A 115,343-nucleotide genomic window follows, 5' to 3' on the forward strand; every position below is an offset into this window, starting at 1 on the left:
GGCCAAGAAGGCCGCCGTCTTGGTGCCGGCGGCCTTCTTGGCCGGTGCCTTGCGCTTCGGGGCGCCGCCGGTCTTCTCGGCGCGCGCCGCGATCAGGCTGACGGCCTCCGCGAGCGTGATGGTCTCCGGCGTCTTGTCGCGAGGCAGGGTGGCGTTGATGCCGTTGTGACTGACATAGGGGCCGTAGCGGCCGGCCTTCACGACGATGGTGCCGCCGTGCTCGGGATGATCGCCGAGCGCGCGGCCGGGATCGCCGCCGAAGCGTTTTCCACGCGGCCCCTTGGCCAGCTTCTCGGCGATCAGCGTCACGGCCCGGTTGAGCCCGATGGACAGAACCTCGTCGCCCGGCTCCAGATTGGCGTAGGTCTTGATGTGCTGGACATAGGCGCCGAACCGCCCGATGCCGGCGAGGATCGGCTCGCCGTCCTCCGGGTGCTTGCCGACCTCGCGCGGCAGCGACAGCAGCCCGAGCGCCAGCTCGAGATCGACGGTCGCCGGTTCGGTGCCCTTGGGCAGGCCGGCGCGCTTCGGCTTCTCGCCATTGGCGGCCTCGCCGAGCTGCACATACGGCCCGAAGCGGCCGTTGCGCAGGCTGACCTCGAGCCCGGTGTCCGGGTCCTGACCCAACACCTTGTTCTCGGCCTCCGGCGCGCCGTCGGCGCCCGGCACCGAGAACGGCCGCGTGTACCGGCACTCGGGATAGTTCGAGCAGCCGATGAAGGCGCCGTAGCGGCCGAGCTTCAGCGACAGGCGGCCGGTGCCGCAGGTGGTGCACAGGCGCGGATCGGTGCCGTCCTCGCGGGGCGCGAAGATGTGCGGGGCGAGCATCGCGTCGAGAGCGTCGATCACCTCGCTGATCTTGAGGTCCTTGATGCCGTCGACCGCGCCCGTGAAGCCGGTCCAGAAGCGCCGCAGCAGCTCGTGCCACTCGATCTCGTTGTTGGAGACGCGATCGAGCTGCTCCTCGAGATCGGCCGTGAAGTCGTACTCGACATAGCGCGAGAAGAAGCTCTCCAGGAACGCCACGACGATACGTCCGCGGTCCTCCGGCACCAGGCGGCGCTTGTCGATCCGCACATAGCTGCGGTCCTTGAGCACCTGCAGGATCGACGCATAGGTCGACGGCCGGCCGATGCCGAGCTCCTCCATGCGCTTGACCAGCGACGCCTCGGAATAGCGCGGCGGCGGCTCGGTGAAGTGCTGGGTCGAGTCGAGCGCGAGCTTCTTCAGCGCCTCGCCGGCGCTCATCTGGGGCAGGCGGCGGCTTTCCTCGTCCTCCGGATCCTCGTCGCGGCCCTCCTGGTAGACGGCCAGGAAGCCGTCGAACGTGATCACGCTGCCGGTGGCGCGCAGCTCCAGCACGCGCGACTTCGCCGGCGCGTCGACGTTCGCCGTGATGTCGACCGTCGTGCGCTCGAGCTCGGCCGATTCCATTTGGCTCGCCACGGCGCGCATGTAGATCAGCTCGTAGAGGCGGGCCTGGTCGGCGTCGAGATGGCGCTTGAGGTCGCGTGGCCGGCGCGCCATGTCGGTCGGCCGGATCGCCTCGTGGGCCTCCTGGGCGTTCTTCGCCTTGGTCTGGTACTGGCGCGGCGCGCCCGGCAGATAGCGGTCGCCGTAATCGGCCCGCACCACGTCGCGAACCGCCGCGATGGCCTCGGGCGCCATCTGGACGCCGTCGGTTCGCATATAGGTGATCAGGCCGACCGTGTCGCCGCCGAGGTCGATGCCCTCATAGAGCCGCTGTGCCACCCGCATGGTATGGGCCGGCGCGAAACCGAGCTTTCGGCTCGCCTCCTGCTGCAACGTCGAGGTGGTGAACGGCGGCTGCGGGTGGCGCTTGGTCGGCCGCGCATCGACGGTCGCGACCGCGTAGCGGGCGGCCTCGAGCGCGGCCTTGAAGTCGGCCGCCTCGGCGCCGCTGCCGATGTCGAGCCGGGTGATCTTCTTGCCGTCGGCCCCGACCAGGCGGGCCTGGAAGCTGTCGCCGCGCGGGGTCGCCAGCGTCGCGATCAGCGACCAGTACTCCTGGGTGACGAACTTCTCGATCTCCAGCTCGCGGTCGCAGACCAGCCGCAGCGAGACCGACTGGACGCGGCCGGCCGAGCGGGCGCCGGGCAGCTTGCGCCACAGCACCGGCGACAGCGTGAAGCCGACCAGATAGTCGAGCGCCCGGCGTGCCAGATAAGCGTCCACCAGCGCCTGGTCGATGGCGCGCGGATGCTTCATCGCCTCGGTGACGGCCTGCTTGGTGATGGCGTTGAACACCACCCGCTCGATCGGCTGGTCGGCGGTGAGTGCGCGCCTTTCCTTGAGGGCTTCGAGCAGGTGCCAGGAAATCGCCTCGCCCTCGCGGTCCGGGTCGGTCGCCAGGATCAGCTTGTCGGCTCCCTTGAGGGCGCGGGCGATGTCGGCGATCCGCTTCTGCGCCTTCCCGTCGACCTCCCACACCATCTTGAAGTCGGCCTCGGGATCGACCGAGCCATCCTTCGGCGGCAGGTCGCGGACATGTCCGAAGGAGGCCAGCACCTCGTAGCCACGGCCGAGATACTTGTTGATGGTCTTCGCCTTGGCCGGAGATTCGACGACAACGACGTTCATGAAAAGCCTTGCACTGGGCGCAAATCGGGGGGCGGTGGACCGGGTCGCCGGTCCGCCGCGGGCCCGGGGAAAATGGTTAAGCAGGGGCCGGGTGTCAAATCCGGGCTGCCGCGCGTCGACGGCACACGTGGCCATATATCAAAAGTTGTGTTTCTTTAGCGGTCCAATTTGAGATAGTATTCCTGTCCAAGACGTCGAGCGAAACTCGCATTCCCGGCGCCGTCCGGCCCGCCTGGGCCGGGCCGCGGCAAGGTTTCTTATGCCCGAACCGCCACCCGCCGTCGAAGACTCCACGCCGCAATCGGTCGCCGCCTATATTGCGGATCTGACTGGCGATCTCGCCCGGATCGCCCGCCGTCACGGGCTGCAGACGCTCGGCTACCTGCTCGAGATGGCGCACATCGAGGCGGAAGCGACATCGGAGGCCGGCCGCGACCGCGGCCGCGCCAACGGGGCGCCGTCGCCCTGATTGGGTGCAGACCGGAGCCCGCAGGTCCGGCAAGGCGGGGGAGGAGGCTTCGTTCTCGGTATCGAGGTATGATGAGCGCTGGGTTAAGCGCGGCGTCACAACAGGGCGACACGGCCGCCGCGCTGGCGGTCGAGCCGTCCAGCCAGCTCCAGCTCCAGCAGCGTGGTCAGCACGGTGGCGGGGGCGGCGCCCGACCAGCGGATCAGGTCGTCGACGCCGACCGGGGTCGGCCCGAGCAGCGCCGTGATGCCGTCCCGCGCCTGGCCGTCGGCCGGCAGGTCGAAGGGCAGCGGCAGGGTGATCGGCGCCGGCTCGTCGAGCGGGCGCTCGAAGCTTTTGCCGAGCATCGGCTCCAGGGCCGCGATCACGTCGGCCGCAGACGTCACCAGGCCGGCGCCCTGCTTGAGCAGGTCGTTCGTTCCCTCGCTGCGCGGGTCGATCGGCGAGCCCGGCACGGCGAACACCTCGCGGCCGTGGTCGAGCGCCCGCCGCGCCGTGATCAGCGAGCCGGAGCGGCGCGCCGCCTCCACCACCACGACGCCCATGACGAGCCCCGAGATGATTCGGTTGCGGCGCGGAAAATCGCGGCCGCGCGGAATCCAACCCATGGGCATTTCCGAGACCACGGCGCCGGCCCCGGCGATCGCCTCCAGAAGCTCGGTGTGCTCGGGCGGGTAGGGGCGGTCCTGCCCGCCGGCCACCACCGCGATGGTGCCGCGCGAGAGGCTGCCCCGGTGGGCCGCGCCGTCGATGCCGCGGGCGAGGCCCGAGACGATCGCGAAGCCGGCATCGCCGAGCTCGCGGGCGATTCGTTCGGCGAACATCAGCCCGGCCGCCGAGGCGTTGCGGGCTCCGACGATGCCGACGGCCGGCTGCTGCAACAGTTCGAGCTTTCCACGCACGCCGATCAGCGGCGGGGCGTCGTCGATCGCCTGCAGGGCGGGCGGATAATCGGGCTCGCCGAGTGCGACCAGGCGGACGCCGAGCCGACGGCCGGCGACCATTTCGCGCTCGGCTTCGGCCAGGGTGGCGACATGGGGGGCCCGCACGGCGCCGCCGCGCCGGGCCAGCTCGGGCAGGGCCGCGAGCGCCGCTCGGGCGCCGCCATACCGGTTGAGCAGGGCCTTGAAGGTGCGCGGACCGACATTCTCGCTGCGGATCAGCCGCAGCCAGTCGAGCCTTTGCTCGTCGGTGAGACGCACGCCGGGCGCCACGCGGACGCTCCCCCTGCCGGGGCGGCCGAACGCCGGGCCGCCTCGCTCCACCGGCGCATGGTGTCACGGGATCGCGCGATGCGCGAGAGGAAGATGATGTGCACGCGTTCGAAGACGCGGCGGCGGCCGCTGACGCCCGGTCTCGGCGACAGCTCAGGCGCGTTTGGTGCCCCGACAGACATAATAGGAGCCGAACAGGAACTCCTCCATCTCGAAGCCGTCGACCAGCGGCGCGAGGTGCTCCCATGGGCGGATGTGGGGATTGCCCAGAACGGTCCACTTCATCAGCCAGATCGAGAAGGGCAGCACCAGCTTGCCGCCGACGCCGGGCGGCAGCTTGGCGTCCATGATGACGATGCGGCCACCGGGCTTGAGCAGCTCGAGGGCACGCGCCAGCACGGCGCGGTGGTGCGGCATGGTGTTGTAGGAGAGACCGAACATCACGCCGTCGAGCGGCTCGGGCGCGCGGTAGTCGGCGGCGTCCGATTCGGTCAGGTGGACATTGCTCCAGCCGCCGCGCGCCACCAGGTTGCGGGCCCGGCCCAGCATGCCGGGCGAGAAATCGACGCCGTAGACTTGGCCCCCGGCGCCCACCGCCTCACGCAGGAAGGGCAGGTTGCGCCCGGTGCCGCAGCCGATCTCGAGCACCCGCGCGCCCGGCTGCAGGCCGATGCGCTCGACCGCGACGCGGCGGAACGCCGTCGGCATGAACAGGAGCCATTCGAACGGAACGATCAGGCCGGCGATGCGATCGTAACGGCGGCGGATGAAATCGAGATCGTAGTCGGCCCACTGGATTGCCACGTGACCCCCCGGACGTCGCGCGCCCCCCGGCGCACGGTGTCGCCATTGCGACCGTTCACCCGCAACACGGGATACAAGCGGTCGGTACGACTCGCCATTCGCAAACAGCGGGGCGCAGCTTCACCAATTCCCGCGATACGGCATTAAGCCTGGAAGTGTAAAGTTGGTGTCAGCCCGGAGTAATACGGGGGCGCCACACTGTTGCGCCGGCAACACGCCGCCGTCGGCCGGTGCGCTCAGGCGGCCTCGTCGGCCGGCGGCTTGCCCTTGCCGATCTTCGATTCGGTGCCGGCCAGGAGACGCTTCAGGTTGGCGGCGTGCTTGATCCAGGACAGCACGGCGAGCAGTGCGAACAGGAGCGCCTCCGACGGCCGTCCGGCGGCCCACAGCATGAGCGGTGTCGCGGCGCTCGCGGTCAGGCCGGCGAGCGAGGAGTAGCGGGTCGCGGCGGCCACCGCGAGCCAGACCAGGCCGAAGCCGACGGCGACCAGCGGCGAGAATGCGACCAGCACGCCGATGAAGGTCGCGACGCCCTTGCCGCCGCGAAAGTGCAACCAGACCGGGAAGAGATGGCCGAGAAACGCGCCGAGCCCGGCGAGCAGCGCGAGGTCGTGGCCGGGTGCCGCGGCACTGCCGACGAGCGGTGCCAGCAGCACGGCCGCCGTTCCCTTGAGGGCGTCGAGCAGCAGCGTCAGGGCGGCGAGGCCCTTGCGGCCGGTGCGCAGAACATTGGTCGCGCCGATATTGCCGGAGCCGATCGCGCGGATGTCGCCGGCGCCCGCCATCTTGGTGATCAGCAGGCCGAACGGGATCGATCCGAGCAGATAGCCGAAGACGATCGCCGCCGCGTAAACCGGGAGGGCGGCGGACCAGTCGGCGGGATGGAGCATGGTGTCGTCGCTCCGGGGGTGAATCCGTGCGCCGCGGCCGCATTCGGCCGGACGTCGCGGCGGACCCTAGCGAGCGACAGGGCGGCCGGCAATGCGCCTCGGCGCGCCGTTCACACGAGCTCGTAGACGGTGCGGCCGCCGACGATGGTGCGCACCACGCGGCCCTGGAGACGGGCCTCGTCGAAGGGCGAGTTCTTGCACTTCGATTTCAGGTCCTCGCGGTCGAGCACCCAGGGGGTGTCGAGATCGACGACGATCACGTCGGCCGGGCTGCCGGCGCGCAGCGTGCCGGCCGGCAGGCCGAGCAACTCGGCCGGCCGGGTCGACATCGCCTTGATCAGGGTCGTCAGCGGCACGTCGCCGGCATGGACGAGGCGCAGGCCGGCGACCAGCATGGTCTCGATGCCGATGGCGCCGGGGGCGGCCTCGGCGAAGGGCAGCCGCTTGGTCTCGACGTCCTGCGGGTCGTGGTCGGACATCACCACGTCGATCAGGCCGGCGCGCAGGGCCTCGACCAGCGCGGCGCGGTCGCTCTCCGGCCGCAGCGGCGGCGTCACCTTGCAGAAGGTGCGGTAGGAGCCGACGTCGAGCTCGTTCAGCGTGAGATGGTTGATCGAGGCGGAGGCGGTGACGCGCAGCCCCGCCTGCTTGGCGCGGGCCAGCACCTCGAGCGAGTCGGCACAGGTCAGCGAGGCGGCGTGGTAGCGCGCCCGGGTGAGGCCGACGAGCCGGACGTCGCGCTCCAGCATGATGGTCTCGGCCGTCTTCGGGATGCCGAGCAGGCCGAGCCGTGCGGCGTACTCGCCTTCGTTCATGACGCCGTCGGAGGCGAGATCGGGGTCCTCGGTGTGGTGCACCACGAGGGCGTCGAAGTCCCGCCCATAGGTCAGCGCGCGTCGCATCACCTTGGCATCGGTGACGCTCTTCGCCCCGTCCGTGAACGCGACGGCACCGGCGGCCTTGAGGAGGCCGATCTCGGTCATCTCCTCGCCCTTGAGGCCCTTGGTGAGAGCCGCCATCGGATGCACCCGCACGATCGCGGTGTCGCGGGCGCGGCGCATGACGAAGTCGACGGTCGCCGGGTCGTCGATCGGCGGATGGGTGTCGGGCTGGCAGACGATGGTGGTGACGCCGCCGGCGGCCGCGGCGAGGCTCGCCGACGCGAAGGTCTCGCGATACTCCGCGCCGGGCTCGCCGATGAAGGCGCGCATGTCGACGAGGCCGGGCGCCACCACCTTGCCGGTGCAGTCGACCACCTCGGTGCCGCCCGGCACGCCGGCCGCGCCGATGCCGCGCTTGATGTCGCGCACCAGCCCGTCGGCCATCAGGAGGTCGCCGGTGATGTCGAGATCCTGGGAGGGATCGACGATGCGGGCGTTGGTGAGGAGGATCGGGCGGCGGTCGGACAGCATGGCGTTGTTCTCTCGCGGGTCGTCAGGCAGGTCGCTCCGCCGGCGGACCGGCGGGGACGACACAGAGGCGGAGCCGGGGCCGGAGGGTGGCGCCGGCGCGCCCGTCAGGCATTGGGCAGGTTCCGCGACAGTGCCTCGAGCACCGCCATGCGGACAGCGACGCCCATCTCGACCTGCTCGCGAATCAGCGAGCGTGAGCCGTCGGCGACCGTCGAGTTGATCTCGACGCCGCGGTTCATCGGGCCCGGATGCATCACCAGGGCGTCGGGCTTGGCCCAGCCGAGCTTCGTCTCGTCGAGCCCGTAATAGGCGAAGTACTCGGTCGAGGAGGGGATGAAGGAGCCGTTCATGCGCTCGCGCTGCAGGCGCAGCATCATGACGATGTCGGCGTCGCGCAGCCCCTCGCGCATGTCGCGATAGACCTCGACGCCGAACCGCTCGATGCCGGGCGGCAGCAGGGTCGAGGGGCCGATCACCCGCACCCGCGCGTCGAGCGCGTTGAGCAGGATGATGTTGGAGCGCGCCACCCGCGAATGCAGGATGTCGCCGCAGATCGCCACCGTCAGGCGCTCGATCCGGCCCTTGTTGCGGCGGATCGTCAGCGCGTCGAGCAGCGCCTGGGTCGGATGCTCATGGGCGCCGTCGCCGGCATTGACGACCGAGCAGTCGACCTTGTCGGCGAGCAGCTTGACGGCGCCCGACGCGTTGTGGCGCACCACCAGGATGTCGGGGTGCATGGCGTTGAGCGTGATCGCCGTGTCGACCAGCGTCTCGCCCTTGCGGATCGAGGACGCCTGCACGGCCATGTTCATCACGTCGGCGCCCAGCCGCTTGCCGGCGAGCTCGAAGGACGACTGAGTCCGGGTGGAGGCTTCGAAGAAGAGGTTGATCTGCGTCCGGCCGCGCAGCGAGGTGCGCTTTTTCTCGACCTGGCGATTGAGATCGACAAATTCTTCGGCGAGGTCGAGGAGACCGACGATCTCCTCGCGCGATAGGCCTTCTATCCCCAACAAGTGACGCTGGTGGAGTACGAAAGCGGCTTTGGGTGCGACATTCATCAAAGCCAGCCGTATATGCGCGTTCGAGGATGGCAGCAAGCGCATCGTGCTATGCTTGCCAGTTGTCCCCAGCCGGACGGGACGGCACAGGCGAGGCGGCGGTTGCGCCAGGGGAGACGCACGATGGCCGAAGGCATCATGGTGGGTGACGACCGCTTCAACCAGTCGCCGTCCTTCGCGGATGTCGACCTTTATGACAGCGATCGCGCCCTCAAGGATGCCGTGATCGCCAACGAGGCGGTCGACGAGGCGCGGATGCTCGCCGCCTTCGGGCGCCGCTGGGGCGCCGGCGAGATGGCCGAGCATGCGCGGCTCGCCAACGAGAATCCGCCGCGCCTGCAGGCCTTCGACGCCAAGGGGTTTCGGCGCGACACCGTCGAGTTCCACCCGTCCTATCACCACCTGCTCAAGGAGAGCATCGGCGCGAGCCTGCACTGCTCGACCTGGTCATCGTCCGGCGAGCGCGCCGACGCCCCGGCCGAGGTGGCGCGGGCCGCGCGCTTCTACATGGTTGCGCAGGTCGAGAACGGCCACCTCTCCCCGATGATCACGACCCGTGCCGCGGTCGCGCCGCTCGCCGCGGGGCCGAAAGCGGCGGCCGACATGATCCGCAAGGTGGTGACGCGCCATTACGACCCGGGTTTCCGCCCCTGGGAGGAGAAGTTCGGCATCACGATCGGCATGGGCGTGACCGAGCGGCAGGGCGGCACCGACGTCCGCGGGGCCGTCACCAGGGCCGAACCGACCGCCGACGGCTACACCATCGCGGGCCACAAGTGGTTCATGTCGGCGCCGATGAGCGATGCTTTCGTGGTGCTGGCCCAGGCCCAGGCGGGACCGACCGCGGTGCTGGTGCCGCGGTTCCGCCCGGACGGTAGCGTCAATGCCATCGAGTATCAGCGCCTCAAGAACAAGCTCGGCAACCGTTCGAGCGCCTCGGCCGAGGTCGAGTTCCGCGGCGCCTTCGCCTGGCGGCTCGGCGAGGAGGGGGCGGGGGTGCGCACCGTGATGGAGATGGTGCAGCTCACCCGCGCCGACTGTGCCGTTTCCTCCGCCGGCCTGATGCGGGCGGCGCTCGCCCAGGCCCTGCATCACACCCGGCATCGCGGCGTCTTCGGTCGCCGCCTGTCCGAGCAGCCGCTGATGCGCGCCGTGCTGGCCGACCTGGCGCTGGAGGTGGAAGCCGCCGTGGCGCTGGTCTTCCGGCTCGCCCGCTCGTTCGACCTCGCCGGCGAAAGCGAGGCCGAGCGGATGCGCGTCCGCCTGCTCACCCCGGCCGCCAAGTACCGGATCGCCAAGGCGGCTCCCGCCTTCGTGGCCGAGGCCATGGAGTGTCTCGGCGGCAATGGCTTCATCGAGGACGGCGTGCTGCCGCGGCTCTATCGCGAGGCGCCCGTCAATGCGATCTGGGAGGGCTCCGGCAACGTGGTCTGCCTGGATGTTCTGCGGACGCTCGATCGCCATCGCGAGGCGGTTCTCGCGGTGGTGGCGGATCTGGCCCGCGAGGCGAGCGACCTGCCGGGCGTGGCCGCGACGGTGGCGTCAGTGAAGGACGCCTTCGACAGCGACGAGCCCGAGCGCGCCGCGCGGTTGGCGGTCGAGCGGCTGGCCCTGCTGGCGGCGGCGGCCGCACTGCGGACCTCGGACTCGCCGGTCGCCGAGCTGTTCGCGCGCACGCGCCTGCTGGGCGGCGGCGGGCTCACGGCCGGCACCAGCGGGCTCACCCCGATCGAGACCCATCACCTGCTCACCCGGGCGATGCCGGAGTGACGGCCCCCGTGGTGCTGTCGCGGTGCTTTCGCGACCGCTGATGACTTATCGCGTTCAGGCGTGAATAACGTCTTTATGTCAATAACATTGGCTGGGCTGGCGGCGGCCGGGTCCGCCCGGTCAAGGCAGCGTGCCGCGGCAGAGCCGGTCGAGCGCGCCCTGCAGGATGAAGATCGCCGCGTGCTGGTCGATCACGGCCTTGCGCTGCCGGCGGCTCGCATCCGCCGCGATCAGCTCGCGCTCGACCGCGGCGGTCGACAGCCGCTCGTCCCACAGACCGATCGGCAGCGCGGTGATGCGCGAGAGGTTTCTGGCGAAGGCGCGGGTCGACTGCGCCCGCGGGCCCTCGCTGCCGTTCATGTTGAGCGGCAGGCCGAGTACCAGGCCGACCACGCGGCGCTCGCCCGCCAGCGCCAGCAGGCGCGCCGCATCGTCGGTGAACCGCTTGCGCAGGATCGTCTCGACCCCGGTGGCGACCCGCCGGTCGGGATCGCTGACCGCCACCCCGATGGTCTTCTCGCCGAGATCGAGGCCGACGAGCGCGCCGCGCTCGGGCAGCAGCGCATCGAGGTCGGCGAGCGGCACGATCGGGGAGGGCATGCGCCCGCCTAACACGGCGCCGCCGCCGCGGCCAGTCCAGACTCTTCCGCGCGATGCCTGCCGGCGGACGAGCCGCCGATTGACGCTCGCAGCCGGCTGCGGCTTATCTTCCGCGTCGGTCATGTCGAGGGCGCGCGAGTGTGCCGCCCCGCTGCCCCGTGAGGAGAGTCGTCATGGAGATCACCTGGTTCGGCCATTCCGCCTTCCGGCTGGATTTCAAGGGCACGGCCGTGCTGATCGATCCATTCTTCACCGGCAATCCGGCCTTCGTGTCGGACCGCGCCGCCGCCATCAAGGGCGTCAGCCACATCCTGGTCACCCACGGGCACGGCGACCATGTCGGCGACACGCTGGCGATCGCCCGCGAGACCGGCGCGACCGTCACGACAAATTATGATCTCGGCATGTGGCTGGTGTCGAAGGGGCTGGAAAAGTTCAACCCGATGAACACCGGCGGCACGACCAATCTCGGCCGCTTCACCGTGACGCTGGTGCGGGCCGATCACTCCTCCGGCGACATGGTCGACGGCATTCCGATCTATCTCGGCAATCCCTGCGGCGTGATCGTCAAGGCGGCCGGCGAGCCGACCGTCTACCACATGGGCGACACCGATGTGTTCACCGACATGGGCCTGATCGCCGAGCTGCACGAGCCGAAGATCGCCATGGTGCCGATCGGCGACCGCTTCACCATGGGGGCGCGGTCGGCGGCCTTCGCGGTGCAGCGCTTCTTCCGGCTCGATGCCGTGATCCCATGCCATTACGGCTCGTTCCCGATCATCGACCCGACGGCCGAAAAGTTCGTCGACGCCATGAAGGGCCATGCCACCCGGGTGATCGTGCCGGAGAAGGGCGAGCCGGTCGCCGTCTGAGGTGGCGTCGTCGACGATCGCAGGCGGACAGGGATCGAACCACGGGGAGCGTCGCGCGAACTCAAGGGTGTGAATCTCGCTCGGCACACGGTTCGGGCGGGAACTCTCTGCCGGTTCGCGCGTTATCACGAGCCGGCCGTGTACGTGTTCGGCGTCTCAGTGGATTGACCATGACCTCCCGCTCTCCCCACGACTTCTCGCTGTGGCCCGAACGGGCTCGTCCGGTGCGCCGGAAATTATCGGCGTCCCGTGTGGCAGGCGGCGTTGCGGCCAGCCTCGTCTGTCTGGTCGCCGGCTATGCCGTCGTCTCCGAATTGGTGCGCCCGACGGCCCTCGAGGCGCCGATCGGCCGAAGCTGGGAGGCCTTTGCGGCGAGTGAGCAGACCGGGGCGCTTGTCGCGCCGGTTGCCGCCACCACGGCGAGCGCGCCGGCGTCGGCCATGGCAGCCCCGGCCATCGCGCCGGCGCCCCCCGTCGCGACGCGGTCCGCCTCCATGGCGGAGCGCGTGACCGGTGACGCGGCTCGTCCACGCAGCCGCGGGGCGGTCGCCCCCGTCGCGCTGGCGCCGATCGGCACTGGCGGGCCGCCGAGCACCACCGACGGGCGGAGCGTTCCGGACGGCAGCCCGAAATCCACACCGGCCCCTGCCGCGAAAGCGGCGCCGGCGGCCGTTTTGCCCGCCAAGGACGCGGTCGAGCGCAAGGCCGTCGAGCCCCCGAAGGAGGCGATCGTCGCCCTGGGCGAAGAGAAGCCGGTTGCGACCGACCATCCGAAGCCGCTCAAGAAGGCGCGCAAGAAAACCCGCTCCAACACGGCCGACCGGTCGCGTGGCGGCGACTGGCAGCGGGCCGAGGCCTATCCGCGCTCCGGCTCCGGCTCCGGCTACGGCTACGGATACCGCCCCGGCGGATTCTATCCGTACTGAGGCACGCTCGAGCGAGGCCGGCGCCGCTTCGATCTCGTGCGGATGCGAGTATTTTTACCGAACCCGCCTTCCGCCCACGGGCCGAACCCCTATCTGACTGACCGTAACAATTTACCGGTCCGGTCGCCCACGACCGGGCCGACGCGCGACCTCATGGAGTTCGACATGCGCCCGAGCCGCCAAATCCTCCTTCGCCATTCGTCGGCCCGGGTGGCGTTTTCGGTGCTCGCCGTCGTGCTCGGCCTCGCCGCCACGACGCCCGCGTCCGCGGCCGACGAGCCGGACCTGATCTTCCGCCGCTCCACCGTGTTCAAGTGGTTGAGCCCGAACGACAAGCTGGCCACCTACGGGCTCGACGATCCCGAGGTCGACGGCGTCGCCTGCCACTTCACGGTCCCCGAGAAGGGGGGCTTCAAGGGCTGGCTCGGCCTGGCCGAGGAAGTGTCGGACATTTCGCTCGCCTGTCGGCAGATCGGGCCGATCCGTATAAAGAAGAAGTTCGAGCAGGGTGTCGACGTATTCCGTCAGAGGCGCTCACTTTTCTTCAAAAAAATGCAGATCGTCCGCGGCTGCGATACCAAAAGAAACGTGCTGGTCTACATGGTTTACTCGGACAGGATCATCGAAGGGTCGCCGAAGAACTCGACATCGACGGTGCCGATAATGCCGTGGGGCGCGAACGATACAATTCAGCGCTGCGCCGACTTCGTCGAGAACTGAATGGTCTCCGAGCGCCTGTGCGGTCCGCCGGTGCAGCACGGCCTCACACGCTCCGATCCACCCTATTTTCCACAGTTGCGGCCTACCGTTCGTCCGAACAGTACTGGGATATGGTTGTGACGGAGAACACGACGGGTGCGACGGGTTATACGGTATGCTAGCCGACACGAGTGGCGGCAAAGCCGGTCGAGCTGGCTTATCCGCTTGATCTCGGTCAACGAATTCCGGCGGCTGATGACCCAGAAATGCCTCCGGATCGAGGTCCGCCTGTGTGCCGCTTCGATTGCTCCGGCACACGGCGGGCGCGTTGCCGCGATCTGTCGCCGGGCCGGCATTGCTTTCGCCGGGTTTTTTGGCGTTGCCTCATTGTTTTGCGCGTCCTTCGCTCTCGGTTCACGGGGCTGCGTGACGGACGTCACATTTTTTGCCAGTTGGATGCCGGAGTCTTCGGCCGCGCGGAAGCGGATTATACTTCCGGGTCGCGGTTGAACGGCGTGGTTGCCGTTGAACGGCGTGGTTGCCGGAGCGCGTGACCTGCAATAGCTTGGACCTATGTTGGATTGAGATGCGGTCTCCACGTGACATCGTTCACATGATCCTTGAATCGGGACCGAGCGGCCTGATCCTGGTGGATGGCGGGGCGCGTATCGCCTTCGCGAACGAGCACGCGGAAGAGATGCTGGGCTTCGAGCGCGGCGAGCTGCTCGGCCTTCCGATCGACGCCCTGGTGCCGAACCGCTTCCGCGACAATCATCCGGAGATGCGGCGCATCTTCGATCTGGCGCCACGCGAGCGGCCGATGGGTGTCGGGCGGGACCTGTTGGCGCAGCGCAAGGACGGGACCGAGTTCTCGGTCGAGATCGCGCTCAAGCCGATGGTGGTCGACGGGCAGACCTACGTGCTGGCCGTGCTGGTCGACATCTCGGAGCGCAAGCGCACCGAGGACCGCCAGCGCCTGCTGATCGGCGAGCTCAACCATCGCATCCAGAACCTGTTCGCCGTCATCCAGTCGGTGGCGCTGTCGAGCCTCAGCGGCGAGCGCTCGCTGCGTGAGGCGCGCGACGTTTTCGTCGATCGCCTGCAGTCGCTCGGGCGCGCCTACACGCTGATGACCGAGCAGGAATGGCGCGGCGCGCCGCTGCGGCAGATCCTCGCCTCGGAGACCTCGGCCTTTGCCGACCGCGTGACGCTCGACGGCATCGACGTGATGGTGAAGCAGAATGCTGCGCAGAGTTTCGCTCTGCTGCTGCACGAGCTCACCACCAACGCCGTCAAGTACGGCGCGCTGTCGGCGCCGGAAGGCAGCATCGCCGTGAGCTGGAAGGTGGAGCGGGATTTGCGCCCGACGGCCTTCGTGCTCTCCTGGCAGGAGGACGGCGGACCGCGTGTCGCGCCGCCGACCCGCAGCGGCTACGGTCGCAAGATCATCGAGGATACGATGCGGCGGATCGGCAAGCACCAGATCGAGTATGCGCCGGACGGTCTCAAATACCGGATGGAAGCACCGCTCGACAAGGTCGGCTGGGTGATCGACGATCCATCGCTGTGACGGCGTGACGAATCGCGCGATCATGGTAACCCGGCCGGCGGCGTTGCCGACGCGCCACGGATCGTTGCCATCGTCGCGCTAGCGTCATAAATTTCGCAACCGCCATGGCGAATGCGGTATCCAGGATTTCGTATTTTGACATTCGTAAACGTTGCGCCGGGCACCGCGCTGTCATTGTCGATGAATTGGAACACCGAGCTCGCTTACTTCGTGACTCCGAAGTCCGGTCCGATGCGGCCCATGCGGACGTTGATCGACGCCAACCGGGCGTTTCTCGACGATCTGCCGTTCGGCTGCCGCAGACGACCGCACTGGGCGGCGTTCGGCCGGCTGTTGCTGATCGCCTCCGACACGTCATCGACCATCGACGTTCGGCTGGCGACTGACGCGCTGGTGCGTGCTCTCGAGGCCGAGGGCTGGATGACGCGCGCCCATCCGTCGCCGCCCGCCGGTCTCGCCGACAGCGCCGGCGACCCTGCGGTGCCGCGTAAGCTCTGGTACTGAGAACTGTCCTCGGCCGACTGTCGGCGTCGCCGTACCGGCGTTGATATGTCGGCGCAGCACTGTCGACGTCAGGATGTAGCCTCGGGCAAGTTGCCCTGCGCGCCTGTATGCGTCGTGGTCGGAACGATCCGCTCGATGAGGCCGCGCGCGATCTCGCGCTCGCCCATGATGACGATGGTCGCACCGAGGCTGCGCAGGTGCTCGACCTCGGCATCGGAATGCGCGCGCGCCAGAATCTCGATGTCCGGATTCGCCGCCTTGGCCTGCGCGACCACCTGCCCGGCCTCGAACGCGTTGGGGATCGCGAGCACCAGCCGCTTCGCTGCGGCGATATTGGCAGCGGCGAGAATCTCGGCGCCGGCGGCATTGCCGGCCAGCGTCTCGACATGGCGCACACGCAGATCCGCGAGCGCATCGTCGGCGTCCTCGATCACCAGCAACGGTACGGCGGCGGCCAGCAGGGCCTCGCCGACCAGCCGACCGACGCGGCCGTATCCGACCAGGATGGTGTGGCCGGTGAGTGTGGTCGGCACCAGCGCCTCATCGGCGTCCGCCGCCGTGGCCGCCGGCGGTGCGGCGGCAGGCGGTGCGCTGTCGGCAGCGGGCGCCGCCTGCGTGGCGCGGCGATCGAGCCGGGCCTTGACGGCGGCGACGCCGGCGAAAGCCAACGGATTGAGCAGGATCGACAGGATGGCGCCGGCCAGGATCAGGTCGCGCGCATCCTCGGGCAGCAGCTTCAGGCCGACGCCGAGCTCGGCCAGGATGAACGAGAACTCGCCGATCTGCGCCAGGCTCGCCGAGATGGTCAGCGCCGTCCGTAGCGGATGCCCGAAGGCTCGCACGATCAGGAAGGCGGCGACCGACTTTCCGATCACGATGATGAACAGCGTGGCCAGGATGGCGAGCGGCTCGCGCACCAAGCTCATCGGATCGAACAGCATGCCGACCGAGACGAAGAACAGCACCGCGAAGGCGTCGCGCAGCGGCAGCGACTCCTCGGCGGCGCGGTGGCTCAATTCTGATTCGGCCAGGATCATTCCGGCGAAGAAGGCGCCGAGCGCAAACGACACGCCGAACAGCTTGGCTGCGCCGAAGGCGACGCCGAGCGCGATCGCCAGCACGGCAAGGCGGAACAATTCACGCGAGCCGGTGTGCGCCACCCAATGCAGCACCCACGGGATGACGCGGCGGCCGACCACCAGCATGACCAGAACGAAGGCCGCGACCTTGACCAGCGTGACGGCGAGGATGCCGCCGACGCCGAGATCGAGCCCGAAGGTGGCGTCGACCGCGTGGGCGCCGCCCGTGCCGGGCGAGCCCGTGCCGAGCGCGCCGGCGAGCGCCGGCAGCAGCACCAGGGCGAGCACCATGGCCAGATCCTCGACGATCAGCCAGCCGACCGCGATGCGGCCGCGTTCGGTCTCGACCAGGCGGCGCTCCTGCAGGGCGCGCAGCAGCACAACGGTCGATGCGACCGACAGCGCGAGGCCGAACACCAGGCTTGCCGCGAGCGGCCATCCCATGAGCCAGGCGAGGCCGGCGCCCATCGCGGTCGCCACCGCGATCTGGACGATCGCGCCCGGCACCGCGATGGCCCGCACCGACAGGAGATCGTCGAGCGAGAAATGCAGCCCGACCCCGAACATCAGCAGGACGACGCCGATCTCGGCGAGCTCGGTGGCGAGCGCCTGGTCGGCGACGAAACCGGGCGTGTGCGGCCCCACCAGCACGCCGGCGATCAGATAGCCGACCAGCGGCGGGATTTTCAGCCGGTGCGCCAGCGCGCCGAGCACGAAGGCGAGCCCGAGCCCCGCGACAATGGTGGCGATCAGCGGGGTCTCGTGCGGCATGACGGCTTCGGCCCTCGACGCGGTCCGGCCTGCGGAACGTCAGTTGGTGTTTTGGATGCCGGCCATTATGGAGCGCCGCCGACCGGCCGGGCAACCCGGGGCAGGGTGTCGCAGGCCGGCGCAGCGGCTGGAGCGATTTTCGATGGCGACGAATCGGCATTCGCACCGCTCGTCCCCGTGAAGGCGCTACGGGATGCACACAAGGCTTGCCATGCATGAGAGCGTCATGCGCGGGCTCGACCCGCGCATCCATCGATTTTCGCAAAAATGCTTTGTTCGCAGGATGATGGATCGCCGGGTCAAGCCCGGCGATGACGACGGTGGGGAAGGCGCTCTTTTTGCCGTACCACCAGATGGTCTCGACAAAACGAGATCTGTGCATCCCGTAGCGTGAAGGCGGGGACCCAGTGCGCTGGGCGTGGCCTCTGGATTCCCGCTTTCGCGGGAATGAGCGGAGGGGTGGGTCGAGGTCGCCGGAAAATGCTCTAAGGCCTGGCGATGCGGCGGCCGGTGGAGACGAAGCTGTAGCCTTGTGTGCCATGCACCGCGACCATCACGGCCTCGACCACCGGCTCGTCGATCGCCTCCGGCGACGACCAGTCGACCAAGAAGCTCGCCCCGATGCCGCCGCGGACGTCCTCCTGGGCGATCACCACCTGCAGCGAGGCGAACGGCTTCAGCGCGACCGGCTTGTCCAGCGAGCGCTCGATCAGCCGGCCGGCCTGGTCGCGATACTCGATGGCGTCGACCACCAGCAGGTGCCGCTCGGAGGCGTTATGGATCGACAGGAGCCCGGAGAAGTTGAGCCGGGTGCGGCCGCCGCCGGCGATCACGGTGGAATGCAGCGGCACGAGAATGCGCCCGCGCGCCGCCGGCGTCCCGGCCGGCACCGGCGCGGTGGCGTCAGGCACGATCATGACGGTCTGCTCGGCCGCGGCGGCGCCGGACGTCCCGGCCAGCAGGGCCAGACCTCCGACGAGGCCTCCGACGATGGCGGCAAAGGCGAGCATCACGGCGCGACGCACGGCGGGTCTTCTCGATGGGGGTGGGTTGCCGGACATCAGATCCGACTCTTAGAGCCTTTTCGACAGCGATGAAAACCACGGGCGTCGACGGCGACTCACGAATTCCCGGCCCGTGAGCTCGCGCGAACTCGCATCATCCGGATTCGTTCGGGGTTCGAAAGAGATGGTCGGAGCGGAGAGATTTGAACTCTCGACCCCCAGTCCCCCAGACCGGACAGTAGAGAGTATAATATTCTGTAATATCAGTTATTTGTATGAGAATTTGCAGTCAGCTCGGGACTCGTTTCGGGACTTTCGGAAACGGACGGGCCGCCCCGCGGGAACGGTTTGACCCGGCTGTGCGGAACTCCTCCGGCACACGCGTGATCAGATCATCGAACATCGCGGGTCTCATCCAGGGCCGCGAAGGGGGAGACCTGGACTCGGCCTGGCCGGGCTCGCGCCGACATGCGACTGCCCGTATGCCTGCCCAAGGAAGCCTCGTAAACCGAGGCCTCAACTCGATGAGGCCTCTGCTCGATTACGTGATGGCGTCGAGGCCCTTGGCCTTGACGATCGACAACAGCTTCAGTGACGGGCCGCTCGGCCGCTTCTCGCCGCGCTCCCATTCGCTCACGAGCTTCGGCTTGACGTTCAGGTAGTGCGCGAAAACACCCTGGCTGACGCCGGCGTGCTTGCGGATGGCGACGATCTCCCCGGCCGACAGGGGCTCGACGGCCGTCAGGCACGAGGCGTCGAACTCGCGCATGGTGGCCTTGTCCACCAGCCCGATCCGGTGCAGGCCGGCGGCGGTCTCGTGGATGGCGGCCGCGATGCGGCTGCGCGGCTTACCGGCCGTGCTCTTCTTCGTCGTCGGCATAGGGTAGCTCCTTCAGCTCCTGCTCCGCGACCGCCTTTGCGATCTGGCGGTCGGTGTAGGCGAGGACCAGCTTGGCGAGCTTCTTCAGGTCGGTCAGCTCCGCCACATCGATGTTGGCCCGTTCGTTCTTGGCGAAGCCGTACAAAAACACGCTCCGCTCGGCCGTCCGAAACGCAACCACGGTGCGGTACCCGCCGGACCGGCCACCGCCCGGTCGCGCGACGCGCTGCTTGATGAGGCCACCGCCGAGGTCCGCATCGACCGCGCCGCGTTCCGCACGGGCGACGGCCTCGCACAGGCGCCTGTCGTCGAGGCCTTCCTTGCGGGCGAACCGCGCGAAGACCCGCGTCATGAAAACTCGCATGTCCCCCACCCGCCGGCATAATATGCCCCCTAGGGGTATAGTTCAAGGCGCGAGCGCACCGGGCGCCTCGCCGATCCTGGCTCTCAGGGGCGGATTCATCTGTGGGGCCGGTCGCAGCGCCGCGGCCGGTGGAGCGGAGATCATTCGATTTTCGAGAAGGATGGTCGGAGCGGAGAGATTTGAACTCTCGACCCCCAGTCCCCCAGACTGGTGCGCTAACCGGGCTGCGCTACGCTCCGAGCGGCGGGACTATAGTGATGCGGCCGCGGCGGCGCAACCGACCCGGCCGCGGCCGTGCACGGGTGGAGCGGGAGGCTGCGATGCAGCGGGCGGGGCGCCGGCGATCCGACCAAAACGGTACTAGTGTGCCGCCCCGGTACCGCACGGCCGCGACCTCGCAGTGAATTGTCCCGCAGGACCGTGGCGTTAAGCTAAAACCAACGTCCGTCGCGTAATCGTCTGACGTTTCGGGTGCGCCCCCTCGGGCCGCGAAGGCGGCCTGGGTCGCGACGGCGACCACGTGCCCGCGGGAGGATCGCGTGAGCCAGGCCGTCTCGATGAAACAGCAAGGTGCCTCGGTTTCCTCGGGTTTTTGGGACGAGGTCTACACGACCAACCCGATCTACTCGAAAGAGCTCGGTCCGCACGCCCGCGAGGCGATCCATGCGGCGGCCGACTGGTTCGGCGACCTGCGCGGCAAGACCGTGCTGGATCTCGGCTGCGGCGCCGGCGCCTCCTCGCTGCTGCTCGCCGAGACCGGCGCCAATGTCGTCTCGGTCGATGCCTCGCCGGTGGCGATCGCGTCGCTGGAGAGCCGCTGCGCCAGCCTCGGCGTCACCAATGTGCGGCCGGTGGTCTGCAACGCCATGACGATCGACACGCTCGGGCCGGTGGACTTCGTCTACGGTTCGATGATCCTCCACCATCTCGAGCCGTTCGGCGAGTTCTGCCAGGCGCTGCGCCGCGCCGTGCGGCCGGGAGGAAAGGCCTTCTTCTGGGAGAACAACGCGGCGAGCGACCTGCTGCTGTGGTTCCGCGAGCACGTGGTCGGCAAGCTGTGGGTGCCGAAATACGGCGATCCGCACGAGTTTCCGCTGACCCCGTCGGAGATCGAGGTTCTGCGCGGCGTGTTCGACGTGACCATCGAGTATCCGCGCATGGAGTTCTTCGCGCTGGCCTCGCTCTATCTGCTGCGCAGCCGCCTGATGAAGCCGATGGTCGCGGTCGACGACTTTCTCTTCCGCCACGACATCGGCAAGCGCTACTCGTATCAGCAATATGTTCGCGTGCAGGGCTGAGGCAGGCCGGAAGCCGCACGAAAACCCGACACCTCGCTGACAGGCGCCCCGCCTGTCAGGTCGGTGCGAGCGCTGCGCGGCTCATCATGCCGGTATTCGTCGTCCTCGACCTTCACCGTCATTGCCGGGCTTGACCCGGCAATCCATCGAACGTCGAAAGAAGCTTTTCTTTCAAGCGATGGATGCGCGGGTCGAGCCCGCGCATGACGAGTCGGAGCTTCTGAAGGCTGGTATCATCTGTCCGGGCGCGTCATTCGTCAGGCGGCCCGCCGGCCGCGCCGGACGTGACGCCACCATCAGGCCCCAGACGATCCCCATGATCAGGAAGTAGTGGCGCCAGTGCGCCACGTCGATGATGTAGCTCTCGCCGACCTCGCCCACGAAGGCCGCATAGGCGGCGATGAAGGTCGGCTGCCAGGGGGTGCGCACGAAGGCGTGCTTCAGCCCGAGCACCAGCGTGACGATCGTCAGCGCCAGCCAGGTCGTGCCGGCGAGCCAGCCGCCGTTCATGTAGGCGCTGATGAAGGAGTTGTGCGGCTCGAAGCTGAAGACGGTCGAGAACTGCAACGGGCCGACGCCCAAGGGCAGCTCGAACACCCGCAGCATGCCGGCGACGTGGCGGCCGAAGCGGCCCTGCTCGCCGGCGTCGTAGTCCTGCACCAGGTTGGCGCGCACCTTGAACATGTCGCCGACGACGTCGAAGGACAACAGCACGACGACCAGGCCGGCCAGCACGGCGACCCCGATGGCGGCAAGCAGCGTCAGGCGGAAACGGTCGGCGGCCGAGCGGGTCGTCACATAGGTGAGGCCGAGCATCACGATGGCCGAGACGGCGAAATGCCCCCAGGCGCCGCGCGAAAAGGTGAGCAGGAGCCCGGCTGCGATCAGCAGCACCTTGGCGCCGGCGCCGGCGATGACGCGCAGGCTCGCGCCGGAGAGAATGCGCTGCAGCAGGACCAGGGCCGGCAGCACCAGGAAGGGGCCGAACACGTTCGGGTCCTTGAAGGTGGAGGCGGCGCGGTCGTAGAGGATGAACGAGTCGGCGCCCGGGATCAGGCGGAAGAACGCCAGCACGGCGATGGCCGAGGTCACCAGCGCGGCGGCCACGTAGCCACGCATCAGGATGTCCAGGCGCCGCGCCGTGCTCTGCGACAGCACCATGGCGAAGAACAGCGTGGTGAGCGACAGGAAGCAGGTGACGATCGTCCACATGAAGGTGCGGGGCAGCTCGATCACCGGCATCAGCGAGACGATGTAGCCGATGTTCTGGACGAGCAGCAGCGCGAGGAGCGGCAGCAACGACGCCCGCAAGGTGAGGCCGGTGGCGGCGAACACCACGATGGCGACCGAGACGAACAGCTCGTAGGGCGCCGGCTCGATCTGCACGAAGCCGCTGGTGAAGGCGATCATCCACAGGAGCGCGAGGCGCAGCCGCTCGCCCGCCGTGGCGGAATCGGCGCCCGGACGCCCCGCACCGGCGTGCGAAAACGCCGCAGCGCGGGGCGCGGCGTCTCCGAGCGGCTCGGTGGCGGCGATGGACATCAGCCCGGCCTCTTCCCGCCACACGGCGGTCGTGCGCTCAATACGCGTTCTCGGTCTTCAGCAGCGCGAAGGGCGTGCGCAGCAGGATGTAGAGGTCGAACAAGAGCGACCAGTTCTCGATGTAGTAGAGGTCGTGCTCGACGCGCTGCTGCAGCTTCTCGGGGCTGTCGAGCTCGCCGCGCCAGCCGTTGATCTGGGCCCAGCCGGTGATGCCTGGCTTCACCCGGTGGCGGGCGAAATAGCCGTCGACCACGTCGTCCCACAGCTTGTTGGCGAGCGGCGCGTGGATGGCGTGCGGCCGCGGGCCGACCAGCGAAAGGTCGCCGCGCAGCACGTTGAGGAGCTGCGGCAGCTCGTCGATCGAGGTTTTCCGGATGAAGCGTCCGACCCGGGTGACGCGGTTGTCGCCCTTGGTGACGACGCGCTTGGCGTCCGGATCGGAATGCTCGTGATAGAGCGAACGGAACTTGAGGACGTCGATCACCTCGTTGTTGAAGCCGAGGCGGCGCTGCTTGAACAGGATCGGGCCGCGGCTGTCGAGCTTGATGGCGACGGCGGTCGCCAGCAACACCGGCGAGATCGCCAGCAGGATCAGGAATGCGGCGACACGGTCGAACACCGACTTGATGACCAGGTTCCAGTCGGCGATCGGCTTGTCGAAAATGTCGAGGACCGGGATATTGCCGATGTATGAATAGGCGCGCGGGCGGAAGCGCAGCCGGTTCATGTGGGCGGCGAGCCGCACGTCGACGGGCAGCACCCACAGCTTGCGCGCCATTTGCAGAACCCGCTCTTCGGCCGTCAGTGGCAACGAGACGAGGATCAGGTCGACGCGGGTGCGGCGGGTGAACTCGACCAGGTCGTCGACGGTGCCGAGCTTCGGCACGCCGGCCACCACGGAGGGCGAGCGGTCGTCGGCGCGGTCGTCGAACACGCCGCAGACCCGCAGGTCGGAATGCGCCTCCGAGGCGATGGCGCGCACCAAGGCCTCGCCCTCGCGGCCGCCGCCGACGATGACGACGCGGCGGATCAGCCGGCCCTGGTCCGCCCAATGCCGCACCAGCGCGCCGAGCGCGATGCGGAAGCTGAACAGCGTGACGAGGCCGACGACGTACCAGCCGGCCGTCCAGGCGCGCGAAAAGGTGTTCTCGTATTTGGCGAAGAACGACAGGGCCAGCGCCAGCAGGAACACCAGCGTCCAGGCCAGGCCGAGGCGGCCGAGCTGGTAGACATGCGAGCGGAACGCCGGCACGTTGTAGATGTCGAACACCTGGAAGGCGACGATCGCGGCCGCCGCGATCGCGAACTCGATGACCACATACATGGCCTCGAGCCCCTCGACCGGATAGATCCAGACGGCGTGCACCAGCGCGCCGGTGAGGACGATCAGGACGAACTCGACGACCCGCACGATGCCGGTGATCACCACGGGCGAGACCGCCTTGGCGACCGGCTCCTCGGCGATGGCGCGGGCGATCGGGCTGAGCTCGCGCGGCGTCGGCGAATGGCTCCCGGGTCGACCGGGCAGGGGATCATTGATCGGCGGTATGGCGAGCGCCATCGTCAGTTTCTCCGGGGGGCTGCGGAGCGGTCGTGCCTCCGGCCCGTCTGCGCGTCGGAGCAACGCCCGAAAGAGTCTTAGCTTCAAATGGCGAGGAACGCGTAAACGTCGATGGGCCCCGCCCGGTATTCACACAATCTGGTAAATGCCGGCTAGACCGTTGCGGACGACCCGTTCGTCGACTTGGCGTCGTTCCCGAGGGCCTTGTTGGCCAACGGTTTCAGGGCCCGGGTCTTGGTCGCCAGGATCTCGCGATAGAGCTCGTCCACGCGGCGCTGCATCGCATCAATGTGGAAGCGGGGCCGCACCCAGTCAAGCCGCGCCGCGGCGTCGATCTGGGCCCGTACCGGGTCGGCGAGCAGGGCGTTCAGCGTCGCCGCGAGCGCGTCGGGATCACCGGGTGGCACCAGCTCGCCGGCGCGGGGCCCGAAAATCTCCGGGATGCCCCCGACCCGCGTCGCCACGATCGGCAGCCCGGCCGCGATCGCCTCCAGCACGATATAGGGCATCGATTCGGCGCGCGACGGCACCACCACGGCGCGGCCGAAGGAAAACGCCTCGCGGGTCGGGGCGGGGTCGTGGAACGTCACCCGATCGCCGATGCCGAGCGCGGCGGCGAGCGCCTGGTAACGGGCGCGGCCCTCGTCCTCGGCCTGGCCGAACAGATGGGCGCTGGCGCGCCGGCCCCAGCGGCTCTCCAGCCGGGCGATCGCCTCCAGGAACACGTCGGTGCCCTTGAGCTCGCGATACATCCCCAGAAACAACAGGTCGCGGGCGTTCTCGCGCGGGATGACCGGCTCGAACTCCTCCTCGCGCAGCCCGTTCGGAATCACCACGGCGCGGCAGCGCGGCGGGCCGATCTTCTGCCGATAGGTCTCCGCCTCGTAGGCGCTGACATGGACGAGGGCGTCGGTGACGCGCTCCAGCACCCGCTCGATCGCGAAGTAGAAGCGGCCTTCCATCGAGCCGGTCGCATAGTGCAGACTGCCGCCATGCGGTGCGTAGAGGCAGGCGATGGGCCGGCGGCGCCCGAGCCAGGCTCCGATCAGCCGGCCGTAGACCCCGCCCTTGGCGCCATGGCAGTGGATCACGTCGGGAGCGAGCGTCTGCACGTGCCGGGTCAGGCGCACGAGCGCGCCGAGATCGGCCGGCGAGACATCGCGTCGCATCGGCAGGCGGGTGGCGCCGAGCGCGAGCCGGCCGGCGACCGCCTCGACGGATTTTGCCTCGAAAGCCCCGCCGGTGCGCGAATCGCAGACGATCCCGACCGTATGGCCGGCGGCGCTCTGGGCGGTGGCGAGGTCGCAGACATGGCGGAAAATACCGCCGATCGGGGCACGCACGACGTGCACGATTCTCAACCGAACCGGCACGTGCATGGCCGAATCCTCCGCGCGTCGGGCAGGGGTCGAGGGCCGCGGCATCGACAGCGGACCCGGCGGCAGAAACTAGCCCATTGCGAATTCATGACAGCGGAAACCCTCTGTCAAGGTTAAGCCGGTCTTGCGGCATCGCGTCCCGGGCCGTGACGATTAACGCGATGGCAACCATAATGGGTTGAAATCCACCTGCGTGCGTATTGTCTGCCGGTTGTGGAGTTCCAGTATGTCGTTCGGAGCGGACCGTGATCCCATGGGCGCGCGTGTCGGGGAACTCGACATGCGCGCCATCGGCCGCGCGCTGTGGCGCAGCAAATGGCTGATCGTGCTGCCGACGCTCCTGGTCGCCCTGGCCGCCACCGTCGCGGTCAATCTGCTGACCCCGCGCTACAAGTCCGAGGCGCGCATCCTCTACGAGGGCCGCGAGAACGTCTTCCTGCGGCCGGAGGCCGAGCGCGCCACCATGGAGCGCAGCGCCGCCGACCAGGAGGCGATGACCAGCCAGGTTCAGCTCATCCTGTCGCGCGAGCTCGCCACCCAGGTGATCGCCGAGCTGAAGCTGAACGAGCGGTGGGAGTTCGACCCGCTGATCGAGGGCCTGCCGATCTACAAGCAGGTCATGGTGGCGCTCGGCATCTCTCGCGACCCCTACCGGATGACTCCCGAGGAGCGGGTGCTCGACGCCTATTACGAGCGGCTCACCGCCTTCGCGGTCGACAAGTCGCGGGTCATCACGCTGGAGGTCCAGTCCTACGATCCGGTGCTGGCCGCCCGCATCGCCAATGCGGTCGCCCAGGGCTATCTCAAGCTGCAGCAGGGCAACAAGCAGGATGAGATGCAGGCGGCGAGCCGCTGGCTCTCCGGCGAGATCGAGCGGCTGCGCCGCGAGGTCGGCGAGGCGGAGGCGCGGGTCGAGGATTTTCGCTCGCGCAGCAATCTGTTCGTCGGCACCAACAACACCACGCTGTCGAATCAGCAGCTCGGCGAGTTCAACACCCAGCTCGGGACGGCGCGCGCCCGCAAGGCGGACCTCGAGACGCGGGCCCGCCTGCTGCGTGACATGCTGCGGCGGGGCGACGCCATCGAAGCCTCCGAGATCGCCAATTCCGAGTTCATCCGTAGGCTCTCCGAGCAGCGCGTGGCCTTGCGCGCCCAGCTCGCCGAGCAGTACTCGACGCTGCTCGACAACCATCCGCGCATCAAGGAGCTGAAGGCGCAGATCTCCGACTATGATCGGCAGATCCGCTCGGAAGCCGAGAAGCTCGTCCGCACGCTCGAGAACGACGCCAAGGAGGCGGCCGAGCGGGTCACCAAGCTCGGGACCGAGCTCGACTCGCTCAAGCGGCAGGCGACGACCAGCAACGAGGACGACGTGCGGCTGCGTGCCTTCGAGCGCGACGCCAAGTCGAAGCGCGACCTGCTCGAGTCGTATCTCGGCAAGTACCGCGAGACGAGCGCCCGCGAGAGCATCGGCTCGGCGCCGGCCGACGCCCGCATCATCTCGCGCGCCATCGTGTCGAACACGCCGTTCTTCCCCAAGAAGTTGCCGATGGTTCTGGTCGCCACCTTTGCGACGCTGGCGGTGTTCGCCGCCATCGTCACGGCCGGCGAGCTGTTGCGCACGACACCCGAGGATGTTGCGGCCCGGCCCGAGCCGGCCCGGATCGATCCGTCCAGGTGGGAGCCGTCCCGCGCGCCGGCGGCCGTCGTCGCGGCCCCGAGGCCGGCGGCCGAGCCGGCCGGTCCGGCGCTCGCCGCACCGTCCGGCGGGTCGACCGGATTGGCGCGCCGCCTGTTCGGGCGGGCGCTGCCCGCCATCACGTCGCGCGCGCCGCCTTCGTCGCGAACCGAGCCTGACGCGCCTGCTGCGGGTCCCTCGGCGCCTGCGGCGGAGCCTGAAGCCGCCGCGCACCCCGAGACCCTCGCCTCCGAGATCGCCGCGGCGCCATCCGCGCCGGCAGAGGGTGACGACGAGCGGACGGTCCTGACGCTGTCCTCGGTCGACGAGCTCGCCCGCCGCCTGCGCGATGGTGACCTGGGCCGTCAGGTGGCGATCTTCGGCACCGCTCCGGACGGGCGCACCACCCAGGCGGCCGTCGCGGTGGCGCGGCTGCTCGCCCGCGACTCCCTCGTGGTGCTGGTGCGGCTCGGCGCCGAGCCGGCCGGATCGACCGCGCCGGCGATCGGCGGGGACGGGCCGGGCGTCACCGACATGATCCGGGGCGAGGCGACGTTCGGCGAGATCATCGCCCGCGACAAGCTCTCGCGCGCCCATGTGGTGCCGCGCGGCCGCGGCGAGGCCGACACCGGCGCGCTGCTCGCCTCGCTGCGCTTCGTCACCATGATCGATGCGCTCGCCCGCACCTACGACCACGTCATCATCGATGTCGGCTCGTTCGATGGGGTGGCGGCCGACCAGATCGCCGAGCTGGCGCCGGCCGGCGTACTGGTGGTGTCAGAGACGTCCGACCCGATCGCCGGGGTCGCCCGCCTGCGCCTCGCATCGTCCGGCTACGGCGAGGATCTCATCGTGCTGGCCGGCGCCCCGCTGGTCGCCCCGACGCCGCAGCCAGAGGCGGCGTGAATCGGGATTCGCGAGATCGACCGCCGCTCATCCGGCGGCGGCGACGCCGCGGCGCAGCCGCTGCACCAGCGATTTGATCGTCTCGCTCTCCTTGGCGCGCCGCTTGGCGGCGGCCGTGGCGGCGAGCACGGCTGCGGCGGCGTGGCCACGCCACGACACCGGCACGATGCTGTCGAGCAGCCCTTCCGGCTCGCGGCAGAAGAATGCCTTGTAGGGCGCCGCACCGGGCCCGAGGTCGAAGCCGGCGAGGCCGCGCTCGGCGCAGTCCCGGATGATGTGGGTGATCAGCACCAGGCCAGGGCTCCAGCGGCCGTTCTCACTGGTCGTGTAGGAGTTGAACATAGAGGAGAAGCGGTGGTCGTCGGCGACCCCGCCCATCACGGCGATCACCTCGTCGTCGTCCTCGAGGGCATGCAGCTCGATCCGCGGCATGCCGTCGGCGAGGCCGATATGGCAGCCCTCACGCAGGAAGGCCGCGACGCCCGGCTCTGCGAACACGTCGTGGATGCCCTGGGCGGCGAAATGCGACGCCTTCTGGATGAGGAAGGCGTCGAGCACCCGGTCGGCCTCGGCCGGCGTGGTGACGCGGACATAGCGGTAGCCCGGCAGCTTCTCGAGCTTGCGCTCCTTGCCGCGCAGGCGCCCGCGCATGTCGCGCGTCAGCGCCGCCTCGAGGGCCTTCTCGGGGCCGCCGGCCGGGAAGGTCAGGCCGGGCACGTCGTCGACCGCGGCCTGGGCGGGCAGGCTTGCGAACGGGTTGGCGATGCCGCGCCAGCGCGGCGGCTGCCGGGTCAGGGCGAAGACGTCGATGCCGCAGCGGCGGCCGGTGCGGCGCAGGATGTCGATGACGGCCGCAGCGTCCATCGCGGCGGCCGCGTCGCGCCGCCACAGGCCGATATTGAGCCCCGAATGGTCGCCGCCGGGAAAGCGGGCGACCGTGACGGCGCGCGGGGCGTAGACGAAGGGCCACAGGAAGGCGGGGGAGCCTGTTCGGTCATGGCCGATCACCACCAGGGGGCGCAGCCCGGCCGGGGCGCCGACATGGCGCTGCCAGGCAGCCACCCAGTCGAACCGCTGGAAGGCGGTCCCGACCGCCCCGCGGGCGGCGAGGTCGCGCCAAATGGGCTCGGCGGTGGCGAAATCCTCCACCCAATCGACCGATCCGGGCATGGTGTCGTCCCGCGACAGAGGCATCCCGGCAGGCGCGGGATCGCTCCTTTGCGCCACATGGGTTGCGGTCAGGTCGACGGTGACGACGGTCATGGGGATCCTGGCCGGATTAATCGATGTTGGTGAGTGAGGCTGGCAAAGAAAAATCAACAAAGCGTTGGTAAAGCCATTGGACGTATCGTCCGGTCGAGGGGCCGGGCGGCCCGCGCGCCGCACCCGTGCGGACGCCGGAGCTACGCCAGCCGACCAGAGGGGCTCCCGCGGTGGGCTTGGCGGCGAGCCCGGAGGTGACGCATCATGGCCGATCAGGTTGCGCCGCATCGCCTCGACGGACGCAGGACGTGGACCAGTTGAGAAAAGCCATCATCCGATCCGGCCTCGAGGCGCTGTACTTCTCCGGCGCTCACCGGGTCATGCGCCGCTTCGTCGGCGGCGTCGGCGCCATCTTGGTGCTTCACCATGTCCGCCCGGCTCGCCGGGACGGATTCCAGCCGAACCAGCTTCTCGAGATCACGCCGGACTTCCTGGAGGCCGTGATCGACCGGCTGGCCAGCACGGGGGCCGACTTCGTCTCGCTCGACGAGGTGCATCGTCGCCTCACCGAGCGCGATTACGGCCGCCGCTTCATCGCCTTCACGTTCGACGACGGCTATCGCGACAACAAGCAGTGGGCCTACCCGATCCTCAAGCGGCACGGCATTCCGTTCGCCGTCTATGTCCCGACCAGCTTTCCCGACCGCCTCGGCGAGCTGTGGTGGGACGCCCTCGAGGCCGTGATCGCCCGCAACGACTCGATCGTGCTGGAGATGGACGGTCGCGACTGCCGTATCGACTGCGCCACCCCGGCCGAGAAGTTCGAGGCCTACCAGGTGCTGTACTGTTGGCTGCGGGCGATGCCGAGCGACGCCCGCATGCTCGATGCCGTCCGCGAGCTCACCACCCGCTACCGGATCGATACCAGCGCGATCTGCGACGCGGTGTGCATGACCTGGGACGAGATCGCCGAGATCGCCGCCGACCCTCTGGTCACCATCGGGGCCCACACGGTCAACCACGTGAGGCTGGCCAAGGCGTGCGACACGGTCGCCCGCTCGGAGCTGAAGATGGGCCGCGCCGTGCTGGAGGCCGCCCTCGGGGTGAGGCCGCTGCACCTCGCCTATCCGTACGGCGACTGCAACTCGGCCGGGCCGCGCGAGTTCGCCATCGCGGCCGAGCTCGGCTTCAAGACGGCCGTCACGACCCGCCCCGGCGTGCTGTTCCCGGCCCATGCCCAGACCCTGATGGCGTTGCCGCGCATCTCGATCAACGGCGAGTTCCAGCGCAGCCGCTACGTCGACGTGCTGGTGTCGGGCGCCGGCACGGCGCTGTGGAACGGCCTGCGCCGGCTCCGGGTGGCGTGACGCAAGTGATTCCGGGGCGTCGCGCCGTCCCGGAACGACGACCATCCAGGCGTGTTCGCTCAGCGCCGCGACATGAAGCTGACGATCGGCATCGCGAAGGGCAGCCAGCCGGCGCCGGCGATGGCGTAAAAGGCCATGCGCACCATCCAGCTCGGCGAGTCGAGAACGAAATAGGCGGCGGCCAGCGCCAGGAATCCCCAGACCAGGAACAGGGCGATCAGCCCGAAGATGCCGATGAAGCGGCGCCGGCGACGATTCATGGGATCACCGTGATGGCGGGTCGCGACCACGCGGGCGCGCCCCTGAAAAATCGCTGCCGGACCCGGTCGGGCGCGGTCGAAAAGGACCGGTTCGGTTGACGATTGCGGCCCGGAACCCACGTCTATATGGTCCGCTCGTGCCCGCGCAAGCAGCGTTGCAGCGCAGGCGCCCGTGCCCGCGCAAGCGGGCCGAACCCCCGGGATCCGCTCGTGCCATATCGACGCATCCGTCTCGTCCGGCTGTGGCTGTCGCTCGTCGCCGCGCTGGTGTTCCTCACCGTCGTCGTCGGCGGGGCGACCCGGCTCACCGAGTCCGGGCTGTCCATCGTCGAGTGGCGCCCCTTGGCCGGCACGGTGCCGCCGCTGTCGCAGGCCGGCTGGCAGGCCGAGTTCGACAAGTACAAGGCCATCCCGCAATACGAGATCGTCAATCGCGGCATGTCGCTTTCCGAGTTCAAGACGATCTACTGGTGGGAGTGGGGCCACCGCAATGTCGCGCGGCTGACCGGCCTCGTCTTCCTGCTGCCGTTCCTGTGGTTGCTGTGGCGCCGCGCGCTGCCGCCCGGGCTGAGCGGCGGGCTCGCCGTGATCTTCGGCCTCGGCGCCGTGCAGGCCGGCGTCGGCTGGTGGATGGTGTCGTCCGGGCTCGCCGACCGCATCAGCGTCTCGCACTACCGGCTCGCCTTCCATCTGACGCTCGCCTGCCTGGTGTTCACCGCCCTGGTATGGACGGCGGCGCGGGTCGGGGCGCCGCGCGGTCTCGCCGTCTCGTGGCGGCTGCGGGCGGGCGCCATGCTGCTCGGCGCGCTGGTGCTGGTGCAGATCTATTTCGGCGCACTGGTCGCCGGGATGCGGGCGGGCCTCGTCTACAACACCTGGCCGCTGATCGACGACAGGTTTTTCCCGCGTGCCGACGACCTGTTCTTTGCCGATCCGCCGTGGCTGAATTTCTTCGAGAACGCCCTGACGATCCAGTTCACCCACCGGATGGTCGGCTACGTGCTGGCGCTGGTGGCGCTGCTGCATCTCGTCGACGCGGTCGCGACTGCCGGCGCCCGCAAGGGCGTGCGCGGCGGCGCGCTGGCGCTGGCGCTCGCCATCCTGGCGCAGATCGCCGTCGGGGTCTTCACGCTGGTCTATCGCGTGCCGATCGAGCTTGCGCTGCTGCACCAGGGCGCTGCCCTGGTGGTCCTCGCGCTGGCGACCCTGCATGCCGAGCGCCTGACCCGCCCCGCCTCGGTCGCGATGCCGGTGCCCAATCTGGTGCTGGCGGCGCGGTGAGGGCAGGGCGCGCCCTATCGGGCTCGGTCGGAAAACACCGCGAGCTTGGAGATCGCCGTGTCGGTGTAGGTCGTGCCCCGATAGGTGCGGTCGATGACGAACTGAACCCAGTGGGCGTGTACCGGACGGTCGAGCGCGATGGTCTGCGGACCGAGGCGGTCCTGCAGCGTGACGGTGCGGCTCTCGCCGGTCGAGAAGACCAGCCGCAGCGTCTGCACCCGGCCGTTCTTGACGTAGAGATCCGTGCTCTTCTCGTAGCCGTTGTTCACCACCACGGCCCGCACCGTCCGCTCGCCGTCGAACGCGACCGTCACCCATTCGCCGGTGCCGTCGCCGGCCGCGCCCTCCACCCAGGCCGCGCTGATGTCGCCGCCGAACAGATTGCGCACCCCATAGGTGTTGCCGAGCTGCGGCTGCAGCACCGAGCTGGCGCAGTAGAGATCGACCCCGGCCGGCGCGTTGAAGCTCGCGCAATTTTCACGCGGCGACTGCGGGCGGGGCGGCACGCCGCCGGCCGGCTCCAGCGCGCCGACCCGGGTGCGGCCGTCGTCGGTCGGGCGGCCCGGCGTCCGGCTCTCGATCTCCTCGATGCGCAGGCGGGCCAGCGCCACGAAGGTGCCGTTGGGGAAGGCTGCGATGTAGCTGCGGATCTGCGCGACGTTGCCCGTGTCCTTCACCGAGTTCCAGTAGGCGATATCGACGTCCTGGCCACGGTCGCTCGTCGCCGGTGGCGGCTTGACGGGTGGCGGTGTGACGGACGGCTGGGCCGGGGGCTCCGTGCCGGCCGATGCCGCAGATCCCGGGACCAGCACGACATCGCCGATCAGCGAGGAATGGTCCCACGGCACCTGCCGCGAATGCGTCGAGGCGACCACGTCGGAGCGGATGCGCCGCATCAGCACGGCGACGTCGAGCCCTGGGGTCGGCAGGTGCTTGAGCAGCGCCGTCGTGAACGGGCTGTTGCGGCCCTCGCCGTCGAGCGCGACATTGTCGGGCTGGGTCGCGTAGGCGATCATGGTGCCGACCGCGCTCTGGATCGAGGCGAGGCCGGCGCCGACCGAGGCGGAGCGCGCGCCGAGCGAACGGGCGAGCGTACGGGCCAGCGGGTTGTCGCGGCAGGCGTCGAGAAAAACCAGGTTCACCCGCGCCTCCGCCTCCATCTGGCCGAGCACCTGGCCGACATCGATGGTCTCGAAGGAGAGGTCGCCGGGGCGCTCCAGCTTGGCGTCGACCGGCACCAGATAGTTCCTGCCCGCCACCTGCAGGCCGTGCCCGGCATAGAAGAACAGCGCCACCGAGGCGCCGTCGAGGGCGCGGCCGAAGGCGCGGATCTTGTCCTCCAGGGCGTGCTTGTCGAGGTCGCGGCCCTCGATCACGGCGAAGCCGAGCCGGCGCAGCGCCGCCGCGACGTCGGCGGCATCGTTGGGTGGATTGGCGAGCGGGGTCGCGTTGCGGTAGGCGCCGTTGCCGACGACCAGCGCAACTTTCTGCTGCGCGCCGGCGGACGGCGGCGCGACGACCAGCAGGACCGCCATGGCGGTGAGCGCAGCGAGCCATCGGAACGGCATGGTCGATTCTCCTGACCCGATCGCGGGCAGGATAGCGCATCCGCGCCGGCCACGCGAAATGCCCGCCGGAACCACCCGATGCCGGCCGCAATGGTCACTGCGAGGTTTCGGCAACAGCCGCAATGCATCAGCAAAAAAGCGATAAACTCGACGCTGTTCCGGCGACGTCTGCGTAAGGGAGTCGAAATCGTTCCGGCCTAGAACGCCGCAATGATGTGGTGGACCTCGATCAGTGCCGGTTGGGCTCGCGTGAATGCCAGACTCCCGGTGAGGTGTCTGTGCCAGCCTGCGACGGCGCTCGGCCTCCTGACGATCGCGCTCTTGTGGGTGATCATCGGCTATCACCTCGGCCTGGAGCGCGACCAGTTGCAGGCGATGGCGTTTCAGAACACGCGCAACATCGCGCGCGTCGTCGAGGAGCATTTCGTCCGTTCGGTGGCCGAACCGGACCAGATCCTGCGGCTCGCCCGCGCGGCGTATCTGCTCGATCCGGCCGGCTTCGATCTCCGGGCCTTCGCGCACGGCGCGACGATGTCCGGCGGCGTGGCGCTGCAGCTCTCGCTGGTCGGCCCGGACGGCATGCTTCTCGCCACCAGCGGCCAGGCCTCCGGGCCCGTCGATCTGTCCGACCGGCGGCATGTCCGGGTTCACCTCGACGGCGACGACGACACGCTGTTCGTCAGCGAGCCGGTGCTCGGGCGCGTCTCCGGCAAGCGGTCGATCCAGTTGTCGCGGCCGGTGCGCGACCGCGACGGCATCCTGCTCGGCGTCCTGGTCGCCTCGCTCGACGCCGAGTACTTTTCGCGCTTCTACCGCTCGATCGATCTCGGCGCCGGCGGCGCCATCGTGCTGGTCGGCACCGACGGAGTCGTGCGGGCCGGAGCCGGGGCAGGGACACCGTTGGTCGGCCGCTCGTTTCGCGAGTGGGCGACGCTGCGACGGCTCGACGAGGCTCCGAGCGGCTCGCTGGTCGTCCGCAGCCCGCGGGACGGTGTGACCCGCCTGGTCTCGTACCGGAAGGTCGACGGACTGCCGCTCGCCGTCTATGCGGCCGTGTCGACGGTCGAGGCCTTCGCCGACAACGCCTGGTACGTGAAAGTCTACTCGGTGATCGCCGCCGTCCTCACCCTGGTGATCCTGGCCGCGATCGCGTTGGCGGTGCGCCAGCGCCTGGCGCTGGAGCGCACGGCCGCGGCGCTGCTCGCCAGCGAGGCGGCGGCGCGCCGCAGCTCGCAGGAGCTCGCGGTCACGCTGCAGACCATCTCGCAGGGCATCGTCACCATCGATCGCGACGGCCGTATCGCGGTGTTCAACCGCCGGGCCGTCGAATTGCTCGGCGTGCCGGAGGCGTTTCTCGCCGAGCGGCCGCATTTCTCCGAGGTGCTCGCCGAGATGCGCCGGCGCGGCGAGTTCGGCTCGGCCGGCGAGCTGGCGAACGCCGACCTGGTCGCGTTCGGGCACGCGGCCAGGCGCGATGGGGCCACCGCCATGTTCGAGCGCATCCGGACGAACGGCCAGACCATCGAGATCTGCTGCGTCTCCATGCCGGACGGCGGCATGGTGCGCACCTACACGGACGTCACCGAGCGGCGCGCCAGCGAGCGGCGCATCGCCTACATGGCGCTGCACGATTCGCTGACCGGCCTGCCCAACCGTGCGATGTTCCAGGACCACATGGAGGAGGCGCTGAAACGCCTGCACGAGCGCGGCGCCCGTTTCGCCGTGCTCAGCATCGATCTCGACCGCTTCAAGGAGGTCAACGACCTGCACGGCCATCCGGTCGGCGACGAGCTGTTGCGCCGGGTGTCGGAGCGGCTGCGGAGCTGCCTGCGCGACGGCGACCTCGCGGCGCGGCTCGGCGGCGACGAGTTCGCCGTGGTGGCCACCCGCACGGATGTCAACGGTGAGCTCGACGCGATGGTGCGCGGCCTCTTGCAGTCGGTCGCCGAACCCTACCGGATCGACGGCCGCACCGTCGAGATCGGCGCCAGCATCGGCATCGCGCTGGCCCCCGAGGACGGCGACGGCCTGGAGACGCTGCTGCGCAAGGCCGACCAGGCCATGTACCGGGTCAAGGCCGGCGGCCGCAACGGCCTGTGCTGGGCCGGCCGGGCGATGCGCTCCTTCGGGGGCGCGCGCGGCGCGCGCGACGACGCTGCCTGATCCTCACCCCGCCAGCGCCTGTTCCAGGTCGGTTACCGGTGGCTCTCTCGGGCCAGAGCGACCGCGCATCGTGTCTCTTCGCGTCGTCCGAGCGGCCTGTTATGATGCCGCCATGAAGCACACGCGGATCGAGATCAACCCGGAGATCATGGGCGGCAAGCCTGTGGTTCGGGGAACGCGTATTCCGGTCGAGACCATCCTCCGGAAGCTCGGTGCCGGGATGACGGCCGACGCGGTCATGGCGGATCATCCGCGCCTGACGGCGGACGACATTCGAGCCGCTCAGGCGTTTGCCGCCGACTATCTGGCCGACGAAGACGTCGCCTACGGTTGAGCGGCCATGCGATGGCTCGCCGACGAATGCGTGGATGCCTCGCTCATTGTCTTCCTGCGCCAGTCTGGTCATGACGTTCTCGAGGTCGCCGAGCATGTGCCGGGTGCGACCGACCGGGAGGTCGTCAGGCTGGCACAGTCCGAGCAACGATTGCTGCTGACCGAGGACAAGGATTTCGGCGACCTCGTCTTCCGCCGCGCGAACGCCGTGCCCGGTCTCGTGTTGCTGCGGATCGACCCGGAACGGCGCGCCACCAAGGCGGCACGCGTCCGTGCGGCCTTGGACTTGCACGGGGAGAAGCTGTTCGGCCGCTACACCGTCATCGAGGATGCCAGGATTAGAAGTCGTCCGTTGCGGCCCATCGGCGGAGCCGATTGAACTGCTGGTGACGGACTCGGTCCGGTGCCGATCGCGATCTCGATCGGCGCTGCGCAGGTCCAAGTCGTCCGGGCCGGCGCCTGGCGAACCAGCCCCCGTCCGGTTTGATCTTTGGACGGCCGTGCCGTCCGCCTCACCCCGCCAGCGCCTGCTCCAGGTCGGCGATGATGTCGGCCTTGTCCTCGATGCCGATCGACAGGCGGACCACGTCGGGGCCGGCGCCGGCCTGCACCTTCTGGGCGTCGGAGAGCTGCTTGTGGGTGGTCGAGGCCGGGTGGATGATCAGCGAGCGGGTGTCGCCGATATTGGCGAGGTGGGAGAACAGCTTCACGTTGGAGACGAGCTTGACGCCCTCGTCGTAGCCGCCCTCGAGGCCGAACGTGAACACCGCGCCGGCACCCTTCGGCACGTATTTCTTCGCGAGGTTGTGATAGCGGTCGCCCGGCAGGCCCGGATAGCTCACCCAGGCGACGCGCGGATGCGCCGACAGCCACTCGGCCACCGCCAGCGCGTTGTCGCAATGGCGCTGCATGCGCAGCGGCAGCGTTTCGATGCCGGTGAGGATCAGGAAGGCGTTGAACGGCGACAGCGCCGGGCCGAGGTCGCGCAGGCCCAGCACCCGGCAGGCGATCGCGAAGGCGAAGTTGCCGAAGGTCTCGTGCAGGACGATGCCGTTGTACTCGGGGCGCGGTTCGCACAGCATCGGATAGCGGCGCTCGCGCGACCAGTTGAAGGTGCCGCCGTCGACGATGATGCCGCCGATCGAGTTGCCGTGGCCGCCCAGGAACTTGGTCAGCGAATGCACGATGATGTCGGCGCCGTGCTCGAAGGGGCGGCACAGATAGGGCGTCGCCAGCGTGTTGTCGACGATCAGCGGCACGCCGGCCCGCTTGGCGATCTGGCTGATCGCCGCGATGTCCGTGATCACGCCGCCCGGATTGGCGATCGACTCGATGAAGATCGCCTTGGTCTTGGGCGACACGGCGCGCTCGAAGCTTTGGAGGTCGTCCGGGTCGGCCCACACGACGGTCCAGCCGAAATTCTTGAACGAGTGGTTGAACTGATTGATCGACCCGCCATAGAGCTTCTTCGAGGCGACGAACTCGTCGCCCGGCGTCAGCAGCGCGTGCATGATCAGCAGTTGCGCGGCGTGGCCGGAGGCGACCGCGAGCGCCGCGGTGCCGCCCTCGAGCGCGGCGACGCGCTCCTCCAGCACGGCGTTGGTCGGGTTGCCGATGCGCGTGTAGATGTTGCCGAACGCCTGCAGGCCGAACAGCGAGGCGGCGTGGTCGACGCTCTCGAACACGTAGGAGGTGGTCTGGTAGATCGGCGTCGCCCGCGCCCCGGTGGTCGGGTCGGGCTGGGCGCCGGCATGGATGGCGAGCGTGGAGAAGCCGGGCTGGCGGTCGGTCATGGGTGCTCCGTGGGTCGCCGGGGGCGGAATTTTATTCCGTCCGGTGTAGCCCACCCCGACGGGCCGTCAAGGCTGCCCGGTGCCGCGGCGCGCGCGGGTCGTCACCACGTGTAGCGGAGCGTTCCGGTGCCGGCGACCGTGCTGGTGCTGCGGCCGACCTCGCCGTCGAACTTGCCGATCAGGGCGATGCCGTTGGCGAGCCGCAGCTCGGCCGCGGCGGAGAGGAGCGCGAGGTCGGCGTCGGGCGTCGCGCCGTTCACCGCGAAGCTCGCCCCCGGCAGGGCCAGGAAGGTCGGGGTGAGGCGGCGATCGGTCTGGTAGTCGTGCGCCCAGGCGGCGCGGGCGCGCAGGATCACGACGCGGTCGCGGCCGGCGAGCCTCGTGTCGGCCCAGGCGCCGAGTTCTGTGCGCGGCGCTGTGACGGTTTCGCCCGCATAGGAGAGCGCGAAGGTGCCGGGGCCGAAGGCCGCCGCCTCGGTGTAGCCGGGCATGCGAAAGGCCTGCACTTGGCCGGCCGCGTAGGGGGTGAGGCCGAGCGCCGGGCCGCCGAGCCGCCAGCCGGTCTCCAGCCGCGCCCCGAACACTTGCGGATGGAAGCGGCCTTCGAGCGTCTCGATGCCCGGGATGGTGATGTTGCGGGTCGTCGTCGCGTCGTGCCAGGCATAGGCGAGCGCGGCCGAGACATAAGCGGGGCCGAAGCGGTGCGAGCCGTAGGCGCCGGCCTGCGCGACGTCGGATTTGCCGCTGCCGGTCGACACGCCCCACGCGGTCTCGCCGCCGGCGACCGCGAAGCCCAGCACGGTGTCGCGCGACAGCCGATAGTCGGCGCCGGCCGCGAGGCCCCAGGCGCGGGCGTCGAGATCGTGGCTGCCGATCACGGCGTCGCCGGCGACCCGGGCGCGTCCGCCATAGGCGGCGCCCCAAAAAGTCCAGCGTGGCTCGACGACCGCGAGCGGCGGGGCCTTGGTGACGAGGCCCGGCATCGCCCGCGCATAGGCGAGCGCCGTCTCGGGCGAAAAATTGCCCGACGGGTCGGACGCCGGCTCGCCCGAGAAGGCGAGGGCAGGGCCGCCCGCGCCGGCGTCGCCGCGCGCCATCACGAACGGATCGAGCATCAGGTTGAGGAACGCGCCGGTCGACTGCAGCGCCGCTTGCTGGGCGCCGGTCGCCGGCTCGCCCGAGATCTGGGTCAGCGCCGCGCCGAGCGTCGGGCCGGTGAGGCCGAACAGGCCGGCAAAGGCCGGCGGCAGCGCGCCGCCATTGTTGAAATACGTGTTCAGCGAGGAGGAGACGGCCTGCTGGTTCTGGTTCAACCCCTGGCCGACGCCGAGCGCGGCCGTGAGGTTCAGCAACACGTCGGTGGTCGTGTAGCTGAACCCGGTGGTGAAGCCGGCCGGCAGGTTGGTGGACGCCAGGCCGGCGAACTGCGTGCCGCCGAGGCCGCCGGCGGCCGACAGGATCACGTAGTTGCGGGTGACGTAGGTGCCGGGCTGGAACAGCGCCGCGACCGAGCCGGCGAGCGTCGCCGTGCCGGTGACATTGGTGCGGTCGGCGGCGCTCGGCGACACCTCGACCCGGTAGGTGCTGCCCGCCCCGAAGGTCAGATTGCCCGCGACCGTGATGGTGCCGATCGAGTTGCCGGGCGACAGCGTGCCGTTGATCACGGTGGTCGGCAGCGTGCCGGTGCCGCCGACCGTCGCCCCGGCGTCGACGGTGAGCCCGCTCGACGACGCGATCGAGCCGTTGACGATCAGGGTGCCGCCCGAGACCTGCGTCGCGCCCGTGTAGGTGTTGGTGCCGGTCAGCGTGACGGTGCCGACCGTCGTCTTGCTGACGTTGCCGGAGCCGGCCAGCACGGCGCCGATGTTGCCGTCCTGAAGGTCGAACGCACCGGACGAGGAGAGCGTGCCGTTGCGGACGGTGCCGCCGTTCTGGACCGTGAGGCCGCCGTCCTGAATCCGGGTGGTGCCGCCGAGATCCAGCACCGCCGTCGCCCCGTTCACCGTGGTTCTGCCCGTGTCGGCGCCCAGCGTGCCGCCGAGGCCGATCAGCAGGGTGCCGGCCGCGACCGTGGTGCCGCCCGTGTAGGCGTTGGCGCCGGACAGCGTCAGCACATGGCCCGAGCGACCGTCGTCGACGATGACGCCGCCCGTCCCGGTGATGATGTTGGCCACCGTCGCGTCGATGGTGGTCTGCGTGAAGGTGAGGGTCGTTCCGGTGCCGGCGACGCCGATATTGCCGAGCAGGCTCCAGCCGGCGTTCAGGGTCAGGACGTTGGCGCCCCCGGTCAGCGTGACGGCATTGCCGCGCGTCGTGCCGCCGCCGCTCATCCCGCCCGAGATCGCGCTGTTGTCGACGATGGTGATACCGGCCCCGACGATGCCGTCGCCGCCGGCCCCGGCCCTGGTGCGCGCCGCCGAGTTGGAGTTTTGTCCGATTCCGATGGCGCCGCCGTCACCGCCCGTGATGGCGGCGTTGACGACGACGGTGGCGCCCTGCTGGGTGACACGCAGGCCGGTGCCGCCGTCGCCGCCGCCGCCCGGATAGCTGCCGAGACTCCCGTAGCCCAGGCCGCCGTCGCCGCCCACGCCGCCGTTGCCGCCCGTGATCGTGCCGTTCACGGTCAGCACCCCGGCGCCGGTGAAGACCGCGCCGATGCCGCCGCCCCCGCCGCCGCCCCCGTCGCCGAAGGATCCGACGCCGTTTCCGCCCTTGCCGCCGATCCCGCCCGTGACCGGATCGGTCGCGGCGATCGTCGCCGTGGCGGTCGAGATCGTCGCGCCGCGGCCGCCGCCGCCCCCGCCGCCGCCCCCGGCGTCGGTGGACGAGAGGCCGCCGTAGCCGCCGCCGCCGCCGGCCTCCTCGCCGCCGCCCTTGGGCGGCGCGGTCGACGTGCCGCCGGCCCCGCCCACCCCGAACTCGCTGCCGCCGCCGGCGCCTCCGGTCGGATACGTCAGAGGGGGATAAGAGATGTCCCGACCGCCGCCGCCACCACCGCCCCCGTTCCCGTTGACGCCTGCAACGCCAGTGCCGCCGACGGCTGTCGCGGCGCCGGTGCCGCCGCTGCCGGGCGAACCCGCGCCGTCACCGCCGGAGCCGCCGGTCGTCGTTCCATCGCTGCCCGCCGCCCCGTTCGCGCCGACGATCGGGCCGGCCTGCGCCACCGCCGCCAGACTCACCGCGAGACACAAGGAGAGCGGCGCGAGGCTCAGGGCCGACGATGCGAGCAGGCCTGCCCGGGTGACCGCCCGGCGTCCGGGGCGGGCTGCCGACGGGTATCGCCGGGCCGTCCATGAAACGAGTGCTAGCCCGATACGGTCCACCGCGGTTCCCCGCTAGAGGTTGTCTCGTCGGGGCTGACGGTAATTATCGCTGCTACTTTAAGTCAATAAACGAGAAACGGTCGTTCACGTGGCTCGACGGCGCTTACGATTTGTTAACAAAAGCGAATTTCACGCTCGTGACCGGTTAGCCGATCTGGGCTGAGAACAATTTGTTAGCCCGGTGTCGCCGTTGCGCAACATTCGCGTGAACCGGCCCGCACGGCCGGCCGGCGATGCGATCGCTGCCGCGGACCCACCGGGCCGTTGCAGGCAGGGAGCGCCCCAAGGCCGGCGGGCGCCGCTCAGGGCCGTCCCGTCTCGTCCGGCTCGGAGGCGCGGGCGATGCTGCCGCCGGCCGTGGTGACGCGCCCGAGAGCCAGGCGCTGGACGCCCTTCTGGGGCATCGGCGCCCGCTTCGAGGAGAGGGTGCGGGAGTTCACGCCCATCCAGCCGATCTCGGAGGAGAGGCGGCCGTACTCGATCTTCGGGCAGCGGTCCATCACCACCTTGATGCCGGCCGCCTCGGCCCGCGCCGCGGTCGCATCGTCGCGCACGCCGAGCTGCATCCACAGCACGGCGGGCCGCGGCGTCATCGCCAGCATCTCGTCGAGCACCTGCGGCGCGACGCTCGCATTGCGGAACAGGTCGACCATGTCGACCGGCTCGGGGATATCGGCGAGCCGCGCATAAACGGTCTGGCCGAGAATTTTTTGGCCGGCCAGGCCCGGATTCACCGGGATCATCAGGTAGCCGCGCTCGAGCAGATATTTGAAGGCGAAGAAGCTCGGCCGATTGTCCTTCGCCGAGGCGCCGACCATCGCAATGGTCCGGCACGTGACCAGGATGCCGCGGATGTAGGAGTCGGGGTACGTGTCGTGAGTCATGACGGGTTCGAGACCAGGTCCGAGATCGCTCGCCTGGTCATGGCCGGGCTCGTCCCGGCCATCCACGGCGCCGCCCGTGCCCCGGACGAAGACATGGATGCCCGGCACGAGGCCGGGCATGACGAGCAGAAGAGCTGGGCCGGTCGTAGAGCGTCCCGCGCAGTTTGGGAAGACGTCCGGCCGTGAGCCTCAGTACGACGAGCCCGGCCGGTTGCGGCGGGGCGCTTGGCCACGGCTGATGGCGGCGCGGCAGGCCTGGCTGATCCTCGCCTTGTTGCGCTGCAGGCAGCGGAAGACCTTGCCGTGATCCGGGATCGCCTCCTGGCAATAGGTCTGGGCGTCGAACTGGCAGGCCTGCTGATCGTCGGCGGCCTGGGCGCGGGCAGCCTGCGGGGCGGCGCCGAGGGCGAGCAGAAGCGCGAGGGCGAAAGCGGTGAGCAGGGAACTCCGCATGGGTCGTCTCCTCGTTATCAGTTGCGGCGGCGATCGACCCGACGGCCGACGGCGGCGAGCGGCCCGATCGTCACGGTGCCGATCATGGCCGTCACTAGTCCGTCGAATGCGGCGGCTTCGAGACAGACGGTGCCGTACCTCCAGGTGCGGATCGCCGTGAGGCTGGCGAGGGCGGCGACGCCCCAGGCCGTGCCGGCGAGCACCATGCGGCGCAGCAGCCGCGCGTCGAGGCGGACCGGCGTGAGCCTGGCGAGGGCGGCGTGAGGTCTCATTGATCCTCCCAGCGGGGCGGGCGCTTCTCCACGAAGGCGCCGATGCCCTCCTCGGCGTCGCGTGCCAGCATGTTCTCGGTCATGACGGCGGCTGCATAGTGGTAGGCGTCGGCGAGCGGAAGCTCGAGCTGGCGGTAGAAGGCCTGCTTGCCGAAGCGGATCGCCGTCGCCGACGTCGTCGCGATCTGTTTGGCGAGCGCCAGCGCCACGGCGCGCTCCTGGCCCGGGTCGACCAGCCGGTTGACCAGGCCGAAGCGCAGCGCGTCCTCGGCGCCGAACAGGTCGCCGGTCAGCAGCATCTCCATGGCGTGCTTGCGGGCGAGGTTGCGCGACAGCGCCACCATCGGGGTGGAGCAGAAGAGCCCGATATTGACGCCCGGCGTGCAGAAGCGGGCGTCGTCGGCCGCGACCGCGAGGTCGCAGGTGGCGACGAGCTGGCAGCCGGCCGCCGTGGCCGTGCCCTGGACGGCGGCGATCACGGGCTGCGGCAGGGCGACGATCGCCTGCATGACGGCGGCGCAACGCCCCAACAGGTCGGCGAAATAGGCGCGGCCGCGGTCGGGGTCGGCGCGGCGGCCGGTCATCTCCTTGAGGTCGTGGCCGGCGCAGAACACCGGCCCTTCGGCCGCCAGCACCACGGCCCGAACAGAGCGGTCCTGGGCGATCGCGGCAAAGGTCGCGGCGAGCGCGCCCAGCATGTCGTCGGAGAGGGCGTTGCGGGCTTTTGGGCGGTCCAGCACCACCAGGGCGACGCCGTCGGCGTCCTCGCGGCGCAGGATCGCGGCTGCGCTCGGCGCAGCATCGGCGCCTTGCGGAGCGGGGGTGGGGGAGGCGAGGGTGGAAGCGGCCGTCATCACGGGTCTCCTGGCTGCAATCGCAGCGGGGTGCGGGTCGCAGCGGGCTGCGGGGCGCCGGCGGTGGTCGCCCGCAACGATCGCTGTGGTGTGGCCGTCCGATACTCTCAGGCGTCGGACCCCGGAAGGCCCGGACGCCAGTTCGAAAACCCTTGCTCCGCAATGCCCGCGCGGGTGGTCATCCTGCTCCGTCGGCGGGTTGGAACGATAAGCTTACTCCCGAGGCGCCGTCACGCACCTCGCCGCGGTCTTGCCGATAGGGCAACGCGGGCCGAGCCGTCCGGATCCCCCGTCGGCGCGGCGCGACGATCCGCTTCGCTGCAGCATGTTCGGAACAGGTATCAAAATACCATATTTATAAGCCGCTGATCTAAAAGGACGAATTTCAGCCATTGCGGATTGACGCGAGGCCGTCCCGCAGGCTAGAAGCGCCGCCACGGTGGAGGCCTTTCGGCGCCCGCCGATTTCAGACACATCGGAACAGGACGCCATGAAGAGCTATTCGGCCAAGCCTGCCGAGGTCGACAAGAAGTGGGTGATGATCGACGCCTCCGGCCTCGTCGTGGGCCGGCTCGCCGCGATCGTCGCGATGCGGTTGCGCGGCAAGCACAAGCCGACCTTCACGCCCCATGTCGACTGCGGCGACAACGTCATCATCGTCAACGCCGAGAAGGTCGTGTTCACGGGCCGCAAGGTGCAGCAGAAGGTGTACTACCGGCACACCGGCTACATCGGCGGCATCAAGGAGCGCTCGGCGCGCTCGATCCTGGAGGGACGCTTTCCGGAGCGCATCCTGGAGAAGGCCGTGGAGCGCATGCTGCCGCGCGGCCCGCTCGGGCGCCAGCAGCTCAGCAATCTGCGGGTCTACCGCGGCCCCGAGCATCCGCACGCCGCCCAGACACCCGAGAAGGTCGACATCGCGGCTCTGAACCGCAAGAACGCAAGGAGCGCGTGATCATGGCCGAGACCATGCAGTCGCTGGAAGAGCTCTCGGCCCTGAAGCCGGCCACGCCGGAAGCGCCGAAATACGAGCAGAAGATCGACAAGCAGGGCCGCGCCTACGCGACCGGCAAGCGCAAGAACGCGGTCGCCCGCGTCTGGATCAAGCCGGGCCCCGGCAAGGTGGTCATCAACGGCCGGGACGTCGAGGTCTACTTCGCCCGTCCGGTGCTGCGCATGATGATCCAGCAGCCGCTCGTCTCGTCCAACCGCAACGGCCAGTACGACATCATCTGCACGGTGTCGGGCGGCGGTCTGTCGGGCCAGGCGGGCGCGGTGCGCCACGGCATCTCCAAGGCGCTGACCGCCTACGAGCCGGACCTGCGCGGCATCCTCAAGCGCGGCGGCTTCCTCACCCGCGACTCGCGCGTGGTCGAGCGCAAGAAGTACGGCCGGGCGAAGGCGCGTCGGTCGTTCCAGTTCTCGAAGCGCTGATCGCGCGTCGCGTCGACGGAATGCGAAAGGGGGGCTCCGGCCCCCCTTTTTGTTTGCTCTATCGCCAGTCGACGGCGGCAGCCCCCCGCCGGCGCGGTTTACGCTGCTGCCAGGCTCGTGACGTTGCTGGTCGTGCTGCCGCTGGCGCTCGATGTGGATGAGCTCGACGTGCTCGTGTCGGTCGCGGTTGCCGTGGCCGGATGCGCGGCATCGTAGGCGGCCTGCTCGGCGGAGCTGACGACGCCGTCCTTGTTGGTGTCGGCCGCTTCGTAGGTCTCGCTCGACGACGACGAGCCACCGGCCCCGCCGGCTCCGCCTGCGCCGCCGCCGCCGCCACCACCACCACCTCCGCCGCCGCCGCCTGCGGGCGGCGCCGCCGATGTGCCGGACGAGCTGTCGGTGGTCGCCGTCGCCGTCGCGGCGCTGGTCAGCGCCTGCAGCGTGTCGGTCGAGGCGGTCGAGGATTCCTGCTCGCCGATGAGCTGGCTGCGCATGTCGGTGGAGAGACTGTCGAAGGCGGTCTTCACCTCCGACTGCGAGAGGAGACCGTCGCTGTTGGTGTCGGAGCTGGTGAACAGCGTCGCGGCGTCGGTGCTGGACGTGCTGCTGCCCAGCATGGTCTGCGAGGAGGACTTGAGCTCGTCCAGCGTGATGCCGCCGCTCTGGTCCTGGTCGATCTTGTTGTACAGCGTCTGCAGCAGCGCGCTGGAGGACGCCGACGACACCGAACCCACACTCATGGAATTTCGTCCTTGCTGCCTGGGATGTCGCGCATGCGGCAGGCCAGCTTCGATTCGATGGCCTCTACGATCGCACCACCGTATTGACGCTAAGTAAAACCGCGGCACCGTAATTGTTTCTGTAGTGTATCTGGCGAACACACGAAGCAGAGCCAATTCGCAGCGAACAACACCGATTTTGCCAAGACGAACGCCATCGACGCCGTCGACGGTGGTGTGCTGGCACCCCCGTCTGGGTTAATCCGAAACGGACGGCTTGGCGTCGTTCGGCTCCCCGGCGCGCGCGTGGTCCGCGGGCGGCCCGGAGGTCTGCCCCGGCGACACTCGCAACCCACGGACAGAACAGTAGAAACGAGCACGCCTAAGCTTTGTGCGGTGATTTCGACGCATTCTTCCCATGTTGCGAGGAATTTCACCGAGAAAACCCGCCTATCTTGTTCAGGAGCCCGCAAAGCGTCTCCCCAAGCTCTGCTCGTCGGTGCACCGCGACAGCGTTACAGTCGCAGTGTTCACCGGCCATCGGAGCCCGTCATGGTCACGCATTATCCTACAGCGACGATCGCCCTCGACGTCTCGACGCTGTTCGTGATCGCCACCTGCATCAGCTCGCTGCTCGGCCTGTTCCTGCTCAGCGTCTGGCGCCAGGAGCGGATCCGGGCGCTGGCCTGGTGGGGTGCGGCCTATCTGCTGGGCGGGTTCTCGGTTGCGTTGTGGAGCCTCGAGGGGAGCGGCCTGCCGTTGCCGTCCGGGCTGCCGAACGCGCTCCTTTACCTCGCATGCGGGTTGATCTGGAGCGCGGCGCGGGTGTTCCACGGCCGTCCGGTCCTGTGGGTCGCGATGTCGGCCGGCGGTTTCGCCTGGCTGCTGGCGAGCGCCTTTCCGGACCTGATGGCGGCGGCGTCGCATCGTGTGATCGCCAGCTCGGTCATCATCTCGATCTATGCGTTCCTGACCGCCTTCGAGCTGTGGCGCGAGCGCCGCAAGGCGCTGATCCAGCGCTGGCCGGCCCTGTTCGTGCCGCTGCTGCACGGCATCGTGTTTCTGGCGCCGGTTCCGCTCGCCAGCCTGATCCCCGACGAGAACGGCATGCTCAGCCTCGCCACCGGCTGGTTCGCCGTGTTCGCGCTGGAGGCGATCCTCTACATCGTCGGCACCGCCTTCATCGTGATGACGCTGAGCAAGGACCAGGTGTTGCGGCTGCAACGCAGTGCCGCCTCGACGGACCCGCTCACCGGCCTCTACAACCGCCGCGCCTTCTTCGAAGGGGCGCCGCAGCTCAAGGCGGCCCAGATGCGCAAGCGCGAGCCGCTCGCCGCGCTGGTGTTCGACCTCGACCACTTCAAGGCGATCAACGACCGCCACGGCCATTTCGTCGGCGACGAGGTGCTGAAGCAGTTCGCCTCGGTCATCTCCACCAGCCTGCGGGCGACCGACCTGGTCGCGCGGTTCGGCGGCGAGGAGTTCGTGGTGCTGCTGCCGGGCAGCGTCGACGAGGCGGCGATCGCGGCCGAGCGCGTCCGCAACGCCTTCGAGGAGGCCGGGCGGCAGGTCGGCACCCATGCGATCGGCGCGACCGTCAGCGTCGGCGTGGCGGCGGGCGATCCGTCGGGCGACGTCTCGGTGCTGCTGATGGAGGCCGACGCGGCGCTCTATCGGGCCAAGGCGCTCGGGCGCAACCGCGTGATCCGCGCGCTGCCGGGCGAGGCCGGGCTGGCGGCCGCCGAGACCGTGCCGGAGATGCCGCCCGTGGTGGTCACCGGCATCGGTCTCGGCACCTCGCAGGCCGATGCCGCCGCCTGGGAAGAGGCGCATGCCGCGATCCTGTGGAGCGCGCATGCCGACGACGATCCACAGCTCGGCAGCGCCGTGGCCTGATTCTTCTCAGCACAGACGATGCCCGAGTGGCGAATGCCGGTCCGCACAGGGGCCGGCATTCAGCTTTGCCGCAGCGTGTCGGCGACCGGGATGCGGAAGGCGGCGAGCGCCGGCAGCAGCGCCAGCAGGCTGCCGGCGCCGAGCAGGGCGAGCAGCGGCAGCACGTCGGCGGTCGCGATCGACGGCGACAGCGACAGTCCGGTGCGGGCCTCGACCAGGGCGCCGACGATCCAGACGGTGAGCTGGGCCAGCACGAGCCCGGCGGCGCAGCCGGCCGCGAGGATGACGGCGGCGCCGAGCCACACGGTCGCGAGGACGTAGAGCCGCGAGGCGCCGAGCGCCCGCAGCACGGCGTAGCGGCGCCGCCGCAGGCCGGCGAGCGCCAAGAGCAGGATCGCGATCGCGGCGAACACCACCACGTCGTTGAGCACGGCGGCGATCACCATCAGATCGCGCACGTCGCCGAGCGTGCGGTAGACGGAGACGAGAACCTCGGCCGGGAAGAACGCCATGGTGCCGCCCTGCCGGTATCTTGCGCGCAACACATAGGCGTCGGCGACGGCGTTCGGCTTCACCGCCACGGCCGGCACGCCCGGCACTGTCGCAGCGTCGAAGGGCGGCCCGATCGGCCCCTCGGCGGCGTGGCCGTTGCCGAGCCCGTGGGTCTCCCACACGCTCTCGATCGGCACCAGCACGGCGCGGTCATAGGGCGAGCCCAGCCGCGGCAGCCGGCCCACCACGGTGTAGTGCACGCCGGCATGGCGGTGCGCCGCCTCGTCGGGCGCCTCGACGCCGAACGGACTCTTCTGGCCCGCATGGGCATGCGACGGCGCGACCGCGTCGCCGAGCGCGAGCGTGACGTCGGCGCCGACGACGGCCTCGCCCTCGCGGGCGAAGACGCGGCCCTCGGTGGGCGCCAGCCGGCCGAAGCGCGTGGCAAAGTCCGCCGTGGTGCCGATAATCGGAAAACCGCGAAACATATCGCCGAAGGCGATCGGCGCCGCCGCCTTCACCCGCGGATCCCGGGCGAGGGCGGCCAGCACGGCGCCGTCGATCAGCGGCAGGGCCTCGGGCTGCAGATAGATCGCGGTGAGGACGAGCTGAGTCTGGCTGCCGGGCGCGCCGATCAGCAGATCGAAATCGGCCGCGGCCTGGGTGCCCGCCTGCCGCAGCGCGCGCTCCTGGGCGCTGAGCGCAACGCCGACCGACACGGCAACGGCGACCAGCAGGGGGGCGATCAAGGCGATCCAGCGCAGCGAGCGGAGGTCGGCGCGGACGACCGGAAAGGGGTTCACGGCGCAGCCTCCGCCACGAGCGGTTCTGCGACGAGCCGTCCGGCCACCAGCCGGTGCACCCGGTCGGCTCGGGCGAGCAGGGCGGGATCGTGGCTGACGATCAGCAGGCTGGCGCCGGTTTCGCGGGCGGCGTCGAGCAGGAGGTCGGCGACACGGGCGCCGGTCGCGGCATCGAGGCTGGCGGTCGGCTCGTCGGCGAGCAGCAGGGCCGGCCGGCGGATCAGGGCGCGGGCGACGGCGACCCGCTGCTGCTCGCCGCGCGACAGCGCCGCGGTTCGTGGCGCGAGCATCTCGATGCCGACCCGGGCCGCGAGGGCCTCGGCCCGCCGGCGCGCCTCGGCGGGCAGGCGAAAACCGTCGAAGCGCAGCGGCAGCAAAATGTTCTCGATCACGCCGAGCTCGGGGACGAGGGCGAAATCCTGGAACACCAGGCCGACCGTGTCGCGCCGCCAGCGGTCGCGCTGGCGCTCCGGCCAGGCCGAGACGTCGGTGTCGCCCCAGCTCACCGTGCCGCGGTCGGGCCGCAGCAGGGCGGCGACGGCATGCAGCAGCGTCGTCTTGCCGGCGCCCGACGGGCCCGTGACGGCGACCGTCTCGCCGGCCGCCAGCACGAGGTCGATGTCGTCCAGGATGGCGCCGGCCGGGCGGCCGCGCTCGCGGCGGTCGACCCCGACACGGGCGAGACGCAGCGCCGCCGCGGCGGCGCGCTCAGGCGTGGCGGAAAACGGCATCGACGATCCGCAATTGGCTGACGAAGCCGGTCTCGAGATCGGTGGCCGAGCCGACCTCCAGGCGCCCGCGCACCACCACGGCCTCGCCGCCGCCCAAAAGCGGTGTCGTGCGGTCGAGATAGACGACGACGATGTCGGCCGGCCAGTCGGCGTCCGACTGGCAGAACGGGCAGAGCGCCATCGGCTCGCGGGTGAGGACGAAGAAGCGGCTCTCCGGCTTGAGCGGCGGCGCCATGTAGCCACGCATCGCCACCGGCTGGCCTTTCAGCGCCTGCACCATGTCGGAGAAGACCAGGCCGCGCACGCCCATGCTCTTGTAGAGCTGCTCGAACAACAGCGGCACCGGCTCGACCGCGTGGGCAGGGCGGGAGAGGAGGGCGAGGGCAGGGAGGGAGAGTAAGGCGCTGCGGCGGGTGAGAGAGCGGTCGCACTGAAACACCCTCCCCTGGAGGGGGAGGGTCGGAGCGCGCGACAGCGCGCACCGGGGTGGGGTGAAGCCCCAAGCGTCGGCTTCGCCGATCATCCCCTCCCGGCGGACTTCGTCCGCCGACCTCCCCGTCGCGGCAAAGCCGCGACACCCAGGGGGAGGTGAAGGTTGGGTGCTCAATGTCCGCTCGTCAGGTGGTATTGCAGACCTCACTCGCCGTTGCCGGGCGACAGCCCGAGCGCCGTCGCCATGATGCGGAAGACGCGGGTGTTGTCGATACGGCCACGGAACAGCTCGGAGCCCGGGCCGGTGGCGGTCAGCACCACGTCGTCGGCCGAGTGCACGCCCTGCGGCGCGCTCTGCGGCAGGTTGCCTTCGCGACGGGCCGCGCCCGGCACGTTGCAATAGGCCTCGTTGGCGATGAAATCCTTGTTGGGGCCGGCGACCGCCGGCACGTTCTCGCCGGACAAATAAGGGTGGCCGGTCTCGCACCAGTCCGGATAGGAGCCGAACATGAAGGCGAGGCGGCGCGACACGTCGACCTTGTCGGGATAGCCGGCTGCATTGGCGGCCGGATAGTTCGGCACGATCGACTGCTCGTAGACGCCGAGCTTGTCGCGTAGCCGCTGGCCGGGCCGCTCGTCGTCGTAGGTGCCGATGATCGACACCCCATGCGCGTGGTCGCCGACCACGACGATCAGGGTGTCGTTGCGCGGCGCGGCAAAATCCTTGGCGATCTTTACGGCGTTGTCGAGCATGATGGTGTCGTAGACGGCGCGTTCCCAGTCGAGCGAGTGGCTGTACTTGTCGATGCGGCCGGACTCGACCATCAGCACAAAACCCTTGTCGTTCTTCGACAGCACGTCGAGGGCGGCGCGCACCTGGTCGGTGAGGTCGGGCTGGTCGGGGAACTTGTCCACCGTGCCCTTCTTGAGGACGAAGCGGTCCAGCGCCCCGTCGAGATTGCCGGTGTGGAACAGGCCGAGCAGCTTTTGCGCGCCCTTGGCGGCGTCGAGCTCGGTCCTGGTCGAGACGAACTTCCAGCCCGTCTCCTCGAACCTCTTGATGTAGTCGGTGTCGTCGGTGCGCTTCGAGCCCGGCGTCGACTTGGCGAGGAAGTTGGGCGAGCCGCCACCCATGATCACGTCGGGCTTCACGGCCCAGAACATGTCGACGATGTCGTTGTAGTCGGCGCGGCGGCGCGTGTGCGCCACCATGCCGGCCGGGGTCGCGTCCTCGATCTCGGTGTTGGTGACGACGCCGACCGCCATGCCGCGCGAGCGCTTGACGATCTCCGAGATCGTCTCGACCTTCGGGTGGGCGAGGTTGCCCTTGCTGAGCGAGCAGTACACGCCCATCGCGTTGACGCAGGACTTGTGGCCGGTCGTGTAGGCGCTCATGGCGTTGGCCGAGTCTGTGACGACCGCGTCCATACCGGAGGTCGACACCAGCGCCATGGCCGGCATGTCGTCGATGGCGAGCTCGCCGCCGTATTTGCCTTCCTTCAGCCCCTTGGCGAGGATGCGGGCGGCGGTGCGGTGCGCGACGGTGAGGCCGTCGCCGATGAACAGGATGACGTTCTTGGCCTTGCCGCCCGCCTGGGTGTCGAACACCTCCCAGGTGACGCTCGCCTTGCGGTCGCCGGCCGTGGCCTCGACCGTGTAGCGGCCCGGCTTGGTGATCACGGCGTCGCGCACCCAGAAGGCCGAGTGGCCTTGGCCGTCCTCGCGCTCCTGGAACGCCACCGGCTTGCCGAGCACGGCCGCCGCGTCCTGCCCGTTGATCGTCACCTTGGCGGCCCCGGCCGCCGGGGCGCCCGGGAACTCGACCTTGAGATCGAATTTCGAGCCCGCCAGGATCTCGGCCCGGTCGATCGGATAGATGGTCTGGGCGGCCGCCGGCAGAGCCGCGACGGTCAGGGCGAGCGTCGAGACGACGAAAAGCGCGGCGCGAGGCGCGAGCGACCGAGCCATGAAGACCTCCGATGTCCGTGGGTGCCGCCCGCGTGGTACGGCGCCCACATGACAGTCTCGTGACGATGATGACGTATCGGCGGATATCCCGGCAACAACGTCGCGCCGGGCGAGACCGCCCGACCGTGCGCCCGTCTCAGCCGGCGAGATGGCGGTCGAGCGAGGTGCGCAGCGCCGTGATCTCCGCCTGCAGGCGGCGCGCGTCGTCGAGCGAGAGGCCGGATGCCTCGGCGATGCCGCGCGGAATGCGCGCCGCCTTGCTGCGCAACGCCCGACCGGCCGGTGTGAGGCGCACCCGCACCTGGCGCTCGTCGGCCGGATCGCGCCGCCGCGTCACGTGGCCGGCCGCCTCCATGCGCTTGAGCAGCGGCGTGAGCGTGCTCGACTCGAGAAAGAGCTTGTCGCCGAGGTTTCCCACCGTCTGGTCGTCATGGTCCCAGAGTAGAACCAGCACCAGGTACTGCGGATAGGTCAGGCCGAGCGGGTCGAGCAGCGGCTTGTAGACGCGCCCGAAGGCATGGCTGGTCGAATAGAGTGCGAAGCACAGGAACTCGTCGCGTCCCAGCGCGTGGTCCATGGCGGCCGTGTCGGCGGCGGCGCCCGGGTCTTTTCGGGTCCGGAGATCTTTCGGGGCGGGCATGGCGGTAGCCTCACTCGGAAGTGACGATATAGATTGCGTGCGATTGGATCGCAAGCGCTTGACTTTAGTCCCGGCTCTCGGCATTTATATCGCGTGCGATATAATCGCACGATAGGCATCAGCCCTACACAGGAGTCGCCCCCGTGACCAAGACCGCCTCCACCATCACCACCCGCGACGGCGTCGACATCTATTTCAAGGACTGGGGCAAGGGCCCCGCGGTCGTGCTCAGCCATGGCTGGCCGCTGTCCTCGGACTCCTGGGAGTCCCAGGCCTTCCATCTCGCGTCCAACGGCTTCCGGGTGGTCGCCCATGACCGCCGCGGCCACGGCCGTTCCAGCCAACCCTGGGACGGCAACGATATGGACCACTATGCCGACGATCTGGCCCAGGTGATCGAGGCGCTGGATCTGCGCGACGTCTCGCTGTTCGGCTTCTCGACCGGAGGCGGTGAGGTCGCCCGCTATGTCGGCCGCCACGGCACCGGGCGGGTGGCGAAGCTCGGCCTGATCTCCGCCGTGCCGCCGCTGATGCTGAAGACCGACAAGAACCCCGGCGGCCTGCCGATCGAGGTGTTCGACGGCATCCGGGCGGGCGCGCTCGCCGACCGCTCGCAGCTCTACAAGGACATCGCCTCGGGCCCGTTCTTCGGCTTCAACCGGCCGGGCGCCAAGGTCTCGCAGGGCATGATCGACTCGTTCTGGCTGCAGGGCATGCAGGCCGGCCACAAGAACGCCTACGACTCGATCGCGGCGTTCTCGGCGACCGACTTCACCGAGGACCTGAAGAAGTTCGACAAGCCGACCCTGATCGTTCACGGCGACGACGACCAGATCGTGCCGATCGACGCCGCCGGCCGTGCTTCCAAGACGCTCGTGCCGCACGCGATCCTGAAGGTCTATCCCGGCGCCCCGCACGGGCTCGGGGATACGCACAAGGACCAGCTCGACAAGGACATGCTGGAGTTCCTGCGGAGCTGACGGCGACGACAGCTTCGGCGTCGTGGGGTGGGTCAGGCGCATGACGCCGTGACCCACCTTTTCTCCGTCAGCAATGACGACCGAATAGATCAGCCGGATTGGATGTCAGGTCAGCACGTCGGTCTGGTTCCGGGATCGGGCTTTGTCGTCCGCCGGCGACAGCGAGTCCGCGTATTCGACGGCCGCGGAGGTCAGCTTGCCATCCTCCAGGGTGAGGGAGCCCGACAGCTCCTGGATGCGGAGGCTGCGCGTCGTGTAGCGGTCCCGCACCGCGGACTGGGAATCCTTGTCGTGGGCGGACTTCATTTCCTCGTTGTAGCGGCGCAGGGCCTCCGCGGCCGCCTTCATCGTGTTGAGCGAGGCGACGTCGCGGACTTCCTTGGCGATCTCCGGATTGTCGCGGAAGAACTGCTCGATCCGTTCCTTCTGCGGCCCGTCGGTGCGGATCCGGCCGGAACTGTCGACCTGCAGCGCGATCTTGCTGTCGACATCGATGCCGGCGTCGGCGAAGTTTTGGGTGAGCTTCTGCGCGAGGGCCTCGGTGCGGCGCAAAAGCAGCTCGTCGAACGATTTCGGCAGATCGAGCGATGCCAGCGCGGCGGATCCGGCGCCCTGGGCCGCAACCATTGCGGTGTCGGAGAGATCGACCACCACGGCAGGGCCATGGCCGCTCGTCGCCGCGGAAGTCGTGGTCGCGGACCTTGTGGTCGAGGACGTCGGGCTGGAGGTCGGCGAAGCGGACGAGCCGGTTCGCGCAAGCGAACCCGGACCATCGCCGGTGGTCGAGGTCGAGATCGTACTCATGTTGTCACCACGTTCTGTGGTTGCGGTGCCGGCGCTGCCACGCAGAGCCCGGCACTCGGTCGTCGCGCGTCGTCAGCGATCTCAGGTCGGCCGAGCGCTCGACTTGCGCTCGAATCGGCCATGTCTCAGACCTCAGTATAATGCGTTTTGGTTAATTCCTTGTTGCCCGGTGGGCCTGCGGTGCACTATCCGCCGGGGCGACGGTTCGTCGGCGCGGCGTCGGCGGACCAACAAAAAGGGGCGCCCCGAAGGGCGCCCCAAAGTCGGATCGTGATTGACGATCGCGGACGAGCCGGCGTCAGCCGGAGTAGTACATCTCGAACTCGACCGGATGCGGGGTGTGCTCGAAGCGGATCACCTCGCCCATCTTCAGCTCGATATAGGCGTCGATGAAGTCGTCGTCGAAGACGCCGCCGGCCTTCAGGAAGGCGCGGTCCTTGTCGAGGCACTCGAGCGCCTCGCGCAGGCTGCCGCACACCGTCGGGATCTGCTTGAGCTCGGCCTTCGGCAGGTCGTAGAGGTCCTTGTCCATCGCCGGGCCGGGATCGAGCTTGTTCTTCACGCCGTCGAGGCCGGCCATGCACATCGCCGCGAAGGCCAGATACGGGTTCGCCAGCGGATCCGGGAAGCGGACCTCGACGCGCTTGGCCTTCGGGTTGGTGGTGTAGGGGATGCGGCACGAGGCCGAGCGGTTGCGCGCCGAGTAGGCGAGCAGCACCGGCGCCTCGAAGCCCGGGACCAGCCGCTTGTAGGAGTTGGTGGTCGGGTTGGTGAAGGCGTTGATCGCCTTGGCGTGCTTGATGATGCCGGCGATGTAGGACAGGCAGGTCTCCGAGAGGTCGGCGTACTTGTTGCCGGCGAACACCGGCTTGCCGTCCTTCCAGATCGACTGGTGGCAGTGCATGCCCGAGCCGTTGTCGCCGTAGATCGGCTTCGGCATGAAGGTCGCCGTCTTGCCGTAGATGTTGGCGACCATGTGGATGCAATACTTGTAGATCATGAGCTGGTCGGCCATGAATGTCATGGGCGCGAACTTGAGGCCGAGCTCGTGCTGGGCCGACGCCACCTCGTGGTGGTGCTTCTCGACCTTGCAGCCCATCTTGGCCATGGCGGCCAGCATCTCCGAGCGCATGTCCTGCGCGGAGTCCTGCGGCGGCACCGGGAAGTAGCCCTTCTTGAAGCCGATCCGGTGGCCGAGATTGCCGCCCTCGTAGTCGGTCGCGCCGTTGATCGGCAGCTCGATCGAATCGAGCTTGAAGCCGGTGTTGTAGGGGTCGGCCGAGAACTTGACGTCGTCGAACACGAAGAACTCGGCCTCGGGTCCGAACGAGATGGTGTCGCCGATGCCCATCGACTTGACCAGCGCCTCGGCCTTCTTGGCCATGCCGCGCGGATCGCGATTGTAGGGCTCGCCGGTGGTCGGCTCGAGCACGTCGCAGACCAGGACCACCGTGGTCTCGGCGAAGAACGGGTCGATCGTCGCCGTCGACGGGTCGGGCATCAGGCACATGTCGGATTCGTGGATCGCCTTCCAGCCGGCGATCGAGGACCCGTCGAACATCACGCCCTCGGAGAAGGTCTCCTCCTCGATCTGCGAGATGTCCATGGTGACGTGCTGCCACTTGCCGCGCGGATCGGTGAAGCGCAGATCGCAGTACTTTACGTCATTATCCTTGATCAGCTTCAGCACGTCTTTGGCCGTCGTCATAGATGCGTCCTTTGCTTTGCGAGAATTACGATTGTCCAACCCGGGAGTTCGGCCAACCCGCGGTGGTTCAGATGGCGTCGACTCCGGTCTCTCCGGTGCGGATCCGGATGACCTCCTCGACATTGGAAACGAAGATCTTGCCGTCCCCGATGCGACCGGTCTGCGCAGCGCGACGGATCGCGTCGATCGCCTTCTCGACCATCTCGTCGGCCAGGACAACCTCGATCTTCACCTTGGGAAGGAAGTCGACGACGTATTCGGCCCCCCGGTAGAGCTCGGTATGGCCCTTCTGCCGCCCGAAGCCCTTGGCCTCGGTCACGGTGATCCCCTGGAGGCCGACTTCCTGAAGTCCTTCTTTCACTTCATCGAGCTTGAAGGGCTTTATGATCGCCTCGATCTTCTTCATCTCACCTCGTCTCCCCGGCCCGCCGGAGGCCGATGCCAGCCGGCCCGCTCACCCGATAGCAGGGTCTATGCCAATTGCCGCAACGCATTATTTTTCCGCCGCGCCAAGCCATTAACACCGACGGCCCGGGAGCCGGCCGGACTCGCCCCCACGCCTGAGCCCAATCCTTGGGCGCCCTGCTTATAAACGAGGCAAGTCCTGCTCGCAAAGCACGCCTCCAGTCCGCTGCGAGGCCGGAAGGCGGTATCGACGTGCGGATCACGGCCACCTGCGGCCCGCGCATGGCGGCCCCACGGGCATGCGCCTGAACACTTCGGGGTCGGACGGCCGGCCTCCCGGTCGGCTCGCTCGCTCAGCGCATCGGGGCGGCGGGAGCCGGCCGCGGGGCCGGGCTCGCGGCGGGGGCCGGTGGCGCGGCGGGCGCGGCCTGCGGGGCGGCGGGCGACGTCTGGCCGAGTGCGACCGACAGACCGAACAACCGCCACTGGCCGTCGACGGCGGCGAAGATCATCTCGAAATTGACCTGCTTCGGAATCGACGGGAAGAAGCCGGCGAGCCGCATCATGCCGTTCTGTTCGATCTGCGGCAGCAGGCTGAGCTGCGGCTCGATCACCGCGACGCCGGAGAGGTCGAGCTTGTCGCGCCGCTGGTCGGCGAAGATTTCGGCGAGCCGCGCCGCGGTGTTGACCTGGAAGCCGGGTGCTGCGAGGTCGCGCAGCACCGTGTAGTTGCCGGTTCGGTTGGCGTGGTCGAGGGCCAGGATCGTCGAGCGGACCAGGATCAGCACGCCGTTGCGGTCGATCTGGGCCGGGCGTGGCGCGCTCTGCGTCGCCGCGGGCTGGGCCGGCTTGGCGGCCGGCTGGGCGAGGGCGCCGGACAGCATCGCGGCGCCGCTCACCATCGCCAATGCCGCTGCGACGAAACCGACGAACGCGGGGGTTCGCCGCGTCGGGCCGGGCTGCATCCCGTGCTCACCAGGCGAGTGTCGCACCAACCCGCCCACCCACGCCGCCATATTGAAATCCCGACGCGATGCCGCCGTTGAGCACCAGCGTCTCGTTGACCCGCACATGGGCGACCACGCTGCCGGCGTTCTCGCCCCGGAACGTGCCCCAATTGGTCGACACGGCGAACCGCTTGCCCTCGGGCAGGGCGCCGCCGCCGAGCGCGATCGCGACGGCGCTGCCCTCGAAACCCCGTCGGACATCGGTCTGCAGGGCGCCGACCTGCTGCTGGAGGGTCGCGACGTTCGACTGCAGGCCGGTGATGTCCTGCGGCCCGAAGCTCGCCGTGGCCAGATTTCCGGCCGCGTCGGTGGTGACGAAGCGCGTCGCGCCGCTCTGCGCCGCGAGGCTCGCGGCCGAGCCGAGGCCGGCCATCGTGTAGGTGGACGTCCCGGTGCCGAGCGCGATCTGGTCGGTCCGGGTCGTGACGGCGCCGGTGCCGATCGCTGTGGAGTTGGCGAAGGTCGCCTGGGCGCCGGGGCCGATGGCGGTGGAGAGCGATCCGGTCGCCACCGTGTTGTCGCCGAAGGCGGCGCCGCCGTTGCCGGCGCTCGCCAGCGTGCCGACCGCCACCGAGCCTGTGGCGACCGCGCCGGTGCCGATCGCGATGGCGTTGACGCCGGTCGCCTGGCTGGTCTGTCCGATCGCCACCGCGCCGGTGGCGGAGGCCAGCGCGCCGTCGCCGGCCGCGAAGCTCGACACGCCGGTCGCCTGCGCGGCATTGCCGAGCGCCATCGCGTTGGTGGCGGTCGCCTGGGAATTGGCTCCGAGCGCCGTCGAGCCGTCGGCGGTGGCATGGGCGGCGTTGCCGGCCGCCAGGCTGGACACGCCGCTCGCCTGCGCGTTGATGCCGAACGCCGCAGCATTGTCCCCGCTCGCCGAGGCGGTCGAGCCGATCGCCGTGGCGCTGCTGCCACTCGCCGAGCTGTTGAAGCCGACCGAGACGGCGGTGCCCCCGCTGGCATTGGCCCCCACGCCGAGGGCCGTGGCACCGGCGGTCGCGTTCGCTCGCTCGCCGACCGCCGTGCCCAGGAAGAGAGCGGTCGCTTGATATCCTACCGCCGTGCTGAAGCCGCCGTTCGCGTTGGCGCTGTCGCCGATTGCCGTGGCTCGGAGTCCAGTGGCGACGGCGCCGCGTCCAACCGCCGTCGAAAACTGATCGTCCGCGGTCGCCTGGCAATCAGCCAGCGCCACCGAGTCGGGAAAGGTCCCGACGCCCGAGACGCAGCCGGCCATGGCCGGCCCCGGCGCGAGTGTCAAACCGGCCGCAACGGCCAGCCCGCAGAGCAGGATGGCCGGCAAAGCCGCTGCGGCCGATGGGACCTTGCCGAAATGCAAAGACCCAGCCTCGACCGACGCCGATGTCTGCACCAGCCTCCCGCCGGGACCGGCGCAGCCCCCGGCGGCGGGCGATCGAGGCGAAAACGTCCACTGCGACCGCGCCGCTGCCATGTGTCATGTCCCGGGGGAGGAACTGGTTCGTCGTTACCCGTTGTTGTTGTCGAAGGTAACCGGTCCGGGTTAGCCGCAGCAATCGCGCCGGGTGGGCGATCCCGGGTTTGGGCCGGAATTCCAGGGATCTGTGGCCGCAACGCAACTATTCCTCGCATCATGGCAGGCTGCGGCATTTAAGTCGTTCGGGGGCGCGACGTCGGCCGATTTCGTCACCGGTCATGACGAAGTGGCTTATGCCGGTCTATGGTGGTTCACCGATCCCCCGTCATCGTGTGCCGGTCATGCCCCCCGTCCGCAACGAGCTCCTCACCACGGCCGAGATGGGCGAGTGCGACCGCCTGACGATCGCGGCCGGCACGCCCGGCATCGTCCTGATGGAGAACGCGGGCCGGGCGGTCGCCGACGCGGTGGCGCGGCGCGATCCGCCGGGCAGCCGGGTGGTCGTGGTGGCGGGTCCCGGCAACAATGGCGGCGACGGCTTTGTCGCGGCGCGCCTTTTGGCTGAGCGGCGATACCGGGTCGAGCTGCTGCTGGTCGGCGCCGTCGAGGCCTTGAAGGGCGACGCCGCCGAGGCGGCGCGGCGCTGGACCGGGCCGACTTTCCCGGCGGCGCTGGAGCGGCTCGATGGTGCGCATGTCGTCGTCGACGCCCTGTTCGGGGCCGGGCTTGCCCGCCCGGTCGACGGCCTCGCGAAGCAGATGATCGAGGCCGTGAATGCGGCCGGGGCACGCGGCGCCACCGTGGTCGCGGTGGATCTGCCAAGCGGCATAAACGGAACCACGGGCGCCGTGATGGGCGCCGCCGTCGAGGCCGCCGAGAGCGTCACGTTCTTTCGCGCAAAACCGGGGCACTGGCTGCTGCCGGGCCGGCTGCATTGCGGGCGGCTGACGGTCGCCGACATCGGGATTCCCGCCTCGGTGCTGGAGACGGTGCGGCCGGGTTGCGTCCGGGTCGGCCCGGCGATGGTGCGCGGCATTGTGCCGGTGCCGAGCCTCGCCGGCCACAAATACAGCCGCGGCCATGCCGTGGTGGTGTCGGGATCGGCCAGCACCACCGGGGCGGCGCGGCTCTCCGCACGGGCGGCGCTGCGGGCCGGGGCGGGGCTGGTCACGCTGGCGTCGCCCTCCGACGCGCTCGCCGTCAATGTCGCCGCCAACCTCGCCGTGATGGTGCGGGTCGTCGACGGGGCGGCGGCGCTCGCGGCCTTTCTGGAGGATCGCCGGTTCAACGCCGTGGCGCTCGGACCCGGGCTCGGCGTCGGCCCTGCGACTCGCGACCTGGTCGCCGCGGCGCTCGCTGGGCAGCGCAGCGTGGTGCTCGACGCCGATGCGCTGACCAGCTTTGCAGCCGCTCCCGAGGAATTGTTCGCTGCGGTGCGGGGGCGTGGCGGGGCGGCCACGATCCTGACCCCGCACGAGGGTGAGTTCTCGAGGCTTTTCGGTCACTTGGACGAGGTTCGTGAGGGGGCTTCCAAACTCGAAAAAGCAAGGGCTGCGGCGCGTCGTGCGGGTGCCGTGGTCCTGTTGAAAGGGGCCGACACCGCGATCGCGGACCTTGACGGGCGGGCTGCGATCAACGCCAATGCCCCGGCCCATCTCGCGACTGCGGGAGCCGGCGACGTTCTCACCGGGATCGTCACCGGCCTGTGCGCCCAGGGGGCGGGCGCCTTCGAGGCTGCCGCGGCGGCCACCTGGCTCCACGGAAAAGCGGCCTGCGAGGTCGGACCGGGGTTGATCTCAGAGGATCTTTCCGAAGTCATGCCGAGTGTTTATGCGCGTTTGTTCGATCCGCTCGCGGCCCTCGAGGCGGCCGGCGTGAAGGGTGTCCGATGAGTGTCGCGCAGGCGCCAGGCGCCGGTGCCGGGATCGTCCGGCGCTGTGAAACCGTTCTCGGTCTGGAGCAGAAATCGGTGTCTATACCGACCTTTGGCTCAACCTTGCCATAATTTGTAGGTGGATTCCGGCGCACGAGGAGTGGGGACCCTCGTGACCGGGCTACATCCGAATGTCGTCGGGGGCGGCGATCCTTCGGGGGATATCTTGGTTTCGGGAGGCGGTGGATGGCCATTCTGCAAAATCTGTTGGAGACGGGAGATGCGATCCCGCACGGCGCCTGCATGGGGTGGCGGCCCGAGCTGATCTCGCTTCACGTCGTTTCCGACGCGATCATCGCGGTGTCCTACCTGTCGATTCCCATTGTCCTTGCGGTCTTCGTCTCGCGCCGGCCCGACCTGGTGTTCGGCTGGGTCGCCTGGGCGTTCGCGATCTTCCTGGTCGCCTGCGGCGCCTCGCATCTTCTCGACATCTGGACCGTCTGGTATCCGCATTTCGGCGCCGAAGGCGTCGTCAAGGCGCTCACCGCCGTGACCTCGCTGGCCACCGCCATCGTCTTGTGGCCGCTGCTGCCGAAAGCCCTGAGGCTGCCGTCCGCCGGCGAGCTTCGCCGTGCCGTCGAGGCGCTGCGCATCCAGATCCGCGAGCGCGACATCGCCCTGAAAGCCCTCGAATGCGAGCGCGAGGAGCGCCGCCGCGCCGAGGACATGCTGCGCCAGGCGCAGAAGATGGAGGCGATCGGCCAGCTCACCGCCGGCATCGCCCACGACTTCAACAACCTCATGACCGCCGTGATCGGCAATCTCGAGCGCGCCCGCCGGCTGCTGCCGCAGGACGGCTCGCGCCAGCTCGCCCGGGCGATCCGCGGCGCGGCCCTCGGCGCCGAGCGCGCCGGGGTGCTGACCCACCGCCTTCTCGCCTTCGGCTGCCGCCAGCCGCTTGCGCCCAACGTCATGAACGTCAATGATGTGCTCGAGCATCTCGCCGATACCCTGCGGCGGACCCTCGGAGGCAACATCCGGGTGGTCAGCAACCTGATGTTCGATCTCTGGCCTACAAGGGTCGATGCCGACGCGCTGGAAAGCGCGATCCTCAATCTCGCCGTCAATGCGCGCGACGCCATGCCGGAGGGAGGGAACCTGGTCATGACCACCCGTAATGTCGCGGCCGGCGATGGCCTGGTGGCGGAGCTTGGGCTGGCCGAAGGGGACTACATCGAGATCGCCGTCGCCGACACCGGTGTCGGCATGGCCGAGGAGGTCGCGAGCCGGGCGTTCGAGCCCTTCTTCACCACCAAGCCGGTGGGTGAGGGCTCCGGTCTCGGGCTCAGCCAGGCCTACGGTTTCGCCGTCCAGTCGGACGGCACCGCCGTCCTCGACAGCAGCCAGGGGCAGGGCACCACCGTCAAGCTCTACCTGCCCCGGGCCCAGATCGCCGCCGCGCCCGCCTATGCGCGCAGCTTCACGTCCGGACTGCTCACGAACGCCCCGGCGTATCCATGAGTCAGCAACCTGCCGTCGGCGGCGTCACGGTCCTCATCGTCGAGGACGAGCCGCTTGTCCTGGACATGATTTCCCAGGAGCTCACCGACCAGGGTTTCGCCGTGCTGGAGGCCGACACGGCCGAGGCGGCGCTGTCGATCATCCAGAGCGGCCAGGCGGTCGACGTGCTGTTCACCGACATCCGCCTGCCCGGCGAGATGGACGGCTGGCGCCTCGCCGCCACGGTGCGCGAGTCGAAGCCCTCGCTGCCCGTCATCTACGCCACCGGCTACACGGTCGAGCGCGCCTCGCAGGTGCCCGGCAGCGTGTTTCTCAAGAAGCCCTACCGACCCTCGGCGATCGCCGAGACGATTCGCACCCTGATGGGCGGCAACGGCACCGCCAACTGAACCGCCGACCGACCGTCCCGCCGGGCCGCCCGGCGGGGTCCGAAACGGCTGTCGCGGCTGCCCCGTTGGCCGAACCGGCCTCCTTGCCTATTTTTTGTGATGCGCCGGCAAGGGAGCATGTTATAAGCCCGCCCGCTCGGAGGATGGCTGGCCGAGCGGCCCCTGGCGGGCGTGGCGGAACTGGTAGACGCGCTGGATTTAGGTTCCAGTGACGAAAGTCGTGGGGGTTCAAGTCCCTCCGCCCGCACCACGCCGGGGCTCGCTGCCGCCGACCGACCGGGAGACCGCGCTAGGCGCGCGACCGCCCCATTTGTTCACCACATGAGACTGACATGGATGTGACCCAAACCACGGCCGACGGGCTGAAGCGCGAATTCCGGGTGGTCGTCCCGGCCACCGATCTGGCGACCCGGCTGAACGACAGGCTGGCGCGCCTGAAGGATCAGGTCCGGCTGAACGGCTTCCGCCCCGGCAAGGTGCCGGTCGCGCATCTCCGGAAGCTCTACGGGCGGGCCGTGATGGCCGAGGCGATCGAGGAGCTGGTCCGCGAGACCAACGCCAAGATCGTCTCCGACAACGGGTTCAAGCTCGCCATGGACCCGCAGGTGAAGATGTCGGAGGACAAGGCCGAGCTGGAGGGCGTCGTCGAAGGCAACGCCGACCTCTCCTACACGGTCGCCCTCGAGGTGGTGCCGGCGATCGAGCTCGCCGACTTCCAGGGGATCGTGCTGGAGCGTCTGGTCGCCGAGGTCGGGGACGACGAGGTCAAGGAGGCCACAAAGCGCCTGGCCGACCAGAACCGCCCCTTCGCCGCCAAGGCCGAGGACGCCGCCGCCGAGACCGGCGACCGGGTGGTCGTCGCCTTCACGGGCCGGATCGACGGCGAGGTCTTCGAGGGCGGCACCGGCGAGGACATTCCGCTGATGCTCGGCTCGGGCCAGTTCATCCCGGGCTTCGAGGAGCAACTCGTCGGCATCAAGGCCGGTGAGACCCGAACCGTCACGGTGACGTTCCCGGCCGGCTACATGGCCGAGAAGCTCGCCGGCAAGACGGCCGAGTTCGAGGTCACGGCGAAGACCGTCGAGGCCCCGGGCGAGCTGGCGCTCGACGACGACTTCGCCAAGAAGCTCGGCCTCGAGTCGCTCGCCAAGCTCGAGGAGGCGATCCGCGAGCGCCTGAAGGCCGACTACGCCGGCCAGAGCCGCCAGCGGGTCAAGCGCCAGCTCCTCGACAAGCTCGACGAACTGCACAAGTTCGAGCCGCCCCCGACCCTGGTCGAGGAGGAGTTCACCTCGGTGTGGGAGACGGTCCTGTCCGATCTCAAGCAGCAGGGCCGCAGCTTCGCCGACGAGGGCACCGACGAGGAGAAGGCCAAGGCGGAGTATCGCGGCATCGCCGACCGGCGCGTTCGGCTCGGCCTGGTGCTGGCCGAGATCGGCGACAAGAACGGCATCAAGGTCACGGACGAGGAGATCTCCCGCTCCATCATCGAGCGCGCCCGCCAGTACCCGGGCCGCGAGCAGGAGGTGTGGGACTTCTACCGCAAGACGCCGGCGGCGCTCGCCTCGGTGCGCGCGCCGATCTTCGAGGAGAAGGTCGTCGACTACATCCTCGAGCTCGCCACCGTGACGGAGCGGCCTGTCGGCAAGGACGAGCTGTTCAAGGACGACGAGCCGGCTGCGGCGTGAACCGGGCCGGACCGGGCGGCGCTCGCGCGCTGTCCCGGCCGGCGCAGCGGCCTGCGTGCCTTCCCGGCCGTGCCAGAGGGCGTCCGCCGCGGGCGCCGCCCGCGGCTCCGGCAGAAGATCGAAGAGTCTCGTTTCTTCCGTTGGATGGTCGCCTGGGCAACCCGCTGCGCCGCCGCGGGGCGCGGCTGCGGCCATGCGTCACGGCGGTGTGCGGCGGCAAGTCGATAGACCTACGGCGGTGAGTCGCTGCCCTGGCCGGGCGGGTGCCGTGTCCTGAACGCAAGGCCGCCGACGGATGTCTTGTCGCCGGCGCATCAACGTATATCTGTGACCAGTGCGCCGCACCCGGCGCACGGTCTCTCGGGCGGGCCGAAGGCACCGGCATGCGTCGGCCCGGATCACTGACAAGGTTGAGCACATGCGCGATCCCGCCGACACCTACATGAACTATCTCGTGCCCATGGTGGTCGAGCAGACCAATCGTGGCGAGCGCGCCTACGACATCTATTCGCGCCTCCTGAAGGAGCGGATCATCTTCGTCACCGGCGTGGTCGAGGACGGGATGTCGACCCTGATCGTCGCGCAGCTTCTCTTCCTGGAGGCCGAGAACCCCAAGAAAGAGATCGCCATGTACATCAACTCGCCGGGCGGCGTGGTGACGTCGGGCCTGGCGATCTACGACACCATGCAGTTCATCCGCCCCGCGGTGTCGACACTGTGCACCGGCCAGGCCGCCTCGATGGGCTCGCTGCTGCTGACGGCCGGCCGCAAGGGCATGCGCTTCGCCCTGCCGAACGCCCGTATCATGGTTCACCAGCCGTCCGGCGGCTTCCAGGGCCAGGCTTCGGACATCATGATTCACGCGCAGGAGATCCTGAACCTGCGCAAGCGCCTCAACGAGATCTACGTCAAGCACACGGGCCAGCCGATCAAGCGGATCGAGGAGGCGCTGGAGCGTGACCAGTTCTTCACGGCAGAGGGCGCCAAGGAGTTCGGGCTGATCGACAGCGTGATCGAGCGGCGGCCGGAGGAGCCGGAGAAGCTCTGATACGGCCAGGGCGCGTTCAGCGAGGGTGGACTCCGGGTTTGCGCCCGAACGTGCTCCAGACGTTTATGGACAGAGCGTTTTCGTCACGCGAACCGGGTCGGGCTTCGCTCGAGGACGCTCCGACGACATCGAAGCCGAACGCGACCGCAGCCCCGGCTGCGGCAACGCCGTCCGGTCTGGGCGGCCTCTCGTCTTCGCTGCATTGCAGCATGGCCGGGGTGGCGCCCGCACCGCGTGCTTCGATTTCGCCACGATTGGGCTTCACGGTCGTGACCGTGGGCCATTGAGAACTGGAATACGTCTTGCATGGATGTTGCGTGAGCGACGGAACAATGGCTCGGGCGGCCGGCTTCGTATCGTTAATGAAATCTTGATTGTCCGGGCAGTAGCGTGTTTCGTTAGGTTTACGGGCAGAACGTGCCATCGATCCACTGGCGGAAGGTGACAAGTTTGCTACGTTTCAGGCACGACGGGTCCTCATCGTTACACTCGCATGCGACCGCGCCGACCGCGCGGGGGCAGCGGACCTGTGGAGAGTGAAGAATGAGCAAGGTTGGCGGGAGCGACTCCAAAAATACGCTGTACTGCTCGTTCTGCGGCAAGAGCCAGCATGAAGTTCGCAAGCTGATCGCAGGACCGACGGTCTTCATCTGCGACGAGTGCGTCGAGCTGTGCATGGACATCATCCGCGAGGAGAACAAGTCCTCGCTGGTGAAGTCGCGTGACGGCATCCCGACCCCGCGCGAGATTCGCAAGGTCCTCGACGACTACGTGATCGGCCAGGACCATGCCAAGAAGGTGCTGTCGGTCGCCGTCCACAACCACTACAAGCGGCTCAACCACCAGACCAAGCACCAGGACGTCGAGCTCGCGAAGTCGAACATCCTGCTGATCGGTCCGACCGGCTCCGGCAAGACGCTGCTGGCGCAGACGCTCGCCCGTATCCTCGACGTGCCGTTCACGATGGCGGATGCGACGACGCTGACCGAGGCCGGCTATGTCGGCGAGGACGTCGAGAACATCATCCTCAAGCTGCTGCAGGCCGCCGACTACAATGTCGAGCGGGCGCAGCGCGGCATCGTCTATATCGACGAGATCGACAAGATCAGCCGCAAGTCCGACAACCCGTCGATCACCCGCGACGTGTCGGGCGAGGGCGTCCAGCAGGCGCTCCTGAAGATCATGGAAGGCACCGTCGCCTCGGTGCCGCCGCAGGGCGGGCGCAAGCATCCGCAGCAGGAGTTCCTGCAGGTCGACACCACCAACATCCTGTTCGTGTGCGGCGGCGCCTTCGCCGGCCTCGAGAAGATCATCTCGTCGCGCGGCCGCTCGACCTCGATCGGCTTCGCCGCCCGGGTGCTGGCGCCCGAGGACCGCAAGGCGGGCGAGATCTTCCGCGAGGTGGAGCCCGAGGATCTGCTGAAATACGGCCTGATCCCCGAGTTCGTCGGCCGCCTGCCGGTGGTCGCCACCCTCGAGGATCTCGACGAGCCGTCCCTCAAGCGCATCCTGCTCGAGCCGAAGAACGCGCTGGTCAAGCAGTACCAGCGGCTGTTCGAGATGGAGAACATCGACCTCACGCTCGCCGAGGAGGCGCTCGGCGCGATCGCCCGCAAGGCGATCGAACGCAAGACCGGCGCGCGCGGCCTGCGCTCGATCATGGAGAGCATCCTGCTCGACACCATGTTCGACCTGCCGAGCCTCGAAGGCGTCGAGGAGGTGGTGATCTCCCGCGAGGTGGTGGAAGGCACCGCCCGTCCGCTCTACATCTATGCGGACCGCGCCGCCGGGGATGCCGGCGCCAGTGCATGAGGGTTTTGCGCGTCAGCGTCTGACGAGCACCGAGCGCCGGCGTGCGGGGAATGCGCCGGCGAGGACGTCAGCCGCTGATTCGTGCGGCTGTTTCGGGGGTGAGGGCCGCTTCCTTGACACGCCCCCGACGGGTCGCCACCTAAGTACGGCGGACGTCCAAAGAGTCGAGTGAGGCGTTCGAGCCGATGTCCGGGCAGGGTCTCGTCCCCGCCGCGGCGCGCAGGCCAGTCTGACGTTTCTGCGCTCCCTTCCCGGTCCACGACACTCTGCCGCGATGCCGCTCGTCGGGTCGAGGCGGAGGGGTTTTCAGAACAACAAGGATCGGACCATGACCACACCTGCCAAGCCGCGCGTGCCGCCCCAGCCCGGGGAAGTCCGGGCCTATCCGGTTCTGCCGCTGCGCGACATCGTGGTGTTCCCGCATATGATCGTGCCGCTCTTCGTGGGGCGCGAGAAATCGATCCGTGCCCTCGAGGAGGTGATGCGGTCCGATTCGTTCATCCTGCTCGCGACCCAGAAGAACGCCTCCGACGACGACCCGGCCGCCGACGCCATCTACGAGGTGGGGACGCTGGCCAGCGTGTTGCAGCTCCTCAAGCTGCCGGACGGCACCGTCAAGGTGCTGGTCGAGGGCACCGAGCGCGCCCATGTGGTGCGCTACACCGAGCGCAGCGACTACTACGAGGCCGAGGCCGACGCGCTCGCCGATTCGATCGGCGAGAAGGTCGAGGCGGAGGCGCTGGCCCGCTCGGTCGTCACCGAGTTCGAAGGCTATGTGAAGCTCAACAAGAAGGTGTCGCCCGAGGTGGTCGGCGTCGTCCAGCAGATCGACGACTACGCCAAGCTCGCCGACACCGTGGCCTCGCACCTGGCCGTGAAGATCCCCGACAAGCAGCTCATCCTCGAGACCACCATCGTCACCGAGCGCCTGGAGAAGGTGCTCAGCCTGATGGAGAGCGAGATCTCCGTCCTGCAGGTGGAAAAGCGCATCCGCACCCGCGTCAAGCGGCAGATGGAGAAGACCCAGCGCGAGTACTACCTCAACGAGCAGATGAAGGCGATCCAGAAGGAGCTGGGCGACGAGGACGGCCGCGACGAGCTGCAGGAGCTCGAGGACAAGATCAAGAAGACCAAGCTCTCGAAGGAGGCGCGGGAGAAGGCGCAGCACGAGCTCAAGAAGCTGCGCCAGATGTCGCCGATGTCCGCCGAGGCGACGGTCGTGCGCAACTATCTCGACTGGCTCCTGTCGATCCCGTGGAACAAGAAGACCAAGGTCAGGAAGGATCTGGCGCTGGCGCAGGAGACCCTCGACACCGACCACTTCGGTCTCGAGAAGGTCAAGGAGCGCATCGTCGAGTACCTGGCCGTGCAGAGCCGCGCCAACAAGCTGACCGGCCCGATCCTCTGCCTGGTCGGTCCGCCCGGCGTCGGCAAGACCTCGCTCGGCAAGTCGATCGCCAAGGCGACCGGCCGCGAGTTCGTGCGCGTGTCGCTCGGCGGCGTGCGTGACGAGGCGGAGATCCGCGGTCACCGGCGCACCTACATCGGCTCGATGCCCGGCAAGATCATCCAGTCGATGCGCAAGGCCAAGAGCTCGAACCCGCTGTTCCTCCTCGACGAGGTGGACAAGATGGGCTCGGACTTCCGCGGGGATCCGTCGTCGGCGCTGCTCGAGGTGCTCGACCCCGAGCAGAACCACACCTTCAACGACCACTACCTGGAGGTCGACTACGATCTCTCCAACGTGATGTTCATCACCACGGCGAACACGCTGAACATTCCGGCGCCGCTGATGGACCGCATGGAGATCATCCGGATCGCCGGCTACACGGAGGACGAGAAGGTCCAGATCGCCCGTCGGCATCTGATCCCGAACGCCATCTCCAAGCACGGCCTCGACGCCAAGGAATGGTCGATCGACGACGACGCGCTGCTGCTGATGATTCGCCGCTACACCCGCGAGGCGGGCGTGCGTAATCTCGAGCGCGAGCTCTCGACGCTGGCCCGCAAAGCCGTCAAGGAGCTGATGACCTCGAAGAAGAAGTCGGTCGAGGTCACCACGGCGACGCTCGGCGACTATCTCGGCGTGCCGAAGTATCGCTACGGCGAGATCGAGGAGGAGGATCAGGTCGGCGTCGTCACCGGGCTCGCCTGGACGGACGCCGGCGGCGAGCTCTTGACCATCGAGGGCCTGATGATGCCCGGCCGCGGCAAGATGACCGTGACGGGCAATCTGCGGGACGTGATGAAGGAGTCGATCTCGGCGGCGGCATCCTATGTCCGCTCGCGGGCCATCGCCTTCGGCATCGAGCCGCCGTGGTTCGACAAGCGCGACATCCATGTGCACGTGCCGGAGGGGGCGACCCCGAAGGACGGGCCGTCGGCGGGCGTCGCCATGGTGACGGCCATCATCTCGGTGATGACCGGCATCCCGGTGCGCCGCGACGTGGCGATGACGGGCGAGATCACGCTGCGCGGCCGCGTGCTGCCGATCGGCGGTCTCAAGGAGAAGCTCCTGGCGGCGCTGCGGGGCGGCATCAAGACGGTGCTGATCCCGGAGGAGAACGCCAAGGATCTGGTCGACATCTCCGAGAACGTGAAGAGCGGGCTCGAGATCGTTCCGGTCACCCGGATGGACGAGGTCCTGGCCCGGGCGCTCACCCGCATGCCGGAGCCGATCGAGTGGGACGACAAGGCCCATCCGGCCCCGGCGGCCGACACGACCGCCGAAGAGGAAGCCTCCGCCCTCACGGCGCACTGACGCCGGACGGGTTTTGCAGACGACTGAAAGCGGCGCCGCGAGGCGCCGTTTTCGTTTTGGACCGTTTTCGTTTTGGACGATGCATTCTTCGACATCGGCAACGCGGCTGCCTTGATCCACGCCACCTCGCTCGCCCTCATGGTGAGGTGCGAGCGAAGCCAGCCTCGAACCATGCGGCCACCGAGCTGGCCAGGCACCGTGGGGCCCGCCCCCCCCTTCGAGACGCGCCGGAGCCTGCCCTCGGGCCGCGCGGAGCGCGGACCCGGGGGCGCTCCTCAGGACGAGGGCGGAGAGACGCCGCCCGGCTTGCTGGCTACGGTGTGTCGCCCGCGCCACAACCCGCCACGACTCGCGCTGCGCCCTAGGGTTGCACAATCTATGCCCTGGACATGCAACCCAAGATCGCAATCATGGCGCGGGGGCCGATGCTGTGCGTGTCGAGGGCATCATGTGGCGGTCGCGTTGGAGTAGCCTCGCGTTGAGTATGACGTTGGCGGGTTTCGCGCAGGCCGCCGACCTGCCGCCACTCCCTCTGCCGCCGCTGCCGCCGCTGATCGAGCAGCCGGGCTCGGCCTGGAACTGGACGGGCCTCTATGTCGGCGCCCACACCGGCATGGCGCTCGGGCTGAACACGATCGCCGACCCGCTCGGCCCGTCGATTTTCGGCGACACGGTTCGCAGCCCGGGCTTCTTCGGTGGCCTGCAGGTCGGGCGGAACTGGCAGCCGGTCGGCTCCCGCGTCGTGCTCGGCGTCGAGGTCGAGACCAGCCTCGCCGATCTCGACGGCACCAACACCTGCTACGCCGTTTCCGGCGCCTTCACGTCGTTCAACTGCCGGGCCCGCACCGACGTGCTCGGCACCGCCACGGCCCGGGCCGGCCTGACCCTCGGCGAGTTCGGCCGCAGCCTCGCCTATGTGAAAGGCGGCTTTGCCTGGAGCCACACCGAGTTCGAGACGCTTTTGAACGACAACCTGTTCGGCCGTGGGGCGACGGCCCGGACCAGCGCCTTCGGGCTCGGCTGGACGGGCGGGGCCGGGGCCGAATACGCGCTCTCGGCGCACTGGACCGTCAAGGCCGAGTACGACTATCGCGACCTCGGCACGGTTGCCATGGCGGCGCCGCGCCGCGCCCCGGTGACGATCCCGGATATCGGGCCGCCCTCCGGCGTGCTGGTCACGGTGCCGGGCACCGAGGTGGCGCAGCGCCTGCACACCTTCAAGCTGGGCGTGAATTACAAATACGGGCCCGACACGGCGCCGTTTCAGGACGGCATGACGCTGCCGTTCGCCAGCCTGCTGTCGCGCGCCTCCCGCCGGGTGCCGAAGCCGGCCTTCGTCTCCGACTGGAGTTTTGAAGGCGGCGGCCGCGTCTGGGTGAGTTCCGGACGCTTCCAGAAGGACATCGCCGGCGGCAATCTCGGCTACCAGAATCCGACCGTGAACGTCTCCCGGCTGACCTGGGACAACCTCGCCGGCACGACCGGCGAGGTTTTTGGCCGCCTCGACACGCCCTGGACCGTCTTCGTCAAAGGCTTCGTCGGCGGCGGCACGCTCACGGGCGGCAAGATCAACGACGAGGACTGGGGCGTCCCGTTCGGCGGCGCCGGAGTGAACACCGCCTACACCAATACGCAGGGCGATGCCTCCGGCCGGCTGAGCTACGCCACCATCGACGCCGGCTATGACTTCTTCCGCGGCGCCTCCTACAAGGTCGGCGGCTTCGTCGGCTACAACGTTTTTCGCGAGGACAAGAGCTCCTACTCCTGCACCCAGATCGCGCTGCCGGCCTCCGGCATCTGCAGCCCGCCCTTCACCGGCTTCGTCCTCGGCGAGAACGACCGCTGGCGTTCGTTGCGGGTCGGCACAGCCGCCGAGATCGTGCTGATGCCGGGCCTGACGCTCACGGCCGACGTGGCGTACCTGCCCTGGGTGAAATTCGACGGGCAGGACTTTCATCCGCAGCGCCCCTTCGTCGCCGACGAGTGGGGGCAGGGGATCGGCGCCCAGGCGGAGCTGTTCGTGACCTGGTATGTCACGCCCCAAATCAGCGTCGGGGCCGGCGGCCGCTGGTGGGCGATGTGGACGAAAAGCGGCTCGGCCTGCCGCGAGCCGCCGAACGGCGACTGCCCGGCGCCGCTGCAGGACATGCAGTTCAAGACCGAACGTTTCGGCGCCTTGTTCCAGGCCGCGTATCGCTGGGACGCGCCGGCGGCCGTCGTGGCGCGGGATTGACCCGCGCCGGCGCAGTGGGGCTACACGGAGCGCGGGAGGTCTGTCGTATTTTCACCCGATGTGTTGCAAGGAATCACTATCTGGTTGTCCCGTCGTAAATACACTACTGCGCAAGACTCGAGATCGGGGGGCGACGATGACCAGGACAGTTCTTGCAATGCTGGCGGCCGTTGCCGCGAGTGCGGTGATGCCGGCCGCGTACGCGGCGGACATGGCGCTGAAGGCCCAGCCCATGGTGCCGGTGGTGGATCCGTGGAATTGGACCGGCTTTTATGTCGGCGGCAACGTCGGCTACAGTTGGGGGCGCGCCAAGTCGGACTACACCGACGTCACGACGACCTCGGTTCGGACGCGCGATTATCGCGGCTTCACCACGCCACAACCGACCTTGCTGAGCGACACCACGGTGGTGGGCGCGACGACGACGATATTCGGCGACGCGAGCACGAACGTGAACGGGGCGCTCGGCGGACTGCAGGCCGGTTACAACTTCCAATCCGGGCGGTTCGTCTTCGGTCTGGAAACCGACTTCCAATGGACCGGCCAGCGCGGCGACACGACGGTCTGCGCGATCGGCTGCGTCACCGGGTCGGCGTTCACGACGGTCGACCACAAGCTCGCCTGGTTCGGGACGGGCCGCGGGCGCGTCGGCGTGACGGTGGATCGGTATCTGGTCTACGCCACCGGCGGTCTCGCCTATGGCCGCATCAATTCCGACTACGCGGCCGGCTTCATCGGCGGCGCGGCGGCGCTGCTGTCGACGGACCGCACGCGGGTGGGGTGGACGGCCGGCGCCGGCGTCGAGGCGTTCCTGACCCGGAACTGGACCGTCAAGCTCGAGTATCTCTATGTCGATCTCGGCGACTATGGCGACCAGGTCGGCGGCGCCTCGGCAACCTCCACGGTGATCCTGCAGAACACGCCGCAGACGGCGTTGACGCGGGTGATCGATACGACGTCGACCCGCAACACGGCGATCAGCACCGGGTTCACCGACAACATCCTGCGGGTCGGCATCAACTACAAGTTCGACCCGACCCCGGTCGTCGCCCGCTATTGAGTCGCGCAGGACCGACGGGCCTTGAAACCGCCGAACGGCCTCGCGGCTCGCCCGCGAGGCCGTTCGCGTCGGAGCACTGGCCTTCGCCGGGGTGGTGGCGCGGTGGCTTGCCTCAGGTCCGCCTCCGGCGCTAAGGGAAGAGGCAGGGGCGGTTAGCTCAGTTGGTAGAGCGGCACGTTTACACCGTGTAGGTCGGCGGTTCGAGCCCGTCACCGCCCACCAACCGGCCTTATGTCTTTGATGTCGTAGGGATTCCGGGCTCCCGCACCGCGCCTCGCGGGACGGCCTCCTCGCCGCGGCTTGTCCTCGGGGTCGAGCGTCCGGGCGTAGGGCAGAATAGCGAAGCGTATTCCGCCATTTTTCGCCAACCGGCGGATGATGGCGCCTCGCGCCTGATTCGCCCTACGGGCTAACTATCTTATCAGGCAGACGCGCGTCTCTGGTAATGAGGCCTTCTTCTCTCAAAAGCTGTTCCCAATAACCAAACGCCTCAATGAACAGCCGAACAGCATCCCACTTTTTTTCTCCGTCGTAGATTGAGAGTTGAAGTACCAAGTCGCCGACCTTGACATGTCCGGCAGGCTCTATAGCAGGCAACCATTCCGCAAGCGCTTTTACATCAGGATCGCTTTTCCGCTTCCGCATATGTTTCGAAGCATTTGCAATCTCACGGCAAATGTGGATCTCTCGACTGTCCTTGCAAACAGCGTTCTGGAAGCGCTCAAGACCTTTATCGCGGCCGCTCATAGTCCACTCATTGAACTCGAACTTGAAACGCTTTCTCAATAGCGCCCGAGTCTCTTGCCGTGATTCCCAAAGCCAGTCAGTGATGTGCCACGCCGTAACCGCCGTGTTGAACGCGATGAATAGTGGCTCTGGAAAGCCCTCTGACTTCGTCCAAACGGACTGCGAGTTCATCAGCTTATCAATCTCGAAGGAAAGCTTCGAGACCATGTGCTGAGGCTCGTTTAGGCCGAACACATTAGGGATGTCGCTCGGTTTAGGCGCTTCGACCATCGGGAGGCCTATAAAAAGGCTCCGGCTTGCGCCAGGGCCTCTAAACTGGTGTGGGGTGGCGGACTAGGAGTCCGCCATTGCGGCATCTTTCGGCTTTTGGGTTCGAACTTCCTCCAAAACGCCCTGTCACTGACGTGGCTTGCTCACCCTTTCAGGCCCCACAGCGCCGCGAGCATCCCCAAGCCGATTTCGACGAGTGCCACCATGTGAACCTCCAGTGAAAGGCTGATTGACCAGTCAATGTGAAGCCCGACGGTGAGCCACCACGCCACAACGGCGACGAGATGGAAGTTGGTCGAACCTACTGCCGAACCAAATTCTTCACCAGTTTAGGGAGTGCTCAGCCCGGCTTCAAGCCGGAGTAGGTAGGAAGGCGTGCACAGGCGCGGGACGGACCGAAAAATCCTGTTCCACCTCAAAGTGCCAGAAACTCCCGCACCCTGCGCCAACCCCTTGCCCGTCCTGAAAATTCCACCACGTCACCGCCCACCAATGGATCCTAAATCATTGAAGTCGTGTCTTTTTCGCTTCCCGCACCGTGCGGGTCCAGCAGGAACTCGTAGTCCGGGTCGAGCGCCAGCGAAACCCGCGGCATTCCCCGTTACAACCGCGGATTTCGCTTGCGCTCTATCCGGGCAACGCTTGCTTTGCCCATGAGGTTGCGATCAAAGATCGCGGGTTTCATGGCCGCGCACTGTTTCCACCCTTCTGCAGCATGGGTGGCGGCTGGGTCGCTTTCACGGTCTCATCGGTGCCGAGGAACGTCAGCACGATGCGCGCGAACCCCGTCGGGGTCTCGTACATCAACTCGTGCGTCGCGTTCTTGAACTGAACCAGCCACGCGCCCGCGATCGCCGCCGCCAGCACTTTCGAGCTTTCGGGGTACACGACCGTGTCCGCAGTGCCGACCACGAACATCACCGGGTTGGTGACGGCAGCGATGCGATCCATCGGCGTCTTCCAGTGTGTCGTCGCCTCGACTTGGCGGGCGACGATCGGATCCGGGATCGTCTTGCCCTTCAGCGCCGCCGCGACATTGCTGCCATCGGTGGTGGTCGCGTGGACGATCGCCTTGTCGAACCGCTGCGGATAGGTGAGCAACAGCTCCTGCGTCATGGTGCTGCCCATGGAATAGCCGAGCACATGCGTCTTCTCGACATCGAGGGCGTCGAGCAGACCGATGACGTCGTCGGCGAACAGTCTGTAGGTGAACGTCGTGGCGTTGGCGCTCGTGTGCCCCATGCCGCGGTTGTCGGGCATGATGAGTTGGTATTTTTTCGCCAGCGCGGCGACGATTTGCGGTTGCCAGTGCTCGATGGTGCCGCCCAGCCCCATGATCATCACCAGCGGCGGACCCGAACCGACCAGCTTGTAGCCGATGTCGATGCCGTTGGCGTGGACCTGACGGATGGCATGCCCCTGGCTGTCGCGAGCGATGATCTTGCCCGCCGGACGCACCTGCTGGGCCATGGCGCTGCCGACGCACAGTATCAGCGCGACGGCAAACGCTGAAATGCGCCATGCAATTCTTGTCATCGATCCCCCTCGTTTATTGGCGGCGAACCGAATCAGCACTCCGCCTTACGCCGCGAGCCTCGAATCGGGATAATGACCACGCCAGTACGTAAGAACCCTTCCGCTCAAAAACGCCGGAAAACGGTGCGGGATGGACAGAAAAATCTTGTTCCGCCTCAAAGCGCCAGAATCTCCCGCACCTTGCGCCAACTCCTTGCGCTACGGAGGAATTCGACTTCGTCACCGCCCACCATGCGGCGCCTGTCTGTCCCTATCCATTTGGATGACAATGTTTTTGGGGACGCGCCGCCCATGGCGGCCAATCAGCCGTTCCTCGAGCCGTCCGTCTCGCCTTCGGCCCGCCGATTCCGAAGGATGATTTACTGGCTGGTGTCTCGACCTGCGGTGTCTTGCAGCGGCGACGCTTCGCGTCCTGCTCCGAACGCCCCGATCAGAACGGTGCGCCGAGCGTGACGGTCACGGCTGAAATGCGGTCCCCCGGCTGGCCGAACGTCGTCGACGCGCCAACTCCGAGACGTACGATTTTGCTGAACTCGGCGTTGAATCCGGCCAGCATGGTGCCGTAGCCGCCGGTCAGGTTGGCCATCGCAATTTCCAGGCTGGACGTTCCGCCGACAAATCCGACCCGGTAGGTGCGTTCGTCGTCCTTGTGTTCGTAATCGTAGGACAACTGTCCGTAAGGACGCACGCGGACGCCGAACCAGTGGCTTTCGGCGGCAACCTGCCAGCCGAGCCGCGAGCGCAGCGACTCGCGGGCCTGATCGCCATAGCTCATCGCCGTCACGCTGCTCGAGTTTTCGCTGAAGCCATTCACGTCGACACGCGCCCAAGCCAGCCCGGCAAGAGGGCCGTGCACGACGTCGCCGAAAACGAAGTTGTAGCCGACCTGCCCCTTGGCGGCGAACCGGTTGCCGCCCGTGTCGCCGCTTTCGACGGTGTTGAAGGGACCGAGCGCGATCCTGCGGGTGCTCGCGAAATCGAGCCGGGAGTAGCTCGCCAAGGCATTTGCATAGAAGGCGCCGAGCTTGTACGCGCCGAATCCCGAAAGCGTCCACTCGTCGTAGTTCACCGAACCCAGGTTGTTGCCGTAATCGAACGGGACATGCCCGTACCCCAGGGTCACGCCCCCGAACATCTGGTCGTTCAAGGCCTTCTCGTAACCGATGACGAAGTTGGTGCCGGAGTCGTCGCCCGATGGAATTCCGCCTGACGCATCTCTTTTCGAATAGGAATAGTCGGTGCTGAAAAAGACCCCCTGGCCTGTGTAGCCGAAGTTTTCGAACTCCTGCAGCCGGGAGTCGATGGACCGCCACTGTGCACCGGCACGCGCCATCGCCACCTGGGACAGCAGGCCGGCGCGGTTCGCCGCTTCCAACGACGAATAGACCCAATCGGAAATGATCCTGTGGCCGCCCTCCGACGGGTGCTTGGGGTCGGCAAACAGATAGCCGCCCGTTCCTGCAGGCGCTGGGCAACCCAGCGCGGCCGCACAGGCCGCGTCGGTCGTGTTGGTGAAACCGTAAGCCGCCGGATTGGCGAGAATGGTGCCGAGCAATCGGCTGGTGTCGAAATAGAGGGCGTTCTTGCCGGCCAGCCCCGTCACCAGGGCCGTGTTGAACGTCGATACCAGGCTTTGAAGCTCTGCCGAATACGGAAGCTGCGCCGCCTCGTGGGCATAGGGCGTCCTGCTGATGTCCATGATGCCGACGACGATCAGATTGCGCACACCGGCCGATTGCAGACGGGTCACCTGCGCCACCATGTCGTCCGCCGCCGTCACCAGCGCCGCCTGGCCGGCCGCGAGCGTCCCGCCGCCCATGACCGCGCTGAACTGCGCGATGACATCGTTGTGCCCGCCCGAAACAGCATAGAGCGCGTTTCGATCCACCGGCCCGCGCGCCAGAAAGTCGTCGACCTGGGTGCTCACCGGTGGAATGCCCACGGCGTAGGACGGCCCTGTCGGTGCGAGGCTGATGCGGCCCATGCCGACTGCAAAGTCGTTGCCGCCGGCGATGGGCGTGAAACCGTACACCGGGAGCGTCGGCACGACGGCGTAGGACGGCGTCACCGACAGACCGTACCGGACGCCGAGATTCTGCGCCCAGATCGTTCCGGGGTTGGTCGAGAAGTGGCTGTTCGCCCCGACACCGGGGATCGCGGCGAAGACACCGGCATCGGTGAGGCTGTCACCGAAGAAATAGGCGTTCGAATACGGACCCGCCTGAGCGCCGGAAACCGCTCCGATCAGCAACGAGGCCAGCGCGACGCCCCGTTTCAGCATGGACCGCCGATGTCTGTTCATGTCGCTCGCCTCGCATGCGCCAAACCCGATGACGGCTGGCGGACCACAGGGACATCGCTCGACAACCGAGATCGGTTGCTGCTCGCGTTTCACGGCTTCGCGTTTTCGGGGGCCTGGATCGAAGTGGTAAATAATTCGTAACAAAAAGCGGTTAATAAATCGTAATACAGAGTAATACTGCGTAATATAGTAGTTGCGGCTTAATCTGCTTACGCATCACAGAGAATCGGCTCGTTTTGCTCAGTCCGCACGTTCCGCTTGCTGAATATCCGCCCGGGGGCCGGACCAGGGCTGTGCCGCCTGTCGTCGCCTCGGCCGTTCGCTTCGTTGTCAGGGCTGTCGGGCACGCTTCGGCTCCTGGCCCAGAAACGCCCGCACCAAATGGGCGCGGGACGAGGCCTGCAGCCAGACGAGGCCGATGCGGCGGACGAACTTGGTCTTGTGGATCGGCAGCTTCTTCAGCGTCAGCCCGGCCGGCCAGGGCGGCGCCCAGTCGGGCACCAGCGACACGCCCAATCCCTGGTCGACCAGCACGGCGATGGCGTCGAGCGAATCGAGCTCGAAGCGCTCGCGCGGCCTGATCTTGGCGTGGCGCAGATAGCGGTCGGCGAGGCGCCCGCCCCAATGGGTGTGGTCGTAGCGGATGAACGGGTGGCCGGTCAGGATCTCGCGCGGATCCGAGCTTTCGACCGAGCCGGGCGCGATCACCATCAGGGGCTCGTGCCGCAGCACCCGCCAGGCGCAGCTCTTCGGCAGCGCGAACTCCGGCTGGACGATGATGGCGGCGTCGATCTCGCCGGCCAGCACCTTGGGATAGAGGTCGCGCGACGTGCCCGGCGCGATATGGACGTCGATGCGCGGGAACGCCGTGCTGCAGCGTTTCAGGAGGTCGGGCAGCAGACCCGTCATGGCGGTCGCGACGGCGCCGAGCCGCAGCGCGCCGGCCGGCTCGTCGACCACGGCGATGCTGCGCAGATCCTCGACGCCGCGCAGGATGGCGCGCGCCCGCGCCATCACGGCCGATCCGGCCGCGGTCGGCACCATGGTGCGGCCCGACCGCGCGAGAAGCCGCGTCCCGATCTCCGCCTCCAGCACCTGCAGCCGCTGGGTGACGGCCGCCGCCGTGACGTTGAGATGGCGCGCCGCGGCGGCGATCGATCCCTTGTCGACCACCAGCATGAAGCTCTCGAGGAAGCGCGTGTCCATCGTCAGAAAAACTAAGGTCTGAACGCAGGAGAATCCATCTTTTTTATCGGATCGGCCTGCCCGACCATTCCCCGCAACGCGACAAGGGGAGGCGAGGCATGGATCTCGGGCTGACGGGGCGCACGGCGCTCGTGCTGGGCGGCGGCGGCGGACTGGGCAGCGCGATCGCCGCCACGCTGGCGCGCGAGGGTGCGGCGACCGCGGTGGCGGACATCGACCTCGCGGCGAGCGAAAAGGTGGTTCAGGCGATCGAGGCCGCCGGCGGGCGCGGCCTGGCGCTCGCCTGGGATCTCGCCGATCTCGGCGTCGTCGACGCGCGGGTGTCGGCCGTGGAGGCGGCGTTCGGCCCGGTCGACGTGCTGGTCGCCATCACGGGCGGTCCGCCGCCGACCCCGGCCGCCGGCCAGGACCCGGCGCTGTGGACGCGCTCGTTCCAGTCGATGGTGCTGTCGGTCATCGCCGTCACGGACCGGGTCCTGCCGAAAATGCGGGCGCGACAATTCGGCCGCATCGTCACCTCGACGTCCTCGGGCGTGATCGCGCCGATCCCCAATCTCGCGGTGTCGAACGCGCTGCGGCTGTCGCTGGTCGGCTGGTCGAAGACGCTCGCCCGCGAGGTCGGCCGCGACGGCGTCACGGTCAACATCGTGGTGCCGGGCCGCATCGCCACCGGCCGCATCCGCTTCCTCGACGAGCAGAAGGCCAAGCGGGACGGGCGCGCCGTCGCCGATATCGCGGCCGAGAGCGAGGGCTCGATCCCGATCGGCCGCTACGGCGAGCCGCAGGAATACGCCGACGTCGTCGCCTTCCTGGCGAGCAGCCGCGCCTCCTACGTCACCGGCTCGGTCGTGCGGGTCGACGGCGGTCTCGTTCCCAGCATCTAGCTTCATCCATCGACAACGGACAACAGCAACATGTCGGACACCAGCCTGGATCTGCCGCGCGACGTCATCGAGACCCTGCAGGGCGTGACCACCGCGACCCTCACCACGGTGCTGCTGAAGAAAGGCCTGCGCAATGTGTGGATGCGCGGCGCCCGCCCGCTGCAGCCCGGCCAGCCGCGCATCGTCGGCCGTGCCTTCACGCTGCGCTTCGTGCCGGCCCGCGAGGACCTGGCGACGCCGGAGAGTTGGTCGAAGCCGATCTCGACCCGCGGCGCCATCGAGGCGATGCCGGAGGGCGTCGTCGTCGTCGTCGACGCGATGGGCATCACCGATGCCGGCATCTTCGGCGACATTCTCTGCGCCCGCATGAAGAAGCGGAACGTCGCCGCGCTGGTGACGGACGGGGTGGTGCGCGACCTCGCCGGCGTGCTCTCGACCGGGCTGCCGGTGTGGTGCGGGGGCGCGGCCGCGCCGCCCTCGGTCGCCGGGCTCACCTTCGTCAACTGGCAGGAGCCGATCGGCTGCGGCGGCGTCGCGGTGTTTCCGAACGACGTGGTGGTGGTCGACCAGGACGGCGCCGTGCTGATCCCGGCGGCGCTGCTCGACCATGTGCTCGCCACCGCGCCCGAGCAGGAGCGCATGGAAGGGTGGATCATGGAGGAGGTGACGCGCGGCGCCCCGCTGCCCGGCCTCTATCCGATGAACGAGGCGACCAAGGCGCGCTACGAGGCCTCGAAGAAAGGCTGACGCCGGCGCCGAACGGCACGACTGGGGTCCGGCGCAATGCCGCCGGACTTTTTCACCAGATCATCGAAACGGTCCGCGAGAGGCCGATCGGGAGGAGTTCATGATGCGCGACCTGACAGGACGACTCTGTGCGCTGACTGCCGCGATCTGGACGCTGTCGTGTGTCGCGGCCGCGGCACAGCCGACCACCATCGTGGTTCCCTATGCGGCGGGCGGCCCGACCGACGTGGTGGCGCGGCTGCTCGCCGACCGCATGGGCCGCACGCTCGGGCAGACCATCATCGTCGAGAATGTCGCCGGTGCCGGCGGCACCATCGGTCCGGCCCGGGTCGCGCGGTCGACGCCGGACGGCAGCACGATCCTGATCCACCACATTTCCCTGCTGGCGGCGCCCGGGCTGTATTCCAACCTGTCCTACGACACCCGCACGGCGTTCGAGCCGGTCGGCCTGGTCAACACCGGGCCGATGGTGCTGGTCGGGCGCAAGACGCTGGCACCGGCGGACGGCGCCGCGCTGATCCCCTGGCTGAAGCAGAACGGCGACAAGGTGAACTTCGCCCATGCGGGCAACGGGACAAGCCAGCACTTCTGCACGGTGCAACTCGGCAACGTGGTCGGCTTCCGGCCGAGCTTCGTCTCCTATCGCGGTGCGGCGCCGGCCATGAACGACCTCGTCGCCGGCCAGATCGACATGATCTGCGACCAGTCGAGCAACGCCATCCCGCAGGTCCAGAGCGGCACGGTGCGGGCCTATGCGGTGACGTCGAAGACGCGGCTCGACTCGATCAAGGACGTGCCGACCATGGCCGAGGTCGGCCTGCCGGAGGTCGACTATGCCGTGTGGCACGGCCTGTATGTACCGAAGGGAACGCCGCCGGCGACCGTCGAGAAGCTCAACGCCGCCCTGCGCAAAGCCCTCGACGACCCGTTGGTGATCGAGCGCTTCAAGGAACTCGGTACGACGCCGTTCCCGGCCGACCGGCGTTCGCCGGCTGCGCATGCAACACTGTTCTCAACCGAGTTCGACCGGCTGGCCAAGCTGATCGAGAGCGCCGGGCTCAAGGCGACCACGGCGAACTGAGAACGCCGCCGGACGTCGGCCGCAGCAGAGAGGCGAGGGCAGGGCCGTGCGCATCAAAACCGTGATCGAGCGGACCGTGAAGGTCGACTCCAAGGTGCGCAATGCGCGGGTCGATCTCGGCCAGATGACGGTGTCGGCCGTCGCGGTCGTCACCGATGTCCACGGCGACGGCGGGTCGATCACCGGCTTCGCCTTCAACTCGTTCGGCCGCTACGGCTGCGGCGGCCCGCTGCGCGACCGCTTCATCCCGCGCCTGCTGGCGCTGGAGCCGGCCGACCTGCTCGACCCGGCGGGCACGAACGTCGATCCGGGCCGCATTCTCGCCGCGCTGCTGACGCGCGAAAAAGCCGCCGGCCATGCCGAGCGCTCGATGGCGCTGGGCACGCTGGAGCTGGCGCTGTGGGACGTGGTCGCCAAGGTCGAGCGGCGGCCGCTCTATCAGGTGCTCGCCGACCGGTTCGGTGGCGGCGCGGCCACGCTGCCGGGGGACATTCCGACCTATGCGGCCGGCGGCTTCTACGGCAATGCCGACGAGGTCCCGGCGGTCGGCGCCACGGTGGCGGGCTGGCGCGACGCCGGCTTCGTCGACGCCAAGATCAAGGCGGGCGGCGGCGATCTCGGCCTCGACTGCCGGCGCATCGAGGCGGCGCGCGCGGCGCAGCCGCCCGGCGGCCGGCTCGCCCTGGATCTCAGTTGCGCCTTCGACGCGGCCTCGGGCGTGCAGTTCGCGCAGGCGGTGAAGCCCTACGATCCGTGGTTCCTGGAGGAGCCCTGCGATCCGCTCGACTTCGAGGGTTATCACGCCGTCGCGCAGACCGGCTGCCGCATCGCCGGGGGAGAAAATCTCTTCGCCGCGCGAGAGTTCGACAATTTCCTCCGCTACGGACGGCTTGGTCCCGGCGTCGTGCTCGAGCCCGATCCGGCGCTCGCCTACGGCGTGACCGGCCTGCGCGAGATCGTCGCGGTGGCGCAGGCGCACGGCCTGTCGAAGGCCGCGATCTATCCGCACGGCGGCAACATGATGTCGCTGCATATCGTCGCCGGTCTGGGGCTCGCCGGGCTCGAAGCCTATCCGGGCCAGTTCGGCATCTTTGGCGGGTTCAGCCGCGAGATCGACATCCGCGACGGCCGCGCCAGCCTGCCGTCTGCACCCGGCATCGGCTTCGAGGAGCAGCCGGCGCTGTTCGCGCTGTTCGACGAGATGGCGCGTAGCGCCTGAACGCCGGCGACACGACCGCCGCGCGACCGCGAGACCCTGAGAATCGACAGCAATCGGAGAACCGACATGAGCCCGGTCATCGCCATCGTCGCCGCCGGAGCGATGGGAAGCGCGGTCGCGCGCCGCTGCATCGAGAACGGGGCGCGGGTGCTGACGTCGCTCGAGAGCCGTGGCGCCGCGACGGCGCAGCGCGCCGCGGCAGTGGGTATGACGGCCGCGACCGACGACGAAATAGCCGGCGCCGACCTGGTTTTCTCCGTGGTGCCACCTGCCGAGGCCGCCGCACTGGCCCGGCGACTGGCGCAGGCGTTCGCCCGCACGGGGAAAACCCCCGTCTATGTCGACTGCAACGCCGTCAACGTGACGACCAAGCAGGAGATCGGTGCCATCGCGATGGCAGGCGGCGCCCGCTTCGTCGATGCCGCGATCATCGGCTTTCCCCCCGCACCCGGCGAGGTCGGCCCCGCCGTCTATCTCTCGGGCGAGGCGGCGCGTGATGCCACCGTGCTGGGTACGCTCGGTCTGAACGTGATCGTCATGGAGGCGCCGGTCGGCGCCGCGTCGGCGCTGAAGATGTCGTTCGCGGGTCTCAACAAGGGCATGACCGGGCTTGCCGCCGCCATGATGCTCGCCGCGTCTCGGGCCGGTGCGTCCAGGGCATTGCGCGAAGAACTGGCGAGCAGCCAGCCGCAGGTGCTGGCGCGCTTTTCGCGCACCGTCCCGGACATGTATCCGAAGGCGTATCGCTGGGTCGCCGAGATGCACGAGATCGCGGAATTTCTCGGCGACGATCCGGCGGCGCGGAAAATCTTCGAGGGCATGGCCGAGCTGTTTGCCCGCATCGCGGCCGACGTCGAGTCCGGGCGGGAGGAGGTGCGCCTGTTGGACGCGTTCTTCACCGCACCATGACGATCGCTGGCGGGATCTCGCCCGCCGCGCCGACGTCACGGCCGAGCAGGGCGATTGCGGGCAGCCGCGGGTGATCCTGCATCGCCGCGGGCTGGTCGACCGCCGGTCGGGGGCCGAGGGAAGGCCCTCGCCGAACCCGGGGCTCGGCGAGGGGCTCCGGCCCGGCCCGTCCGCGGCGCGTCTAAATCCCCAGATAGGCGGTGCGGACGTGCTCGTTGTTCGCCAGCTCGTCGCTCGCCCCGTGCAGGACCACGCGTCCGGTTTCCAGCACGTAGGCGCGGGTCGACACCGCGAGCGCCTCGGCGAGGTTCTGCTCGACCAGGAGCAGCGACACGCCTTGGCCCGAGATCGTCTTGATGATCTCGAACACGGCCTCGACCATGATGGGGGCGAGCCCGAGCGAGGGCTCGTCCAGGATCAGCAGCTTGGGGTGGCTCATCAGCGCCCGTGCGATCGCCAGCATCTGCTGCTGTCCACCGCTCAGCGAACCGCCGAGCTGCGATTCCTTCTCGCGCAGGACCGGGAACAGGTCGTAGACCATCTTCATGGTCTCGGGGCGCCGCTCGCGGGCCGCCGGTACGTAGCCGCCGAGCAGCAGGTTGTCCTTCACGGTGAGCTGGGTGAGCACGCCGCGCCCCTGCGGGATATGGGCGATGCCGAGCGCCGGAAGCTTGTGCGCCGGCAGCGCGCCGAGATCCTGTCCGTCGAACACGATGCTGCCCGACCAGACCGGCACCAGCCCGGAAATGGCTCGCAGCAGCGTCGTCTTGCCGGCGCCGTTGGACCCCACCAGCGAGACCGCCTCTCCCGACTCCACCGTCAGGGAGACGCAGTCCAGCACTTTCATGTCGCCGTAGCCGGCGCTGATCGCTTTGACGTCGAGCACAGCTTCGAACTCCCCCCGAGATAGGCCCGGATCACCTTTTCGTCTCTCATCACGGCCTGCGGCGAGCCCTCGGCCAGGAGCTCGCCCTGGTTCAGCACCACCACGCGATGACAGAGCGCCACCACGGCCTTCATCACGTGCTCGATGAAGATCACGCTGACGCCGGTCCTGTTGATCAGCCGCACGAGGTCGAGGCCCTCGTCCATCTCGCGCGGATTGAGTCCGGCGAGACATTCGTCGAGCATCAGGACCTTGGGCTTGAGGGCGAGCGCCCGGCAGAGGTCGAGCCGCCGCCGGCGCTCGACCGGCAGGTTGGCGCTCGTCACGTCGACGCAATCGGCGAGACCGGTCAGCGCGATGCATTCGCGCGCCGCGGCCTCGGCCTCGGCGGGGCGGTCGGTGTGCAGCAGTGCCGCGACCGTGACGTTCTCCAGCACCGTCATGCCGAGGAAGGGCCGCGACGACTGGAACGTGCGGGCGACCCCGTGCCGCGCCATGGCGGGAGTGGGCAGCCCGGTGACGTCGACGTCCTGGAGGAGCGCCCTGCCGCCGTCGGGCCTGAAGGTTCCGGCGATGGTGTTGACGAATGTCGACTTGCCGGACCCGTTGGGTCCGATCAGGCCGAGAATCTCGCCCTCCGCGAGGTCGAGGCTGACGTCCTTGAGGGCGTGGACGCCCTGGAAGGACTTCTTGAGATTGGTCACCTTAAGCAACGTGGACACGGGTTCCAACCTGTTTCGGGAGACTGGCGGCGGGAGCGCGGTCGAACAGCGAGATCAGACCTTTGGGTCTCGCGACCACGACCACGATGAGGAGCAGGCCGTAGAGAACGAGGCTGGCCCCGCTCCGCAGCGAGCCGAGATACATGTTGGTCAGCTCGGTCAGCAGCACGACGACGGTGGCGCCGAGAACCGGTCCCCACAGGGTGCCGATCCCGCCGACGATGACGACCACGGCGATCTCGATCGAGAGGTTCAGGCTGGCGACCCCGTCCGGGTCGATATAGCCGACCGTGAAGGCGTAGAGCACGCCCGCCGCCGCCGTGATGGCCGCGCTGAGCACGTAGGCGATCAGCTTCACCCTGTCGGTTCGCACGCCGAGCGATTCGGCGGCGTCCTGATCCTCGCGGATCGCGGCGAGATAGCGCCCGATCTTCGCCTTCTCCATCCAGCGCACCAGGACGAAGACGGCGACCAGCAGGCCGAGCGCGAGATAGTAGTAGGGCGCTTTCGAGCTGAACTGCAGGGTCAGGATGTCGTCGCCGTGGAACGGCAGCGGAACGCCGTTCGCCCCGCCGGTGAACTCCTGGAAGTGCAGGAACAGGATGCGGGCAATCTCACCGGCCGCGATCGTCGCCAGGCAGAAATACGGTCCGCGAAGACGGAAGCACGGGAGCCCGATGACGACGGCCGCGCCGCAGGCCAGAACCATGCCGACGATGCCGCCGACGAGCGGCGAGATCTCGTAGTTGACCATCAGGAGAACGGCACTGTAGGCGCCGATGGCGAAGAAGGTGGAGTGCCCGAGCGACAGTTGCGCGCCGTAGCCGCCGATCAGGTTCCAGCCGAGCCCCATGGTCGCGAACAGGAACACCATGAGGACCGTGTGGATGTAGTACGGCGTCGTCGTCACGACCGGGAACAGCAGAACGGCCGCGCCGGCGAGGGCGGCGAGAAAGATGCGTCCGGTGCGGTTCATCACGCACTCCTCCCGAACAGCCCGCTCGGCCGCACGAACAGCACGGCGAGGAAGATGAGAAACGCGAAGAGCTGCGACAGGTCGAGAGACACGAACGTGCCGCCGAGCGCCTCGACGATGCCGATCAGCAGGCCGCCGACGAGCGCGCCGGTGAGCGAGCCCATGCCGCCGAGCACCACCACGATGAAGGCCGTGGTGTTGAACAGGGTCCCGACCCCGGGATAGACATAGAACATCGGCGTCAGCAGAACCCCGGCGATACCAGCCATCACGGTGCCGACCCCGAACGCCACGGCGAAGCAGCTTACCGGGTCGATGCCGAGCAGCGTCGCGACCTCGCGGCTCTCCGCGGTCGCCCGCATCGCCCGCCCCGTGTCGGTCCGGTTCAGGAACAAGGTCAGCGCCGCCACCATGACGAGGGCGACGCCGAACGCGATGAGGCGCGGCAGCGAGATCGCCAGCCCGCCGAACCTTATGGCCGCATCCTTCACGGTCGTCGTGACGGTCAGGTAGTCGGCTCCGAACGCCAGCAGGGTGATGTTCTGGAGGAAGATCGAGAGACCGAGCGTCAGCAGGATGAAGGCCTCGTCGCTCTTGCCGATGATGCGGATGATCAGGAGCTTGAAGGTGAGCCAGCCGCCCACGAACATGATGACGGCGACGATGAGCAGGCCCGGATAGGGGCCGATGCCGACGAAGGTCGCCAGCGCCCAACTGACATACATCCCCAGCATGACGAATTCGCCCTGGGCGAAGTTGACGATCTTCATGACGCCGAAGATCAGGGTCAGCCCCACCGCGACCAGCGCGTAGACGCCGCCGATCATCAGGCCGTTCAATGTCGTCTGCAGGATAATGGTGGAGTCCAAGAGCGTCCCCCGTCGGTGCGAGAACTCTGCGACTGGACGGAGGGCGGGGCGCGAAGGTCGCTTCCCCGCCCGACCGTCGTCACCTCTTGAAGGTGCGCACGGCGTCCATCGCGGGGAACACGGTCCGCGGCTTGTCGTCCTGCCACTGGATCATGACCGGGTGGACGGCGCCGTTCCAGCCGGTGCCGTCGATCTTGACCCGCCCGGGCTGCATGAAGCCGCCGATCTTGTCGTTGTCGAAGGTCGAGAGGGCTTCGCGCACCTTCACCGGGTCTGCCGACTTGGCGATCTCCATCGCCTCTGCCAGCATCCGCACCGCGACGTAGGTCGGTCCGGCGTGCTCGGTCATGAAGGTGCCGAACTTCTCCTCGTAGCGGGTCGTGATCGAGGCGAGCTCCGGGACGCTGGAGATGCTCTTGGAGTCCCAGTTCCACGAGGCCACCGAGACGAATCCGTTGACGGCCGGGCCCATCTCCTTGGCGAACACCGGCCACAGGAACCCGGCGCCGCCGCCGATGATGACCGGGCTGACGTCCATCTGCTTCATCGTGTTGATGATCAGCTTGGCGTCGGTCGTGTAGGCGACCGGGAACAGCGCCTTGGCGCCGGAGGCCTTGATCTTGGTGACCAGCGACGATGCGTCGGTGAAGCCGTGCGGATAGGCCTCGAAGAGCACCAGGTTCAGGCCCGCCGAGGCCGCGATCTCCTTGATGCTGGAGGCGGTCGACACGCCGTAGCCCGAGTTCTCGTAGACGACGGCGACGTCCTTGATGCCGAGGCCGTACGTCTCGTTCAGCGCCTTCAGGAACTGGACCTGGGTGCTGCCGAACTGGCTGCCCTTGGGCGTGACCTGGAACGTGTACTTGTACTTGAGCGACGTGATCTGGTCGTTCACCGAGTTGGTGATGATCGGGATGCGGCTCTTCTCGGCGACCGGCAGGATCGGAAGCGTGAGGCCGGAAATGCCGGTGCCGACCGCGCCGGCCACCTTCTGGGTGCTGAAGACGCGTTCTGCCGTCGAGGCCGCGTTCTTCGGGTCGCTGGTCGTGTCGACGATCACCAGCTTGATCACGGCGCCGCCGAGCGCCTTGATGCCGCCGGCCTTGTTGATGTCTTCGATCGCCAGAGTCGCCGCGTTGAGGTCCTGCTGACCGGCGTCGACATTGTTGCCGGACAGAGGATTCAGGAAGGCGATCTGCACTTCCTTCTCGGCGCCTTGAGAGATTGCGATTGCGAGGCCCAGAGCGGCCGAGACGACCGCCGTGGACGTCAACCATGAGCCTAGCTTCATTCCCTCACTCCTGATGCTTGATCGATCGTTGTTGTCGAATCACGTCCGGTCGGGGGGGCTGCCTTCTTTTTCGGAAACGACGATGTGGTGTCGGGCCGCAGGGCGCGTTCGGCGAAAGTGGAGGCCGGGTTTGCGTCCGAACGCGCTCCATGAGTGTGATTCGGAGCGTTCTCTTCACGCGAACCGGTTCGCGCTTCGCTCGAGAACGCTCTAGGCGTATTTGTAGAAGCCGCGGCCGGTCTTGCGGCCGAGCCAGCCGGCCTTGACCATCTGGACGAACAGCGGACAGGGCCGGTACTTGGAGTCGCGCAGGTTCTCGTAGAGGCCTGAGATCGTCGCCAGGGCGACGTCGAGGCCGACGAAGTCGGCCAGCTCGAGCGGGCCCATCGGATGGTTGCAGCCGAGCTTCATGCCGGCGTCGACGTCTTCGGGCTTGGCGCCCTCCATGACGCAGAACACCGCCTCGTTGATCATCGGCAGCAGGACACGGTTGACGATGAAGCCGGGATAGTCCTGCGCCAGGATCGCCTTCTTGCCGACGGCGTCGACGAAGTCCTGGGCCTTCTGGAAGGTGGCGTCGGAGGTCGCCAGGCCGCGGATCATCTCGACCAGGGCCATCCGGGGCGCCGGATAGAAGAAGTGCAGCCCGATGACGTTCTCGGGTCGGCGGGTGACGGCGCTGATCTCGGTGATCGACAGTCCCGACGTGTTGGTGGCGAGCAGGGCGCTCGGCCGCGCCACCGCGTCGAGCTTCCGGAAGGCCTCCTTCTTGACCGGCAGGTCCTCGTAGACCGCCTCGATCACCAGGTCGGCCGCGGCGAGCGCGTCGTAGGACGAGGCGGAATGCACGCGGCCGACGATGGCGGCGGCGGCATCGGCGGAAAGCTGTCCCTTCTCGGCCGATTTCTTGATGCTCTTCTCGATGCGGGCGCGGCCCTTCGCCACGGCGGCCGGGTCGGTGTCGACCAGCACGACGTCGCTGCCGGCGCGTGCCGCGACCTCGGCGATGCCCGCTCCCATGAGTCCGGCGCCGAGCACGCCGACCGATAGTTCCTTCATGTCTCGATCCTCGTTTCGATGGCGCGCGGACGAATCCGGCTCGCCGGGTCGATGGTCTCGGGCCGGGCGAGCCGGGGCTCGCGCGGCCGCATTCGATGTCGGGCGGTGGCGGGCCGCCGTCGGGGGCCGTCTACAGCACCATACCGCCCGAGACGTTGATCACCTCGCCGGTGACGTAGGCGGCGTCGTCGGAGGCCAGGAAGGCGACGACGTTGCCGACGTCGTCGGGAGAGCCGACGCGGCCGCACCAGATCTTGCCGATCATGGCGTCCCACACCGCCGGCGGCACGCCGCGGGTCATCTCGGTGTCGACGAAGCCGGGGCAGATCGCGTTGACCGTGATGCCCTTCTTGGCGAGCTCGCGCGCCGCCGTCTTGGTCAGGCCGACGACGCCGGCCTTGGAGGCGGCGTAGTTGGCCTGCCCGAAATTGCCGAGCCAGCTCATCGAGGCGACGTTGACGATCCGGCCGTAGCCGCGCTCGCGCATGATCTGTGCGGCCTGACGCAGGCAGTAGAAGGTGCCGGTCAGATTGACGGCGATCACCTTGTCCCAGCTCTCGTCCGTCATCTTGTGCAGGGCGCCGTCGCGGTTGATGCCGGCGTTGTTGACCAGGATGTCGAGCTCGCCGAACCCCTTCGCTGCCGCGGCGAACATCGCCTCGACGTCGGCCTTGCGGGAAATGTCGGCGGCGACGCCGATCGCCCTGCCGCCGGCGCCGGTGATCTCGTCGGCGACGGCGACGGCATTCTCCCGGACGACGTCGCCCACCACCACCTCGGCGCCCTCGCGGGCGAGCTTCAGGGCGATGCCGCGGCCGAGGCCACGACCGGCGCCGGTGACGATGGCGACCTTGTTCTCCAACCGCATGTCCGCTTCATCCTATGGCTGGGCCTTGGCGCCGAGCTTCGACTTCAGGCCGAAGGCGCCGGGGCTGTAGACGCTCGCGTCGGTGATCTTCAGGTCGTCGGCGATGGTCGGGACGAACTCCATCTGGTCGAGCACGTCGCGCCGAAGGTCGAGACCCGGTGCGATTTCGACGAGCACGGGCCCGTCGGGCCGCAGCTCGAGCACGGCGCGCTCGGTGACGAAGATCACCTTCTGCCCGTTGCGCGCGGCGAGGCTGCCGTTGAAGGACACCTGGGTGACCCGGTCGACGAGCTTCTTCTGGGTGCCTTCCCGAACGATCGTCACCTTGCCGTCGGCGAACGACACGTCGAGGCCGCGCGCCGTGAAGGTCGAGCAGAACACCACGTGGCCGGCGTTCTGGGTGATGTCGATGAAGCCGCCGCAGCCGGTGCAGCGGTCGCCGAACTTGGTGGCGTTGACGTTGCCGACGCTGTCGAGCTCGCCCGCCCCCATGAACGTGAACGGGACGCCCATCCCGTTGTAGAAGTCCATCTGGACGGAGTGCTCGAGCAGCGCGAACGGGCTGTGCGACACGCCGAAGTCGATGCCGCCCTCGGGAACGCCGCCGTAGACGCCGGATTCGACCGTCACCAGGATGTCCGACAGGCCTTCCTCCGCCGCGATCGAGCCGATCACGTCGTTGGGTATGCCGGTGCCGAGATTGATCGCCGTCTCGGGCGAGAGCTCGAGCATGGCGCGGCGGCCGATCACCTTGCGCAGCGAGAGGGGCAGCGGGTCGATCGCGGTCTGCGGCAGCACCAGGTCGCCGCTGAGCGAGGGATCGAAAAAGAACGACGACGACTGCCGGTGGTCCAGCTCGGGCTCGTCGCAGACGACGATCGCATCGACGAAGAAGCCGGGCACGAGCACCTGCTTGGGATGGATCGTGCCGGTCCGGGCGACCCGCTTGACCTGCACGATCACCTTGCCGCCGAAGCGCTTGGCGGCGAGCACGCCGGAGATCACCTCGAGCTTCATGGCTTCTTCTTCGAAGCTGATGTTGCCCATCTCGTCCGCCGTGGTTCCGCGCACGAGGGTGACGTCGATGGGGATCGCCTTGTAGAACAGGTACTCCTCGCCGCCGTAGGTGATGACGTCGACGAGGTCGGGCAGCGGCCTGGTCCGGGCGTTCATCTTGCCGCCCTCGATCCGCGGATCGATGTAGGTGCCGAGTCCCACCTTGCTCATCTTGCCGGGCAGGCCGCAGGCCATCGAGCGATAGAGCTGGGCGAGCTGGCCCTGGGGGAGGTTGTAGGCCTCCACCCGGTCGGTGCCGATCATCTCCATGATGCGCGGCGCCAGGCCCCAATGGCCGCCGATGATCCGCTTGAGCATCCCGTCGTGGGCGAAGTGCTGGATGCCGCGCTCGCGGTCGCACTGCCCCGCGGCGTGGACGAGGGTCAGGTCCCGCGGCGTCCCGGCGGTCAGGAACCTGGTTTCCAGCGCCTTGAGCACGCTCTCGGCGGCGCCCACCAGGGTCATGCCGACGGAGCAGATGGTCGCTCCGTCGCGGACGAGATCGGCGGCCTCGGCGGCCGTGACGAACTTGGCGGTCATCGGGGTCCTACCGCTGCAGGTTCTCGAACACGGTGGCGATGCCCTGGCCGCCGCCGATGCACATGGCGACCACGCCGTAGCGGGCGCGGCGCCGTTTCAGCTCGTTCATCAGCTTGACGACCAGGATGGTGCCGGTGGCGCCGACCGGGTGGCCGAGGGCGATCGCCCCGCCATTGACGTTGACCTTGTCGCCGGGGATGCCGAGGTCGCGCACGACGGCGACCGACTGCGAGGCGAACGCCTCGTTGATCTCGAACAGGTCGATGTCGTCGAGCGTCAGGCCGGCCTTGGCGACCGCCTTGCGGGTCGCCGGCGCGGGGGCGAAGCCCATGACGTCCGGGCTGTTGCCCACCACGGCCTGGCTGCGCACCAGCAGCCACGGCGCGATGCCGAGGCTTTCGGCCTTCTCCCGGCTCGTCAGCACCACGGCGGCGGCGCCGTCGTTGATGCCCGAGGAGTTCGCCGCCGTCACCGAGCCGCCCTGCTTGAAGGCCGGCTTCATCTTGCTCAACGTCTCGAGGGTGATGCCGAAGCGCGGATGCTCGTCCTGCCGGAACAGCGTGGTCTCGCGCCCGACCTTCACCTCGACCGGCAGGATCTCGTCGACGAACTTGCCCGCCTTGATGGCCGCCTCGGCCTTGTGCTGGCTCGACAGCGCGAACTCGTCCTGGGCCTGGCGGGAGACGGCGAATTGCTCGGCGACGTTCTCGGCCGTGATGCCGTTGGGGTAGGGGCCCATCGGCCAGGTCAGGATCGACAGCAGGCCGTCCTCGAGGGTCTCGTTGCCGAACTTGTTGCCGTACCGGTGCTTGCGGATGTAGTGCGGCAGCAGATCCATGTTCTCGGTGCCGCACGCCACCACGATCTCGGCCTCCTCGGCCTGGATCGCGAGCACGCCCGAATTGACCGCCTGGAGAGCCGACCCGCACTGGCGATTGACCGAGTAGGCGGTCGTCTCCAGCGGCAGACCGGCCTTCAACATGCAGACGCGGGCGATGAAGCCGCTCTCGGCGATCTGCCCGACATTGCCGACAATGACTTCGTCGACCAGCTTGCCGTCTATGGTCGCCCTCTTGACGGCTTCCTTGATCACCATCCCGCCGAGGTCGTGTTGATGTACGTCCTTCAGGCTACCCCCCATCGTACCGATGGCTGTCCGCACCCCGCTGACGATGACGACGTCTTTTGAGAGCATTGGCTTCTACTTTCGTATTCACTGGCGCGAGACAAGGCACGACCAGTTATTGGCGCGACAATTGTCGGCCTTCTGTTGCTTAGTCCTTCGATCTGGAAGCTATCTGTTTCGGATGGGGAGAGATAATACTTTGTATCTTTCAATGGAAAGGCGCAGCCTTCGCTCCGAGTGCTTTTGACAACCGGGCGTAAGCAAGTAAGTCTACGTAGCCGGGTTTGCCGGGCTGAAATCTCGGCCACGATCAGATGCATCGCCGGACCGTCGGCCGCGCCGGCGGCGACGGGGTCGGTGGCGCGTACCGACCTGCGGTCGTCCCGCGGGTCGGCGAAAAAATCGTCCGGACCGCGTCGGGCGGTGCCCGCGTTGTCCGTGCAGGCCATGCGTCTCGGCCGTGCGTGGTGCGCGCCCCGCGCAGGGCACCATCACGAATGCCTATTGTGATGATCGCAGGTGGTTCGGGACGGATCCCGGGCGGGCACCGTCCCATTGGCAAACCCTCGGCGCCGGGCATACGGTGGCCCGTGCGACCCCCGTTTTCTCATGTCCTGCCGGCGCCATGGAAAACCGGATTCTCAAATACTTCGTCGCGGTCGCCGAAGAGCTCAGCTTCACGAGGGCGGCGAAGCGCCTGCACATCGCCCAGCCGTCGCTCGGCCAGCAGATCCGTCAGCTCGAAGCGGCCATCGGCGCTCCCCTGCTGGTTCGCGAGGGACACCACCTCCAACTGACCGAGGCGGGTCGCACCCTGTTGCACGAGGCCCGCAACATCATCGTCCTGACGGAACGCGCCGTGGTGCTGACCCGCCAGGCGGCCAAGACCGAGGCGGGCCTGCTGACCATCGCGATGGTCGCCGGACCCGAGAACAAGCTGTTCTCGACCGTGTTCGCCGCGATGTTCCGGCAGTACCCCGGCGTGCAGATCGTGCTGCGGACCCTCACCGGTCCGGAGCAGCTCGACGCGATCCGCGACCACGCGATCGACATCGGATTCCTGCGCGGCCCGATCGAGCTCGAGGACGGCCTCGTGTCCGAGATCATCGTCCGCGAGGACATGATCGCGCTGCTGCCGGCGGATCGCCCGCTGGCACGGCAGAAGCGCATCGATATCCGCACGCTCGCGGCGGCGCTGCCGCTGGTCGACATCTCCGAAGCCGTGGCGCCAGCCCTGCATCGGGCCATCCACCGGATCGCCGCGAACGCCGGCGTCCGCTTCAACACCATCATGGTGGTCGAAAGCATCACGGCGACCCTCAACGCCATCGCGTCGGGCCTGGGATTCAGCCTGCACTGCGAGTACGTCAGGCAGATCACACCCAAGAACGTCGTCGTGCGGCCGCTCGACGTGTCGCCGGTGCCCCAGCTCGATCTGGTCGTCGTCTATCGGCGCAACGACCGCCGCGCCGCGCTCGAGTTCTTCCTGAAATCCCTCCGCGAGTCGCAGGAGTGCAACGTCGAGCGCATGATCCGCCCACCTGACGGGTGGGTCGGAGCGAGCCGCTGAAGGCAGGCTGGAGCAACGCCTCCGGCGCAGATTTGTCGGCCGCCGGCCTCGTCGCTATCGTGGGGCCGTGAAGCGCCCGCCATGCCGCCCCGGCGCCGCTCCGCCGATCGCCCGCGACCGGGCTCGACCGGACCAGGGGCAACTCTCAGGATCGTCCATGACCACCGTCAATCGCCGCTGGCTGCTCGCCCGTCGTCCCGAGGGCATGCCGGACGCCGGCTGCTTCTCGCTCGATACCGCGTCGGTCCCGGCACCGGGACCGGGCCAGATTCTCGTCAAGGCGCGCTTCCTCTCGGTCGATCCCTATATGCGGGGCCGGATGAGCCGCACGGCCGGCTATGCGGCCGGCACCGGCATCGGCGAGGTGATGCGCGGCGGCGGGGTCGGCGAGGTCGTCGCCTCGAACCACCCGGAGTGGAAACCGGGCGACACCGCCGAGAGCATGGCGTTCGGCTGGCAGGAATTCTCGGTGCTGACCCCGGGCCATCCGGGCCCCGATGCCGTCAACCGCATCGACCCGGCGCTGGCGCCGATCGAGAGCGCGCTGTCCTGGCTCGGCATGCCGGGCCTCACCGCCTATTTCGGCCTGCTCGATGTCGGCCGCCCGCGGCCGGGCGATACCGTGGTGGTCTCGGCCGCCTCCGGGGCGGTCGGCCAGCTCGTCGGGCAGATCGCCAAGCTGTGCGGCTGTCGCGCCGTCGCCATCGCGGGCAGCGACCAAAAGCTCGACTGGTGCCGCGCGCTCGGCTTCGACGCCGGCGTCAACCACCGCACCGCGACCGATCTGCGTGCCGCCGTGAAGGACGCCTGCCCGGACGGGGTCGACATCTTCTTCGACAACACCTCCGGCCCGATCCACGACGCCGTGATGAAGCGCCTGTCGATCGGCGCCCGGGTGATCATCTGCGGGCGCATCGCGCTCGCCGCCACGCACGAGGCGCCGGAGGTCGGCGAGCGCCATCTCGGCCGGCTGATCTCGACCCGGGCGAGCGTCACCGGCTTCCTGGTCTACGACTGGTGGCACCGCCGCGGCGAGGCGCTGCAGCGCCTCGCCGCTTGGCATAAGGCTGGGCACATAAAATACCGCGAGGACGTGCTGGACGGGATCGAGCGCATGCCCGAAGCCTTTCTCCGGTTGCTGACCGGCGACAATTTCGGCAAGCAGCTCGTCCGGCTCGGTTGAGCGTCCCGTCCGCGGAACGCGCGGCTGGCATGCCGGCGCGGGAGAACGGCCCGCGGGCAGACCCGATTTCACTGAAACCGCAAATGCTCTAGACCGAAATCATGACCCACCGTCCTGCCGACCGATCCGCCGACCGTCCCACCGACCGCTTGGCCATCGCCGCCGCCCAGCTCAACCCGACCGTCGGCGATGTCGACGGCAACGCCGAGAAGGTGCGGCGCGCCCGCCGCGAGGCGGCCTCCCAGGGGGCCGACCTCGTCGCCTTTCCGGAGCTGTTCATCGCCGGCTATCCGCCCGAGGATCTGGTGCTCAAGCCGGCCTTCCAGGCCGCCTGCCGGGCGACCGTCGAGGCGCTCGCGCGGGAAACCGCGGACGGCGGGCCGGCCGTGCTGGTCGGCACGCCCTGGGCCGAGGACGGCAAGCTCTACAACGCCTATTGCCTGCTCGAAGGCGGCCGCGTCGCCGCCGTGCGGCTGAAGGTGAACCTGCCGAACTACGGCGTCTTCGACGAGCGCCGCGTGTTTGCACCCGGCGCGTTGCCGGGTCCCGTCAGCGTGCGCGGCGTGCGCATCGGCGTGCCGGTCTGCGAGGACATCTGGACCGAGTGGGGCGACTACGAGGACGTTGTCGAGTGCCTCACCGAGACGGGCGCCGAGATCCTTCTGGTGCCGAACGGCTCGCCCTACAGCCGCGACAAGGACGAGGTCCGCCTCAACGTCGCCGTCGCCCGCGTCACCGAGAGCGGGCTGCCGCTCATCTACGTCAACCAGGTGTGTGGCCAGGACGAGTTGGTGTTCGACGGCGCGTCCTTCGCGCTCAACCCCGACCGCTCGCTCGCCTTCCAGCTTCCGGCGTTCCGCGAATGCGTCACCACCACGGTGTGGGAGCGCAGCGAGAGCGGCTGGCGCTGCGCCGGCGGGCCGGTGGCGGCGCTGGAGGAGGGCGACCGCGGCGACTACGCGGCCTGCGTGCTGGGGCTTCGCGACTACGTCGACAAGAACCGCTTCCCCGGAATCGTGCTCGGCCTCTCCGGTGGCATCGACTCGGCGCTGTGCGCCGCCATGGCCGTGGATGCGCTCGGGCCCGAGCGGGTGCGCTGCGTGATGCTGCCCTACCGCTACACGTCCGACGTCTCGAAAACCGATGCCGCGAAGGTCGCCCAGGCGCTCGGGGTGAAATACGAGGTGCTGCCGATCGCCCCCGCGGTCGAGGGGCTGGAGCAGGCGATCGCACCCTTGGTCGGGAACATGCCGCGCGACGTCACCGAGGAGAATCTTCAGGCACGGGCCCGCGGTGTCATCCTGATGGCGGTGTCCAACAAGTTCGGCCTGATGGTCGTCACCACCGGCAACAAGTCGGAGATGTCGGTCGGCTACGCGACGCTCTACGGCGACATGAACGGCGGCTTCAATCCGATCAAGGACCTCTACAAGACCGAGGTCTACCGGCTGTCCTGGCTGCGCAACACCTGGAAGCCGGAAGGGGCGCTCGGCCCCGACGGGCCGGTGATCCCGGAGAACATCATGACGCGGGCTCCGACCGCGGAGTTGCGCGAAAACCAGACCGATCAGGATTCGCTGCCGCCCTACGATCAGCTCGACGCCGTGCTGGAGCGCCTGGTCGAGCGCGAGGAGCCGATCGCCAAGATCGTCGCCGACGGGTTCGAGCGCGACATGGTGGTGCGGGTCGAGCGCATGCTGAATCTCGCCGAGTACAAGCGCCGCCAGGCCGCCCCCGGCGTCAAGGTGACGCTGAAGAACTTCGGGCGAGACCGCCGCTATCCGATCACCAATCGGTTTCGCGATCCCGGCGTGCCGGTGCCCGAGGCCCCCGCCGACGGCAAGGTGGCGGCGCCGGCGCGCAGCGGTGCGCTGGATCTTTGAAGGCGAATTTCTGAATCGTCCATTTCTGAATCGTCATGGCCGCGCTCGCCGCGGCCATCCACGATCAGGACCCCATAGTCGACTGCCAGAACGGAATCGAATCGGGCTGCATCGTATCCTGCGGTCTCGGTGTCACTTTTGCACTCGACTCGATCATCCGCGGTGCGATCGATCTCCCGTGCCGGCCAGCACGAGGAATCGGCCGGGCAAAGGGCTCGGCGCGGCTACCCTGAGTTTGCGGAGCTTGCTCCGTCGCGCGCTGATTCCGCAGCGGGGCCGTGGGCACCGGCAATATTTGCTCGAACACATCATGCCTGGATGACAGGAGGCAGGATGCTGCGATAGCATCAACGCCATGGTGCGGCGTGATTTGGTTCTGGCAGAGACACTCACAGTGGCGAACACTGCGAGGGGGAATACGGTGGGGTGGATCCAGTGCACGCCGAGTTGTTTTCGGAGCGCGGCAGGCTGCAGATTTTCGTGTTCGTCCTCGGCACGGCTCTGTTTGTTTCCGGCTGTAACGAGAGAAACAAATATGCGGCGCCGCCGGCCGCGAAGGTGACGGTGGCCACCCCCAATGCGATGGCGGTGACGCTCTACGCCGAGTTCACCGGCAACACCGCGCCGGTTTCGTCGGTCGATCTCGAAGCGCGGGTGCAGGGCTTTCTCGACTCCATCGGATATCGCGACGGCGAGGCCGTGAGAAAAGGCCGCGTTCTGTTCGAGATCGAGAAGGACCAGTATCAGGCCCAGGTGGCGCTGCAGAAGGCTCAGCTCGACAGCGCCAAGGCCAAGCAGGCGAATGCCCAGCGGGAGTTCGAAAGGCAGGCCACCCTCGGCCAGCGCGAGGTCTCCAGCCAGCGCAGCGTGGATGATGCCCGCACCAATCTGGACACGGCGAACGCCCTGGTCGCGGCGAGCGAGGCCAACCTGAAGCTCGCCGAAACCTCGCTCGGCTATGCCACCGTGCAGGCGCCGTCCGACGGCGTGGTGACACGACATCTGGCTGATGTGGGCGCGCTGGTCGGATCCTCCGGTCCCACCAAGCTCGCGACCATCCTTCAGGTCGACCCGATCTACGTCTATTTCAATCTTTCCGAGCAGCAGCAGATCGAGCTGCGTGATTCGCTCGCCCAGCACGACAAGACGCTGAGGTCCCTTCGGGAGGAGGAACAGAATCTGCCGATCACGGTCGCCCTGTCGGCCGATACGGCATTCCAGTACACCGGCAAGATCGACTACATCGCCCCGCAGCTCGACGCCGCGACCGGGACCCTGCAGATGCGCGCCGTGCTGGAGAACAAGAACGTGGATCTGGTGCCCGGGCTCTTCGTCCGTGTGCGGGTGCCGATCGGCCGGATCGACAAGGCCCTGCTGGTCGACGACACCGCCGTGATGTCGAATCAGAGCGGCAGCTACGTGATGGTGGTGGGCAAGAACGACGTGGTCGAGCAACGGCAGGTGACCACCGGTCCGGTCGAGGGCCAGCTTCGCGTCATCACCAAGGGGCTCTCGGCCGACGACAAAGTGGTCATCGGCTCGATCCAGCGCGCCGTCGCCGGCAACACCGTGAGCCCCGTGGCGGGTGCGATGGCCGCCGCCCCCGATGCGGCGAAGCCGACTGCCGCGGCGCCCGGAGCCGGAACCAGCCTCGACAAGACCAAACCCTGACCGACCGGCTGTCACGAGGCTGTGCCATGTTCTCGCGCTTCTTCATCGAACGGCCCGTGCTGTCCAACACGCTGGCGTTTCTCATCGTCCTGGTCGGCGCGCTGGCCCAGATGTCGCTGCCGGTCTCGCAATATCCCGACGTGGTGCCCCCCACCGTCTCGGTGACGGCGACCTACCCCGGCGCCAGCGCCCGCACCGTGATGGACACGGTGGCGCTTCCCATCGAGCAGGAGGTCAACGGCGTCGAGGGCATGATCTACATGCAGTCGACCAGCGCCAGCGACGGCAGCTACAGCCTGGTCGTCACCTTCGACATCGGCACCGATCCCGACATGGCCCAGGTGCTGGTGCAGAATCGCGTCTCGCTGGCCACCGCCCAATTGCCGAGCGCCGTCTCCACGCAGGGGCTCGACGTCAAGAAGAAGTCGACGGCGATCCTCCAGTTCGTGAACCTGTATTCGGCGGACAGCCGCTACGACAATCTGTTTCTGGCCAATTACGCGAAGATCAACCTGGAGAACGAGCTGGCACGCCTGCCCGGAGTAGGCGACGTCTCGGTGCTGGGGTCCGGCTCCTACGCCATGCGCATCTGGCTCGATCCCAATCGGATGCAGGCCTACGGCCTCACTCCGACCGATGTGACCTCGGCCATCCAGCAGCAGAGCACCGAGGTCACGGCCGGCCTCGTCGGCGCTCCGCCGACGCCCTCCCAGGTGAACTTCCAGTACGTGCTCAATGTCACCGGGCGCTTCGACGATGCCAAGGATTTCGGGAACATCGTCGTCAAGGTGATCCACGAGGGGGGCGGCAGGATCGTCCGCATCCGCGACATCGGCCGCGTGGAGCTCGGGGCCGCCTCCTATGGCCACACCGCGACTCTCGATGGCAAGCCGTCGGCGGCCATCGCCATCTCGCAACTCTCCGGCGCCAATGCGCTGACGGTCGCCGAGAGCGTCGACGCCAAGATGAAGAAGCTGGCGAAATCCTTCCCGGCCGGTCTCGACTACAAGGTCTCCTTCGACAGCACCAAGTTCGTCACCGCCTCCATCGACGAGGTCTATGAAACCCTCCTCATCGCCGCCGTGCTGGTGCTGGCCGTCATCCTGATCTTCCTCCAGGACTGGCGAGCCATGCTGGTGCCGGCGACCACGGTTCCGGTCACCATCATCGGCGCGTTCGCAGCCATGGCGCTGCTCGGCTACACGATCAACACGACGAGCCTGTTCGCGCTGGTGCTCGCCATCGGCATCGTCGTCGACGATGCGATCGTCATCGTCGAGGGCGTGGCGCGACACATGGACGAGGGGCTGTCCAGCCGCGAGGCGGCCGTCAAGGCGATGTCGGAGCTGTTCGGCCCCATCATCGGCATCACCCTGGTGCTGATGGCGGTGTTCCTGCCGGCCGCGACCCTGCCGGGGTTGACCGGCAAGATGTATCAGCAGTTCGCCCTCGTCATCGCCGCCACGGCCCTCATCTCGGCCGTCAACGCGGTGACGCTGAAACCCACGCAATGCGCGCTGTGGCTGCGCAAGTCGGTGCCGCCCGAGCAGCGCAACGCCTTCTACCGGGCGTTCAACGCCGTCTATGGGCGCTGCGAGGACGTCTATGCGGCGCTGGTCGGCCGTCTGGTGGCGTTCGCCATTCCGACGACGGTGGCGGGGCTCGCTTTGATCGGCCTGTCCTTCTACGGCCTCTCGTCGGTACCCACGGGCTTTCTGCCGAGCGAGGACCAGGGCTATCTGGTGATCGCCGTGAACCTGCCGGACGCCGCCTCCGCGTCGCGCACCGAGAAGGCCGTGGCGCAGGCCGTGGATCTGGTCCGGCGGACGCCTGGCGTCGAAAGTGCGATCGGGGTTTCGGGAATTTCGCCGCTCGACAACAACTCCACGCTCTACAACACCGGCATGCTCTACGTGGTGCTCGAGGACTGGAGCAAGCGCAAGTACAAGGAGCTGAGCATCGAGAGCATCACGGCGAAGCTGCGCGCCGCTCTCGAAGGGATCGACACCGCGACGGCGCAGATCCTGATGCCGCCGCCGATCCAGGGAGTCGGCAACAGCAGCGGCTTCACCATGATGGTGGAGATGAAGGACGGCAGCTCCGATTTCATCGCGCTTCAGAACGCCGCCGAGCAGCTCGCCGCCAACGCCGCGACCCAGACGGGCCTCGCCCACGTCGCCTCCACGTTCAAGAGCAAGGTGAAGCAGCTTCGGCTGGTGGTCGACAGGGTCAAGGCCGAGACGCTGGGGCTCTCGGTGGGCCAGGTGTTCTCGGCGCTGGAATCCTATTTCGGGTCCAGCTACGTCAACCAGTTCACGAAATTCAACAACGTCTTCCAGGTCTATGTGCAGGCCGATGCCGCGTTTCGTCTGCTGCCGGACGATGTGCTGAAGCTGAAGGTCAAGGGGGCGGGCGGCCAGATGGTGCCTCTGGGCACGGTGGCGCGTATCGCCGACGAGGTGGGCCCCCCATTGATCACGCTCTATAATCTTTATCCCGCCGCGACTGTGGTCGGCAGTCCGGCGGCCGGATTCAGTTCCGGAGAGTCGATGGCGCTCGTGAGCGAAATCGCCGCGAAATCGCTGCCGCCGTCCATGGGAACGGCCTGGACCGGGATGTCCTATCAGGAAGCCGTGGTGGGCAATCAGATCTATTACGTGTTCTCCGTCGCATTGCTGCTCGTCTATTTCGTGCTGGCGGGGCAATACGAGAGCTGGCTGCAGCCGCTGGCCGTCATCCTCGCGGTGCCGCTCACGCTGCTCGGCACGGTGACGGCTCTGCAGATCACGGGCCTGCCGAACGATCTCTACACCCAGATCGGCATCGTCCTTCTCGTCGCGCTCGCGGCCAAGAACGCCATCTTGATCGTGGAGTATGCCCGCGAGAAGTGCGCCGGAGGCATGGAGCCGGCGGCGGCGGCCGTCGAAGCGGCGCGCCTTCGCTTCCGCCCGATCCTCATGACGTCGTTCGCCTTCATCTTCGGCATGCTGCCCCTGGTCTTCGCGTCAGGGGCCGGAGCCGGCGCCCGCGTGTCGCTCGGCGTCGCCGTGGTCAGCGGCATGCTCGCGTCAACGCTCCTCGCGGTGCTGTTCGTGCCGCCCTTCTTCACGGTGTTGCATCGGCTCGGCTCCCGCCGTGCCGCCGGACCCGCGGTGTCGTCCGAGGGTCGGCCGGTCACCTGAGATCGAACGACCATCGTGACGGGAGGGAAAGGAAGCCGGGTCCGGGCTTCGGCCCGATCCGGCGCGCCCGAGGGCGCGTGGACCGGCAAGACGCTTCCCGGCGAAGGCGGGTGCGCGCGCCTCTCTTTCGCGGAGGACGTTGCCGCGAGGTCGTTCCCGTCACCTCGGCGCCTTTGCGCTCTCGCGGCGACGAACCCACGGCGGAGATCACGTTCGTTGGGAAGGCGGGCCGAACTCTGGAGACCCCGGCTCACCGCCCCTGGCTGGGCACGAAGGTCGGGCCGACGGTGCGCATCTGGGTGCCGGCGGCGGCGTCGGCGGCCGGGGCGGGTGTGGCGCCGGCGGGTGCGGCCGTACCGGCCGGCGCGGCCGTCCCGGGCTTGCGGTCGGTGCGGATCGGGCGACCCTGCGCGTCGGTACGAGGCTGCGCCATCGCCTTGGAGCGCTCCTCGGTGACGACGATGTCGCCGCGCTCGATGGTCAGGTCCTTCTGGACACCGAGCGCGTCGGCCCAGCTCTGGCCCGGCTTGCGGCACGTGCAGGCGGGATCGAGCGACTGGCGATACTTGAAGGCGGTCGAAAGGCTGCGATACGGCTGCCCCTGCAGCGACACGGCCTGGCCGACCTCCTCGCCGGGATTGCGATGGGTGTAGAGCTGCACCTCGGCGGCCGGGCACAGGCGCTGGCAGGCCTGCTCGTCGTCGATGAATCGCGACTGGTTGGTCTGGAACGAGATCGGGAAGTAGTAGCCGTCGCAGGTGCGCACGCACAGCGTTCGGAATGTCGAGGCCTGCATCCCGTCCGGTGAGGGCAGGGCCGGGTTGTTGCCGAACAGACCACCGAACAGGCCGCGATTCTGGGTCGCCGCCGCCTGGTATTGCGCCCCGCAATTGTTCTGGGCGAGCGCCGCGATGACGGCCTGCTTCTGGCCCTCGAGCTCGCCGCCGCCCTGCAGGCGCTGCAGGTCGGCCTGGGCGCGGCTGACCCGGTCGCGCGTCTCCTGGATCTGGGAATTGAGCGGACGGCACTCGGCCGGCTGGTTGCTGAACAGCGAGAACAGCGCGTTGCTCTCGCAGCCGAGCCGGCGGGCTTGGGCGATCATCCGGTCGAGGTCGGCGGTCTGGCGGGTGACCGCCTCCTCGTAGCGCCGGGCCTGGTCGTTGCGGGTCGGGTCGCCGCCGCGGTTGATCAGGCCGAGCTGATTCTCCAGCCGGACGCAGACCGGGTTCTGCCCGTAGCCGGGTTGGGACGGATAGCCCTGTTGCTGGGGGGCGCCCTGCTGCGGCTGCGGATAGGCTGGTTGCGGATAGCCTTGCGCGAGCGCGGCGCCGGCGCTTGCCGCCAGCAGCACGACCCCCATCCCCAGCCGGCGCCGCCAGCCTGCCCCTGTGACCATTCCGCCCTCGTGCCCGCAGCCGTCGAACGGCCCTTATAATGTGCAAACCAGAGCGCCGGAATGGTGTCCAAAGTGTGGATCGGGCCCGCCGCACGGGCCGGGCCCGCCCTCAGCCGGGGGCGTCGGGCTGCACCTCGGGGCGGGCCTCGGCGAAGGCCGGCAGGGCCAGGCAGGCGCTCTCCACGGCGAGGATCTTCGGGAATCGCTCGAGCGGCATGCTGATCCGCCGGGCGTTGGCGAGCTGCGGCACCAGGCAGACATCGGCGAGCGTCACCGCCGCGCCGAAGGCGTAGGGGCCCGGGTCGATCAGCCGCTCCACCGCCTCGAAGCCGGCGCCGATCCAGTGCGCCGACCAGGCGTCGATCTCGCTTTGGTCGTGGCCCAGCGTCCGCTTCAGGTAGCGCAAAGGGCCGATATTGTTGAGTGGGTGGATGTCGGCCGCGATGATCAAGGTGACGGCCCGCACCTTTGCGCGGGCGAGCGGATCGCCCGGCAGCAGCGGCGGCTCCGGATAGACCTCGTCCAGATAGTCGATGATGGCGAGCGACTGCAGCAGCACGTCGCTCGAGGGCAGCTTCAGGGCCGGCACCCGCATCTGCGGGTTCACGGCCCGGAAGGCGCCGGAAAACTGCTCGCCGTCGCCTTTCGCCAACAGGTCGATCGGGACGGTCTCGAACGGCAGGCCCTTGAGGTTCAGGGCGATGCGCACCCGGAATGCGGCCGACGAGCGGAAGAACGAGTAGAGCGTCATGGCGGCTCCGGGGGCGGGGGTGGAGACCGGCGGCGGGCACCGGACCAGGCGGGCCGGAACAGGGTGTCCGAGAGTGGCGGAACGGGGAGAGGCGTGCAAGCGGAGGGTGGGCCGACATGGCCCGTCATTCCGGACGGCGGGCGCAGCCAGACCGTCCGGAATCCATAACCGCTGTATGTGTTTATGGATTCCAGGCTCGCTGCTTCGCAGCGCCCCGGAATGACCGACGCTATCGACTCGGCTGTCGGAGCTCAGCCGCTCAGCGGGTGCACTCGATGGCGACGAAGTCGTCGCACGAGGCGCCGCGGCATGCCGTGCCCTTGGCCGGGACCGCGCCCGTGATGTCGTCGCGGTCGACCTTGCGGAAGGACACGGCCTGCTTGAAGTCGTGCTGCTTGCACAGCGCCGTCGCCATCGCGTTGCCGCAGCGCTCGCCGCTGGCGAGGCAGCGGTCGATGCCGTAGGCGTCGGGATTGTTGTTGAGGATGAAGATGCGCTTCTCGGCCTGAGCTGCCGAGAGGCCGGCGAGAAGGCTGGCCACCACCGTGACCGTGAACAGGGACCGCATCGGCATGCTCGATCGGTAGAAGGGCAACGGCGTCCCCGGCGGGGCGGACGGCAAGACCGATCGCACCGGACGCCCGGCTAAAATGCCGTGGGATCCGTTAAGGGCGCGTTAACTTCCTGGGCGGCGGGGAGGCGGGGTCCGCCGCACTTGACGGGACGGGCGCCCTTGACCATTGTGCGGCCCCATGAACGGCCACCACACCCAGATCGGCATTTGCCGGGGTATTATTCGCTAGCGGCTCCCGCTGGCTACGGCCGTCTTGTCCTCTTTCTCGACAAACAGACGCCGGGCCAGCGCGGGCCCACGGCATCTTTGCGTCCGAAAGAGACGAGGCGATGGAACTCAGGCTTTACGATACGCTGGCCCGCGAGAAGCGGCCCTTCGTCCCGCTCAATCCGGCGCGGGTGCGCATGTATGTGTGCGGACCGACCGTCTACGACTTCGCCCATATCGGCAATGCGCGGCCCGTCATCGTCTTCGACGTGCTGTTTCGGCTGCTGCGCCACGTCTACGGGGCGGACCATGTCACCTATGTCCGCAACATCACCGACGTCGACGACAAGATCAATGCGCGGGCGGCCGAGCGCGGCGTCTCGATTCGCGAGCTGACCGAGCAGACCTACGCCGAGTTCAAGGCCGACGTGGCGGCGCTCGGCTGTCTGCCGCCGACCGTCGAGCCGCGGGCGACCGAGCACGTCGCCGAGATGCGCGCCATCATCGAGCGCCTGGTCGCCTCTGGCCACGCCTATGTGGCCGAGGACCACGTGCTGTTCAGCGTGCCGTCGATGCCGGACTACGGCAAGCTGTCCAAGCGCCCGCTCGACGAGATGATCGCCGGCGCCCGGGTGGATGTGGCGCCCTACAAGCGCGACGCCATGGACTTCGTGCTGTGGAAGCCGTCGAAGCCCGGCGAGCCGGGCTGGCCGTCGCCCAGCGGCATTTCGGCCGAGGGGCGGCCGGGCTGGCACATCGAGTGCTCGGCGATGAGCTGGAAGCATCTCGGCGAGACCTTCGACATCCACGGCGGCGGCATCGACCTCGTCTTCCCGCACCACGAGAACGAGATCGCCCAGTCGTGCTGCGCCTTCGGCACGACCGTGATGGCGGCGACCTGGATGCACAACGGCTTCCTGCAGGTCGAAGGCGAGAAGATGTCGAAGTCGCTCGGCAACTTCGTCACGATTCGCGAGGTGCTGAAGGACTGGCCGGGCGACGTCGCCCGCCTCGCCATGCTGTCGACCCACTACCGCCAGCCGATCAACTGGACCCTCAAGGGCCTCGAGGAGGCCCACAAGGCGCTCGGCAGTTTCTTCGACGCCGCCTCCGCCGACGCCGAGCCGCGGCCGGCGCCGGCCGTGCTCGACGCGCTCGCCGACGACCTCAACACGCCGATGGCGCTCGCCGCCATGCATGGGCTGAAGAACGCCGCCGGCCGCCGGGCGCTGGCCGGCACGCTCGCCTTTTTCGGCTTCCGGGCCGACGCGCTGAAGGCCTGGGAGGCGGAGCACGAGCCGGCGCCGCCGATACCCGCCGCCGAGATCGAGGCGCGCGTCGCCGCCCGCATCGCTGCGCGGCAGGCCAAGAACTTCGCCGAATCCGACCGCATCCGCGACGAGCTGCTGGCGCTCGGCGTCGTGCTGAAGGATTCCAAGGACGGCACCACCTGGAGTGTGGCGAGATGACCGACGAGCAGGACCGCGAGATGAGCGAGAGCGAGCGCCGGCTGTGGCGGGCGCTGCGCGGGAAGAAGTTCGGCAGCGCCAAGTTCCGGCGCGACGTGTCGGTCGGGCCGTACCGGGCGACCTTCGTGTGCGACACGGTGCCGATCGTCGTCGAAGTCGACGACGTGGCGACAACCGGCATCGCGCGCGACGCCGCGCGCGACCAGTGGTTCTTCTGCCACGGCTACCGGGTGCTGCTGTTCCGCGGCGACGACATCGCGGCCAATCTCGACGGCGTCCTGTCGATCATCGAGACCGAGATCCGCAGTGCGCCGAAGCGGCCGCTGCGGCCCGCGGCGGCTCCGTCCGGCCGGGCGGAGGGAACGTGATGGCGACGGCGCATCCCCGCTTCGCCCTGCGGCCGGTCGTGCCGGACGACACGCCGCTGCTCGTCGAGATTTTTCGCGCCAGCATACTGGAGCTCGCGGCCGAGGACTACAGCGAGGCCCAGCAGGATGCCTGGTCGGCGGCGGCCGACGACGAGGCGGCGTTCGGGGCACGGCTCGCCGGGGCACTGTCGCTGGTGGTCACGCTGAACGGCACGCCGGTCGGCTTCGGGACGCTCACGGGCGGCGAGACCATCGATTTGCTCTATATGCATCCCGGCGTCGCCGGGCTCGGCGCTGGTGCGATGCTGTGCGACGCGCTGGAGAAGCTCGCGGGCGCGCGCGGCGCCAAGACGCTGACGACCGACGCGAGCGACAATGCGCGCGGCTTCTTCGAGAAGCGCGGCTTCGTTCCGCAGCGGCGCAACACGGTGCTGCGCGGCGGCGAATGGCTCGCCACCACCACCATGGAAAAACCGCTGGCCGGGAAGGCATCGCCATGAAGCGCCCCGACACGCCATTTCCGCGCCACTGGATTTATTACATCGTGATCAAGATTTTGGTGCTCGTCGGCGGCGTCGCCGTCGTTCTGAAGTACTTGCAATATTGGTGAGCGCCCGGGAATTTTGCCCGCCGCCATCTTTGATGGATCGTGTTCAGCCTTCGGGGCCTCGCATGACGGAACGCCTCTATTTGTTCGACACCACGCTGCGCGACGGCGCGCAGACCAACGGCGTCGACTTCACGCTGGCCGACAAGCTGGCGATCGCGCGCATGCTGGCCGAACTCGGCATCGATTACATCGAGGGCGGCTATCCGGGCGCCAACCCGCTCGACACCGAGCTGTTCGCCGAGGACCGTCACGTCGGCGCGATCTTCACGGCCTTCGGCATGACCAGGCGGCCGGGCCGCTCGGCCTCCAACGATCCAGGCCTTGCGATGCTGCTCGACGCGCACGCGGACGCGATCTGCTTCGTCGCCAAGTCGTGGGACTATCATGTCCGCGTCGCGCTGGAGACGACGCTGGAGGAGAGCCTCGCGTCGCTGCGCGACAGCGTGCGCGCCGCCAGGGCCCGCGGCCGCGAGGTGCTGGTCGACTGCGAGCACTTCTTCGACGGCTACAAGGCCAATCCCGACTACGCGCTCGCCTGCGCCGCGGCGGCCTACGAGGAGGGCGCCCGCTGGGTGGTGCTGTGCGACACCAATGGCGGCACGCTGCCCAACGAGGTCGAGCGCATCGTCGCCGCGGTCGTCGAGCGGGTGCCGGGCGAAAGGCTCGGTATCCATGCCCACAACGACACGGAGCACGGCGTCGCCAACTCGCTCGCCGCCGTGCGGGCCGGCGTGCGCCAGATCCAGGGCACGCTGAACGGGCTCGGCGAGCGCTGCGGCAACGCCAATCTGATGTCGCTGATCCCGACCCTCAAGCTCAAGCGCGAGTTCTCCGAGCGCTTCGACATCGGCGTTTCCGACGCCGCGCTGGCGAGCCTGACCCGGGTGTCGCGAAAACTCGACGAGATGCTCAACCGCGCGCCCGACCGGCACGCGCCCTATGTCGGGCCGAGCGCCTTCGTCACCAAGGCGGGCATCCACGCCTCCGCCATCCTCAAGGATCCGGCGACCTACGAGCACGTCCGCCCGGAATCGGTCGGCAATCGCCGCGATGTGCTGGTGTCGGACCAGGGCGGCCGCTCCAACGTGCTGGCCGAGCTCGCCCGCGTCGGCATCGTGGTCGACAAGGACGATGCGCGCATCACCCGGCTGCTCGAGGTCGTCAAGGAGCGCGAGGCGGTCGGCTACGCCTACGAGTCGGCGCCGGCCTCGTTCGAGCTCTTGGCGCGACGCGAGCTCGGCGACGTGCCGGACTACGTCCAGGTGCTGAAGTTCGACGTCAATGTCGAGCACCGCATCAATGCCAAGGGCGAGCGCGTCACCGCCACAGTCGCAGTCGTCAAGGTCAAGGTCGGCGACGGCGGCCCGCTGATCTCGGCCGCCGAGGGCATCGGCCCGGTGCACGCGCTCGACCTCGCGCTGCGCAAGGATCTCGGCAAGTACCAGGACTACATCAAGGGCCTGAGCCTGACCGACTACCGCGTGCGCATCCTCAACGGCGGTACCGAGGCGGTGACCCGCGTGCTGATCGAGAGCCGGGACGACGAAACCGGTGACACCTGGACGACGGTCGGCGTCTCGCCCAATATCATCGACGCCTCGTTCCAGGCCCTGATGGACTCGATCGTCTACAAGCTCGTCCGCTCGGGTGCGACCGCGTGATTTCGGGCGTTCGCGCCCGGTTTCGCCGATGCCCCGGATGAACGCCTCGCGTGTCCGTATCGCCTTATAGGGACACTCGTCGGATCGGTTTCGTCAGGCCTCGCGCCGTGTGCCGCGGCGGGCGCGCGGGCGAGGGGCCGCGGATGATGCCGGGGCCGCGGGTGCCTTGCCGTGGCCGTTGGCGGACTGCGGTGCGGCCGGTGCGGCCAGGATGCCGCCGTCGGGGCGGCCGTCGCTCGGTGCGTCCGTCAGGGCCTCGGACGGCAGCACCCGGTCGGCCGGGAATCGCATCGACACGGTGGTGCCCTTGCCGCGCGTGCTGTCGATGGTCAGCGCGCCGCCCAGCGCCTTCATCAGCGCCATGCTGACCGGCAGGCCGAGGCCGCTGCCCTCCTTCTCGCCGCCGCGCACGAAGCCGGAGGTGACCGGCTCGGTGCCGATCTTCTCGATCGTCTGCGCCTCGATGCCGATGCCCTGGTCGGCGACCTCGACGACGACGCCGCTGCTGTCGAGCGAGCGCACCGTCACCCGGATCTTGCCGCCGCGGTGCGAGAACTTGATGGCGTTGGAGAGCAGGTTGAGCAGCACCTGGCGGACGCGCAGCTCGTCCGCCCGCAGGCAGACGGCGCTCGCCTCGAAGTCGAACACCACGGTGACGCCGGCCTTGGCGGCCATCGGGCCGACGAAGCTGACGGCGCCGGAGACCAGCTTGACGAGATCGACCGGCACCTCGTGCAGCCGCAGTACGCCGGCCTCGACCTTGGCGATGTCGAACACGTCGTTGATCAGGCCGAGCAGATGCACGCCCGAGGTGTGGATGTCGTGCACATAGGAGAGATAGCGGTCGTGCGGCAGCCGGCCGTGAATCTCCGAGAGGATCGCGTCCGAGAAACCGACGATGGCGTTGAGCGGCGTGCGCAGCTCGTGGCTCATCCGGGTGAGGAACTCGGTCTTGGCGCGGTTCGACTGCTCGGCGACCTTCTTGGCGTGGGCGAGCGATTCGCGGGCGTCGTGCAGCTCGGTGATCTCGCGCAGCGTCGCCGCCCGATAGGGCGCGCCGGAGAGCGTGAACTCGCTCAGCACGGCATCGAAATGGCGGGTGCGCCCGCGCCGCGTGACGGCGATCTCCGAGCGCTTCGGCCGGTCTGGCTGCTCACCCCCGAGCAGATGGTCGACCAGCGATTCCGTGTTGGCGTCGCCGCCCAGAAACAGGCCCCGGGCCGGGCGACCCAGGATGCTGCTCTCCGGCGAATCGAGGATGGCGCAGGCGGCCGGGTTACAGACATGCACCAGGCCCTGCCGGTCGGCGATGACGATGCCGTCCGTCGAGGTCTCGATCAGGGTACGGGCGCGCTGGCCCTCCTCGGCGGCGATCCGCTGCGCGGTGCGCAGCTCGGTGATGTCGGAGAGCGTCAGGATGGCGCCGCGGATGCGCTTCTCGATGCGGTGCGCCGAGACCTGCATCAGGTAGAGGCGGTCCTGGATCTGCAGCTCCTCGGCATGGTTGCTGCCGGTCTTCAGCGTCGCGTCGATGGCGGGCCGGATCGTCGGGGCGCCGACGAAGGTGGCGAGATCGAGCAGATGGTGGCGATCGACGTCGGCCGAAAGGCGCAGGATCCGCGCCGCCTTCTCGTTGCTGCGCACGACGTGGAAGGTCGGATCGATCAGCACGATCCCCTCCGCCGAGTTCGTCATGATGCCTTCGAGCTCGCTGTTGGCCTCGGCGAGGTCGCCGGTCTTCACCGACAGCTCGTCGTTGACCGTGGTGAGCTCCTCGTTGGTGGCCTGCAGCTCCTCGTTGGCGGTCTCCAGCTCCTCGTTGGAGGCCTGCAGCTCCTCGTTGGAGGCCTGCAGCTCCTCGTTGGTCGACTGCAGCTCCTCGTTCGAGGTCTCGAGCTCCTCGACGACGGTCTGCAGGTTCTCCTTGGTGGCCTTGAGCTCCTGCTCGAGTGCGGCGATCTGCTGCACGGTCGCGTCGTCGAAGCGTTCGGGCGCGACGATCGAGGTCGGCTGCGGAACCGGATCGCGCTCCTCGAAGGAGACGAGGTAGAGGCGCTCGTCGCTGCGGGTGCGGTCGACCGCGTGGATCGACATGCGCACGCCGCCGCCGGTCTTCGGATCGGTGTGGACCTGGCCGTGATGCGAGGCGTGGTCGCGATTGCAGCGGTGCATCAGCACGCGCAGCTCGCCGCGCAGCGACGGATCGATGATGGTCATCAGGTTGACGTCGACCTTGCCGCTGCCGCTGCCGAGGCGGACGAAGCGGCTGACGTCGCCGTAGAAGTGCAGCGGCTCGCCCTCCTGCGAGATCAGGATGCTGGCCGGCCCGTAGCGGTCGACCAGGAGGTCGCGGCCGATGCGGCCGAAGTCCTGGTCGGGCGGCTCGGAGGGGCGGCGCGCCGGTACGCCGAGATCGGGCGTCGGCAGCACACCCTCGACGCGCGGCACGTAATAGGGGCGGATCGAGACGTTGCGGCGGCGGAACAGCTTGTGGCGCGAGTCGACCGTGGTGAACAGCGACTTGCAGCTCCCGAGCGATTCCGACTTGCCGAGAAAAAGATGGCCGCCCGGCCGCAGCGCGTAGTGGAACAGCTTGAAGATGTGCTCCTGCAGGGTCGGCTTGAAATAGATCAGCATGTTGCGGCAGCTGATCAGGTCCATGTTCTTGAACGGTGGGTCCTGCACCACGTCGTGGCGCGAGAACACCACCATGTCGCGCACCGCCTTGTCGATCCGGAACAGTCGCCCGCTGTTGGAGAAGTGGTTGTGCAGCATGGCGGCGTTGAGATTGATGACGCTGCTCTCGGCATACTCGCCGCGGCGCGCATGGGCGGTGGCCAGCGCGTCGATGTCGGTGCCGAAGATCTGCACCCGCAACGAGCCGATGCGGGCCTGCGGCTTGCTGGCGAGCAGCAGTGCGATCGAGTAGGCCTCCTCGCCGGTGGCGCAGCCCGGAACCCAGACGCGCAGCGCCTCGCCGGCGCGCTTCTCCTTGATGATCTTGTCGAGCGTCTTGCCCAGCGTCGCGAACGACTCCTTGTCGCGGAAGAACGACGTCACCGAGATCAGGAAATTCTTGGTGAGGATGTCGAGCTCGTCGCGATGCACCTCGATGTAGCCGATGTACTCCTTCAGCGCGCCGATCTGCAGCGCCGACATGCGCCGCGCGATCTGGCGGCGCAGCGTCGCCTCCTTGTACTTGCTGAAGTCGATCCCGGTGTGGTGGCGAATGAAGCGGATGATGGTCTGGAACGTGCCGCCGCCGTCGTCGCTCTTCTCGGCGAGCCCGAGATGGAGGTCGTGCCCCTGGGCGATCACGGCGAGCTTGCCGGCGATCTCCTTGGGCGGCAGCACCAGGTCGGCGCCGCCGACCGTCATGGCGGCGCGCGGCATGCTCTCGTACTTGGCGGAGGCGGGCTCCTGCGCGAAGGTGATCCCGCCATGCGCCTTCACGGCGCGCAGACCGTTGGCGCCGTCCGAGCCGGTGCCCGACAGCACGATGGCGATGGCCCGGGCACCGAGCCCGCCCGCCAGGCTGGTGAAGAAGTGGTCGATCGACGGCTTCGGCCCGATCGTCTCCAGCGGCGTGCGCAGCACCAGCTTGCCGGCGCGATAGAACACGTCGCTGTTGGGGGGCGCGATGTAGATGGTGTTCGGCTTGACCGTGACGCCGTTGTTGATGCCGAGCACCGGGATCTTGGTCTCGCGGCCGAGCAGCTCGACCATCATGCTGCGATGCTGCGGCGACAGATGCTGCGCGACCACGAAGCACAAATTGGAGGAGGTCGGCAGGGCGGCGACGAAGGGGCGAAGGGCCTCGAGCCCGCCGGCCGAGGCACCGATGCCGACCACGTAGAGGCCGCCCCGTGATCCGGAGGTGTCGACGGCAGCGTCGTCGTTCGCGGCAGACTTTCGGACCGGCTGTGCTCGACGGCTCATCGCCACCCTCCCGATATGTCGGGGTTTCGATCAGGGGACGCAGGGCACAGCACACACACGCCGTGGCACTGGTGCGATTACTAGAACGAACTTTGATCTGTCAAAACCGTAGCTTCTGACTCAGATGATGTCTTACGTACGTCTGCGTAGCTTAGGTAGCACTGCGTAGGGGGCTCCCCGAAAGCGAGCGGTCGAGCGTCGGCGACTCACGGACTGCTTGTGCGGAACCCGTGAGACACTCCGACGGATCGCGCTCATATCTCGCCAATACTCGGGGAACACGTACGCAACCGATGCCACACTCCGTGATTCGCGCGACGTGCACAATCGTCGCACCGAAAGGACAGACGGCGCAGCCGCTCAGAGCTTCTCGACCGTGGCGGTGTCGCCGGCCGTCTCCTGCTCGCTCATCGACGCGACCGCGGCCTCGAGGGTCGGCAGGATGTCCTCGACACGCGCGCAGATCCGGTAGCTCATCAGGGCGCCGTTGTGGATGAAGCCGGCCTCGCGCATGCGCTCCAGCACGCCGATCAGCGGCTGCCAGAAGCCGCCGATGTCGGCCAGCAGGATCGGCTTCCTGTGGCGGCCGAGCTGCGCCCAGGTGAGCTGCTCGACCAGCTCCTCCAGGGTGCCGATGCCGCCCGGCAGCGCCACGAAGGCGTCGGCGTGGTCGAACATGATCCGCTTTCGCTCGTGCATGTCGCGCGTGACGATCAGCTCGGTGGCGCGGCGGAACATGTTCTCCTTGGTGCGCAGGAATTCCGGGATGACGCCGATCACCATACCGCCATGGTCGACGACGGCGTCGGCGACGGCGCCCATCAGGCCGTTCGAGCCGCCGCCATAGACGAGGCCGATTCGGTGCTCGGCGAGAAGCCGACCGAGCCGGCGGGCGGCGGCCAGGAAGGCCGGGTCGGTCCCGGTGCTCGAGCCGCAATAGACGCAAATGTTTCGAATAGTGCTCATCTTGCGCATCTGGCGTCCCGGGCGCGCCGCGTCAAGGCCGCATGAAACAAGCCACGCATGCCGGTCGGCCGTCGCCGCGGGGGCAGGGCAGGCGGTCGGCCCCGGCCGTCGGTGCTGCAAGCCGGCGCGGGAACGCCTATATGGGAGGCGGGAACGCCTATATGGGAGACGGCGGGCCCGCCCGTCCTGCTGCCGTCCGGCGCGTCGCGGCGGGCCG

General features: G+C 68.5%; 93 protein-coding genes and 3 tRNA genes. 43 read left to right on the forward strand and 53 right to left on the reverse strand.

Annotated elements, in window-relative coordinates; genetic code table 11:
• On the reverse strand, positions 1-2,601 hold a 2,601-nt coding region (gene topA, locus HXX10_RS11930), incomplete at its 3' end, for a type I DNA topoisomerase (protein WP_296522457.1).
• Between the two features lie 259 nt (positions 2,602-2,860).
• On the opposite strand from topA, the gene HXX10_RS11935 reads away from it, so the two are divergent.
• Positions 2,861-3,070, forward strand: coding sequence for a hypothetical protein (locus HXX10_RS11935; protein WP_296522459.1), 210 nt, complete (start codon positions 2,861-2,863; stop codon positions 3,068-3,070).
• 95 nt (positions 3,071-3,165) lie between these two features.
• Here HXX10_RS11935 and dprA read toward each other — a convergent pair whose 3' ends face one another.
• The 5 genes from dprA to HXX10_RS11960 all read right to left on the reverse strand — a co-directional run bounded on the left by dprA (position 3,166) and on the right by HXX10_RS11960 (position 8,448).
• The gene (dprA, locus tag HXX10_RS11940) at positions 3,166-4,284 is read right to left on the reverse strand and encodes a DNA-processing protein DprA (RefSeq protein WP_296522460.1); all 1,119 of its coding nucleotides are present in this window, start codon (positions 4,282-4,284) and stop codon (positions 3,166-3,168) included.
• A gap of 153 nt (positions 4,285-4,437) precedes the next feature.
• Positions 4,438-5,088, reverse strand: a complete 651-nt coding sequence (locus HXX10_RS11945; protein ID WP_296522462.1) for a class I SAM-dependent methyltransferase — start codon at positions 5,086-5,088, stop codon at positions 4,438-4,440.
• Between the two features lie 236 nt (positions 5,089-5,324).
• Positions 5,325-5,978 (reverse strand): glycerol-3-phosphate 1-O-acyltransferase PlsY, encoded by a 654-nt coding sequence (plsY, locus tag HXX10_RS11950; RefSeq protein ID WP_296522463.1) that lies wholly within the window; start codon positions 5,976-5,978, stop codon positions 5,325-5,327.
• Positions 5,979-6,088: 110 nt separating this feature from the next.
• Complete coding sequence (locus HXX10_RS11955) at positions 6,089-7,390, reverse strand: dihydroorotase (protein WP_296522464.1); 1,302 nt, start codon at positions 7,388-7,390, stop codon at positions 6,089-6,091.
• Between the two features lie 104 nt (positions 7,391-7,494).
• Positions 7,495-8,448 carry an aspartate carbamoyltransferase catalytic subunit gene (locus tag HXX10_RS11960; protein ID WP_296522465.1) on the reverse strand — a complete coding sequence of 318 codons (954 nt, stop codon included), beginning with the start codon at positions 8,446-8,448 and terminating at the stop codon, positions 7,495-7,497.
• A 123-nt stretch (positions 8,449-8,571) separates the two neighbouring features.
• Here HXX10_RS11960 and HXX10_RS11965 point away from each other — a divergent pair, with 123 nt between their 5' ends.
• On the forward strand, positions 8,572-10,218 hold the full coding sequence (locus HXX10_RS11965) for an acyl-CoA dehydrogenase family protein (protein WP_296522466.1): 1,647 nt from the start codon (positions 8,572-8,574) through the stop codon (positions 10,216-10,218).
• Between the two features lie 120 nt (positions 10,219-10,338).
• Here the strand turns inward: HXX10_RS11965 and ruvX are convergent, their stop codons facing one another.
• Positions 10,339-10,818 carry a Holliday junction resolvase RuvX gene (gene ruvX / locus HXX10_RS11970; RefSeq protein WP_296522467.1) on the reverse strand — a complete coding sequence of 160 codons (480 nt, stop codon included), beginning with the start codon at positions 10,816-10,818 and terminating at the stop codon, positions 10,339-10,341.
• 173 nt (positions 10,819-10,991) lie between these two features.
• Here ruvX and HXX10_RS11975 point away from each other — a divergent pair, with 173 nt between their 5' ends.
• The 5 genes from HXX10_RS11975 to HXX10_RS11995 all read left to right on the forward strand — a co-directional run bounded on the left by HXX10_RS11975 (position 10,992) and on the right by HXX10_RS11995 (position 15,389).
• On the forward strand, positions 10,992-11,690 hold the full coding sequence (locus HXX10_RS11975) for a metal-dependent hydrolase (RefSeq protein WP_296522468.1): 699 nt from the start codon (positions 10,992-10,994) through the stop codon (positions 11,688-11,690).
• A gap of 251 nt (positions 11,691-11,941) precedes the next feature.
• Positions 11,942-12,616: a hypothetical protein gene (locus HXX10_RS11980; protein WP_296522470.1), complete on the forward strand. Its 675-nt coding sequence runs from the start codon at positions 11,942-11,944 to the stop codon at positions 12,614-12,616.
• A gap of 165 nt (positions 12,617-12,781) precedes the next feature.
• Positions 12,782-13,336 carry a CreA family protein gene (locus HXX10_RS11985; protein WP_296522575.1) on the forward strand — a complete coding sequence of 185 codons (555 nt, stop codon included), beginning with the start codon at positions 12,782-12,784 and terminating at the stop codon, positions 13,334-13,336.
• 592 nt (positions 13,337-13,928) lie between these two features.
• Positions 13,929-14,885: a PAS domain S-box protein gene (locus HXX10_RS11990; protein WP_296522471.1), complete on the forward strand. Its 957-nt coding sequence runs from the start codon at positions 13,929-13,931 to the stop codon at positions 14,883-14,885.
• Positions 14,886-15,125: 240 nt separating this feature from the next.
• On the forward strand, positions 15,126-15,389 hold the full coding sequence (locus HXX10_RS11995; protein WP_296522472.1) for a hypothetical protein: 264 nt from the start codon (positions 15,126-15,128) through the stop codon (positions 15,387-15,389).
• 68 nt (positions 15,390-15,457) lie between these two features.
• On the opposite strand, the gene ybaL is transcribed toward HXX10_RS11995, so the two are convergent.
• The 5 genes from ybaL to HXX10_RS12020 all read right to left on the reverse strand — a co-directional run bounded on the left by ybaL (position 15,458) and on the right by HXX10_RS12020 (position 19,726).
• A complete protein-coding gene (gene ybaL / locus HXX10_RS12000; protein ID WP_296522473.1) occupies positions 15,458-17,239 on the reverse strand; it encodes a YbaL family putative K(+) efflux transporter in 1,782 nt (593 codons plus the stop codon).
• 485 nt (positions 17,240-17,724) lie between these two features.
• Positions 17,725-18,264: a DUF3124 domain-containing protein gene (locus tag HXX10_RS12005; RefSeq protein WP_296522474.1), complete on the reverse strand. Its 540-nt coding sequence runs from the start codon at positions 18,262-18,264 to the stop codon at positions 17,725-17,727.
• A gap of 520 nt (positions 18,265-18,784) precedes the next feature.
• Positions 18,785-19,123 (reverse strand): DNA-binding transcriptional regulator, encoded by a 339-nt coding sequence (locus HXX10_RS12010; protein ID WP_296522475.1) that lies wholly within the window; start codon positions 19,121-19,123, stop codon positions 18,785-18,787.
• A complete protein-coding gene (locus HXX10_RS12015) occupies positions 19,092-19,487 on the reverse strand; it encodes a type II toxin-antitoxin system RelE/ParE family toxin (RefSeq protein WP_296522476.1) in 396 nt (131 codons plus the stop codon). Before HXX10_RS12015 ends, HXX10_RS12010 begins: the two co-directional genes overlap by 32 nt.
• Positions 19,488-19,648: 161 nt before the next feature.
• Positions 19,649-19,726 (reverse strand) — tRNA-Pro (locus tag HXX10_RS12020).
• A 300-nt stretch (positions 19,727-20,026) separates the two neighbouring features.
• Between HXX10_RS12020 and HXX10_RS12025 the strand changes: the two genes are divergently transcribed.
• Complete coding sequence (locus HXX10_RS12025; protein ID WP_296522477.1) at positions 20,027-20,785, forward strand: class I SAM-dependent methyltransferase; 759 nt, start codon at positions 20,027-20,029, stop codon at positions 20,783-20,785.
• A 171-nt stretch (positions 20,786-20,956) separates the two neighbouring features.
• On the opposite strand, the gene HXX10_RS12030 is transcribed toward HXX10_RS12025, so the two are convergent.
• The 3 genes from HXX10_RS12030 to HXX10_RS12040 form a co-directional block, all read right to left on the reverse strand.
• Entirely contained in the window at positions 20,957-22,327 is a 1,371-nt protein-coding gene (locus tag HXX10_RS12030) for an O-antigen ligase domain-containing protein (RefSeq protein WP_296522478.1), read from the reverse strand.
• A 37-nt stretch (positions 22,328-22,364) separates the two neighbouring features.
• The gene (locus tag HXX10_RS12035) at positions 22,365-23,888 is read right to left on the reverse strand and encodes an undecaprenyl-phosphate glucose phosphotransferase (protein WP_296522479.1); all 1,524 of its coding nucleotides are present in this window, start codon (positions 23,886-23,888) and stop codon (positions 22,365-22,367) included.
• Between the two features lie 152 nt (positions 23,889-24,040).
• Positions 24,041-25,267 (reverse strand): glycosyltransferase family 4 protein, encoded by a 1,227-nt coding sequence (locus HXX10_RS12040; protein ID WP_296522480.1) that lies wholly within the window; start codon positions 25,265-25,267, stop codon positions 24,041-24,043.
• Positions 25,268-25,493: 226 nt separating this feature from the next.
• Between HXX10_RS12040 and HXX10_RS12045 the strand changes: the two genes are divergently transcribed.
• A complete protein-coding gene (locus tag HXX10_RS12045) occupies positions 25,494-27,851 on the forward strand; it encodes an exopolysaccharide transport family protein (protein ID WP_296522481.1) in 2,358 nt (785 codons plus the stop codon).
• A gap of 27 nt (positions 27,852-27,878) precedes the next feature.
• On the opposite strand, the gene HXX10_RS12050 is transcribed toward HXX10_RS12045, so the two are convergent.
• Entirely contained in the window at positions 27,879-29,114 is a 1,236-nt protein-coding gene (locus tag HXX10_RS12050) for a GNAT family N-acetyltransferase (protein ID WP_296522482.1), read from the reverse strand.
• A gap of 248 nt (positions 29,115-29,362) precedes the next feature.
• On the opposite strand from HXX10_RS12050, the gene HXX10_RS12055 reads away from it, so the two are divergent.
• Positions 29,363-30,421, forward strand: a complete 1,059-nt coding sequence (locus tag HXX10_RS12055) for a polysaccharide deacetylase family protein (RefSeq protein WP_296522483.1) — start codon at positions 29,363-29,365, stop codon at positions 30,419-30,421.
• Between the two features lie 59 nt (positions 30,422-30,480).
• Here HXX10_RS12055 and HXX10_RS12060 read toward each other — a convergent pair whose 3' ends face one another.
• Positions 30,481-30,681 (reverse strand): DUF2842 domain-containing protein, encoded by a 201-nt coding sequence (locus HXX10_RS12060; RefSeq protein ID WP_296522484.1) that lies wholly within the window; start codon positions 30,679-30,681, stop codon positions 30,481-30,483.
• 210 nt (positions 30,682-30,891) lie between these two features.
• Here HXX10_RS12060 and HXX10_RS12065 point away from each other — a divergent pair, with 210 nt between their 5' ends.
• Positions 30,892-31,962 carry a COX15/CtaA family protein gene (locus HXX10_RS12065; RefSeq protein WP_296522485.1) on the forward strand — a complete coding sequence of 357 codons (1,071 nt, stop codon included), beginning with the start codon at positions 30,892-30,894 and terminating at the stop codon, positions 31,960-31,962.
• 14 nt (positions 31,963-31,976) lie between these two features.
• Here HXX10_RS12065 and HXX10_RS12070 read toward each other — a convergent pair whose 3' ends face one another.
• Positions 31,977-33,530, reverse strand: a complete 1,554-nt coding sequence (locus HXX10_RS12070; RefSeq protein WP_296522487.1) for a caspase family protein — start codon at positions 33,528-33,530, stop codon at positions 31,977-31,979.
• Positions 33,531-33,779: 249 nt separating this feature from the next.
• Here HXX10_RS12070 and HXX10_RS12075 point away from each other — a divergent pair, with 249 nt between their 5' ends.
• The 3 genes from HXX10_RS12075 (at position 33,780) to HXX10_RS12085 (ending at position 36,405) form a co-directional block, all read left to right on the forward strand.
• The gene (locus tag HXX10_RS12075; RefSeq protein ID WP_296522488.1) at positions 33,780-35,693 is read left to right on the forward strand and encodes a diguanylate cyclase; all 1,914 of its coding nucleotides are present in this window, start codon (positions 33,780-33,782) and stop codon (positions 35,691-35,693) included.
• A gap of 112 nt (positions 35,694-35,805) precedes the next feature.
• On the forward strand, positions 35,806-36,027 hold the full coding sequence (locus HXX10_RS12080) for a DUF433 domain-containing protein (protein WP_296522489.1): 222 nt from the start codon (positions 35,806-35,808) through the stop codon (positions 36,025-36,027).
• Positions 36,028-36,033: 6 nt separating this feature from the next.
• The gene (locus HXX10_RS12085; RefSeq protein ID WP_296522491.1) at positions 36,034-36,405 is read left to right on the forward strand and encodes a DUF5615 family PIN-like protein; all 372 of its coding nucleotides are present in this window, start codon (positions 36,034-36,036) and stop codon (positions 36,403-36,405) included.
• 133 nt (positions 36,406-36,538) lie between these two features.
• Here HXX10_RS12085 and HXX10_RS12090 read toward each other — a convergent pair whose 3' ends face one another.
• From HXX10_RS12090 to HXX10_RS12115, 6 genes are all read right to left on the reverse strand, one after another.
• Positions 36,539-37,819, reverse strand: a complete 1,281-nt coding sequence (locus HXX10_RS12090) for an O-acetylhomoserine aminocarboxypropyltransferase (RefSeq protein ID WP_296522492.1) — start codon at positions 37,817-37,819, stop codon at positions 36,539-36,541.
• A 101-nt stretch (positions 37,820-37,920) separates the two neighbouring features.
• On the reverse strand, positions 37,921-40,998 hold the full coding sequence (locus HXX10_RS12095; RefSeq protein ID WP_296522493.1) for an autotransporter domain-containing protein: 3,078 nt from the start codon (positions 40,996-40,998) through the stop codon (positions 37,921-37,923).
• Between the two features lie 446 nt (positions 40,999-41,444).
• A complete protein-coding gene (locus HXX10_RS12100; RefSeq protein ID WP_296522494.1) occupies positions 41,445-42,026 on the reverse strand; it encodes a CoA-binding protein in 582 nt (193 codons plus the stop codon).
• Between the two features lie 189 nt (positions 42,027-42,215).
• A complete protein-coding gene (locus tag HXX10_RS12105) occupies positions 42,216-42,479 on the reverse strand; it encodes a hypothetical protein (RefSeq protein ID WP_296522495.1) in 264 nt (87 codons plus the stop codon).
• A 17-nt stretch (positions 42,480-42,496) separates the two neighbouring features.
• Positions 42,497-42,751, reverse strand: a complete 255-nt coding sequence (locus HXX10_RS12110; RefSeq protein ID WP_296522496.1) for a hypothetical protein — start codon at positions 42,749-42,751, stop codon at positions 42,497-42,499.
• On the reverse strand, positions 42,748-43,605 hold the full coding sequence (locus HXX10_RS12115) for an enoyl-CoA hydratase (protein ID WP_296522497.1): 858 nt from the start codon (positions 43,603-43,605) through the stop codon (positions 42,748-42,750). The genes HXX10_RS12110 and HXX10_RS12115 overlap by 4 nt, the downstream gene beginning before the upstream one ends.
• A gap of 490 nt (positions 43,606-44,095) precedes the next feature.
• Here HXX10_RS12115 and rplM point away from each other — a divergent pair, with 490 nt between their 5' ends.
• Both rplM and rpsI read left to right on the forward strand, forming a co-directional pair.
• On the forward strand, positions 44,096-44,560 hold the full coding sequence (gene rplM / locus HXX10_RS12120; RefSeq protein WP_296522498.1) for a 50S ribosomal protein L13: 465 nt from the start codon (positions 44,096-44,098) through the stop codon (positions 44,558-44,560).
• Between the two features lie 2 nt (positions 44,561-44,562).
• On the forward strand, positions 44,563-45,039 hold the full coding sequence (gene rpsI / locus HXX10_RS12125) for a 30S ribosomal protein S9 (RefSeq protein WP_296522499.1): 477 nt from the start codon (positions 44,563-44,565) through the stop codon (positions 45,037-45,039).
• 98 nt (positions 45,040-45,137) lie between these two features.
• On the opposite strand, the gene HXX10_RS12130 is transcribed toward rpsI, so the two are convergent.
• Positions 45,138-45,779 (reverse strand): EF-hand domain-containing protein, encoded by a 642-nt coding sequence (locus HXX10_RS12130; RefSeq protein ID WP_296522500.1) that lies wholly within the window; start codon positions 45,777-45,779, stop codon positions 45,138-45,140.
• A gap of 531 nt (positions 45,780-46,310) precedes the next feature.
• On the opposite strand from HXX10_RS12130, the gene HXX10_RS12135 reads away from it, so the two are divergent.
• Positions 46,311-47,654: a diguanylate cyclase gene (locus HXX10_RS12135; RefSeq protein ID WP_296522501.1), complete on the forward strand. Its 1,344-nt coding sequence runs from the start codon at positions 46,311-46,313 to the stop codon at positions 47,652-47,654.
• A 59-nt stretch (positions 47,655-47,713) separates the two neighbouring features.
• On the opposite strand, the gene HXX10_RS12140 is transcribed toward HXX10_RS12135, so the two are convergent.
• The 5 genes from HXX10_RS12140 to HXX10_RS12160 form a co-directional block, all read right to left on the reverse strand.
• Positions 47,714-48,949 (reverse strand): FtsX-like permease family protein, encoded by a 1,236-nt coding sequence (locus HXX10_RS12140; RefSeq protein WP_296522502.1) that lies wholly within the window; start codon positions 48,947-48,949, stop codon positions 47,714-47,716.
• Positions 48,946-49,680 (reverse strand): ABC transporter ATP-binding protein, encoded by a 735-nt coding sequence (locus tag HXX10_RS12145; RefSeq protein ID WP_296522503.1) that lies wholly within the window; start codon positions 49,678-49,680, stop codon positions 48,946-48,948. The genes HXX10_RS12140 and HXX10_RS12145 overlap by 4 nt, the downstream gene beginning before the upstream one ends.
• Positions 49,658-50,023: a hypothetical protein gene (locus tag HXX10_RS12150; RefSeq protein WP_367141968.1), complete on the reverse strand. Its 366-nt coding sequence runs from the start codon at positions 50,021-50,023 to the stop codon at positions 49,658-49,660. Before HXX10_RS12150 ends, HXX10_RS12145 begins: the two co-directional genes overlap by 23 nt.
• 293 nt (positions 50,024-50,316) lie before the next feature.
• Positions 50,317-52,080: an alkaline phosphatase gene (locus HXX10_RS12155; RefSeq protein WP_296522504.1), complete on the reverse strand. Its 1,764-nt coding sequence runs from the start codon at positions 52,078-52,080 to the stop codon at positions 50,317-50,319.
• A gap of 136 nt (positions 52,081-52,216) precedes the next feature.
• Entirely contained in the window at positions 52,217-52,657 is a 441-nt protein-coding gene (locus tag HXX10_RS12160; protein ID WP_296522578.1) for a MarR family winged helix-turn-helix transcriptional regulator, read from the reverse strand.
• A gap of 206 nt (positions 52,658-52,863) precedes the next feature.
• Between HXX10_RS12160 and HXX10_RS12165 the strand changes: the two genes are divergently transcribed.
• A complete protein-coding gene (locus HXX10_RS12165) occupies positions 52,864-53,700 on the forward strand; it encodes an alpha/beta hydrolase (RefSeq protein WP_296522505.1) in 837 nt (278 codons plus the stop codon).
• A gap of 105 nt (positions 53,701-53,805) precedes the next feature.
• Here HXX10_RS12165 and HXX10_RS12170 read toward each other — a convergent pair whose 3' ends face one another.
• The 5 genes from HXX10_RS12170 to HXX10_RS12190 all read right to left on the reverse strand — a co-directional run bounded on the left by HXX10_RS12170 (position 53,806) and on the right by HXX10_RS12190 (position 58,858).
• On the reverse strand, positions 53,806-54,354 hold the full coding sequence (locus HXX10_RS12170) for a hypothetical protein (RefSeq protein ID WP_296522506.1): 549 nt from the start codon (positions 54,352-54,354) through the stop codon (positions 53,806-53,808).
• Positions 54,355-54,802: 448 nt separating this feature from the next.
• Positions 54,803-56,212, reverse strand: a complete 1,410-nt coding sequence (glnA, locus tag HXX10_RS12175) for a type I glutamate--ammonia ligase (RefSeq protein ID WP_296522508.1) — start codon at positions 56,210-56,212, stop codon at positions 54,803-54,805.
• A gap of 67 nt (positions 56,213-56,279) precedes the next feature.
• Complete coding sequence (locus tag HXX10_RS12180; protein ID WP_296522510.1) at positions 56,280-56,618, reverse strand: P-II family nitrogen regulator; 339 nt, start codon at positions 56,616-56,618, stop codon at positions 56,280-56,282.
• A 352-nt stretch (positions 56,619-56,970) separates the two neighbouring features.
• On the reverse strand, positions 56,971-57,582 hold the full coding sequence (locus HXX10_RS12185) for a hypothetical protein (RefSeq protein ID WP_296522512.1): 612 nt from the start codon (positions 57,580-57,582) through the stop codon (positions 56,971-56,973).
• A gap of 7 nt (positions 57,583-57,589) precedes the next feature.
• On the reverse strand, positions 57,590-58,858 hold the full coding sequence (locus HXX10_RS12190; RefSeq protein WP_296522514.1) for a YadA-like family protein: 1,269 nt from the start codon (positions 58,856-58,858) through the stop codon (positions 57,590-57,592).
• 500 nt (positions 58,859-59,358) lie between these two features.
• Between HXX10_RS12190 and HXX10_RS12195 the strand changes: the two genes are divergently transcribed.
• The 11 genes from HXX10_RS12195 (at position 59,359) to HXX10_RS12245 (ending at position 73,624) form a co-directional block, all read left to right on the forward strand.
• Positions 59,359-60,909, forward strand: coding sequence for an NAD(P)H-hydrate dehydratase (locus tag HXX10_RS12195; protein WP_296522516.1), 1,551 nt, complete (start codon positions 59,359-59,361; stop codon positions 60,907-60,909).
• A gap of 227 nt (positions 60,910-61,136) precedes the next feature.
• Complete coding sequence (locus tag HXX10_RS12200; RefSeq protein WP_296522517.1) at positions 61,137-62,411, forward strand: ATP-binding protein; 1,275 nt, start codon at positions 61,137-61,139, stop codon at positions 62,409-62,411.
• Positions 62,408-62,800, forward strand: a complete 393-nt coding sequence (locus HXX10_RS12205) for a response regulator (protein ID WP_296522518.1) — start codon at positions 62,408-62,410, stop codon at positions 62,798-62,800. The genes HXX10_RS12200 and HXX10_RS12205 overlap by 4 nt, the downstream gene beginning before the upstream one ends.
• Positions 62,801-62,965: 165 nt before the next feature.
• Positions 62,966-63,050: transfer RNA gene (locus HXX10_RS12210), tRNA-Leu, on the forward strand.
• Positions 63,051-63,132: 82 nt separating this feature from the next.
• The gene (gene tig / locus HXX10_RS12215; RefSeq protein WP_296522520.1) at positions 63,133-64,488 is read left to right on the forward strand and encodes a trigger factor; all 1,356 of its coding nucleotides are present in this window, start codon (positions 63,133-63,135) and stop codon (positions 64,486-64,488) included.
• 418 nt (positions 64,489-64,906) lie between these two features.
• A complete protein-coding gene (gene clpP / locus HXX10_RS12220) occupies positions 64,907-65,536 on the forward strand; it encodes an ATP-dependent Clp endopeptidase proteolytic subunit ClpP (RefSeq protein WP_296522521.1) in 630 nt (209 codons plus the stop codon).
• Between the two features lie 543 nt (positions 65,537-66,079).
• On the forward strand, positions 66,080-67,348 hold the full coding sequence (gene clpX, locus HXX10_RS12225) for an ATP-dependent Clp protease ATP-binding subunit ClpX (protein WP_296522522.1): 1,269 nt from the start codon (positions 66,080-66,082) through the stop codon (positions 67,346-67,348).
• Positions 67,349-67,676: 328 nt separating this feature from the next.
• A complete protein-coding gene (gene lon, locus HXX10_RS12230; protein ID WP_296522523.1) occupies positions 67,677-70,109 on the forward strand; it encodes an endopeptidase La in 2,433 nt (810 codons plus the stop codon).
• 484 nt (positions 70,110-70,593) lie between these two features.
• A complete protein-coding gene (locus HXX10_RS12235) occupies positions 70,594-72,342 on the forward strand; it encodes an outer membrane beta-barrel protein (protein WP_296522579.1) in 1,749 nt (582 codons plus the stop codon).
• A gap of 157 nt (positions 72,343-72,499) precedes the next feature.
• The gene (locus tag HXX10_RS12240; RefSeq protein WP_296522524.1) at positions 72,500-73,402 is read left to right on the forward strand and encodes an outer membrane protein; all 903 of its coding nucleotides are present in this window, start codon (positions 72,500-72,502) and stop codon (positions 73,400-73,402) included.
• A 146-nt stretch (positions 73,403-73,548) separates the two neighbouring features.
• Positions 73,549-73,624: transfer RNA gene (locus HXX10_RS12245), tRNA-Val, on the forward strand.
• A 180-nt stretch (positions 73,625-73,804) separates the two neighbouring features.
• On the opposite strand, the gene HXX10_RS12250 is transcribed toward HXX10_RS12245, so the two are convergent.
• From HXX10_RS12250 to HXX10_RS12265, 4 genes are all read right to left on the reverse strand, one after another.
• Positions 73,805-74,356, reverse strand: a complete 552-nt coding sequence (locus HXX10_RS12250) for a hypothetical protein (protein ID WP_296522525.1) — start codon at positions 74,354-74,356, stop codon at positions 73,805-73,807.
• A 744-nt stretch (positions 74,357-75,100) separates the two neighbouring features.
• Entirely contained in the window at positions 75,101-75,994 is an 894-nt protein-coding gene (locus tag HXX10_RS12255; RefSeq protein WP_367141969.1) for an alpha/beta fold hydrolase, read from the reverse strand.
• Positions 75,995-76,385: 391 nt separating this feature from the next.
• Positions 76,386-78,257: an autotransporter domain-containing protein gene (locus HXX10_RS12260; RefSeq protein ID WP_296522527.1), complete on the reverse strand. Its 1,872-nt coding sequence runs from the start codon at positions 78,255-78,257 to the stop codon at positions 76,386-76,388.
• Positions 78,258-78,587: 330 nt separating this feature from the next.
• Positions 78,588-79,463, reverse strand: coding sequence for a LysR family transcriptional regulator (locus HXX10_RS12265; protein WP_296522528.1), 876 nt, complete (start codon positions 79,461-79,463; stop codon positions 78,588-78,590).
• Positions 79,464-79,561: 98 nt separating this feature from the next.
• Between HXX10_RS12265 and HXX10_RS12270 the strand changes: the two genes are divergently transcribed.
• The 5 genes from HXX10_RS12270 to HXX10_RS12290 all read left to right on the forward strand — a co-directional run bounded on the left by HXX10_RS12270 (position 79,562) and on the right by HXX10_RS12290 (position 84,303).
• Positions 79,562-80,347, forward strand: coding sequence for an SDR family oxidoreductase (locus tag HXX10_RS12270; RefSeq protein ID WP_296522530.1), 786 nt, complete (start codon positions 79,562-79,564; stop codon positions 80,345-80,347).
• Between the two features lie 30 nt (positions 80,348-80,377).
• Positions 80,378-81,094: a ribonuclease activity regulator RraA gene (locus HXX10_RS12275; protein WP_296522531.1), complete on the forward strand. Its 717-nt coding sequence runs from the start codon at positions 80,378-80,380 to the stop codon at positions 81,092-81,094.
• A gap of 100 nt (positions 81,095-81,194) precedes the next feature.
• Entirely contained in the window at positions 81,195-82,175 is a 981-nt protein-coding gene (locus HXX10_RS12280) for a tripartite tricarboxylate transporter substrate-binding protein (RefSeq protein WP_296522532.1), read from the forward strand.
• 46 nt (positions 82,176-82,221) lie between these two features.
• A complete protein-coding gene (locus HXX10_RS12285; protein WP_296522533.1) occupies positions 82,222-83,394 on the forward strand; it encodes an enolase C-terminal domain-like protein in 1,173 nt (390 codons plus the stop codon).
• A 66-nt stretch (positions 83,395-83,460) separates the two neighbouring features.
• Entirely contained in the window at positions 83,461-84,303 is an 843-nt protein-coding gene (locus HXX10_RS12290) for an NAD(P)-dependent oxidoreductase (RefSeq protein ID WP_296522534.1), read from the forward strand.
• Positions 84,304-84,484: 181 nt separating this feature from the next.
• Here HXX10_RS12290 and HXX10_RS12295 read toward each other — a convergent pair whose 3' ends face one another.
• From HXX10_RS12295 to HXX10_RS12335, 9 genes are all read right to left on the reverse strand, one after another.
• Positions 84,485-85,189: an ABC transporter ATP-binding protein gene (locus HXX10_RS12295; protein ID WP_367141970.1), complete on the reverse strand. Its 705-nt coding sequence runs from the start codon at positions 85,187-85,189 to the stop codon at positions 84,485-84,487.
• Entirely contained in the window at positions 85,147-85,911 is a 765-nt protein-coding gene (locus tag HXX10_RS28965) for an ABC transporter ATP-binding protein (RefSeq protein WP_367141971.1), read from the reverse strand. Before HXX10_RS28965 ends, HXX10_RS12295 begins: the two co-directional genes overlap by 43 nt.
• Positions 85,895-86,887: a branched-chain amino acid ABC transporter permease gene (locus tag HXX10_RS12305; RefSeq protein WP_296522535.1), complete on the reverse strand. Its 993-nt coding sequence runs from the start codon at positions 86,885-86,887 to the stop codon at positions 85,895-85,897. Before HXX10_RS12305 ends, HXX10_RS28965 begins: the two co-directional genes overlap by 17 nt.
• On the reverse strand, positions 86,887-87,756 hold the full coding sequence (locus HXX10_RS12310; RefSeq protein ID WP_296522536.1) for a branched-chain amino acid ABC transporter permease: 870 nt from the start codon (positions 87,754-87,756) through the stop codon (positions 86,887-86,889). The genes HXX10_RS12305 and HXX10_RS12310 overlap by 1 nt, the downstream gene beginning before the upstream one ends.
• A 79-nt stretch (positions 87,757-87,835) precedes the next feature.
• Entirely contained in the window at positions 87,836-89,047 is a 1,212-nt protein-coding gene (locus HXX10_RS12315; protein WP_296522537.1) for an ABC transporter substrate-binding protein, read from the reverse strand.
• A 210-nt stretch (positions 89,048-89,257) separates the two neighbouring features.
• On the reverse strand, positions 89,258-90,106 hold the full coding sequence (locus HXX10_RS12320; protein WP_296522538.1) for a 3-hydroxyacyl-CoA dehydrogenase NAD-binding domain-containing protein: 849 nt from the start codon (positions 90,104-90,106) through the stop codon (positions 89,258-89,260).
• A gap of 130 nt (positions 90,107-90,236) precedes the next feature.
• On the reverse strand, positions 90,237-90,974 hold the full coding sequence (fabG, locus tag HXX10_RS12325; protein ID WP_296522539.1) for a 3-oxoacyl-ACP reductase FabG: 738 nt from the start codon (positions 90,972-90,974) through the stop codon (positions 90,237-90,239).
• Between the two features lie 12 nt (positions 90,975-90,986).
• Complete coding sequence (locus tag HXX10_RS12330; RefSeq protein ID WP_296522541.1) at positions 90,987-92,570, reverse strand: acyl CoA:acetate/3-ketoacid CoA transferase; 1,584 nt, start codon at positions 92,568-92,570, stop codon at positions 90,987-90,989.
• A gap of 7 nt (positions 92,571-92,577) precedes the next feature.
• The gene (locus tag HXX10_RS12335; RefSeq protein WP_296522542.1) at positions 92,578-93,765 is read right to left on the reverse strand and encodes a thiolase family protein; all 1,188 of its coding nucleotides are present in this window, start codon (positions 93,763-93,765) and stop codon (positions 92,578-92,580) included.
• Positions 93,766-94,321: 556 nt separating this feature from the next.
• Here HXX10_RS12335 and HXX10_RS12340 point away from each other — a divergent pair.
• The 5 genes from HXX10_RS12340 (at position 94,322) to HXX10_RS12360 (ending at position 103,185) form a co-directional block, all read left to right on the forward strand.
• Positions 94,322-95,266, forward strand: coding sequence for a LysR substrate-binding domain-containing protein (locus tag HXX10_RS12340; protein ID WP_296522544.1), 945 nt, complete (start codon positions 94,322-94,324; stop codon positions 95,264-95,266).
• Positions 95,267-95,423: 157 nt separating this feature from the next.
• On the forward strand, positions 95,424-96,449 hold the full coding sequence (locus tag HXX10_RS12345) for an NADP-dependent oxidoreductase (protein WP_296522546.1): 1,026 nt from the start codon (positions 95,424-95,426) through the stop codon (positions 96,447-96,449).
• A gap of 101 nt (positions 96,450-96,550) precedes the next feature.
• The gene (locus HXX10_RS12350; protein WP_296522548.1) at positions 96,551-98,332 is read left to right on the forward strand and encodes an NAD+ synthase; all 1,782 of its coding nucleotides are present in this window, start codon (positions 96,551-96,553) and stop codon (positions 98,330-98,332) included.
• 564 nt (positions 98,333-98,896) lie between these two features.
• The gene (locus HXX10_RS12355) at positions 98,897-100,003 is read left to right on the forward strand and encodes an efflux RND transporter periplasmic adaptor subunit (protein WP_296522549.1); all 1,107 of its coding nucleotides are present in this window, start codon (positions 98,897-98,899) and stop codon (positions 100,001-100,003) included.
• 26 nt (positions 100,004-100,029) lie between these two features.
• The gene (locus HXX10_RS12360) at positions 100,030-103,185 is read left to right on the forward strand and encodes an efflux RND transporter permease subunit (RefSeq protein WP_296522550.1); all 3,156 of its coding nucleotides are present in this window, start codon (positions 100,030-100,032) and stop codon (positions 103,183-103,185) included.
• Positions 103,186-103,435: 250 nt separating this feature from the next.
• Here the strand turns inward: HXX10_RS12360 and HXX10_RS12365 are convergent, their stop codons facing one another.
• From HXX10_RS12365 to HXX10_RS12375, 3 genes are all read right to left on the reverse strand, one after another.
• Complete coding sequence (locus HXX10_RS12365) at positions 103,436-104,581, reverse strand: DUF2865 domain-containing protein (protein WP_296522552.1); 1,146 nt, start codon at positions 104,579-104,581, stop codon at positions 103,436-103,438.
• Positions 104,582-104,690: 109 nt separating this feature from the next.
• Positions 104,691-105,332 carry a maleylacetoacetate isomerase gene (gene maiA, locus HXX10_RS12370; RefSeq protein WP_296522553.1) on the reverse strand — a complete coding sequence of 214 codons (642 nt, stop codon included), beginning with the start codon at positions 105,330-105,332 and terminating at the stop codon, positions 104,691-104,693.
• Positions 105,333-105,591: 259 nt separating this feature from the next.
• Positions 105,592-105,900, reverse strand: a complete 309-nt coding sequence (locus tag HXX10_RS12375; protein WP_296522554.1) for a hypothetical protein — start codon at positions 105,898-105,900, stop codon at positions 105,592-105,594.
• Positions 105,901-106,235: 335 nt separating this feature from the next.
• On the opposite strand from HXX10_RS12375, the gene cysS reads away from it, so the two are divergent.
• From cysS to cimA, 4 genes are all read left to right on the forward strand, one after another.
• Positions 106,236-107,582, forward strand: coding sequence for a cysteine--tRNA ligase (gene cysS, locus HXX10_RS12380; RefSeq protein WP_296522555.1), 1,347 nt, complete (start codon positions 106,236-106,238; stop codon positions 107,580-107,582).
• On the forward strand, positions 107,579-107,950 hold the full coding sequence (locus HXX10_RS12385; RefSeq protein ID WP_296522556.1) for an endonuclease domain-containing protein: 372 nt from the start codon (positions 107,579-107,581) through the stop codon (positions 107,948-107,950). Before cysS ends, HXX10_RS12385 begins: the two co-directional genes overlap by 4 nt.
• Positions 107,950-108,450, forward strand: a complete 501-nt coding sequence (locus HXX10_RS12390) for a GNAT family N-acetyltransferase (RefSeq protein WP_296522557.1) — start codon at positions 107,950-107,952, stop codon at positions 108,448-108,450. The genes HXX10_RS12385 and HXX10_RS12390 overlap by 1 nt, the downstream gene beginning before the upstream one ends.
• Before the next feature lie 172 nt (positions 108,451-108,622).
• Complete coding sequence (gene cimA, locus HXX10_RS12395; protein ID WP_296522558.1) at positions 108,623-110,221, forward strand: citramalate synthase; 1,599 nt, start codon at positions 108,623-108,625, stop codon at positions 110,219-110,221.
• A gap of 93 nt (positions 110,222-110,314) precedes the next feature.
• Here cimA and HXX10_RS12400 read toward each other — a convergent pair whose 3' ends face one another.
• Together HXX10_RS12400 and HXX10_RS12405 are read right to left on the reverse strand one after the other, a co-directional pair.
• On the reverse strand, positions 110,315-114,160 hold the full coding sequence (locus HXX10_RS12400) for a chemotaxis protein CheB (protein WP_296522559.1): 3,846 nt from the start codon (positions 114,158-114,160) through the stop codon (positions 110,315-110,317).
• A gap of 360 nt (positions 114,161-114,520) precedes the next feature.
• Positions 114,521-115,126, reverse strand: coding sequence for a TIGR00730 family Rossman fold protein (locus HXX10_RS12405; protein ID WP_296522560.1), 606 nt, complete (start codon positions 115,124-115,126; stop codon positions 114,521-114,523).
• Positions 115,127-115,343: the final 217 nt, after the last annotated feature.

The sequence above is a fragment of the Rhodoplanes sp. genome (assembly GCF_013377085.1).
Taxonomy (GTDB): domain Bacteria; phylum Pseudomonadota; class Alphaproteobacteria; order Rhizobiales; family Xanthobacteraceae; genus Rhodoplanes.

Coding starts and splice junctions, on each gene's coding strand:
- HXX10_RS11935 (WP_296522459.1), top strand. CDS start 2,861: ATGCCCGAACCGCCACCCGCCGTCGAAGACTCCACGCCGCAATCGGTC.
- plsY (WP_296522463.1), bottom strand. CDS start 5,978: ATGCTCCATCCCGCCGACTGGTCCGCCGCCCTCCCGGTTTACGCGGCG.
- HXX10_RS11955 (WP_296522464.1), bottom strand. CDS start 7,390: ATGCTGTCCGACCGCCGCCCGATCCTCCTCACCAACGCCCGCATCGTC.
- HXX10_RS11960 (WP_296522465.1), bottom strand. CDS start 8,448: ATGAATGTCGCACCCAAAGCCGCTTTCGTACTCCACCAGCGTCACTTG.
- HXX10_RS11965 (WP_296522466.1), top strand. CDS start 8,572: ATGGCCGAAGGCATCATGGTGGGTGACGACCGCTTCAACCAGTCGCCG.
- ruvX (WP_296522467.1), bottom strand. CDS start 10,818: ATGCCCTCCCCGATCGTGCCGCTCGCCGACCTCGATGCGCTGCTGCCC.
- HXX10_RS11975 (WP_296522468.1), top strand. CDS start 10,992: ATGGAGATCACCTGGTTCGGCCATTCCGCCTTCCGGCTGGATTTCAAG.
- HXX10_RS11985 (WP_296522575.1), top strand. CDS start 12,782: ATGCGCCCGAGCCGCCAAATCCTCCTTCGCCATTCGTCGGCCCGGGTG.
- HXX10_RS11990 (WP_296522471.1), top strand. CDS start 13,929: ATGATCCTTGAATCGGGACCGAGCGGCCTGATCCTGGTGGATGGCGGG.
- HXX10_RS11995 (WP_296522472.1), top strand. CDS start 15,126: ATGCGGACGTTGATCGACGCCAACCGGGCGTTTCTCGACGATCTGCCG.
- ybaL (WP_296522473.1), bottom strand. CDS start 17,239: ATGCCGCACGAGACCCCGCTGATCGCCACCATTGTCGCGGGGCTCGGG.
- HXX10_RS12010 (WP_296522475.1), bottom strand. CDS start 19,123: ATGCCGACGACGAAGAAGAGCACGGCCGGTAAGCCGCGCAGCCGCATC.
- HXX10_RS12015 (WP_296522476.1), bottom strand. CDS start 19,487: ATGCGAGTTTTCATGACGCGGGTCTTCGCGCGGTTCGCCCGCAAGGAA.
- HXX10_RS12030 (WP_296522478.1), bottom strand. CDS start 22,327: ATGTCCATCGCCGCCACCGAGCCGCTCGGAGACGCCGCGCCCCGCGCT.
- HXX10_RS12035 (WP_296522479.1), bottom strand. CDS start 23,888: ATGGCGCTCGCCATACCGCCGATCAATGATCCCCTGCCCGGTCGACCC.
- HXX10_RS12040 (WP_296522480.1), bottom strand. CDS start 25,267: ATGCACGTGCCGGTTCGGTTGAGAATCGTGCACGTCGTGCGTGCCCCG.
- HXX10_RS12045 (WP_296522481.1), top strand. CDS start 25,494: ATGTCGTTCGGAGCGGACCGTGATCCCATGGGCGCGCGTGTCGGGGAA.
- HXX10_RS12050 (WP_296522482.1), bottom strand. CDS start 29,114: ATGACCGTCGTCACCGTCGACCTGACCGCAACCCATGTGGCGCAAAGG.
- HXX10_RS12060 (WP_296522484.1), bottom strand. CDS start 30,681: ATGAATCGTCGCCGGCGCCGCTTCATCGGCATCTTCGGGCTGATCGCC.
- HXX10_RS12070 (WP_296522487.1), bottom strand. CDS start 33,530: ATGCCGTTCCGATGGCTCGCTGCGCTCACCGCCATGGCGGTCCTGCTG.
- HXX10_RS12080 (WP_296522489.1), top strand. CDS start 35,806: ATGAAGCACACGCGGATCGAGATCAACCCGGAGATCATGGGCGGCAAG.
- HXX10_RS12085 (WP_296522491.1), top strand. CDS start 36,034: ATGCGATGGCTCGCCGACGAATGCGTGGATGCCTCGCTCATTGTCTTC.
- HXX10_RS12090 (WP_296522492.1), bottom strand. CDS start 37,819: ATGACCGACCGCCAGCCCGGCTTCTCCACGCTCGCCATCCATGCCGGC.
- HXX10_RS12100 (WP_296522494.1), bottom strand. CDS start 42,026: ATGACTCACGACACGTACCCCGACTCCTACATCCGCGGCATCCTGGTC.
- HXX10_RS12105 (WP_296522495.1), bottom strand. CDS start 42,479: ATGCGGAGTTCCCTGCTCACCGCTTTCGCCCTCGCGCTTCTGCTCGCC.
- HXX10_RS12110 (WP_296522496.1), bottom strand. CDS start 42,751: ATGAGACCTCACGCCGCCCTCGCCAGGCTCACGCCGGTCCGCCTCGAC.
- HXX10_RS12115 (WP_296522497.1), bottom strand. CDS start 43,605: ATGACGGCCGCTTCCACCCTCGCCTCCCCCACCCCCGCTCCGCAAGGC.
- rplM (WP_296522498.1), top strand. CDS start 44,096: ATGAAGAGCTATTCGGCCAAGCCTGCCGAGGTCGACAAGAAGTGGGTG.
- rpsI (WP_296522499.1), top strand. CDS start 44,563: ATGGCCGAGACCATGCAGTCGCTGGAAGAGCTCTCGGCCCTGAAGCCG.
- HXX10_RS12130 (WP_296522500.1), bottom strand. CDS start 45,779: ATGAGTGTGGGTTCGGTGTCGTCGGCGTCCTCCAGCGCGCTGCTGCAG.
- HXX10_RS12135 (WP_296522501.1), top strand. CDS start 46,311: ATGGTCACGCATTATCCTACAGCGACGATCGCCCTCGACGTCTCGACG.
- HXX10_RS12145 (WP_296522503.1), bottom strand. CDS start 49,680: ATGCCGTTTTCCGCCACGCCTGAGCGCGCCGCCGCGGCGGCGCTGCGT.
- HXX10_RS12155 (WP_296522504.1), bottom strand. CDS start 52,080: ATGGCTCGGTCGCTCGCGCCTCGCGCCGCGCTTTTCGTCGTCTCGACG.
- HXX10_RS12160 (WP_296522578.1), bottom strand. CDS start 52,657: ATGGACCACGCGCTGGGACGCGACGAGTTCCTGTGCTTCGCACTCTAT.
- glnA (WP_296522508.1), bottom strand. CDS start 56,212: ATGACGACGGCCAAAGACGTGCTGAAGCTGATCAAGGATAATGACGTA.
- HXX10_RS12180 (WP_296522510.1), bottom strand. CDS start 56,618: ATGAAGAAGATCGAGGCGATCATAAAGCCCTTCAAGCTCGATGAAGTG.
- HXX10_RS12185 (WP_296522512.1), bottom strand. CDS start 57,582: ATGCAGCCCGGCCCGACGCGGCGAACCCCCGCGTTCGTCGGTTTCGTC.
- HXX10_RS12190 (WP_296522514.1), bottom strand. CDS start 58,858: ATGGCCGGCTGCGTCTCGGGCGTCGGGACCTTTCCCGACTCGGTGGCG.
- HXX10_RS12195 (WP_296522516.1), top strand. CDS start 59,359: ATGCCCCCCGTCCGCAACGAGCTCCTCACCACGGCCGAGATGGGCGAG.
- HXX10_RS12200 (WP_296522517.1), top strand. CDS start 61,137: ATGGCCATTCTGCAAAATCTGTTGGAGACGGGAGATGCGATCCCGCAC.
- HXX10_RS12205 (WP_296522518.1), top strand. CDS start 62,408: ATGAGTCAGCAACCTGCCGTCGGCGGCGTCACGGTCCTCATCGTCGAG.
- tig (WP_296522520.1), top strand. CDS start 63,133: ATGGATGTGACCCAAACCACGGCCGACGGGCTGAAGCGCGAATTCCGG.
- clpP (WP_296522521.1), top strand. CDS start 64,907: ATGCGCGATCCCGCCGACACCTACATGAACTATCTCGTGCCCATGGTG.
- clpX (WP_296522522.1), top strand. CDS start 66,080: ATGAGCAAGGTTGGCGGGAGCGACTCCAAAAATACGCTGTACTGCTCG.
- lon (WP_296522523.1), top strand. CDS start 67,677: ATGACCACACCTGCCAAGCCGCGCGTGCCGCCCCAGCCCGGGGAAGTC.
- HXX10_RS12235 (WP_296522579.1), top strand. CDS start 70,594: ATGACGTTGGCGGGTTTCGCGCAGGCCGCCGACCTGCCGCCACTCCCT.
- HXX10_RS12240 (WP_296522524.1), top strand. CDS start 72,500: ATGCTGGCGGCCGTTGCCGCGAGTGCGGTGATGCCGGCCGCGTACGCG.
- HXX10_RS12250 (WP_296522525.1), bottom strand. CDS start 74,356: ATGGTCTCGAAGCTTTCCTTCGAGATTGATAAGCTGATGAACTCGCAG.
- HXX10_RS12260 (WP_296522527.1), bottom strand. CDS start 78,257: ATGAACAGACATCGGCGGTCCATGCTGAAACGGGGCGTCGCGCTGGCC.
- HXX10_RS12265 (WP_296522528.1), bottom strand. CDS start 79,463: ATGGACACGCGCTTCCTCGAGAGCTTCATGCTGGTGGTCGACAAGGGA.
- HXX10_RS12270 (WP_296522530.1), top strand. CDS start 79,562: ATGGATCTCGGGCTGACGGGGCGCACGGCGCTCGTGCTGGGCGGCGGC.
- HXX10_RS12275 (WP_296522531.1), top strand. CDS start 80,378: ATGTCGGACACCAGCCTGGATCTGCCGCGCGACGTCATCGAGACCCTG.
- HXX10_RS12280 (WP_296522532.1), top strand. CDS start 81,195: ATGATGCGCGACCTGACAGGACGACTCTGTGCGCTGACTGCCGCGATC.
- HXX10_RS12290 (WP_296522534.1), top strand. CDS start 83,461: ATGAGCCCGGTCATCGCCATCGTCGCCGCCGGAGCGATGGGAAGCGCG.
- HXX10_RS12305 (WP_296522535.1), bottom strand. CDS start 86,887: ATGAACCGCACCGGACGCATCTTTCTCGCCGCCCTCGCCGGCGCGGCC.
- HXX10_RS12315 (WP_296522537.1), bottom strand. CDS start 89,047: ATGAAGCTAGGCTCATGGTTGACGTCCACGGCGGTCGTCTCGGCCGCT.
- HXX10_RS12320 (WP_296522538.1), bottom strand. CDS start 90,106: ATGAAGGAACTATCGGTCGGCGTGCTCGGCGCCGGACTCATGGGAGCG.
- fabG (WP_296522539.1), bottom strand. CDS start 90,974: ATGCGGTTGGAGAACAAGGTCGCCATCGTCACCGGCGCCGGTCGTGGC.
- HXX10_RS12330 (WP_296522541.1), bottom strand. CDS start 92,570: ATGACCGCCAAGTTCGTCACGGCCGCCGAGGCCGCCGATCTCGTCCGC.
- HXX10_RS12335 (WP_296522542.1), bottom strand. CDS start 93,765: ATGCTCTCAAAAGACGTCGTCATCGTCAGCGGGGTGCGGACAGCCATC.
- HXX10_RS12340 (WP_296522544.1), top strand. CDS start 94,322: ATGGAAAACCGGATTCTCAAATACTTCGTCGCGGTCGCCGAAGAGCTC.
- HXX10_RS12345 (WP_296522546.1), top strand. CDS start 95,424: ATGACCACCGTCAATCGCCGCTGGCTGCTCGCCCGTCGTCCCGAGGGC.
- HXX10_RS12350 (WP_296522548.1), top strand. CDS start 96,551: ATGACCCACCGTCCTGCCGACCGATCCGCCGACCGTCCCACCGACCGC.
- HXX10_RS12360 (WP_296522550.1), top strand. CDS start 100,030: ATGTTCTCGCGCTTCTTCATCGAACGGCCCGTGCTGTCCAACACGCTG.
- HXX10_RS12365 (WP_296522552.1), bottom strand. CDS start 104,581: ATGGTCACAGGGGCAGGCTGGCGGCGCCGGCTGGGGATGGGGGTCGTG.
- maiA (WP_296522553.1), bottom strand. CDS start 105,332: ATGACGCTCTACTCGTTCTTCCGCTCGTCGGCCGCATTCCGGGTGCGC.
- HXX10_RS12375 (WP_296522554.1), bottom strand. CDS start 105,900: ATGCGGTCCCTGTTCACGGTCACGGTGGTGGCCAGCCTTCTCGCCGGC.
- cysS (WP_296522555.1), top strand. CDS start 106,236: ATGGAACTCAGGCTTTACGATACGCTGGCCCGCGAGAAGCGGCCCTTC.
- HXX10_RS12385 (WP_296522556.1), top strand. CDS start 107,579: ATGACCGACGAGCAGGACCGCGAGATGAGCGAGAGCGAGCGCCGGCTG.
- HXX10_RS12390 (WP_296522557.1), top strand. CDS start 107,950: ATGGCGACGGCGCATCCCCGCTTCGCCCTGCGGCCGGTCGTGCCGGAC.
- cimA (WP_296522558.1), top strand. CDS start 108,623: ATGACGGAACGCCTCTATTTGTTCGACACCACGCTGCGCGACGGCGCG.
- HXX10_RS12400 (WP_296522559.1), bottom strand. CDS start 114,160: ATGAGCCGTCGAGCACAGCCGGTCCGAAAGTCTGCCGCGAACGACGAC.
- HXX10_RS12405 (WP_296522560.1), bottom strand. CDS start 115,126: ATGAGCACTATTCGAAACATTTGCGTCTATTGCGGCTCGAGCACCGGG.